Here is a 114,941-nt window from a genome sequence, read left to right on the forward strand (position 1 = left end):
TTGAATACGGGCTTTATTACAGTCCGGTCAGCACGCCGGCGGACTTCCGCTCATTGGCCCCGATTGTATTGGAACAGGCATTGAAGGAATCAGGGACGCAACTGCTGGAACCTTATCTCTCCTTCACCCTCTATGCGCCCCAGGAATACCTTTCCAGGGCTTATCATGATGCACCGAAATACTGTGCCACCATCGAAACGGCCCAGGTAAAAAAGGATGAAGTTGTCTTTACTGGCGAGATTCCCGCCCGCTGTATACAGGCATACCGTACTGATCTGGCCTTTTACACCAACGGGCGGAGCGTATGCCTTACAGAGCTGAAAGGATATCAGGCCGCTGTCGGTCAGCCGGTCATCCAGCCCCGCCGTCCAAACAGCCGTTTGGATAAGGTGCGCCATATGTTCAGTAAGATTCCTTGATACGCCACAGCAAGGATGGTTATTGCATTTCCCTGCCTTTCGTGGTAAAATGTAGTTGTAAACCACCAGAGAAAACAACAACCCTGCTACCCCCCGTTATCACCACCGATAACAATTTGATAACAGCCCATCGTATAGGGCTGGATAATATGGACACATCAAATAATCAAAAAAATGAGGTATCAAATTTATGAAGCAAAATCCGTTAAATATGATGCCCAACAACGAAAAAGATTAATTTCAAAATGGCTTTAGGTGCTTTGGCGTTGGTTACATTTTTAAGTGGTTGTGGAGAAAAAAATCCAGATGAGTATTTAGCGCTTGAGCTTACATATGAAAGTTATGAGAATATTTCGCAACCTACACTTAAAATTCAAGCAAAAAATGATATTGTTATCAATTCTGTAAGTGTTAATAGGGGAAATTGCAAGATTGCTTTAACGGGCGAAATGAGTATGCTTTTAGGCTATGGTAATATGTTGGGCATTGCACTTGTTGATAGTTTGTTGCCCAAATTTACCCTAGAAAAAGATTTGCCAAAAGAAATGGCATTTTCTGAAGAGATTAAATTGCCAATTGGTTGCAGTATGGATTCGGTCTTGGAAACTACAATTAACACAAATCAAGGTATTTGGACTTGGACTTGGAGCAAATAAATAAAATAATTAATTTGGGGGTATTTATAGGTTTTTCAAACCACAAGCAAGAAAACTCTTGCCTCTTAGGTAGGAGATGAGTTGCACCACCACTTTGGCGGTATAAAAAATTACTTTAAAATATAACATTCTATAATTAAAATTAGTTATATTTGCTATATAAAATAAAAACAGAGACCCAGAAAAGAAAGCAAGAATCTATTTAAAAGCTAAAAAAATAGATTCTTGCTTAGGAGTTGATTTAAATATCTACATTTCTTAATACTTCATTCTATCCATTCTTTCAATACTTAGAATAAAAGCAAGGTGTAATGGCAAATTCTCTGCAGTTATTTGGGTTAGGAATTAGCCTATAAACAAAAAATCTTTTGTGTTAGCTAACATTAGTTTGGGAGCTCTTGCTTTTTTAAGTAGGGGGTAACTTACCTAATAATTGATAGTTTCATTTCTTTTATTTTTAAAACTTTTAAAGATTAAAGGTTTGATTTTTGATTATATAAAGAAGCTATTGAAAGAGATTAATGATGGCTCCGGATGTAGGATTCGAACCTACGACCAAGCGGTTAACAGCCGCCTACTCTACCGCTGAGCTAATCCGGATTAAAAGCCAGAATTATATACTTATTTTTTACAAAAGTCAAGATAAATTAGAAAAAAATTGTATTTATTTTTTGTGGATTTAAATAAAAGGGGAATCAAATCGAAGTTTTGGTGGTTAGTTTTGTCATCCAGCTACTGCACCACCCAAAAAGCATAAGAAAATAAAATGCCTTTCGCATTTCAAAGTATGATTCTCCATCAACAAAAGTATGGGAGATAAAAAGCATAATAAGGCAGATTGCCCATAAAAGCAATAGGTTAAAAAACTCATAGGAGCCAATGAGATATTTACGCTTCCAACAAAGAAACATTACCATTGATAACCCAGCTAACATAAGCACTAAATCTACATAGCCCAGTGCGCCATTTTTAAAAAAAGGCATAATAGCAAAGCCAGATAAAGCAACAATGATGACATTTAAGCTAGGTTGTGTGAGTTGTAAGATTCTGCCAATTTTTGTGTTTTTGTCAAAATTGAGCTGAAAAAGATAAATGGCAAAAGGAAAAACAATAAAGAAACAATAAACGCTATAATCTAAATAGAGCTGATAAAAGTCTTTTTTGAAAATACTTTCTTTAGTGAATTTTAAAGAATCTTCTAGCGAAAAAATATCATAAGTAAATCGCTTAAGCCAAAAAAACTCATAATATAGTTGCAAAGCAAAAAGGCATAAAGCTACCAAAATTGCCACACTATAGAATTTTGGTAAGTGGCTAGAATAGATTCGCGCCATATGAAAAAGGCTTATAATGATTCCACAAGCTAAAAATGTGATTCCGATGCAATAATACACACCATAAGGTTGTGTAACAAGTCTAAACATTTGCCTAAAATCCCAAACAATTCCGCTTAATAGCAATGTTAAAAGGGTAAAAATAGCTAAAATAAAAAATAATGACGAAAAAAGAGTGGTTTGTAAAGCAATTTTGCGCATTTTTTGCCTCTATGGATTTTTTATGAAGTAATTATCAATGCCATCAGCAATTCCTTTGGCAATATTTTTTTGGAATGCAGTTTGTGTTAGTCGTTTGCCTTCTGTTGGGTGTGTGATATATCCAACTTCCAGCAAAACTGATGGCATCAAAGCTCCCACCAAAACCCAAAAAGGACCTTCCCTAACTCCACCATCAACAATTTTATAGTTTTTTCTTAAAGATTGTAGCATTCCATATTGTATGTCAATGGCAAGTCGGTTTGAGGCAATGATTCTTTGGGTATTTAGAGTATTTAAAACAGATTGTTTAGAAAAGTAATTCATAGATTCAATGTCATCTTTATTTTCTAGCGCAGCAACATTTTTTGCTTTTTCGCTTCTTGCAGTTGAGAGAAAATAGCTCTCCACCCCTTCTAGCGAATTTTTATTATCAACAATGGCATTAGCATGGATTGAAATAAACAAATCAGCCTCTTTGTCATTGGCAAAACTCGTTCTTTCTCGCAGTTTGATAAATTTATCGCTACTTCTTGTCATATAGACCTTGTAGCCACGCTCTTGCAGGATATCTTTTAGATATTTTCCAATGCTTAGCACAATAATTTTTTCACATGTCTTATTAACCCCAATAGCTCCACAATCTTTTCCGCCATGTCCAGGATCAATTACTATTGTTTTGCGATCTTTTTTTAAAGATTCCTGTTTTGCGTTATTTTCAAATAGCGATGGGATAGAGATTTCTTTAAGAAAAGAAAAGCGAGCTTGCTTTTTAGAAGTATTTAAAGAGATGGTTAGTTTTTTGGGGCTTTGGATAACTAAGCGCACTTTTGTTGGAGAGTTTTGTGCGATTCTTAAGCTAATCCCTCCTTCAAATTCTAAAAGTTTTGCCTTGCCCATAAGGACTGCTGGTATATCATAGACATAGCGAAATCCCTCTTTATTTTCTAGGACAAAGCTTTTGAAATCTTTTTTTTCAATGGTTTGGTTAAAATTTAGAGCAACTCCATTTGTGGTTTGCTTAATAGATTGGATTTCTAAAATACCGCCCCAAGCAAAATAAAAAAAACAGAAAAATAAAGCGATGATTCTTAGCATTGTGTTAATTCATCAAGGATTTCTTTGACGCTTTGGATTTTCTCAATTCGGTATCCATTAGCTCCGGTAAAATATAATCCATTGATGGGATCGCCAAGATACCCATCGCCTAAACCATCAGCTATACAATAGCCCACTTTTTTTGCTTCTTGTCCGCGGTTGCAAGGTGAAACGCAGTTGCTAATACAAGCAATTTTAGGCTTTTTGCCCTCGCGTAATTTTTTAATAATGCCTGTAACAATAGCTCTTGCTGGGTAACCAACGGGTGATTTAATAAGTTCAATATCTTCTTTTTTAATTTTTGGCATTAGTTCTTTGTAATAGGGGGCATCGCATTCTTCTGATCCTAAGAATCGCGTTCCCATTTGCACTCCACTTGCTCCTAATGCCATTATTTTGTCAATATCGCTTCTATCCCAAATTCCCCCTGCAGCAACAATTGGAATCTCACCCCATTTTTTACTTTCTTCTAGCACTTCAGGGACAATGCTTTCAAGCTGATATTCAGGTTTAAAGCAGTCTTCATAACTCACACCTTGGTGTCCACCACTAAGTGGTCCCTCTACAATCACTGCATCGGGGATTCTTTTGTATCTCCCCTCCCAACGCTTACACAAAATTTTCAAAGCTTTGGCTGATGAGACAATGGGAATGAGTGCTACATTGGGGAAATTGCTTGTAAATTCTGGCATATTAGTAGGCAATCCTGCACCCGTGATAATCATATTTGCGCCTGCTTCACAAGCATCGCGCACCACGCGCCCATATTCGTTAATAGCATATAAAACATTTGCGCCAAGTGGATTGTTGCCACAAATTTTTCGCGCATTTTTAAAAATTTCAAATAAAGATTCTTTGGAGTAAAAATTAATGGTATCAAAAGGGCGGTGCTTGATGACTTTTTGCACAAAGGCACTTTTTTTGTAATAGCCACTTCCCACGCAAGAAATTACCCCAAGCGCTCCATATTTTGAAACATTACCAGCAAGGTTATCCCAGCTAATTCCAACTCCCATTCCACCCTGAATAATGGGAAATGGAATCGTGTATTTTCCGATTTTTAAAGGCTTTAATTGTGGTTTAGATAGCATAAATTCCCTTTTTTATTTGATGATTGCGCGGACAAATTTTCTCTTTCCAGCTTGAATGACATATTCGCCTGTTTGTAAATTTAATTTAGAATCTTCAAGTTTTTGTCCATCAATTTTCACTCCACCTTGTTTGATAAGGCGTAATGCTTCGGAGTTTGAGGCACACAAACCACATTCGCTCATAAGTTGTGCTATCCAAATTCCGCTACTTTTTTCAAAGGTGGGCATTTGGCTTGGCATTTCATCTTTGCTAAAGATTTTGTCAAATTCCTCTTTGGCTTCTTTGGCTTTTTGCTTATCATAGTAGCGCGCGATGATTTCTAGTGCGAGATTTTCTTTTGCTGTTTTTGGGTGTAAAACCCCATTTTTTACGCCTTCTTTAATTTCTTGGATTTCTGCTAAACTTTTGGAGCTCAAAAGCTCATAATATCTCCACATTAGTGTATCTGAAATGCTTAACAACCGCCCAAACATTTCTTTTGGTTCTTGCGTGATTCCAACATAATTTCCCAAGCTTTTACTCATCTTATGCACACCATCTAAGCCTTCTAAAAGGGGGACCATAACTACTGATTGTTCTTTTGGGATTCCATAAGCTCTTTGCAAATGCCTGCCCATAAGCAAATTAAATTTTTGATCTGTTCCACCGCATTCAATATCGCATTCTAAAGCCACAGAATCATAGCCTTGCAACAAGGGATAGAAAAACTCTACGATACTAATGGGATTTTGATTCTTAAAGCGTTTTTCAAAATCATCTCTCTCAAGCATTCTAGCAACTGAAAATTTTGCTGCAAGTTCAATCATTCCGCGTGTGCCTAGACTATCAAGCCATTTTGAATTAAAGGCAATCTCCATTTTTGAAGAATCTAGCACTTTATAAACTTGCTCTTCATAAGTTTTTGCATTGGCTAGGACTTGTTCTTTGTTTAGAGGTTTTCTAGTTTCACTTTTGCCTGTTGGATCTCCAATCATTCCTGTAAAATCGCCAATGAGAAAACACACAATGCCACCGTATTTTTGAAAAGTGGCAAGTTTTTGTAAAAGCACGGTGTGCCCTAGGTGCAAATCTGGCGCAGTTGGATCAAATCCTGCTTTGACTTTGAATGTTTTTCCATTTTCAAAATAGTCTCTTATGAGTTTTTCAATATATTCTAATCCAATGATTTCTTGAGTGCCTCTTTGGATTTCTGCTAAAGCAGTTTTGATTTGCGATTCTACGCTCATTTTTTCTCCTTAGTTTGCATACGCATCTTTGAGTGCATAAACATCAATAATTTTATAATGATTCCCAAATAAATTTTTTAATTCTTTAACATCTGCAATATGCGATTCAAAACGCACTTCACAATGTGTGGCATAGGTGCTTTTTTGAGAGCCTAGCTCTACACCTAGAACATTAATATCGCATTTTGCTAAAAATTGCAAGAAATTTGCTAAAACCCCCTTTTGATTCTCTAAGGCTACAATGAGCTTATAGGTTTGCAGCCTGTCTCCAAGCCAATTGACATAAAGCATTTTCACACCTTTTTGAATCTCTAAATAAGCTCTATCGCAAAGCTTATGATGCACAAACGCTTTAGAGCCATTTTTAAAAGCGATAATGCCATCGCCAAATTTTGGGTGGCAACAATAATCAAAAACCGCTTGATTGATATTGTGATTAGTTTGAATCACAAGATTATCAAAATGTAATTCTTTTAGTTTTAGAATTCGTATTTTAATTTGAGTTAAAAATCCTGCCTTTTGTTTGTAATAGTTTTTGATACGATTTTTAATATCTTTTAAAAAAGCAATATCGGTAGTCGCTTTGTGAATGGATTCATCTAGTCCGCTTTCTTTGGTAAATTCCTCAATCTCTTCAGCTCCTTTATCAAAAATGGTTGCAATAATATTAATCGCGCTTTTCCTTTCGATTTCTTTGATTCTTGAAGCGCAATTTATACGGATTTGATTTTTGGCGCGAGAAGTTTTGACTGCATCCATCCAAGAGCAACGCAAAATAGTTTCCTTTGCGGTAATGATTTTAACAATATCTCCGCTTTTTAGCGTGGTTAAAAGAGAAGTTTTTTGGTTATTAACATAAGCTTCTTTGGCGCGATTCCCAATATCTGTATGCACCGCATATGCAAAATCAAGCGCTACAGCACCTATGGGCAAGGAATAGTTATCTCCATCAGGCGAAAAGACAACAATGTCTTCGCGATAAAGATCGTTTTTAACAAGTTCATAAAACTCTTCAACTGAATTGTTTTGGAATTGTAATTTGTTAAGCCAATCAAGACTAGGTCCGCTATTTCCACCAATTTTGTAAATCCAATGAGCAGCAATTCCATATTCAGCGCTACGATGCATATTCTCGGTGCGAATCTGCACTTCAAAAATAGCCGAATCATCAAAAAGTGTGCTATGAATTGTTTGATAGCCATTTTCTTTAGGTAGGGCAATATAATCCTTGAAGCGCGACATAATAGGCTTAAATTTTAAATGCAAGATTCCAAGCACTTTGTAGCAATCTAGCTCATTTTTAACAATCACTCTTATGGCAAGTAAATCTAAGACTTCTTCAATTGAAATGCCTTTGCGTTGCATCTTAAGATAGATAGAGTAGTGGCGCTTTACTCGACTTTGAAGAATGAAATCTCCCTCGGGCACTCCACTTTGAATCAAGCTTTTTTTGACCTTTTGCATAAAAGCATTAAGTTTAAGCTGAATAGCTTGCTTGTGATTGAGAAAATAATCTTGAATTTTCCGATATTCCTCTGGAAAAATATAATAAAAACTACGATCTTCTAATTCATTTTTTAGTGTGGAGATTCCAAGTCTATGAGCAATAGGAGCATAGACAACTAGGGTTTCTTCTGAGATTCTGCGTTGTTTATTGGGTGGTAAAGCCCCAAGAGTTAGCATATTATGCAGTCTGTCGCATAGTTTGACAACTAAAACTCGCACATCTTTAACTGAAGTAATTAGCATTTTGCGGAAGCTTAAAGCTGCAACTACTAATTTTTCATTGGAGTGAGAAGCAGGGAGTTCTTCTGCACGAATAGCAACGATTTTTGTCAGTCCATCGACTAATGAAGCTACATCTTCACCATAATTTTTTTTAACATCTTCTAAAGTATAGTCTGTGTCTTCTACCACATCGTGTAAAAGTGCTGCGCAAACCATCACTTCATCACCGCCAAAATGAGCAACAATGCAAGAAACTAGTAATGGATGCACGATATAAGGCTCACCACTGCGTCTTTTTTGATTCTTGTGTGCCTCAGTTGCAAAAGCAATAGCTTTCTCAATGTTTGGAGTAATTTCTAACATACTATAGAGCAATTCTATTGCTTTTTGCGGTGCTGTAATAGTAGCGACTTTTTTAAGAAATTCCACTTTTTACCTTAATTTTAGAAAAATTAAAAATGCAAAGATTAGTTTTGTGTTTCCTCTACTCTTTCTAATCCAATCTTTCCTTCTGCAATCTCTAATAAAGCAATATCAGAAAGCTTATCAATTTTTGGATTTTTATTGACCAATGGTTTGGCGCCACGGCTTAGTTCGTCGATTCTTGCAAAGATGATATTTGAAAGTAAATATCTATCAAAATTAACTTTTTCTAATGCTTTAGATGCGATTTGTTCAATTCTCATTTTTATCCTTTTTTAATTTGAAACTTGGGAGTAAATAGCACTTTCTTCTTGCTTTAAAATGGCTAAAAGATTGCCTTGTTTAAACATATTGCATACGATAATTGGCAGTGCATTATCTTTTGCTAGGGCAATAGCGGTGTCATCCATAACTTTAATATTATCTTTTAAAGCTTGTTCGTAACTAATGTGTTTAAGCATTGTTGCATCGGGGTATTTAACTGGATCTTTATCATAAACACCATCAACTTTTGTAGCTTTGATAATCATTTCTGCTTCAATTTCAACGGCTCTTAAAGTAGCCGCGGTATCTGTTGTAAAAAAAGGATTTCCTGTCCCTGCAACAAAAATCACAACACGCCCTTTTTCTAAATGGCGCATTGCGCGTCGGTTAATATAGGTTTCACACACTTCTTTGATTTCTAAAGCACTCTGCACTCTTACATTTATGCCATGATATTCTAGTGCTTCTTGCATAGCTACTCCATTGATGATGGTAGCAAGCATTCCCATATAATCACCACTTGTGCGCCTGATGATGCCACCTTGTGAAGCACTTACGCCTCGAATGAAATTGCCACCACCAATAACGATTCCAACTTGGAAACCATTATCTACTAGCGCTTTAAGCTCTGTTGCGATGTAATCAAGGATTCCGCTTTCAATCCCAAAGCCACTTTCACCCGCCAAAGCCTCTCCAGAAAATTTTACTAAAACTCTTTTTGCCATTAACTAAGCCCTTTTAAAAACTTTTGAAATTTTTAATTATATTCAAAAGATACTTACGAATAAGTAAAGATTTGGTGTGTTCTACCAAATTTCATCATTTTTTTGCTGTAATTTTTCTAATTGTTGATTTTGGATTTCATATGCTTTTTTTAAAATTTCATTGGGAGTTTGCTTAGCAGAATCTCTTTGTTTTGGTAAATCTTGGCGATTATAAAGGCTTTCAAAGTGTCTAATATGTTCCTTGGTGCCTTGATTGTATTGTAAGTTATCCAAGTTTTTTTGCCGTAATTGTAAATTAAGTTCTTCTAGGTGCTTTTTTAATTTGCTTTTAATGAGATTTTTTGTGTGATTGTCATCTTCTTTGCTCAAAGAATTTTCAAGTTTTTTTTGTATGATTTTAGGTGAGTTATTTTTGCTAGGATTATCTTTTTTAGAATCTCCCCTCTCGCAACCAAAAAACAATATTAGACTTAATAAAATAATCCAATGTTTCATTTAAGATTTTTAATCCATTGTTTTAAAATAATCCTGAATTTATAGCATATTTTGTTAAGATTCTAAAGAGAACAACAAGATTAAAGAAATTTTGTTTTAAGGGATAAAAAATGCGTCATTTATGTTTTGATACAAGAGAGCTTGATAATCAAGCAAGAGAGAAGTTTTTGCTACCTTCTGAAATTTTAATGGAGAATGCTGCAAGGGGTATGGCAGAGTTTTTAGCACAGAAATTTCCTTTGGGTAGTAAAATTCTTATGATTTGTGGAAGTGGCGATAATGGTGGAGATTGTCTAGCTTTAGCCAGAATGCTTGTTGGAAAATATTCCTTGGGAATTCTTTTGCCTTTGGGGGTGAAAAGCACTCTAGCAAAAACTCAACTTAAACGCCTTGAAGCCTGTGATTCTTCGGTTTTTCTTCCAAGTCTTGAAGGCATTGAACTTTCTAGTTTTGATATTATTATTGATGGACTTTTTGGAATTGGCTTTAGGGGTGAATTTTCATTTCAAATGCAGAATCTCATCACGCTGCTTAATGAAACTAGGGCTATTAAAATTGCTTGTGATATTCCAAGTGGGATTGATCTTTATGGTAATCCAAGATTTTTGGGGGAGATTCCTTTTGCTTTTAGGGCTGATTTTACCTTGACAATGGGTGCATTAAAAAATGCACTTTTTAGCGATTATGCAAAAGATTTTGTGGGAGAAATTTGTTGTTTGGAGTTAGGAATTAGCGAGAGCATTTTTGCTCCTAATTCTAATTTTAAGCTTTTAGAAAGCAGTGATTTCAAAGCCCCAAAACGCAATTTGCAAAATTGCAATAAAGGGAGTTTTGGGCATTTAAGTGTGTTAGGTGGAGAAAAAATTGGAGCGAGTTTATTAAGTGCTCTAGCAGGATTTAGAATGGGGGCAGGGCTTGTTAGCTTTGTTAGCGATATTGCTCCGTCTAATCTCCCTTATGAAGTTATGTATGCGAACTTTATCCCAAAAAATACTACGGCAATTGCGCTTGGAATGGGTTTTGGTAGAAAAAATCCCTTTTCTTTGAAAATGTTGAAAGATTTTTGGGAGATACCTATTTTGCTTGATGCTGATATTTTTTATCACGAAGTTTTTGGGGATTTGATACAAAATTTCTCAAAAGTTATCTTAACGCCTCACCCAAAAGAATTTAGCACCATTTTAAGAGTTTTGGAAAAAAAAGAAATGGCAGTTGAAGTGATTCAGAAAAATCGTATTGCCCTAGCACAAGACTTCTCTAGTAAATACCCTAATACCACACTAATTTTAAAAGGGGCTAATAGCCTTATTGCCAAAAATGGGGAAGTTTATATTAATCCTCTTGGCAGTAATGCCTTGGCAAAAGGTGGAAGCGGAGATGTTTTAGCAGGGATTATTGCAGGGTTATTAGCGCAAAATTATTCTAGTTTGGAAGCTTGTATTCAAGGGGTTTTGGCTCATAGTCTTTGTGCACAAAAATTTATTGAAAAAAATGCGGATTTTTCTTTAAGCCCCCTTGATTTAATTGATCAAATTCGCTATCTTTAAGAAAAACAATTTAATAAGGATATAAAATGAATGATTCTCTAATCATTGGTAATAAAACTTTTGAAAGTCGCTTGATTGTGGGTAGTGGAAAATATAAGGATTTTAAAACGACTTATGAAGCCACTCTTGCTTCAAAAGCGCAGATGATTACCGTGGCAGTAAGGCGTGTGAATATTACAAATCCTAATGAAGAAAATCTTTTGGATTATTTCAAAGATTCTTCCATACAATTTCTTCCAAATTCTGCTGGTTGTGTGAATGCTGATGAGGCTATCACGCTTTTTAGGCTTACAAAAGCTGCAACAGGGATTAACTTTATTAAGCTAGAGATTATTGGTGATGCGCAAAAAACACTTTATCCTGATGTTTTAGAAACGCTCAAAGCGTGTGAAGTGCTTGCTAAAGAGGGTTTTGTGGTGCTTGCTTATAGCAATGATGATCCGGTTATGGCAAAGCATTTAGAAAATGCTGGTGCAAGTGCGGTAATGCCACTTGCAGCACCAATTGGTAGTGGGCTTGGGATTCAAAACCGCTACAATATTGCCTTTATTAAATCAGCTATTAAGATTCCAGTGATTGTCGATGCTGGAGTGGGTTGTGCCTCTGATGCTGCTATTGCTATGGAGCTTGGTGCTGATGCTGTGCTTACTAATACTGCTATTGCACAAGCTAAGAATCCTATTTTGATGGCAGAGGCAATGTGTGAGGCAGTTAAAGCAGGAAGAAAAAGTTATCTTGCAGGCAGAATTCCTAAAAAACCTTATGCTACTGCAAGTTCTCCAACAGAGGGGCTTTTAGAGTTTTAAGGTTTAAAATTGCAAGGATTTATACTCCACACCCAAAGGGTGAGAGAGGAAGATTTGATTGTAAGAATCCTCTCTCACACTCACCTTCACACGCTTTATCGATTCTATGGCGCACGACATAGTATTATTCATTTGGGAAATAAAATTGATTTTGTTATTGAGCAAGATTTAAGAGAAATAGGAAAGCTAAGAGAGCCTATACATTTGGCATTTCAATGGGAATGCGAATCAAGCAAACGCTACTATTGGCAACAATATCTTAACTTGCTTAATCAGCATTTGCGCGATGTTAATCATTTGGATTCTTTTTATTTTGAACATTTGCAAAAGGGCGCAAAATACTTGCAAAAAGAAGAGCCTAAACGCTGTATTTTGAATCTTTATGTAAGATTGCTAGAGTTTGAGGGGAGAAAAAATCCTCTTTTGAGTTGTCTTGTTTGCGAAAGAGAATTGGGAGAAGAAATAGTTTTGGGCAGGGGAGTTGTTTGTGGTCATAAGGGCTGTTTGCAAGGAGAAGTTTTTAACAAAGAACATATTAAGCAATGGCTAGACTTTAAAGGTGAGTTTTTGGAGGATGAGGAAGTGGAAAAGCTTTGGAATCTTTTAAAGCTAGGATTGTAGAAGTGGATTAATATGAACCAGAAAATATTAAAATTTATTGCTAAAAATCATTTACTTACCCTTAGTGTTAGAGATGAAGATAAAGGGGTGTATATTGCAAATTGCTATTATGCTTTAGATAAAAAGGATTGTTGTTTATTAATAAAAAGTGCTTTAGATTCTAAACATATAAAATTAGCTATACAAAATCCGCATCTTGCAGTTTCTATTGCCAAGGATAGTAAGAAGCTTATTTTGATAAAAGGGGTGCAGATAAAAGCACTTTTTAAACAAGCAATAAATGAGCAAAAAAGCCTTTATTATTCTCAATTTCCTTTTGCAAGGTTTGCTAGTGGAGAAATTTTTGCGTTAGAAATTTTATGGGCAAAATACACAGATAATGGATTACTTATAAGTGAGAAGTTGATTTATCAAAAAGAAAAGTAAGTGGTACGCCCGGAGGAATTCGAATCCCCGACCTACAGGACCGCAACCTGTTGCTCTATCCAGCTGAGCTACGGACGCACATATTGGTGGAGTGTAGGAGGATCGAACTCCTGACCTCAACGCTGCCAGCGTTGCGCTCTCCCAGCTGAGCTAACACCCCTTAAAAAAGCGAATTATACCAAATAAAACTTAATTTTCCTCTAAAACTTTTGGAATATAATCTTGTAAATATTTTTCCACTTCCTTTTGCAAGTTTTCTAAGTCTCCTGAATTATCAATTATATAATTTGCTAATTTCTTTTTTTCTTCAAGAGATATTTGTGATGAGATTCGCGCTTGAATAGCTTGCGATTCAAGATGATCGCGTTTTTGGATTCTTTGGATTTGAATCTCCTCTGGAACAAAAACTAGCAAAACTTCTTTAAAAGGATAGTTGTTGGTTTCATAAAAAAGTGGAATGTCTAAAAAATAGGGAATCTTTTTAGATTCTAAAGCTTTGGCTTGCTTTAAAATCTCTTCTTTGATTTTTGGGTGTAAAATTCTCTCTAATGTTTCCTTGCTTTTTTTGTTGCTAAAGACAATTTCACCAAGTTTTTTTCTATTAATTTTGTTATTTTCTAAAATCTCATTACCAAAGATTTCAGTTATTTCTTTGGCGGATTGATCAAGCAGAGTGTGTGCGATACTATCTGCACACACCACTTCATACCCATAGAGTTTTAAAAATGATGCAATGGTGCTTTTGCCACTTCCAATTCCGCCTGTTAAGACAATAGCATATTTAAAATTCAATTCCTAATAGCTCCAAATAAAGCGTTTCTCACTCCCTTTGGAATCACAAAAGCCGCTAGATGTAAATTAGCGTGATAATATTCTAAATCTTCTAGCATATCTGCCTTTTGTAGCATAATATCTGCAGTTGGGTGGAATCTTTTGGAGGCAAAGAGATAAAAATCTTGTATATCTAAAGACATTGGAATATAAAAAGGCATTTTAACCCTAAAGCTTCCATCAAGTAATTCTAGTTGTTTTTTGACTTCTGTTGTTTCAAGGAGTAAATGAGGGGATTTTATTACCAAAATCCCATCTTCTCCCAGCAAAGATTCATAGTCTTTTAAATCAGCCTTGTTTTCAAGAATAATAATATCGTAGAAATTAGTTTTGACTTGGTTTTGCTGTAAAAACTCTTCTTTTTGCTGTGGGATAAGATTGAATCTTTTGTTTTGCATCACTGATTGATAGTGAGGGAAAAAACTAATAAGAGATTCAAGGATTTTTAAATCAAATTGTAAGAAATCCACTTTTAAATCTTTATGGCGTAAAAATTCAAAAGCAATTTCTAGATTAAAACTCCCAGCAATGAGAATCTTTTTGGGCTCTTTGTGAGAACAAGCACTAATGTGCGCTAAAAGCTCACTTTGTAGGGGAAGCATAGTTTTAAGTAGAATTTTATCATCTATTAAGGCAATGTTTTCAAACGCTTGAGAGTTAAAAATCTCCAAATGATGCTTAATTCCACTTGCTTCTAAAAGTTTGCTCTCAATCTTGTATTCTTGTTGAAATTTTTCATTATAATTTTTTGTTATCCACATAAATAACCTTTTTAGTTTTTGTTAAGCCTATTGTATTTTAGGTAAAAATATCTTTAAACTATTGCATCAATAAATAAAAATCATTGCGAAATATCAAAATTTTCCCATCATTAAGGATTTCTATGCGATTTTCGTTGTTTAAAATATTTTCTGTTAGCTTTGATTCAAGCTCCATTATCCTTGGCTCACACATTTTGCGTGTCATACCGGCATTGGAGATTTTTAAATTGTCATTATTTAAGTCATAACTACCAAAGAAATTATTGCAACCAAAAGTGCCAAAAACTCCTTTTTCTTTAAAGCCGATGAAAAATGGATATTCTTTTTCAAATGTCAAAACTTCTGTTGTATTATTAAGCTTAAAGCTATGGATTTTCCACTCTTGCTTGGATTGCAAGGTTTGATAGATAGTGTTTTGTGTGGCTTCTTGTGTGTTTAGATTCTTGCTTGAGCATCCTGCTAATAGCATTGCAACTCCAAAAATTCCTGCTATGATAATTTGTTTCATTTTTTCTCCTTTAATTTAAGCGAATAATATTAACCTTGGCATCAGAGCGTAATTTTTCAAAATATTCATAAATTAAATAATCTTCTTTTTGGGACATAATTTTTTGCAAAATAATATCTCTTACATTTTCAAAAGGCGCAAGGCTTGGATTATTTTTCGCTTCAATCAAAAAGGTAATAAAATCTTCCCCAACAGGATAAATAGGAGTGAAAGTGCCTACTTTGCCTTGCACAAAAGCAGGGACAATTTGAGGGTTTAAAGCAGCAATTTGCAGGACTTCATTTTCTTGCCCTATGCCTTTTGGAATGGTTTTGCCTCCACTTTTAACAAGTGTTTCTAATGCAGCACCTTCCTTGCTAAAAAACTTCTTAACATCAATACTTTGTGGGATTAAAAATTCTTCTTTATGTGCGTTATAGTAATTGCGCAATTCATCTTCATTGACCATTTTTAAGCTTTCTTGGGAGATGATTTGATAAAGCTTTCTTTTTAGGATTCTTTTTTTGATTTCATCTTTGTAGCTTTCCCAATTCCCGCCATTGGTGCGAATGTATGATTCAAGTTGTGTGGAAGTTGTTTTGTTTTGTTTTGCGATAGAATTAAGCTCATCACTTAATTCTAATTCTGTTACAATAATGTTGTGCTTTTTGATTTCTTCTTCATGCAGTTTTTCATTAATAAGAATATCTACAGCAATATTTTGCTCCACTTTATCTCTTTGTTGCACCTTATATACATCAAGTAAAGTTACAGGGTTGCCATTGACAAAAAAAGCGATTCCATTTACCAGTGAAGGAGCACTAAATACGCTACTTGCAACAAACAAACTAAACAAGCTTCCTAAAAGATACTTTCTCATTTTTTCTCACTATAATTTTTTTAAGATTCTAGCAAAAACTTTTTGGGTATTTTCTAAAAATTATAATTCTTCTGTAAAATTTCTTGTAAAATTACCCAAAATTTTTTAAAGCTCTCTAAATCTAATTTTTCATTCAAAGAATGGGGATGCAAAATAGTTGGTCCTATGGAGATAAACTCTGCTTTAGGAAATTTTTGCTTTAAGATTCCACATTCAAGTCCAGCGTGGATACTTTTTAATTTTGCATTTTTGTTGTGCTTTTGGTAGATATCCCATACTAATTCTAGCAGTCTCCCTTCTTCTTTTGTCCATGGCGCATAATAATCTAGGACATTCACTTCAAAATTTAGAGAATTTAGAAAAGTTTGACTTAGGGCAATATTTTTTTGCATTAAATCTTCTTGATTACCCCTTCCCATTGCATAAAAGATAAAACTTTCATTATCTTGCTTTAAGATTCCTAAATTGCTTGAAAGCAATGGAGAATTGCCTTTGGCTTTAATAACGCCATTTTCTAGCCCCAAAATAGCGGTGAGTAGATCTTTACAAGCATAGCCATACTTTGTCTGTTTTAGGGGTGTAATAACGAAATTTTCTGATAATGATTCAAGTTTAATTGCTTGAGAATCTTTAAGAGCGATTTTTAAGGTTGCATTTACAGGGATAGAGTTACGCTTCTCACCACCCCAAAATTCAATGATAATTCCCTCTAAGTCTCTAGCTATTTTGGCTAATTCTAAGATTGCATTAGGGATATTTTTGTGAATCTCAATTCCGCTATGTCCGCCTTTAAAGTTTTGAGTTTTGATTTCAAAGCATTTATAATCCTTAGGGGTTGCTAAAATTTCAAATCCTTTCTTAGCTTTTAAATCATATCCTCCCGCACAACTATAAATAACCTCATCAATGTCTTCGCTATCACAATTTATAATATAAGGCGAATGGATTTCTAACTCCAAATGATTAGCCCCAATCATTCCCACTTCTTCATCGTTTGTAAATAAGCATTCAATATTATCAAAATCCCTTAAGGCTAAAATCATACAAGCTAATGCTGCTCCATTATCCGCTCCAAGGCTAGAATCCAAAGCGCCAAGCCACTTGGAATCCAAAAATTTAGGCTGCACTTTAAAATCTTTTGATTCTCCGACATAGACCATATCATAATGCCCTTGTAAGCAGATTTTTGGATTACCTTTTGTGCAAAGTAAATTTCCAGCTTTATCTTCTTTTATAGTCGCTCCATTTTCTTTTGCCTTTGTGATAATCCATTCTTTGAGTTTAGAGCAATTTTTGCTTGGGTGGGGAATCTTGCAAATTTCTAAGAACAATTCTAGAGGTTCAAAACTTTCTTTCAAGGTTTATCCTTATTTTGATTTATGTTCTTTGCAGTATTCCACGATTTTTCCATGGAATCTCGCATAAAGCACATTAAGTGGAATTTGATATTTATAGATTTTACACACTTCTTTGTAATTTTCCATTATTCCACTAACTAGCCATTCTTTAATATCGTCGTAATCTTCTAATTCATAGCCATAGCTTTTTAGAAGTTTATAAGTGTATTGATCTGCCACCATTTCTGCTCTCAAAGTTCCATAGCATAAAATGGCATCGCAGGTTTCATTGCCAATGCCTTTTTGACTAAGCAACCATTGTCTGCTAACATTTTCACAAAAACTTTCAAAACTTCCAAATTCTGCTAAAATATTCTGACACAGATAAATGATTCGTTGTGATTTTTGTCGAAAAAATCCCACATCACTCATAAGGTTTTGTAGAGTAGCTAGGGGAATCTTTGCTAAAGCTTCTAGGCTAAGTAAATTTTTTGTTCTTAAGCGGTTAATTGCCCTAAAAGCACTTTCCCAGCGCGTATTTTGCACCAAAATTGCCCCTATGATTACTTCAAAGTTCCCTGCATTAGGCCACCAAAGGTTATGGGGAGGATTTTTTAAATACCCAAGATTTTTTAAAAAGCAAAACAAATCAAAGCTATTTTGTATTTGCACTTGATTCTTCACTTTTTTCAATGTGGCTAATATTAAGCCATACAAACTTATAAGCTATGTAAATTACCACTGGCCACATAATGAGTAAAAATTCTGTCATTTTTAATCCTTTAGTATTGATGAGAATCTTCTCTTAATTCTTCTTTGGTAATTTTGACTTTATCCATGAGATTCCACACATAAATAATGTAAGCCAAAACAAAAGGAACAAGCAAACTAACATAGCCCATTACACTTAGAGTATAATAGCTTGAACTTGCATTTTGAATCGTAAGCGAGTTTTGCAGTTCTACTAGGCTTGGATAAAACGCGCTTTTGCCAATCCCGATGGATAGCAAAATAGTAAAAACAGCTAACACGCTACCAATGCCTAAGGCAAAGATTCCTTTTTTGCAGCCCTTATAGGTCATTAGCATTCCAAACAAAATAAACACAGCGCCAACTAGCAAGATTCCAATTAAAAAAGGAAAATCTAGGAAGTTTTGCAAATAAAGGTATTTTTGTAAGCTAATATCTCCATTGGGCAAAATAGCAAAGCCCTCTTTAGTAAAAATCCAAAATAAAAAAGTAAGAAAAAAAACCAAAAACGCAAGGCTATTTGGCAGAATCTTTTTTTGGAATCTAGGCTTTAAAGTCTCATCATCAATATTGTTTAAAAAATAGCCACAAGCTAAGATTCGACTTAAAAAAACCAAAGCAAATCCCAAAAGAAAATTCCAAGGATTAAGTAAAGCTTCCAAGCCCTTAGCAGGATTTTGCCAAGTTACAAAGTTAGAAGAATCTAGACTAAAATTTGCCCCGCTAAAAAAGGTGCTTAGCGCAACGCCTATCAGAAAAACTCCCAAGATTCCATTAATAAGCAAGAAAAATTCATAAGTCTTTGATCCAAGAAAATTGCCTTCTTTTTTGCGGTATTCATAGCTCACAGCCTGAATAATAAAACAAAACAAGATAATAAGCCAAACCCAATATGCTCCACCAAAACTCGTGCTATAAAACAAGGGAAAAGCAGCAAATGAAGCTCCGCCAAAAAGCACTAAAGTGGTAAATCCAAGCTCCCATTTTCTGCCCAAAGAGTTAATAATAAGCGCCTTTTCCTCTTCATTTTTGGCAAGCTCAAAAAGCATTCCTTGTCCGCCTTGAACAAAAAACATAAACACCAAAAGCCCTCCCAAAAGACTTAAGATTCCCCACCAATAAATTTGTAATCCCAGTAATTCTAATCCAAAAAACATTTTTTCTCCTTAGTGCGCAAAGCCTTTTTTGATTTGCCGCAAAATAATGCCAATTTCAGCAATCAACAACGCAGTAAATAAAACCAAAAAGATAAAGAAAGAAATTTGCACATTAATGCTACTTAGGTGAGTGGCAGCCATTCCAACAGGCATTAGATCTTGAATCGCCCAAGGCTGTCTGCCCACTTCTGCAACAATCCAGCCACATTCTGCAGCAATATATCCAAGTGGAATCGTCCATAAAGCAATCCATAGAATTTTTCTAAATTTTGTAATTTCATTTGCCATTGCAAGATAGAGCACCACAATAAACAAAACAAAAAACCAACTTCCTAATGCCACCATTAAGTGAAAAGTATAAAAGGTTAGGGCAATTGGCGGCACAGCTTCTTTGGCGTCTTTTAAATAGCCATATCCAAAATAAGACATATTTTCTTTAACAATTTGAGAATATTGCTCTAAATCATCCGCAGCTATTCCTGATTCTCTACCCTTTTTGTATTCTCTAAAGGCTTCTAGGGCTAGATGACCTTTTTGGATTTTTTCTTCAATGCTCATGATATTTTTTTCTGCATTGCCATATACTAAATCATTGATTCCAGGAACAAAACTATTAGGAGAGCGATTCCCCAAAATTGAAAGCGCATAAGGAATAGTAATATTAAATAAAAAAGTATTTTGATCATCGCCGATTTGTTTATTGGGGTTTAAAATACCAAAAGCCACAAGTCCTGCTCGATGCTCACCTTCATAGATTCCTTCCATGGCAGCAAGTTTCATGGGCTGTTTTTGGGTAACTTGATAAGCGCTTTCATCACCGCTAATAAAGAGAAAAATTGAAGTAATAAGCCCAAAACTTGCCCCCACAATGAGCGATTTTTTAGCTACTATAACATCGCGCCCTTTTAGAAGAAACCAAGCAGAGATTCCAACTACAAGCAAGGCAGAAATAACATAGCCACTTGAAATGGTATGCAAAAATTTGCTAATTGCTACAGGACTTAATGCCACTTCAAAAAAGTTTGTCATTTCATTTCTAGCACTTTCTAAATTAAAGGTTGTTCCAATAGGGTATTGCATCCAGCCATTTGCCACCAAAATCCAAAATGCGCTTAAATTAGAGCCAATTGCGACAAGCCAAGTGGAAAGCAAGTGGAATCTAGGGGAGACTTTATTCCAGCCAAAAAACATTACAGCAAAAAATGTGGCTTCCAAAAAGAAAGCCATAATCCCCTCAATAGCTAATGGCGCACCAAAAATATCACCAACAAACCACGAATAATTTGCCCAGTTTGTCCCAAACTCAAACTCCATAATAATGCCCGTTGCCACGCCAATAGCAAAATTAACTGCAAAGATTCCTAACCAAAATTGTGTAATTTTTTTCCATTCTTCATTTTTGGTTTTAACATAAATGCTCTCCATAATTGCCAAAATAAAAGAAAGCCCCAAAGTTAAAGGCACAAATAAAAAATGATAAAGTGCTGTAAGGGCAAATTGCGCTCTACTCCAATCTACACTAGCCGCTCTTTGTAGTAGTTCTTGTTCCATTTTATTCCTTTAAAATTCAGTGAGATTTTTGCTAACAAATTCGCTTTTTTCTTCTTGTGTTTGGAAGTTTGTTTTTAGGCTTTTGTCATAAATAAAGATTTTTAAAAAACCAAAGATAATTAGAAGCTTAAGAATGATAACTAGCCAAAGACTTTTTCCTAAAGTCATATTTCTAAAACCATCATAATAAAGATAAAAAATCTTAGATAAGAATCGCATCATTTGCCTTATTAGCTATATTTTAAACAAACTTGGAATTTTAGTCTTTTAATTTTAAAAAAACATTAGGCAAAAAATATAGTAAAATTGCTTATAATAAGGGTCTATTTTTATTTTAATTGGTTAAAATTTAGTTTTTATTTTCTTGTAGGAGAAAGAATGGCATTAGACGAGAACAAACAAAAGGCGATAGAATTAGCTATTAAACAAATTGATAAAGCCTTTGGAAAAGGCGCTTTAATAAGGCTTGGAGATAAACCTGTGGAAAAAATTGATGCAATTAGCACAGGCTCTTTGGGGTTAGATATTGCTCTTGGAATTGGTGGGATTCCAAAGGGTAGAATCATTGAAATTTATGGACCAGAGAGTTCAGGTAAGACAACACTTGCCTTGCAAGTAGTGGCAGAATGTCAAAAAAAGGGTGGAATTTGTGCTTTTATTGATGCTGAACATGCCCTTGATGTAACCTATGCTAAAAGGCTTGGTGTTGATGTGGAGAATCTTCTTGTCTCACAGCCAGATTTTGGGGAGCAAGCTTTGGAGATTCTAGAAACCCTTACAAGAAGTGGGGGAGTGGATTTGATTATCATTGATTCTGTTGCTGCACTTACTCCAAAAAGTGAAATTGAAGGGGATATGGGTGATCAGCATGTGGGACTTCAAGCAAGGCTTATGAGTCAAGCGCTAAGAAAAGTTACAGGCGTGATTCACAAAATGAATACAACAGTGATTTTTATCAATCAAATTCGTATGAAAATCGGAGTGATGGGGTATGGAAGTCCAGAAACTACTACTGGCGGAAATGCACTTAAATTTTATGCAAGTGTAAGGATTGATGTAAGGCGCATTGCAACTTTAAAACAAGGTGAGCAGAATATTGGGAATCGTGTCAAGGCAAAAGTTGTTAAAAATAAAGTGGCGCCACCTTTTAGAGGGGCAGAGTTTGATATTATGTTTGGTGAGGGAATCAGCAAGGAAGGTGAGTTAATTGATTATGGTGTGAAGCTTGACATTGTTGATAAAAGTGGAGCGTGGTTTAGCTATGAAGATAAGAAGTTAGGTCAAGGCAAGGAAAATGCTAAGGTATTTTTGAGAGAAAATCCAGAAGTTGCTCAAGAAATAGAAGAAAAAATCAAGGCTTCTATTAGCGTAACGGATGATTTATCTACAGATGATGATGAAAATTTAGAAGAATAGGGAGAAAACAATGATTTATATTGATGAGATTCAAGCACAAGAAGTTTTAGATAGTCGTGGGAATCCTACGATTCAAGCAAGTGTCCTATTAAGCGATGGAAGTGTGGGGAGTGCGATTGTCCCAAGTGGTGCTAGCACAGGTAAAAGAGAGGCTTTGGAATTGCGCGATGGAGATGAGAGATTCTTAGGTAAGGGCGTTTTAAGGGCTTGTGAAAATGTTCAAACTAGTATTGCTGATACACTTTGTGGTATGAATCCTTTTGATCAAGGTGATATTGATAAGACATTAATTGAGCTAGATGGCACAGAAAACTTCTCTAAGCTTGGTGCAAATGCTACACTTGGGGTTTCTATGGCAGTGGCTAGGGCTGCAGCAAAGAGTTTAAATATCCCACTTTATCGCTATTTAGGTGGCGCAAATGCTTTAGTGCTTCCAGTGCCTATGTTAAATATTATTAATGGTGGAAGTCACGCTGATAACACCGTGGATTTTCAAGAATATATGATTATGCCTGTTGGATTTGATACTTTTAGTGAAGCAATGCGTGCAAGTGCAGAAATTTATCAACATTTAAAAAAGATTCTAAAAGATTCTAAACACATTACAAGCATTGGTGATGAGGGTGGATTTGCTCCTAATTTAAAGACTAATGAAGAACCCATTCAAGTTATTTTGGAGGCTGTGAAAAAAGCAGGATATAAAGAGGGAGATCAAATTGCAATAGCGCTTGATGTTGCTAGTAGTGAGTTTGTTAATGAAAAAGGAATCTATTGTCTCAAAGGCGAAGGGCGTGAGCTTAGCAGTGAAGAATTGATTGAATATTATGAAAAATTAATTGCAAAATATCCCATTGTTTCAATTGAAGATGGCTTGAGTGAAGATGATTGGAGTGGTTGGGAGAAGCTTACACAAAAGCTTGGAAATAAGATTCAGCTCGTGGGTGATGATTTGTTTGTTACAAATGCTAAGATTCTTGCAGAAGGAATCAAACAAAATATTGCTAATGCAGTGCTTATTAAACCAAACCAAATAGGAACGGTAAGTCAAACTATGGAAACTGTGCGCCTAGCACAACGCAATAATTATCGTTGCATTATGAGTCATCGTAGTGGAGAGAGTGAAGATAGCTTTATAGCTGATTTTGCTGTTGCGCTTAATACAGGAGAAATCAAGACAGGTTCAACAGCAAGGAGTGAGAGAATGGCAAAATATAATCGACTTTTGGCAATTGAAAATGAGTTGGCTTATCCAGAATATCTAGGAAAAAGTCTCTTTAGAAAATAGTTATGGATGAAGAAGAATTTGGTTATCAAAAGGGAGGGTTTTATAAGCTACTTCCTTTTTTAAGCCTTTTGTTAGTGATTTGTATCGCAGGAGTTTATTTTGGGAATTTACTCTTTGGTAATAATTCTTTAAAGGTTTTATTAGAGCTTAGAGAAAAAGAAAGAGAAATATCTCAAGAAGTAAAGAATCTTATGAGTGAAAATGCAAAACTTCAAAAAGAATTTTTTGAATTGAAAGGATTGGAGCCGCAATGAGAATTTTAAGTGTATTGTTTATTATTGCGTTAAATATGTTTGCCAATGAGCCTCAAGTGTTGCCTAAGATCCCTGATCTTAATATTCAAGCTCCCATAGAAGTGAAAAAAGCGCAATTGCCTAGTGAAAACAATAGCACAAAACCCACTAGAAATCCATTTGAATCAGCAATGAAACCAAAAGAGAGCGGACAAGTTTCAAATCCACCCAAATTGGATTTATTTACTCAAACCGCTTTAAATCTCCCCTCCACAGCGCGAAAAATTAAAAAGATTGCCATTTCTTATCAGAATCTTGATGGTTCTATTAGTGCTATTGAAAAAGAGCTTGATGGGGATATTGATTGGCATTTCCCGCTTGTGTTAAGTCAAGAAGTTCAAGCAAATACGACTTTGCCTACAGCTAGTGATTTTAATTTTCATAAACTCTTTAACTTTCACATTGAAGGCAAAAAAGTGATTTTAAAAACACCTTTGCAATTAATAAGAGATTTTACACTTGCCTCTCCAACGCGATTGATTCTTGATTTTAAAAGCAATAGCAATAAAAGCCTGAAAGATTCAATGATAACCCATTTGCCAATTGTTAATAAGGTAGAATTACAAACGCATTTGGATTTTTACCGAATTACATTGAATTTAGATGGGCAATATAAATACCTTTTGAAAAACACAAAAGAGGGCTTAGAGATTGCATTCTACTAATCTTGTTTTGATTGGATTTATGGGGAGTGGCAAAAGCAGTGTTGCTAAAGCACTCTATCAGCACACAAATGCCTTGATACTTGATAGTGATTTAGTGATTGAAAATAATGAAAATATGACAATTCCTGAAATTTTTTCTCAAAAAGGTGAAACTTATTTTAGGAATCTTGAGAGGGCATTTTGTTTGTTTGTATCTCAAAATATCCACCATTGCATTATTTCAACTGGGGGTGGAATGCCTTTGTTTTGTGATGTTAGGCTAATGGGAAAAGTGTTTTTTTTGGATCTTAGTTTTGAGGATATTCTTTTGCGCCTTAGCAAAGAAGAGAGACTTAAGCGACCACTTTTTGAAAATCAAAAAGTAGCTTTAGAGCTTTATCAAAAACGCTATCAAGCCTATAAAGATTCTGCACATTTTTGTATCAATGCTAATCGCAGTATTCAAGAAATTACGCAAGAAATTTTAGATTGTTTTCCAATGAAATAATTAAGATTGATGATTGAAGTATTTTAGAAGTTTTGAGAGATTATTATGAATATTCTTATTCGTCTTCCAAATTGGCTAGGTGATGCGGTGATGGCAACATTTGCTTTGGAGATTCTTTATCGCACTTATCCAAATGCTCATTTTTATTTTGTGGGAAGTAAGGTGAGTTGCGCACTTTTTAACCATTATCCTAATACTACAACTATTGTTGATAATAGCAAACAAGCTAAGTTTAGGGTTTTAGCACTTTACAGACTTGCTAGAGCTATTCCTTTTTGTGAGATTGCCTTGACTTTTCAAAATAATTTTCTCTCCGCACTTTTTTTATTTTTTAATCGTGCTAAAAAACGCATTGGTTATGCCAATGAGTTGCGCTCTTTGCTTTTAAATATTGCTTTAAAAAAACCAAAAAAACTCCACGAATCCCTAAGGTTTGCCAAACTTGTAGAGACTATCATTCCTAATCATTGCGTTGTGCCTAGGCTTTATTTAAAACCCCCTAAAATCTCCATAACGCTTCCTGCACATTTTAATCATTCTAAAATTGCAGGAATCAATGCGGGTGCGGCTTTTGGGAGCGCTAAGCGTTGGGAGGAACAATATTTTGCTGCTGTGATAGAAGATTTATTAAAGCACGATTTTTGTGTGATTCTCTTTGGGGTAGAATCAGAAAATCTTATTAATGAAAAGATTATATCCTATCTTAAACAAAGCAATAGAATAATAAATTTAAGTGGAAAAACTAATATTCAAGAATTAATGGCGTATTTTTTAAGACTACAAATTCTTATTACTAATGATAGTGGTCCTATGCATATTGCAGCAGCTTTAAATATCCCTACAATTGCACTTTTTGGACCAACTAATCAAGAGGAAACTTGCCCCTTTAATGCAGAACATTCTTATATTCTTTCTCTTCAAACTTTTCACAAAGCACTTTCGTGCCAACCTTGCAAAAAGCGTTCCTGTCCTATCTCACAAGATTCTGCTGATTATCACGCTTGTATGCGAGAATTAAAACCTAATTGGGTGATTGAAAAAATTCATTCCCTTATAAGTTAGTTTCCATTAGAATTTGACATTAAATTTTATACAAAGTAAGATTATGAGGACTATACAAATAGGGCATTCACCAGATGCTGATGATCTTTTTATGTATTATGCTATTGCGTTTGGCTGGGTAGGCAATACTATTGCTTTTGAAAATCAAGCTTTAGATATACAAACTTTAAATGAAATGGCATTGGAAGGTGTATTGGATATTTCAGCTATTTCTTTTGGGGTGTATCCTTTTTTGGCTCAAGAACAAGCCCTATTAAGAACGGGCGTTAGTTTTGGTGAGGGGTATGGACCTAAATTGATTAAAAAAAAAGGCAAAACACTTAAAAAGAATTTTAAAGTGGCTCTAAGTGGCAAACACACGACTAATGCAATGATTTTTAAAATTGCTTATCCTCACGCAAGAATCTATTATAAAAATTTTTTGGAAATTGAAAAAGCGGTTTTGGAAGATGAGGTTGATGCGGGAGTTTTAATTCACGAATCTATTTTGCAATATGATTCTAATCTTGAAGTTGAATGTGAAATTTGGGATATTTGGAGTGATTTGAATTGTCAAAATCTCCCTCTTCCCTTAGGGGGAATGTGTATTCGCCGATCTTTGCCACTTAGCATTGCTATAGAGTGTGAAGAGATACTCACTCAAGCTGTTAGAGTTGCGCTAAAAAACAAATCACTTCTTTCTAAAATGCTTTTAGAAAGGAATCTAGTTCGCGTTGATTCAAAGAAGTTAGAGCATTATCTTAATCTCTATGCCAATGAAGATTCAATCTCACTAAGCAATAAGCAACTTGAAGCAATTAATATGCTTTTTAAACTTGGATTTGATAATAAATTATGTCCGCAGATTCTTGATGTTAATGATTGTTTGATTCCTAGGGAGTATAAAGATTTTAGGAATCAATAGATTCGATACATTACACGGATTCTAATTTTGGTTTTAACTGCAGGATAGGGATAGTCTTTGTAAGCAATTTCAATGGTATGGAGACTATTGTCATCTAAAAGTCTAAAACCGCTTGGTGTGAGTAGTTTTAGATCTGAAATGTCTCCATTTGGGTGCAAATAAAATTCCACAATATTATCGCCTTGTTGTCCCATTCTTCCGGCAATTTGTGGGTATTTTAGATATTGTTGTGTGATTTTGCCTATGCTACTTAGATTGTCTTCTATGAATTTTCTTTCTTCATAATTTAAAGAATACAAATCTTCCCCATACAATTCTTTAATTTCTTGATTTTCCATATTATTGCTATAGTTATAGATTGAAGGAGAGGAGGGTTTTGAAGTGGGCTTGTTTTTAAGAGAAGAGGCAAGAGGGTTTGGAGTTGATTTGTTTGCTTTTTGGGGAGTAGGTTTAGGGGTGGGTTGTTTTGTCTTAGAATCTTTTGTGGTTTTGGGTTTTGATTCCTTGGTCTTTGGTGTTGGTTTATCGTTTTTTGTGTTTTTAGATTCTTCTTTTGTGGTTAAAGGCGCTGATTCTTGTGGCTGTGTAGGGGTTGGTGGATTTTGCGGGAGATTTTGCGTGGCTTGGGAGAATTTAAAATCTTTAATGCTAATACGCTCCCCTTCCTTGCTTCCGTGTTTGGGTGGTTTGTAGGAATCATCTTGGGGTAATTTGATAAAAATCAATAGTAAAATAATAAAGTGAATTAATAGCGATAAAAAAAACGCAATGAGATTATTTTTCATTTATTGCTTTTCTTGCTTAAATAATTCCCCAAAATCTTCTATAGGATATTTATCAATTAAAGTGGCTCCATTTTGGTTTAATATTACAATATAGCGCATTTTGTAAAGCTCAAAAACTATTAGCTTGGCATTAAGCGATAAAGGAGTGCTAGAGAGAATTGTAATAGGAAAATCCTTTGGATTTTTTTTGAAAAAATCCAAAAAGTTATTGTTGTCTTTATAATAAACTCTTTTGCGAACATACCATAGCAACACTAGAAGTCCGACTAAAATAAGAATCACGCCACTATATTGAAACACATTAATACTCTCCAAAGGCGACTTAGCCATTTCAAAGGGAAAAGTTTTATTGCTTTCTTCTAAGATTTTGGTTGATTCTACTTTGTCTTGTGCTAGGTTAATAGATAGGCAAAATAAAATCCAAAATAATATTTTCATACCGCGCTAATACTTTCTCTCGTGAGATAATAAATAATGGCATTAGAATCTAAAATTTCATTTACCCTAATAGCAAGATTCTTTTCATAAACCATAACTTCACCTTTGCCTACGATTCTGCCATTAATATAAATCTCTACACTCTCTCCTGCTGGTTTTTGCAAATCAATAATAGAGCCTTTTTCAAAGCGTAGAATCTCTAAGAGTGGAATCTTTGCAGATCCAAGCTCGGCATGAAAGGATACTTTCATATCTAGCAATCCGCCATAGTTATTTATGATTCCTTCAAGATAGCGAGCTAAATCTTCTTGTTTTGGCGCTTGTATCTTGGCTAAAGTAAATTCATCTGCTGGCATTTTCTCTGCTTTATTTTAAATATGGATAAAAAGGGAGCATTTTGTGCCCTCTAGGGTAAAATTAAGGCTTTTAGTAGATGAATCTTTAAATTCTCCATAGCCATAAACTTTTGGAGTTGAGATGTTAAATTTCACTCCCTCAGTAACTGCTAAAACTTTGGCTAGTCCGATGGTGAGATTGGCAAGTTCTTGAGAAAGATCTTTTAGGGTTAATTCATCAAACTCTTCTTCCCCCAACAATCCGCCACCAAAAATCTCTAAAAATTCTTTTGTGCTAATAAAAGTAATAGTGGTTTTCTCTCCATCATCATACATAACATCAATGCTAGATAAAAAACCTTCAAGTAGCTTTTCATTTGCAACTTGGGGTGTCTTATCTAAAGTGTCTTCTATTGCCTGTTTGAAGGCATTTTCAATGATTTTATTTAGCATCTACCAACCTTCTTGATTAAAACATAGATTATAGCCAAATTTTATTTAGCTTGTGCAAACTTTGCAAGATTTTTTTGTTTCTTACCATTTTAGGATAAAAGTTGTTCCTTTTTTTTCTATACTTTGGCATTGAATGTCTATTTTATAAGAATCGCAAATCTTTTTAACAAGTGCCAATCCTATTCCAAATCCACCCTGATCTTTATTGTAGCGATAATATCGCTCAAAAATGCGCTTTAGGTGTGTTTTGGGTATTCCACAGCCATTGTCTTTGATAATTAAAGTATTTTTATCTATGATTACTTCCACATTTCCGCCATTATAGGTGTATTTAAGGGCGTTATCTAGCAAATTATCCACCATTCTAATAATGCGATTCTTATTTGCTTTTAATAGGCTTTGATTTGTTTTTAGGGTTATGGTGATATTTTTTTTCTTATAAAAGGGTTCAAAATAAGAAATTCTTTCTTTTAATAAGCAATCCATAGCGATTTCTTCTAGGCTATTTTCTTGAATATGAGAAAAATTATAAAAAACTAAGTCTTGATAAATTTGCTCTAGTGTGTTGGCTGCCATTTTGATTCGTTGTAATTTCTGAAAATCTTGTTCTTTAAGATTTTCTTTTTTGATTCTCTCAATACTCATTAGAATAATGCTTAAGGGGGTGTTGATTTCATGCGTGGAATCTTTGATGAAACGATTAAGAATTTCTATTTTTTCTTCCAAGGGCTTTAGGCTTAAACGAACTAAGAAATAAGCTATTACACTCATTCCAAAAAGAGCTAATAAAAAACTTCCACCAATTAACAACCACAGAGTGTGAATTTCTCTTAAAATACCATTATCTTGGATAATCATAAAAAAATCATCACGCCAATAAGGCTGATTGTGCAAATTTTTTTTGTGAAGTTCTAAATTTACTAAGCGCCAAAATCTTCCCCCCATTCTTTGGGTTACCAAATAAACATTGTCTTCAATGATGATGATTTTATCAGTGTATTTGTGATTTTTTTTGAAATTAATAGGAGTTCCTTTTCTTGTTAAAAGATTCCTAAAATCCCTTTTGGTGATAGGATTTTTTAACGCACTAAAAATCACTTCTCCATTTTCTTTATTTAAAGAAAAAGAAATGTCTAATTCTTTAGCACTTTCTTGCAATAATTGAAGGAGATCGTTGGGCTTTGTTTGCGATTTTTCTTGTAGATATATTGCTAGATTATGTGCCAATTCTCGGAGTTGCAGTGTTCTTTCTTCAATAAGAGATTGTTTTTCTTTTTGATACCAACCATAAAACACAACAATTAAAAAAATAAAACTTGTAATGGTGTAAAGTAAGCTAATTTTTAAGGCAATTTTTCTGCTTTCATTCATTGGATAGACTTTCTATAGCAATACCCTTCGCCCCTGCGCGTAAGAATATTATCTTTTCCTACAATTTGTCGTAAATTTTTGATATACACACGCAAACTAAGTTCGCTTGGTTCTTCTCCATAGTCCCAAAGGGTATTAAAAATTTCTTCTAATGGGACAAAGTGATTTTCATTAACCAAAAGGATTTTGAGTAATTCTCGCTCTTTGTTAGATAATCTATAAGGTTTTCCTTCGAAATATAAAATTCCTTCTTTGCAATCAAAGCTATAACCATTTTCAAAGTCATATAAATTAATACGATTACTTCGCTTAAGCAATGCTTCTAAGCGCAAAAGCAATTCTGAAAGTTCAAAGGGTTTGCGCAAATAATCATCACAACCGCTTTTAAAACCCACTTCCAAATCTTTAATGCTATTTAAGGCAGTAATAAAGATTGCAGGTGTTTGTTTGCCACTTTTGCGAATATTTTTTAGGGTTTCAAATCCATTTATATTGGGGACCATCACATCAAGCAATAAACAATCAAAATTTTCTTCATATGCTTTATTAGATGCTTCTATCCCATCATTACAACAAACTACTTCATAGCCCTCTTCACTAAGGCATTCTGCAATAATTTCTTGTAATGCCATATCATCTTCTAATAGCAATATTTTTGCGCTCATTTATCTCCTTTGCTTACGCAACTAAAGCGTTGCGCAAGATTTATGGTCTTGGACCAATTGGACATTCTTTATATCCCCTATTTGGGTAATCGCCCCCATTTGGTTCTCTGTTGCCTTTACATTGATTCTTGTGGTATTTTCTTAATAGCCCACTTTCATAGGCTTCTTTTTCACTCATTGAATCGATTCTTTTAGCTGTTTCTTTAGCGATTGCATCTTGATATTCTCTGTATTCTTTTAATGTCATTTGCTCATAAACGCTTTGTCTTTTGTCTCTTAGTTGTTTTCTAAAATCTCTACCCTCTTTGAGTGTCATTTTTTGTGTTCTTTTGTGAATCTCCATTTTATAATCTGGATAGTCTTTTGGAGTTACTTTTCCTGAAAGATTGATGAGTTCATCATTGCTCTTTTTTGAAAAATCTGCTGCTAAGGCTATAGAAGCACTTAAGGCTGTGCCAACTAAAATAGAAATTATGGTTTTTGCTTTCATGTTAAGCTCCTTATAATTTTTTTGTAGCAGAAGTATAAAATACAAACCTAAAGTCAATGTGAATTAAGAGATATTTTATAAAGTTTTTTGCGTTCGCTAGAGCTTGCTATGTTGAGTTGTGCGCGATATTTTGTAATCGTTCTTCGCACAATTTTGAGATTAAATTTTTGTTCAATGAGTTCTAAGATTCTATTGTCGCTAAGGGGTTTTTGCTTGTTTTCGTTTTTGATAAGTTCGCTTACAAATTCTTTGATTGTGGTGTTAGAAGTGTCTTCATCTAGGGCTGTGGCAAAGAAATTCCTTAGGGGAAAAATTCCTCTAGCACATTCTAAAAATTTATTTGAAATGGCTCTAGAAATTGTGCTTGGTGCATGCCCAAATTCCTCTGCTAAATCCTTTAGCTTCATAGGCTTTATTTCTCCGCCCATAAAAAAGTCATATTGATATTCCACAATCATTAAGCCTATTTTATAGAGCGTGGCTTTGCGCATTTCTAGAGCATCCACTAAATCCCTAGCATCTTTAATTTTGCTTTTTATGAATTCATCTTTGATTTTTTCTTTGGAATCTTTTTTTTGTGTTTCAATTTCAATGCTTGGATAGTATTTTTCATTGATTTGAACTTGAATATTATTTAATTCTTGAATCACTAAAATATCTGGAATAATAGCTGCTTCTTTTTGATAAAAATCTAAAGCAGGAGGGTTTTTAAAGCTGGAAATTACACGCATTGCTTGAGTATAGTTTTTGTCTTCTTTGTATTTTGTGTGATTTTCTAAATCGCCAATAAGCTTCAAACACACACTATAAATAGAATCAGCAACATCCATATTCTCTAATTGAAAATAAAAAGATTCTATGAGATTTTCAGCTGCGATTCCTGCAGGATCTAAATAAGCAAATCGTCTGCGAATCTTTTCAACTTCTAGGCTATTGCTTTGGCATTCCTTGGCAATTTTTTCTTTATCGCCATCAAAATACCCCTCTTCATTTAGATTTTCGATGATTTTTTCAGCAATAGCTTGTGAAGTTTTTGTAGGAAATAGGGGTGGAACTATTTGGGATTTTAGCATTTCTTCTAGACTTTCTTCTTGAATGCAAAATCTCTCAATTCCATCATTTTCAACGCTCCTAAGCCCTCTTGGTCCCTCTTTGCGTTTTTTTCTTTCAGAGGAAAAGTCAGTTGCCATTGCTGATTTGATTTCAACATAGGGATTTTCTTTTGCAAATTCTCCTAGTGTTTCTTCTAGCTCTAGAGTGCTACTTTGGAGTATGGGTAGCCAACTTTTTAGTGTAGAGGAAAGCTTTGTTTTTAGAGTAGCGGAGGCTTGGGTTCTTAATTTCATACCTTAAAATGATCTCCCAAATAATGTCTTCTTACGAGTTCATTTTCATAGATTTCATTTGAATTTCCACTAGCAAGCAACATTCCTTTGTTGATTACATAGGCGCGATGACACACACTTAGCGTTTCTCGGACATTGTGATCGGTAATCAAAACACCAATGCCAAAATTTAAAAGTTTTTTGATAATGTTTTGAATGTCTAAAACAGCAATGGGATCTACTCCTGCAAAAGGCTCATCAAGCAAGATGAATTTTGGCTTTTTAATCAGCGCTCTAGCAATCTCCACGCGTCTCCGCTCTCCACCACTTAGATTAACACCTTTTCTGTTGCGAATGGGTTCAATATTAAATTCTTCTAATAATTCTTCGGTGCGTTTGTAGCGTTCCTTTTCGCTGTCTAAGCAAATTTCAGCGGCAATCATTAGGTTCTCTTCAACACTTAGATCTTTAAAAACACTTGATTCTTGGGGTAAATAACCAATCCCTAATTGAGAGCGCTTATGCAAACTTAGTCCTGTAATGTCTTTGTTGTCAAAAAAGACCTTTCCGCTACTTGGCAACAAAAGCCCACAAATAATATAAAAGCTTGTTGTTTTTCCTGCGCCATTTGGTCCTAAAAGACCGACAACTTCGCCACTTCTTACTTCCATAGAAATATCAGAAATAATCTTATTTTTTTTGATAATTTTAACTAAGTTTTTTGCTTCTAGCTTATGCATCAATTCTATATTCCCTTAAGTGTTGTTTTGGAAGGATTTCAATGCTTTTAAAATCCATACCAATTTGTTTTAATATTTTAGCTAATTTTTCATCACCCCATTCTATAAAATGCCAACCCTCTTTTTCAAGCTCTTCTAAAAATCCGATTTCTAAAAGCTCTTCTAGATTCTTTTGATAAATATCATAATGATAGATTCCCTCTCCATAATCTTGCGCCAATAAAAAAGTAGGCGAAGTAACCACGCTAGAATTGCCTAAATATTGCACCATTGCTTTAACTAAAGTGGTTTTTCCACTGGCTAAATCTCCTTTTAACAAATAAATACCGCGTTGATTTTTTAGATCCAAAGTCTCGCATAATTGGTGAAGTGAATTCTCATCTAAAACTAAGCTTTTCATTTATTCTCCGTTTTTGGGGCGAACTTTGATTTGCTTGATTTCTAAGAGTTGCCTTGCTTCTTGTAAAATAGGAAGCCCTAAGGCTTCATTAACTTCATCTTGAATGCTTTTGTGAGTGGGCTGTGCTTCTGTGGATTGTATGGTTGTTTTAGGGGTATTTAATGTGGTATTTGATTTTGATGATTCTGTGGAATTAGGTTTTGCGGGATTAGAATCTTGTGCATCATTAGAATCAGAAATATTTTGTGCTTGTTGCTTTGGTTCTGATTCTTGTGTGCTGGTTAAAGGTGTTTGGGAAATTTTTGGTTCTTTGATGACAGGTTTGATTTGAGTTTGTATCCCAAAAATTTCTAGAACAAATCCTTTAATGATATTAGTGTAGCTATTTTTTAGCCGTTCTTTATCGGAATCTTGAGCAGTGGTTTCCCAAACTAAAACCCCATTTTCATAAGAGACAAAATGAATATTTTTTTCAAAAATTTCCCCTAATTCAAAATTCCTTTCATAAATTTTTTGCACTAGTAAGGCAAACAAATCCTCACCTTTTTGTGCGGGATTGAAATTGCTTATGTGAGTTTGATTGGAAGATTGAGCTTGAATTTCAGTGATTGTTGGATTAGTTTGAGTGATTTTAAGGGGTTGCTCTAGGGTTTTTGGTTGGTCTTTGGCTTGATTTTCTTTGCTAGGGAGTGTTAGTCCTTTTTCTAGCATTTCAATGGCTTTGTCAATCTCTTGAATCTTTAGGGCTTCAAGCATTTTAAAGATGGATAAAGTAAGTACAAAACTATCATCACTTCCTAAAGACAAAAGTTCTTTAGCTTGGGTGATGATTCGAAAGAATCGATCAATAATTGTTGCACTATAGCGCGTATCCTCGCCCCTTAGAAGTTTTTCTTTTAAAAAGATTGCCATTTCATCTAAAAGCATTTCGCATTCGTATTCAGAAAATCCTTCAATGTGTTTAAGTAGCGATTCTTTGTCTTTTTGAAAAATCTCTTCAAAAAGTATATTAAGACTTTGGGGATTAATAAGCCCAAGCATATTGGCACAAGAATCAGAGGTGATATTGTAGTTAGAATAGATAATAACTTGATCTAGTAGCGTTAAAGTATCTCTTAGAGAGCCAGATCCACTGCGGATTAACATATTAAGTGCTTCGTCTTGATAGGTGATATTTTCTTTGTGTAAAATATTTTTTAAATGCTCAAAAATATTTTTTTCAGAGATTCTTTTGAATCTAAAATGCTGTGTGCGACTAAGAATAGTCGCAGGTAGTTTCAAAGGATCGGTGGTGGCTAGGATAAATTTAACATATTCTGGAGGTTCTTCTAGGGTTTTTAGTAGTGCATTAAAGGCTTCTTTGGTAAGCATATGCACTTCATCGATGATAAAGATTTTATATCGCCCCATATTAGGATGATATTTGGTTTGTTCAATTAAATCTCTAATATCATCGATTTTGCGACTAGAAGCTCCATCAAGCTCAATAATATCAATATGACGCATTTTGTGAGGGTTTGCTGCAATGCAATTTGCACAAACACCACAAGGTTTTGCTTTTGGTCCTTTTTCACATTGTAAAGCGCGCGCAAAAATTCTAGCACTTGAAGTTTTTCCGCTTCCTCTAAGTCCTGAAAATAAATAAGCATGAGATAATCTTTTGCTCTCTAAAGCCAAAGAGAGAGTGCGACTAACTGATTCTTGCCCAACTAGCTCATCAAAGTCCATTGGACGATATTTCAAGGCTAAAGCTTCATTATGTTCCATATCTTGCCCATTTTAGAAAATAAATAGCGATTCTACAACAAATCCCCTCTGATGCTTATTAAATTACTCTTTATAATGGGAAATGTCTGGTTGAATCTTGTAAATTTTATTTTTTAGGCGGATTAAAAGTCCTGTATCGATAAGCTGTCTAAAGGTTTTTACCACCGTTGGTTTGCTCACGCTAAGCTCCTGAACAATGTCTTCATAAGATCCATAAAAGATATTTTCTGAATCGCTGTTTTCAATGAGGTATTTAATGATTTCTATTTTTTTGCCACCAACAAAAACTGAAATGGCATTTAAAAGAATATTTTTAGCTTGCAATTCATTGGCTTGGAATTTTGGTAATACCGCTTTTAGAATCGTCTTTAAAAGCTCTTCTACATCAATAGGTTTTAAAATATAGCCATCAACCTTAAGTTCAATGCAGTCTAATAGATATTGCGTTTCAGTATGGGCTGTTGCTACAATCACTGCAATATCCCATAAAGGATTTTTTTTGATTTCTCTAATTAAGTCAATTCCATTGAGTTTGGGCATTAAAATATCAGTAATAATTAAATCAATATCCTCTTGCTTGAGAATCTCTAGTGCTTCTTTGCCATTGCGAGCGATAAAAAGCTTATCAACATAGTCTTCTAGCACCATAGAGGCAAATTTCAAAATATCTTCTTCATCTTCAACATACAAAACTTTGATTTTTTTTATCATAACTTCATCATTTTTTGATAGCATTTTTCCTCCTATTCTTCACTCTTAAGTGGTATGGTAATGATAAATAATGCTCCGCATTGATTGTTTTCACTAGAGCAGTCTTGCAAACATTCTATTGCAGGAGAGAGCTTGGCATCTAGATTCCATTTAACATTTTTAGCTTCAATACTTCCTTGCATTTGCTTTTCAATAATTTGCTTAGACATATAAAGCCCAATTCCTGTTCCAACGGATTTGTGTTTGGTGGTAAAATAGGGTTCAAAGATTTTTTGAATATCTTTTAGTCTAATCCCACCACCATTATCCATAAAAAGTATTTGCACAAATTCTTCTTGTTTTTTGCCTTCTTGTGTGCTTTCAGATTGATTTATATAGGCAGAGATTCTAATTTTAGCAGGTGTGATTTGGCGTTCTTTTAAAACATCTTCAGAGTTTTTAATGAGATTTAGCAAGACTTGAGAAAAAGAGCTTTTATATCCATAAACCACAATATTTTCTGGACATTCAATACTAAGTTCTATTTCATTTTGTTTTAAAAAGATTTCAACCAAAGACACAGAATCTTCAATATTTTCTTTTAAATCAAAAGATTCTTTGCAACTTGAAGAGTGAAAAAAGTTTCTAAAATCTTCAATAGTTTGAGACATTTTTTTTGCAATCTTTAAGCCATCATTAACTTGTGTGTTGATAAATTCTGGCGTGAGTTTGCCATTTTGGGATTTTACCTTAAAGGCTTGGATTAGGAGCATTAGTGCATTAAGCGGTTGTCTCCATTGATGAGCAATGTTTCCTATCATTTCTCCCATACTCGCAAGTCTTGCTTGTTGATACATAATTTGATCTTTTTTGCGACTTTCTAAAACTTCTTTTTTGATAGTTTCTTGCAAGGAATCATTTAAATCTTGCAATTCTTTGGTTTTTTCTTTGATTTTAGCTTCCAGAGTGCTATGGAGATGCTTGATATTGCTCAAAACTAGGTGGCTAAGTAGTATTGTAATTATCACAATAAGGCACATAATTACTAAAACCAAAATGTGTAAGAGATTATGCAGTGCGCTATTTCTATCTTTTTTAATTTCCACAAGATTAAGGCTACTTAGAATGATATTGGAAATGTCTTGATTTAAAATTACGATTTGATTTTTAAAATCAAATGAATTTTCTTTGAGCATGTTTAGATTCTTTAAAAAGATTTGAATGCTTGAATCAAGCTTGTTAAAATCTCTTTGTTTGTTTAGTAGCTTCTCTTTTTCTTTTAAAATAGTGTTGCGTTTGTCAAAAAAATCATAAATCCTCAGCGCCAATAAAATCAAATCGTTTCTTTGGGAGTTTTTGGTTTCATTTGCTTTGTATGAATCCCAATGTTTTTTGATTTCATCTTGCAGTTTGGAAATTTGAGATTGGCTAAGTGTTGTGTTGTTTGAGTGATTTTCTATGTTATTTAGAATCTGTCGCAACTCTTCAAGTTCAACAAGAGACTGGTGGTGCTCGGCAAAAAGCGTGTTGTAATCGTATTTTAAGCTATAGAAAAACACATAGGAAATAACCGCTAAAGAAAGCAATCCACAGGCGATATTAAAGACTAATACTCTAGTTTTTGCTTCTAGGGATGTTCCAAAAATCTTTTTTTCCATCGTTGCTCATTTTTTGAGATTATTGTTTTTTAAACTTTATTTTTATTTTATAGTAATTTTACTAAAAGACCAATAATGTCAAATTACTTTGTTACTTCTGCTTGGAGATAATTTTCTTTGATTAGCAATTCTACAACTTGTTTAAAAAGTGGTATTGCTGTTGTTGCAGCAAAGTAAGCCTTTTTTTCATTGGGTTCAAAAACAGAAATTCCAATGGTGTATTCTTTCTCATTTTTATCTCTAACAAATCCAAAAAAAGAGCTATTGTATTTGCGCACATATTGTCCGCCTTGTGCAATATGGGCTGTCCCTGTTTTCCCCCCTATAATAACACCCGCAACTTGTGCTCTTTTTCCTCCTCCTTGAGTAACGACTTTGATGAGTGTTTCCTTGACTTTTTTGGCTGTATCACTGCGGATAACTCTAATGGGATCTCCGTGTTTGAGTTTATAGCGGTTTCCTTTAGAATCATAAAGGTATTCTACCAAGTAGGGTGTGTAAGCAACGCCGTGATTTACAATGATATTATAAGCCTTTAGCATTTGAATAAAGGTTGTTCTCAAGCCATATCCATAAGCAGCAGTGGCTTTATAAACTTCGCTTCTTAAACGGCTGATTTCTGGGATTGTTCCGGTTTTTTCATAGGGCAAATCAATTCCGCTCTTTTTGCCAAACCCAAAAGCCTGTAGATTGTCATAATATTCCTCTGGATTGAGGCGTTGAGAGATTTTTGCCATACCAATATTGCTTGAATATAATAAAATATCTTCAAGATTTACTTCCCCTAGTTTTCGCGTATCTGTGATATAAAAATTACGCAGTTTATAGCGCCCATCTTCTAAAAATATTTTTTCATTAGGGTTAATAAGATTCTTATCTAGCAAGATTGAATAAATAATTGGCTTGATGATACTGCCTGGTTCATAGGAATATTCAACTGCGCTTGCATTGAGATTTGGATAATCATTTTTGGTAATAGCATTAGGATTAAATCTAGCACTACTTGCAAGACTTAGAATCTTGCCACTTTTGCTTTCCATAATCCCCACGATAATTTCTTTGGCATTTAGTTGTTGTTGATTTTCATCAATGATTCGTTCAACTTTTTTTTGCAATTTCAAAGGAATGCTTGAAACAACATTATATCCATCTTTTCTGTCCAAAAAAGTGGAATTTTTGTTTAATATAACATTAAAGCTAATATCGCGTTCCCCAGTGATTAATAAATCGTTCAAAGGTTTTAACTCTTCATTGAAGTTTTTTTCAATCCCTTTTACTCCATTGACAAGTGTAAAATCTCTTTCGTTTTGTTTATTGATATAGCCTAAAATAGGCTCCATTGTATCATTGTAGAGATAATCTCGCGATTCTCCGCTCTCAACTACTGATAAGCCGTATTTAAAAACATATCCATTTTCATTTTCATAGGAACGAAAAACATCAAGGGCATTGAGTTTAATATTAAGCTGTTTAAGATAACTTGCTGTTTTTGAATCAATTTCATAAGACAAGACAACATTGCCTTTTTCTTGTAGCTTATGGATAATTTCATTTTTAGGAATTTGGCTATAAATACTAAAGAGATTTACAAATAAATCTTTTTTTTGGGGATCAATATTGTAAGTATTAACAACAGCTTTATAAACCTTTTTACTTGAAGCTAGGACAAAGCCATCGCTACTATAAATTGAACCCCTAATGGCATTTTCAACGCGTTTGGCTTGGAGATTTGGAAGTTTTCTGTCTGCAAAGATATGATAAAAGGTTGTGCCTAGAAAAATGCAGAATCCACCTACAATCATCAAGAAAATAAGCAGGATTTTACCTGCTTTTTTAGATTCTGCATCATTCATTAAATTTGTGTTCTAATTAATTCTTTATAAGCGCTAATGGCTTTGTTTCTCACCTCAAGCATAAGTTTCATACTATTTTCAGCCTTACCTATGGCAATAGCAGCTTGATGAATATCTTTTATCTGTCCTGTTGCCATATCTGTTATTGCTTGTTCAGTCGTTTTTTGTCGTTCATTTACTTCTTCAAAAGCATCTTTTAGCATATTCCCAAAGCTTTTGCTTGGGGGGTTTAAATTATGATTTGGCGATAAATTTGGGACATCTTTAAGCTGGGAGTTGATTTTTTCTGCATCTATTCCATATTTGTTAATTTCCATTTATGATCCTTTATGCCTGGAACATAGAGATCGCATTGTTTGCCATATTTTTTGCACTTTGAAAAGCTGCTACATTGGCTTGATAAGCTTTTGTAGCTTCAATCAAATCCGCCATTTCCACGACAGGATTGATATTTGGATAAGCCACATAGCCTTCTGAGTTTGCATCTGGATGACTTGGCTCGTATTTCATCTTTGGTTGTGAATCATCTCGGACAATTTTATCCACATAAACGCTCATTAGTGCAGGTTTTGGTTCTCTTTGCTCATTAAAACTATCCATTTCATCCAATGGATCTTCATATTTTAGCAAATTATTGCTTTTTTCATACTTTTGATTCAAAACTTTATCAAAATCGAATGCTTTTAAAATCAATTCACGCCTTCTATAAGGTCCTCCCTCATCAGTTCTTGTAGTGTTTGCATTAGCAATATTGCTTGAGATTAGATTGACCCTTTGTCGTTGTGCAGATAAACCATAACCGCTAATATCAAAACTAGATAAAAACATTTACTGCCCCCTTATATATTTTTTGTTGAATCAATAGCATTAGAGAAAATCCCACCTTGCTTCCTTAAAGCGCCCACCAAAGCTTGATACATAATATCGTTTTTTGCCATTTCGCTTGTTTCAATATCTAAATCTACGCTATTTCCATCATTTCTAGCTAAATGCCCATCACGATAGAAAAAGGTTGAACGATTCTTGTCTAGTTCTTCTAAGGGCAAGAGATGATTAGGATTAGTTAAAGCCAAGTCTAATTCCATTTTTCTATTGCGATTGAAGATTTCATCGGCTTTGTTTGCCATCATTTGCTCAAAATTAATGTCTTTTGGGCGATACATAGGAGTAGAGGCATTAGCGATATTTCCAGCGATTATATCGCGTCTTAAGGAGCGATAATCTAAAGCTTCTTGAGCTAAACCGCGAGCTTGGCTAAAATTGAAAATGCTCATAAAAACTCCTTGAAATAAATTAATTTAAAATATAAAAGCAAATAGCATTCCAATTGTTTAAACAAAATGTGTTAATGGCTTAAATCTTAAAGAATTATTTACAAGGTGATAATTTTAGATTCTTATAAAAATGGTTTTTTAAAAATACCATTTTTGCAAAAATAAAATTATTTGAATTTTTTAAAGAGAGAGATTGCTTAGATGAATTAACCCAAAAGGTTATTTCACCTTAAATAGTTTAAGTATTTTTATTAGTTACGCTTGAGCTGATTAACTGTTTGTAGCATTGAATCTGCCGTTTGGATTGACTTTGAGTTTGCTTCATAAGCTCTTTGCCCCACAATCAAATCTGTCATTTCTTCTACAAGCTTTACATTGCTTGTTTCTACAAATCCTTGCCTTAGCTGACCAAAGCCATTTAAGCCTGGCGTTCCAACAATTGGATCTCCTGAAGCATTGGTATTAAGATATAAATTATCTCCAAGTGCGTGCAAACCAGCAGGGTTGATAAAATTCACCGTTTCAATTTGTCCTAATTCATTAACTTCTGTTGCATTACCTTGCACCACACTCACAGTGCCATCTGTTCCAATATTGACTTGTGTTGCATCATCTGGAATGGTAATATTTGGCACAAGTAAGTAGCCTTGAGAATTGACAACATTTCCTTCATCATCAAGCTTAAAAGAACCATCTCTTGTGTAAGCTATGGTGCCATCTGGGAGTTCAATTTGAAAGAATCCATTTCCGGTAATGGCAATATCCAAGTTGTTTTCTGTTTCTTTGAAGTTACCTTGTGAGAAAATCTTTTGGACTGAAGTAGGACGCACACCAAGTCCTACTTCAATGCCTGTTGGCGATAGTGTTGTCTCTGAAGTGCTAGAACCTGCATATTGTAATACTTGGTGGAGCAAGTCTGCAAATTCTGCTCTTTCTTTTCTGTAGCCAAAAGTATTAACATTGGAAATATTGTTTGAAGTAACATCAATTTGTAATTGTTGTCCTAGCATTCCTGTTGTTGCTGTGTATAATGCTCGCATCATTGTTTATCCTTTTATGCTTTTGCTGCTAATTTTGTAATAGCTTCTGTATTGAGGTCATCCATATGGGTTTTTAACACTTTAGAATAGGCTTCTACTAAGCGATTAGTTTCAATTAAGCCTGTCATTTCATAAACCACATTAATATTGCTTTTTTCTAAATAGCCTTGTCTAACTGCTCCGCTTCTTTCTAAAACTTCCATCTCATTCATTCTTTCATCGGGGTATTTGTAGAGATTATCTCCAATTTTTTGAAGGAATTTTGGATTTTCAAAAGAAACAACTGCGATATTGGCAGTTAATAAGGTTTCATTTAATTCTTGATTGTTTAAAGAGCGATTGTAGATATTCCCATTTTTATCAACTTCTATTTGGTATCCATCGATAATTTCAATATATTGGGGTGATTCAATATATTCTCGTGGCAGGACGGCATGACCTTCTTTATTGACTAGTCGCCCCTCTTGATTTAAAACAAAAGAACCATCACGCGTAAATCTGATTCCCTCTGGAGTTTCAACCATAAAATACGCATTTTCACGACTTAGCGCAAAATCAAAAGTGTTATCTGTTTGCGCGATTCCGCCCACGCTCCTATCGGTAAATTCCTCTACGATTTGTGGGACACGATTTAATGAGCGATTGTAAAACTTTGCTGCATCTTTGGTATGATCTTTGATGGGTAAGAATTCTTTATGTTGTTCATAAAGTCGCATAAAATCCCCAATCACAACATCATCGCGCTTGAATCCAGTCGTATTGGCATTTGCAATATTGTTTGCTATGACATCTAGGCGGTTGATTTGCGTTACCATTCCGCCTACTGAACTATAATAGCCACCTTGCATTTTCGCTCCTTTTTAGCAATCTTTATGCTAAAAAAGCAAAAGGTGTTCCATTATTTAAAAGTTAAGTAAAATTTGCAGTTATTTGAGATATTTAAAAGAATCTTTTGCATTTTGGCAGTCAAGCTCAACTTTGCAAATCTTAATTCCGCATTCTTGAAATACTTTTGCAGTATTTTTACAAGCTTTTTTAACCAAAACTACTTGGCAATCCCTGATGATCTCGCCTAGCACATTGTGCTCTAACTTGTGTGCTATTTGTTCTTCCTTGCTCATATCCTCATCTTTGTGTGAGCAACCCTCGCTTGCTTGGATATTTCCGCGTGGATTCTTGCGCAAATCTAATAATTCAAAATGCTTAAACATACCATTTCCCTTTTGTTCAAAAACTGCAAAGAAAGGAGTATGTCCTGTATTTCCAAAGATTTTTAAATTTTCATCATAAACAGGTATTGCTATTTTCATTTTCATCCTTTATTAATTTTTTTTCTTCATCAATTAAATCAAATAAGCTTTGCTCTCTTTCTTGGGCGCTAAATTGCTCTTCAAACTCCCTAAAATCAACGCCAAATACTAAGGCAAAATTATATTTTTGCGTCAAAACCAAAGAAAATAACTCTTGTTTATTTATATAAGTCTTAACTTCTGCATAAGGCATAAAAAGCTCTTGATAGATTTTAGGAATAAAAAGCATTAACTTTGCCCATTTGGCATACATACTAAAATATGCCAAAAATTGCTCATAGAGATGAATCTCTGTGCAAGTTAGCACCACTTTATTGGTAGCACCAGGTTTTGAGATAAATCCCCTTTCATCTAAATATAAAGGCTTAAAGCTTGAGATTCCTTCTAATTTTTCTAAATCCACATTAAGACAATGTTCTTCTGCAAACTTTATCACTCTTGCTAATGGCTGAATAAATAGCTTTGGCAAAGGTAGGGTGTAATCTATGGATTGATAGAAAATTTTAATTCCAAAAAGTGAGAAAGAATTTGTAACAAAGGGCAGTGATTCATCAGGTATTTTTTGAGAATCAAAGGTTTTAATTTCTTGGTGTAATTGTGGAAGTTTTTCAAATTTTATTTTGTCTTGATTGTGATAGAGAATGTATGCAAATTCCCCACTTCCAAGCGCAAAAGAAATAAGTTCTACCAAAGATCCCTCGCAATATGCAAAATCTTTTTTGCGGACTAAAATTTGATGGCTTAATTCATATTCTTCATTGCTTAGCGAATATAAAATTTTATTATTGATAATCAAATAATGTCTTAAGATTCTTAAGAGTGATTCTTCTAGGTTTTCTACGCTAATCCAAGCAACTTCTGAATCTCCCATGGCAATTTCTCCACTAAAGAGAATTCCAAAGGCGCCTAATTCAATAGCCTTTTGAATGTCTTTTGAATCTTTGACAACAAATAAATCACCCTTTTTGACCTTTTCTACATCATCGCAAATTTGGCTAAAAAATGAAATGCTAGGCTGATTTAAAAGTGTTCCAAATGCAACTTCAACAATTTCATTAACGCTAATTTGGACTCCTTTTTTCTTCACGACAATCCTTTAAGTAATTTGAGTTCCATTTTTTCTTGGGTTTTGTGGCATAATAAAAGACAATCCCTCGCTATCTTTAGCAGCCAAAATCATTCCCTCGCTAATTTCTCCCATTAGTTTAGCGGGTTTTAGATTTGCTAACACACAAACTTGCTTACCTATTAAGTCTTGTGGAGTGTAATAGGCTTTTATTCCTGCTAAGATTTGTCTTGCACGACTTTCTCCTAAATCTACTTTCAGTTTTAAGAGTTTTTCGCTTTTTGGCAAAGTTTCTGCTTCTATGATTGTTCCTATTTTGATTTCTACTTTGGTGAAATCTTCTTTTGAAATAGGGTTTTCTATTGTTAGAGGTTCTAGGGTTTCTTTGGGTGCTGCTTTATCACTAGTTTTAGGATTTGCTTCTTTTGTTTCTGTAGGGATTTCGTCAATTTTTGGGAAAAGCGCTGGGATAGGGTTTAGGGAGACTTGGCTTAAGATTTTATCATTTAAGATAAAATCAGAGTAATTTTGCGCACTAGCTCTAAGTCCAAAAACACTTAAAATTTTCTCTGCAGAATCAGGCATACAAGGATATAAACACAATGCGCCTTTGATGAGTAGATTAGCAATAAACATCAAAAGTTCTGCCACTTCTTGTTCTTTTTGTTCCTTGATAAGTTTCCATGGCTCTTTTTTGGCAATGATTCCATTACCTAGACTAAAAATCTTCCATAACTCTTCTAAATAACGATGAATCTGCACTTCGCTCATAAAATTTTCAAGATTTCCTAAGATTGTTTTTATTGTCGCAGATTCAGTTGCAAAAGATTCTTGGTAGCTTTTAGAATCAATTTGTAAAGAATTATTAAAATACTTTGCTCCCATTCCCAAAAGACGATTTAAAAGATTGCCTAAATCATTTCCCAAATCAGCATTGAATCTTTCGATTAGGGCTTTTTGTGAGAAATCTCCATCTTGTCCAAAAGGCACTTCACGCAATACAAAATACCTAAAACAATCCATACCATAAGAATCAACAACTTCTCTTGGATTGACAACATTGCCAACGCTTTTGCTCATCTTTGCACCCTCTTTAGTCCACCAACCATGCGCAGCAATATGCTTTGGCAAAGGCAACTCTAAGCTCATCAAAAATGCTGGCCAATACACCGCGTGGAATCTCAAAATATCCTTACCAACAAGATGATAATTTGCAGGCCAAAATTCCATTTTGTTTTCTTTGGAGTTTTCATAGCCTAAGGCACTAAGATAATTAACCAATGCATCAAGCCATACATACATGACAAATTTAGAATCATTGCCTCCAATTTCACTAGGTAGCTTAATACCCCAATCAAAGCTAGTTCGTGTGATTGATAAATCCTCTAAACCTTCTTTGATAAAATTAATGACTTCATTGCGACGCATTTTTGGCAGAATGCAGTTAGGGTTAGATTCAATCCATTGTAATAACTTATCTTCATAAGCACTTAATTTGAAAAAATAACTTTCTTCTTTCAAGAGAGTTGTTTCTTTCCCACAATCAGGGCAATTTTTTTGGTTAATAAGTTGAGATTTTGCAAAAAAAGATTCACAAGAAATGCAATAATTCCCTTCATATTCACCTTTGTAAATATCCCCCTTTTTAAACATTTTAGAAAATACATTTCTTACGCTCTCTTTGTGGTAAGAATCTGTTGTGCGGATAAAGGCATCATAGCTAATATCAAAACTATCCCAAAGATTCTTAAACTTTGCAGAAATTTCATCTACGTATTCTTTGGGATTTTTATTGTTTTTTTCTGCAGATTGTTGAATTTTTTGTCCGTGTTCATCGGTGCCTGTTAGAAACCAAACCTCTTTGTTTTGCATTCGGTGGTATCGTGCTAAAGTATCTGCGATAATTGTTGTATAAGCATGCCCAATGTGAGGGACATCATTAACATAATAAATCGGGGTTGTTACATAAAATTTAGAATTCAAAATTTCCTCCGTTTCCTTTATTCATACTTAAATAAACCGCATTAACATAGCGATTCCTTGTGGCGCAATTTAAAACTTTTTGACAAAGCAAACAGCTTGAAAAATTTTGCTCTCTTTGACATTCTTGCAAGGTTTTAGTATTTTCTTGAAGATTTAAAATTACCATTTGTTCAAAATTTTCTTTTTTTTCACATCTTGATACTTCTTTGCAGAATTCACAACTAGAGATGCTATGTTGAGTTTGGCATTCTTTTAAGTCCCTTAGTGCTATTTCTGTATTCTCAATGACTTCTGACAAAATCTATCTCCTCCTTGCTTCCTAAAAAACAAGGTGTTGTATCGTGTAAGTGCTCTGGAGTGAGTGTCAAGAGATCATTTTTCCCATCAATAGCTTCTCCACCTGCGCGTTTGAAAATAAAGGCAAAAGGAAAAACTTCAAAAAGCATTCGCAATTTTCCTTTAGGTGAATCTTGAGTGCTTGGATAAGAAAATAAACCGCCCCCTTTGATTAAAATGTGGTGTAAATCTGGCACCATTCCACCGCTATATCGCAAACGATAGCCTTGATTAAAGAGTGATTCTATCTTGACTTTGTGTTCTTTGCTCCAATATTTTTGGGTTCCACCAGTGGCATTGAGTTTGCCTTTTTCTTTGAGTTTTAGGATCTTCTGCAGTTCAAAATCTTTGCCATTAAAAATATAATAATCCACACCCTCTTTGAGTGTAGAAGCAAATCCAATCCCCACCACCATTCCATAGACAACATAGGCAGCAGCGATTAAATTTTGTGGCAAAAAATCTCCCTTGTAGATTCCAACAATGCTCCCAACACTTAAATTTGCACCCATTAATGAAGATCCATCAAGCGGATCATAGGCAATGCTATAAATGCCATCATCGTAAAATCCAACTGCCCCTTCTTGTTCTTCGCTACAAATTTGTTTGATGATTTTTAAATCTTTTAGAGAATCTTGAAAAATCTTATCGGCTAATACATCGGCTTGAAGTTGTAAATCACCTGTTTTATTTGTGGTTTGCGTGTATTCACCCATACTTTCTTTAAGCACCTCATACACTTTTAATGAGGCATTTTTTATGATTGCAAAAATACTTTCTAAATCTTGTTGTAATTGTTTTTGCATTCTAAAACTCCAAAAAAATAATACTCCATTATATCTAAAAATATGTTTTTTATGGCTTATTGCGTGGCATTTTAGAAAGATATTTCTACTTTTTTGCTAAAATTACTTATTTTTTAACAAAGGCAAATTATGTTAGTAGCTCCAAGCATTCTTTCTGCAGATTTTGGCAAACTTAATGATGAGATAAAGGCTATTTGTGAGGCGGGTTGTGATTTTATACATATTGATGTTATGGATGGGCATTTTGTCCCTAATCTTACAATGGGACCAATGATTGTAGATTCGGTTGCAAAAATCGCGACTAAGCCACTTGATATTCATTTAATGGTTCAAAATAATAGCTTTTTTGTTGATTTGTTTGCACCCCTAAAGCCAAAATATCTTTCTTTTCATATTGAAGAAGAAAAACACGCCAATCGCCTTGTCCAGAAAATACGCGATTATGGGATTTCTCCAGCGATTGTTCTTAATCCACACACGACTTTGGAGAGTATTGATTATTTATTAGAATATGTGGATATGGTTTTACTTATGAGTGTGAATCCGGGTTTTGGTGGGCAAAAATTTATCCCAAATGTTTTGGAAAAAATTAAATGCTTAAAAGATAAAATTGAAATGAAGAATCCTCGCTGTCTTATTGAAGTTGATGGTGGAGTAAGTGATCAAAATATCGCAGATTTAAAGGATAGTGGCGTGGATATTGTGGTTGCAGGAAGCTATATTTTTAATGGTAACTACAAAGAACGCATCGATTTGCTTAGATAAACCCCAAAGGATTGGGGTTTAAATTTTGCTTAGAAGCTAGGGAGAATCGCACCTTTGTATTTTTCTAGGATAAAGTCTTTTATTTCTTGACTTTGGAGTGCTTGAACTAGCTTTTGGATAGCAGCATCATTTTCTCTACCTGCTTTAACTACGACGATATTTGCAAAAGGAGATTCTTTTGATTCTAAAGCAATCGCATCATCAAGTGGATTTAATCCAGCTAAAAGTGCAAAATTTGTGTTAATAACAGAAACAGTTACATCATTTAAAGCTCTAGCAAGTTGAGGTGCATCCATTTCTTTAAAATTTAATTTTTTGGGATTCTCTACAATATCTTGTGCAGAAACAAGCTCTACTCCCTCTTTGAGTTTAATCACTCCATTAGCTTCTAAAACTCTCAATGCTCTAGCACCATTTGAAGGATCATTAGGCAAAGAAACTAAATCACCTTCTTTTAACTCATCAAGACTTTTGATTTTGTTGGAATACACACCCATTGGCTCTAAATGGATATTAGCAACACTTACTAAATTAGTCCCTCTTTCTTTATTAAATGAATCCAAATAAGGTTTGTGTTGGAAGAAATTTGCATCTAATGAACCATCGTTGAGTGATAGATTAGGAGTTACATAGTCTGTAAATTCTTTGATTTCTAGAGTTATGCCCTCACTTTTTAATTTAGGCGCTATTTCTTGTAAAAGAATTGCGTGTGGCTCTGGAGTGGCTCCTACTATTAATTTTGTTTCAGTGGTTTGCGTTGCTGTGCTTTCTTTAGAATCACCACAACCGCTAAAGACCAATAATCCTGTAAGTCCGCAGATACCTAAAATTTTTTTAATCATTTTTTACCTTTCTTTTGTTAAGCTAGTGTTTTAATTTTTTATACAGAAAATCCCCAAAACTTTGAATAATCTGCACAAGAAAAATTAAAATCACAACGGTATATACCATAATATCACTTTGGAATCTATAATATCCATATTTGATTGCAATATCGCCAAGCCCTCCACCGCCAACAGCACCTGCCATAGCGCTAAATCCAATCACAAGAATCAAAGCAAGTGTGATTCCAGAAACAATGCTAGGTAGAGCTTCAATGAGCATAATTCTGAAAATAATTTGGAAATGACTTGCGCCAAAACTTTGTGCGGCTTCTATGACATCTTTATCTACTTCTTTTAGCGCCCCTTCAATGATGCGCACAATAAAGGGAGCTGCACCAATACTAAGTGGCACAATAGCTGCAGTTGCACCAATACTTTTACCAAGAATCCATTGCGTAAAAGGAAATAAAACAACCATTAAAATCAAAAAAGGAAAAGAGCGTAATGTATTAGTAATAGTGTCTAAAGTTCGGTAAATAATCGCATTGGGTTTTAAGCCACTAGGGCTACACAAAACTAATAAGATTGCTGGAATCACTGCTAGGGCAGTTGCAATTGTTGTTGCAATAATACTCATATATAAGGTGTCTAAAGTCGCTTCTAAAAGTAATTTAAGTAATTTTATATCCATTTTTTACTCCACAATTTCCCAGCGTGTGCCACTTTGGGTTAGAAATGCACAAACTTGCTCTAAAAATTCTTGTTTAATATTAATTATAAGCACTCCTAAGGCGATTCCGCCAAAAGATTCTAAATTTCCCCATACGATATTAAAATCCACCTGCAATTCTCTTGCCATTTGAGTGATGATTGGGTTTTGTGCTACTTCTTTGGGGAAATAGATTCGGATATTAATACCATTTGGAGGTAAAATTTCATTTTCTCCCAAAAAATCTCGCATTTTTTTATCAGGCTCTAAAAAGAGAGATTCAATAGGACCGCTTTTGATAATCTCTCCATTTTCCATAAAAGCCGCTTCTTGACAGATTTTTTTTACCACTTCCATTTCGTGAGTTACTAGCACGATAGTTACTTTAATTTCTTGATTGATTTGCGATAAAAGTTCTAAGATTGAGTTTGTTGTGGAGGGATCTAATGCGCTAGTGGCTTCATCGCTTAAAAGCAAATCAGGATTCATCACTAAAGCCCTTGCAATAGCAACTCTTTGTTTTTGTCCGCCACTTAGCTGGCTAGGATAAAATTTCATTTTGTCTTGCAAACCCACTAATTCCACTAGTTTTTCAACGCGATTTTTATCAATATTTTCTCCCCAACATTCCAAAGGTAAAATGATATTTTCATAGACATTTTTACGCGCCATTAAAGAGAAGTTTTGAAAAATCATTCCAACCTTTTTTCTAAAATGTCTCATGCTTTTGGAATCTAAGCGATTAATCTCCACTTCACCAATTTTAATGCTTCCGTGATTGATGGATTCTAGTCCATTAAAAGTCCTAAGTAAGGTGCTTTTTCCTGCTCCGCTATGCCCTACAAGTCCAAAAATCGAGCCTTTTTTAACATTTAAATGAATATTTTTTAAGACTTCAAGTTTTCCGTAATTTTTGTATAATTCTCTAACTTCTATAAAATCCATTAAAACCCTTGAATTGCTACATAATTTTGTAATTTTATCAAATTTTTCTTGCCTTAAAATCAAGCATTAAAAGTCAAGTAGTTCATAAGAAGGTTTATTGCCCTCCAAAATGCTATGAAAATGCAAGACTTTACACGAATTTTCTAAAATCGCCATTAATTTTGAGAGATATTGCAAGTCTCGATGATACACATACACGCCATAGCCTTTGATAACCATAATTTTTTTATCATTTTCTTTGAAATAGCGATTGATTTCAACATCTGCTCTTTCATACCAATTGTCATAATCTTTTGGGTCATACACTTCTAGGGTGCCTAGAATCTTATAACCAAAATAATCTTTTGGGGTAATTTTACTATTTGAGAGAGTATAGGCTATCGTAAAGGGAGGCATTCCATAGGCAATATATTTGGCATTAGGAATATTTTGATAAAGCAAAGAATGAATAAAAGCGTCCATACTAGCTTCTTGCCAGCGATAATCTTGTTTGTGATAGAGTGTGATAAGCGATTCTTCATTTAAATCATCAAAAATTGCATCTTTTTTGTTAATAAGAAAATGACCTTCTTCAAGTTTTGTTGAAATAGAACCATGAAAGATTCCAAAGAAATTCTTCCGAAACATTGCTAAAGAGATAGTTTTTAAATCTTGAAATATTTTCTCCATTTTAGTTCCCTTTTAGAGATGCATTGATTTTGGCAATAAAATCAATTGGATCAACCTGTGCCCCACGTACCAAAATCCCAAAATGCAAATGCGGACCACTTACTCTACCTGTATTACCGCTTAGTGCAATGAGTTCGCCTTGTTTTACTCTAGTGCCTTCTTTGACTTTGATTTCACTGCAATGATAATACATGCTAAAAATCCCTTCTCCATGGTCAATTACTACAGATTTTCCTGCTAAGAATCTATCTTTTGCAATCACGACTTTGCCGCTATTACTCGCATAAATTGGTGTTCCAATAGCAGCTCTAAAATCTGTTCCGCTATGATAGCTTTTTACTTCTTGATTAAACACTCTTGCATTGCCAAATTCACTAGTAATTTTACTTTTCATAGGATAGATAAAGGGCTTTTTCCAATAGTATCCCTTAGTGTAAGTTTGATAAATTTTACTAGCTTCTTCTCTTTCTTTGGAAATTCTTTGTTGATTAGCTTTGTTGGGTTTGGCTTTGCTTGGATCTACACTGATTTTTTCAATTTTATACTGACCTTTGATGATTTGCAAAGTTTGGCTATTCTCAAGCCGAATACTTTGTGCTTTAGTGTAATAAGGTATAGATAGAAATAAAATTTTTGTATCAGGTTTTTGGGGATGGGGTATCCATAAATACTCTTTTTTATCTAGGATAATACTTTTAGGGTTTGGTGATTTGCTTTCCAAAATAAGAGTTTTACCATTTTCAATAGTCAATTCCTTGGCAAATCCTACAAAAACACACAGCAATAATATGATTATTTTTTTCATTTCAAAAATCCCCCATTAAAAATATTTTAGAAAATTAGCAAAGTTTTACTTATGAAATCCTTGATGCCCTAAAAAGCTAAATTGCTCTATTTAGAATCTTAGAGAAATTGTCAAAGCTATCGCGCATATTGTTGCTATATTTTGCAAAAATCTCTTATTTATTTTGTTTTTTAAGGCTTTTAAGACTTTAAAACAACCTTAAGTTTATCTCAAACAACTTATAATTAAATTTTTATTTTTAAGAAAGTTTAGCTTATTTTATTAATTTAACTTGACATTAATAGACTAAAGTTATATAATTTTACTTGAAATTCACAAGAATAATTGCTAAAATTTCATTTTAGAAGCGTTATTTTTGTTGTAAGGAGTGGAATTAGAATGCAAGATAAGAATGAAAAGATAGATTCTTCTGAGAATGAGAATCAAAAACAAGAATCACAAGAGAATGCAGAGCAAGATTCTAAAGAATCGCTAGAATCGCTTCAAAATAAAATCAAGGAATTAGAAGATCAATATTTGCGCACTTATGCTGATTTTGAAAACACTAAAAAGCGTTTGGTGAGAGAAAAAGATCAAGCCTTGGAATATGCTTATGAAAAAATAGCAAAAGATTTATTGCCGAGCATTGATACTTTAGAGATTGCTTTAAAAACGATTAAAGATTCAAAAGAAAATAGTGATCAAGCTGAAATTTTAGGAAAAATAGAGGAGGGAATTGCACTAACATTGGATAATCTTTTAAAAACACTTGCAAAACATGGGATTGAACCCATTGATGTAAGCGGAGAGTTTGACCCTAATTTCCACGATGCTATTATGCAAGTTCAAAGCGATTCTCACAATGTAGGAGAGATTGTCGCAGAGATGCAAAAGGGTTATAAATATAAAGAAAGAGTGCTAAGACCATCAATGGTTAGCATTGCAAAATAAATTAATTAATAAGGATAAATTATGGGAAAAGTATTAGGAATTGACTTAGGAACAACAAATTCAGCGATGGCGGTTTTTGAAGGAAATGAATCAAAAATCATTGCAAATAAAGAAGGGAAAAATACAACTCCATCGGTTGTGGCTTTTACTGATAAAGGTGAGATTTTGGTAGGAGATCCTGCAAAAAGACAAGCTATCACTAATCCAGAAAAAACTATTTATTCTATTAAAAGAATTATGGGATTAATGTTTAATGAAGATAAAGCTCAAGAAGCTAAAAAAAGACTTCCTTATAAAGTAGTTGATAGAAATGGTGCTTGTGCGATTGAAATTGCAGGAAAAGTTTATACGCCACAAGAGATTTCTGCAAAGATTCTTATGAAGCTTAAAGCTGATGCAGAAAGTTATTTGGGAGAGGAAGTAACAGAAGCAGTTATCACCGTTCCAGCCTATTTTAACGATGCACAAAGAAAAGCAACTAAAGAAGCAGGGACAATTGCGGGGCTTAATGTGCTTAGAATCATCAATGAGCCAACTTCAGCAGCACTTGCTTATGGTTTGGATAAAAAACAAGCAGAAAAAATTGTAGTGTATGATTTGGGTGGTGGGACATTTGATGTTACCGTGCTAGAAACAGGCGATAATGTTGTAGAAGTTTTGGCAACAGGTGGTGATGCGTTTTTAGGTGGAGATGACTTTGATAACGCGATTATTGATTGGGCAGCAAAAGAATTTGAAGATGAAAATGGAATCAATCTCAAAAATGATGTAATGGCACTTCAAAGATTAAAAGAAGCAGCAGAAAACGCTAAAAAAGAGTTAAGTAGTGCGCAAGAAACTGAAATTAACTTGCCTTTTATTACAGCGGATGCAAGCGGTCCAAAACACTTGGTTAAAAAGATTAGTCGCGCTAAGTTTGAATCGCTTATTGAATCTTATATCAACCAAACTATTAATAAAATCGGCGATGTTATCAAAGATGCAGATTTAAGCAAAGGGGATATTGCAGAAGTTGTTATGGTGGGTGGTTCTACAAGGATTCCAAAAGTTCAAGAAAGAGTGAAAGAGTTTATTGGTAAAGAGCTTAATAAATCAGTGAATCCAGATGAAGTTGTGGCAATTGGTGCGGCAATTCAAGGGGGTGTATTAAAAGGCGATGTAAAGGATGTTTTATTGCTTGATGTTACACCTCTTAGCTTGGGAATTGAAACATTAGGTGGAGTGATGACGAAGATTATTGATCGAGGCACGACTATTCCTGTTAAGAAAAATCAAGTTTTCTCAACGGCAGAAGACAATCAACCTGCTGTAACTATTCAAGTTTTACAAGGGGAGAGAGAACTTGCAAGAGATAATAAAGTGCTTGGAAATTTTGAGCTAAGCGGTATCCCAGCAGCACCAAGAGGTGTGCCTCAAATTGAAGTTACTTTTGATATTGATGCAAATGGTATCTTAACAGTGAGTGCCAAAGACAAAGCAACAGGCAAAGCTCAAGAAATCAAAATCACAGGTTCTAGTGGATTGTCTGATTCTGAAATTGAAAAAATGGTAAAAGATGCTGAACTTAATAAAGAAGAAGACAAAAAGAAAAAAGAAGCCATTGAAGTAAGAAATCAAGCAGATAGCCTTGTTTATCAAACTCAAAAAAGCCTTGATGAAATGAAAGAAAAAATTGATTCAAGTGAGGCTGAAAAGATTCAAAATGCAATCAATGATTTGCAAACAACTTTAAAAAATGAAAATGCTTCTAAAGAAGAGATTGAGCAAAAAGTTAAGGCACTCACAGAAGTAAGCCATAAACTTGCTGAAGCAATGTATCAAAAAGATCAAAATGCACAAGGTGGCGCAACACAACAAAACAAAAAAGATGATGATGTGATTGACGCAGAAGTCGAATAACAATTCTCTTAATTAACCCTCTTAATAATCCTAGCCTTTGGGCTTGGATTGACTACTTATTTTTTAAATAAATCTCTCTTTTTTACTTATTAATTAAAATTTTTAAATTGATAATTTAATGACACAACCTGTCATCATGCTTTTTTATAATTTCTCCATAAATTAATTCAAAGGATAACAAATGAATAAATTAGCTTTAGTTTTAGGCGGAGTAGCTTTAGGCGCTTGTGGTTATGGTCTTAAAAAGTGGTATGATAAAACAAGTGAGGAACTTTATTATACCGATGATCCAAAAGATATTTTAAGTGAGATGGTGAGTGATGCTGCTAATAAAGTATATGATGGTTTAGAGTGGCTAGAGAAAAAGATTCTTGGTGAAGAGGCGCTTGTGATTTCTGATTTGTATGGTGGCAAAGAAGCTATAGAGAATAATCCAGAACTCAAAGAGCAGTATGAAGAACATATAAGACGCATTAAAAGTATTTTTGAACAAGTAGCTAGTCAAGCAAATAATCAAGAAACTAGCCAGGCAACTTGCCAAGAAAATAAAGACGCTTAAAGTTGATAAACATAGCAAAGCTAAATAACTTTTTAATTAGGTTAGCTTAGGCTATGTTTTAAATGGTTTTGGTAAGGAAAATTGTTTGCAAAAGGTTAAAGTTTAAAAAAGCGATAGTAATCAAAAGTGTAGTTATAGAATCTAAGTAAAAATCAAAAAATAAAATTAAAGGGTTTTTTATGGGAATAATAGCATTTTTATTAATGATTGCTCTAGTGGTTTCTCAAGCTGCGTTGATAGCAGCTGTGATGTGTTTTATGGCTGTGCTTTATTTTTTGGTTTTAATTTATGAAATCATTCTGGAATATGTTCCAGAGCCTTTTGGTTTTATTTTGATTGTAGCTTTAATCTTGTATGGAATCTATAGGTTTTTAAAAAGAGTGTAATTCCAAAAATGAAATTTCAAATTTAATTAAAAATAAAAAAGCTAAATAAAATTATCCTTTAAATCCTTGACTTTTGCGGGGGGGGGGGGCTATAATTGCAAAGGGATTAAAATGGAGATGTTAAGTAACATAGTGCAGTTTATAGGAGCTTTAATTTTATTTTTTTCATTATAGCATCGTTGTGGGTGCTTTTACCTATGGCAGCATTAGGCTTTTTAATTTGGTTTTTGGTAAGTCTTTTTATTCCAGCTCCCTATAGTGAATATGTGGTTATAGGTATATTTGTTTTATTTGTTTTTGGTATGCTTAAAAGCAAATAATTTTTAAATCAATAATTTAATGAAAAAATACAAAATCTTAACAAGGAGAAAAAATGCACATTTGTAAAAAATGTAATTACAAAAATCAAAAAGAAGAGTTGTTATTTTGCCTAAATTGTGGCGAAATTCTAAAAGATGAGTATCAAGACAAGGAATTTTTGGCTGAAAATTCTCAAAAAATACAAAATTTCTTAAGCAAAGTAGAAAAAGTGAGTCAAAATTCAAAAATTACAGCACCTATAAAAGAGCTTAGCAAAGATTACGAGCATATCTTAGAAATACAAAATTTCTTAAAGCTTTATGAAAAAGAATTTGGTGATGAAAAAGCTATTTCAAATTTTATTAAAAATACTCGTCAATTCTTACAAAGAGACAATAGCTTTCAGATAGCCTTTGCAGGGACAATTAAAGCAGGTAAATCAACGCTAATTAATGCAATGCTTAAAAAAGACTATGCAAGTATGAATGTCTCTCCAGAAACTGCAGTGCTTACTAAATTTAAATATGGTAAAGAAGCTAAAATGACCATATCTTTTTATAATGCAAATGAATGGGAAGAGTTATGGCAAAGTGCTACAAAAAGCGGAAGTTTGTTTAAAGAAAATTATGAAAAGTTACAGGCTGATACCCAAAAAGATAAATGGGTAAATAAAGCAAACATACAAGAAGATTTGAGTAAAGAAGGGCTTAAAAAATACACTTCTTCACAATCTGCAGTGCATTATTTTGTAAAAGAAGTAGAGATAGAATTTCCTGAATTTCCTTATGAAAAAAACATTGTTTTTGTAGATACTCCGGGGCTTGATGATGCAGTAGATTATAGATCAAAAGTTACAAGAGATTATATTAACCGAGCTAATGCAGTTTTAGTATGTGTGAATTCAAAAGCACTTACTAACTCAGAGCTTACAACAATTTTAAGAATTTTTGATCATACAGGTGGAAAGCCTGAAAAAGTGTATGTGCTTGGAACTCAATATGACTTGCTAAATAAGCCATTAAATGATTGGAATATACAAAAAGCAGAATGGAGTAAATACTTAAGCTCAAAAGATAACAATGAGCAAATAAGATACACCCCGCAACTAGCAGAAAAAAATATTATTCCGGTCTCTGGCTATGTGGCATTGCTTTGTGAGTTATACAAACAAAATTCCCTAAATGATGAGCAAAGAGAAAACTTAGAAAATACAAGTTTTAAATTATTTAGAGCAACTGAACTAGATAACAAGTTAGATGATTTAAAAAAATTTACTAATGTAGATTTTATTCATCAAAAAATCAAAGATGACATACTTGATAGCACACAAAAAGAAATTATTGATGATACTAAAAAAGAGTATAAAAGAATTCACAAAGAAATTGAAAATTACTTCAAGGAAAGCGCTAAAAGTCTTGAAGAAAGCTATGAAATTTCAAAATCAGATATAGATAGTTTAAATGCAAAAATGCAAAAAGAAAAAGAAAATTTAGCAAAGCTTCAAGAAAGCCAAAATGAACTGGAGAATTTAATCAATGAATTTGAAAGTGAAAGCAAGAAAATGTTAAAAGAACTAGAAGATGAGATAGAAAAAATCATCGAAGAAAACAAGCGTTAAGGGGTGATTATGGGTTTTTTTGATTTTGTATGCGATGTTTGCAGTGCTGCTTGGGAAGGAGTTAAGGCTGTTGGTAGAGGCATTGGATCTTTACTGGGGTTTGGCGTAAGAGATGGAGGTCCTTATGATAGAGATAATGCTAGCATGGAAGAGACTTTGCGTGTTACAAATAATTTGAACGAATTTAAAAGCAAGGCAGGTAATAGGGCTTCGTCTATAGAAGACGAGCTTAGAGAAAAATGTGAAGCTGTTTTTGATACTTTGCTTGATGAAGTAGAAAAGCTAAATCAAAAAGAATTTGGTGCTCTAAAACTAAATTTAAGCATTAAAATGCTTAGAGCAAATAACAGAAAAACTCTAAGAAATATAAAAGGCACAATTAAAAATGAGCTTTTGCCAAAGGTGAGTATAGATAATGCAAAATGTAGCGAAATTTTAAAAATACATAATGATAAAGACAGACGCAAACAAATGGATGATTTTATCTATAAAACTATGATTAATTCTATTAAGACTCTAAAAAAACGTGTTATAGAAGACACTTGGGATAGTTTAGAAAATATCAAAGAAGGATTGCAAATTAGCTTTGATAGGATTAAAGGAATAAATGAAAGAAAGTTGCAAGGTTTAGAAGATTTAAAAAGATCGGAAAATGATGTGAGAGAAAGAGAAAAAGCGCAAATTAAACTAGCTTTAAATATTTGTCTTTCCAATCTTGCACTAAATAAATTAAAAAACACATAAAGGAGAAAAAGTGATACCTATTCCACCAATGATAATTCCTTGGCTTAAAAAAGCTGCAATGGTGGCTTTAAAATACCTGCCAGATGCTATAAGATTATACAAAAGTGGAAAAAAAGAAATCCAAGAACTAGCCAAAATAAGGGCTTTAAATGCAAAAACAAGCTTTGAAGAAGAAATGCGTATTGGCACTTCTCTTACAAGAATTAAAAATGAAGTTTTAGATAATTCTTATAAAATTCAAGAAGGAATTGATGATTTTATAGAAGAGTATTTTGATAACCTAAAAGAGCTTTTAGAAGATAAAAACATAACAACTTCGGTGCTGGATAGAAGCTATTCTAAATGTTCAAGGGAGATTAAAAGTGTTTTTAAAAGTACATTGAATGAAAAAATCAGCCTAAGCAATGATAAATGGAAAAATGCTCTAAGCATAGAAAATAACCAAAACAGACAAGAAAGCATAGAAAGCTTAACTAATGAAGCAATATCTTGTGCCTTAAGATCTTTAAAAAACGAATTGGTGCTAAATTTTAATGAAACTTTTGCCATCATTAGTGAAAAGATCAAAGATAAAAACGACTCAAAGCTAAGTATCATCGAAAATAAAATTCAAGAATTAGAAAAGCTTAAAAGCATACAAGAGCTTGATAAAAAACAATTATTGCAAATAGAGCTTTTGAGTAATTTATCTTTTCAGAATATAGCTTTGAAATTTTTGGAGCAAAGATGAAATATTTTATTATAAGATGTAACAATGCAAATACAATTAAACAAGGCGCTTGTTACTATCATAATCTTAGGTTTTCTAGTTTAAGATTTACATTTGAAGGTAAAAAACTCTTGAATTTAGAGAAAAAATACAAAAAGAATCTAGCAATTTTAGAAGAAATTACAGAGAGTTTTTTAGAATCTTATTTTTCTAAATTTTACCCTAAAATCAAGCTAGAAGTAAAACAGAATTTTTTGGATTTTAAAATTTTTATTTGCCATAAAGAATGGCTTGGTGGTGATGATGATATTATGAATAAATTTTTTAAGTTTGAGCTTAAAAAAACACTAATTATAAAAGTTAGAAGAATTTTAAAAGATAAAATTAAAAAATTTAAATATAAGCTTGAGCAAATAAAATTACAAAAAATACTAAGGCTAAAGTTATATAAAAAACTTAAACAAGAAAAACAATACAAAGACTTTTTGCAAGAAAAAGCTTTATTGATTTTAAAGGAGAAAAAATGATTGCGCTTAATTATCGAGGAATGTTTCGGGAGTTTTCTCGTGACCATCTACTAGTAAAACAATTTATCGGAGATGAAGAAGGAGAATTTCTTAGCAATGAAGCAAATGTGGAAATTTTAAATTTAATCAATGATTTAATTGTATTTTTAGATGGAATAAATTGTTTAAAATTAGATGAAATTCTACAAATAAATTACGGATGCGATGAATATGTAAAAATTTTAAAAAATAAAGAAAATAGCGGAGTAGATATAGAAAATTTAATCAGACTAGTAAAAGATTATATAGATCTTTATCCAAGAATTAAGAATGACGAAAAAAGCAATTATAGGATTATAACAAAAGATGATCTTAATTTCTTTAAGGAAACAATAATTTCTTATATGTATTTTTTATGTAGAGAAAGTGATAAAGAAGTGCTAGTAGAAAAGCTAGATGCTTACAATAAAAAAGCCTTAGAGCTTTGTGCTAATGTAGATGAGATATTTTCAAGACTTGAAGAAAGTTATATAAAAGCTAGCGATCTTGAAGGTTTTACAAAAAACCATGAGAGTGAAATTAGGTTTTTAAATGATTTTATCTTGCAATTTATCATTTTATTCGAGGATTTTAGTAAAATAAATTATCTTTATTTTACAGACTCGACTCTAAGAGAAAGAATCCGTAATTATAATAAATTTTTTAATGAAATAGATGAAAAGCTTGATTCTTTAAGCTTAGAAAATAAAGAAAATTTGAGCGAAATTGAATGATTGTGAAGCAAAATCTCTTAATTCTCTATAATCCTTACTATCAGCAGGATGTTATAAAATTGCATTTGGAAATTTTGCTAGACAAAGGTCAGGTAGCATTTGGCAAGGTAGAATCCAAGCTTAAAGAATCTAGCGGGGAGATAGAGCTAGATAAAAATCAAAAGTTAAATAATGAGTTATTGCAAGAAGTTTGTGAAAATATCTCTCCTAGTAATCCTTTGCAACTTTTCTTAAGCGATTATGCAAATTTATTTGTTGCAAAGGTAATAAAAGCAAGTAAAGAAGTAGATGAAAATATTGTTCCAAAATACTATCAAGAAAAGAATCTAAAAGTGGAAGATTATTTCTTAATCACAGATTTAAGAGAATTGGTAAGAGAAAATTTCACACTCTTAAGGGATAAATTTTTGGCAAATTTTACAACCGCAAATAATCACACTTATGCCATTTATGGAAACAATTATATCTATCCTTTAGTAGTCAAACAAAAAGAAGAAATTAATTATTTTTATGATGAAACAAATAAATATTATCTAAGTGTCTATAAAAATCAAGAATATTTAAAAATGCAAGAAAATTTTATACAATTTATCTTTGGCAAAAGGTTTTTTTATGCGCTACATCCCGATAGCATCAATAACCTTATCCTAGCAGAGCTAGAACTACAAGAAAACTTAGAAAATCCACTTTATGACTTTACTTCAATAATAGTAAAATACTCTAAAACTATAGAATATGAAGTATATGATTTTGCCAAAAAAATATTTTCAAAACTTATCGAACGGAATTCTCATCTTTTGTCTATAAGTTATAGTGTGCAAGGAAGGGAATTTGACTTTAAGCAGTTTTTCATCAGCAAACCTAATCTTGGAACAATTAAATTTTTATTTAAAAATAAAGAAATTCAAGAGCTTTTAGACAAGGATATAAAAGGCTTTATCAATTATGAATTTAATAAAACCTTAGATAAATTTCAAATAATACGAAATCATGCAGTGCATACAAAATCGCCCACTTTGGAACAGACGCTAAAAATTAGAAGCCTAATTTTAGGTATAGAAAATACTAGCATTTTAAAACGCGCATTAGAGTATAAATTCAAATAAAAAGGATAAAAATGATAAGACCAAAGCCTTTTCTTAAAAAATGCCCAAAGTGCGGAAAAATGTTTTTTTGTGCTCCTAAGAGCGATTGTTTAAATCCAAGTGATTTTTTCTGCGATAAGTGTAGTGGCAAAAAAGATACAAGCTTGATAAGTAAAATTATTTCTGTAATTAAAAAGGTTTAATATGACCCACGATAAACTTGCAGTGCGTTTAGCACAAATTTTAATGCGTTTTAATGATGGGGGAAAGTTTAGTTTAGAAGAGTTAGCAAGTGAGTTTGGCGTAGATATTAGAACCATACAAAGAGATTTAAACCAAAGACTTTCTTTTATGCCTATCAAAAAAGAAAATGGCAAGTATTTTTTAGAATCTTTTGTTCTTGGTAAGCTTAGTTTTAAAGATATACAAAATTTTGCTATGTTAAGTGGGATTCAAGAGCTTTATCCAAAACTGGATAAGGATTTTATAACAGATTTGCTAAACTCTAAAGTAAATAGCATTTTTATGGTAAAAAATGAAGGCTTTGAAAAAGTGAGTTATGAATTATTTGAATCCATAAGCATAGCTATTGTAAGGTATAATGTTTTGAGTTTTGTCTATAAAGATAAAGATAAGAATCGTGAGGTTAATCCCTATAAGCTTATTAATAATAAAGGGATTTGGTATGTTTTAGTCGATGAAAAGGGCAAGTTAAAGCATTTTGCATTAAGCAAGATAAAGAATCTAAAAATTACAAAGCAGAATTTTACCCCACAGCAAGAATTTTTACAACAAATCAAAGAGGATGCAAGCATCTGGCTTAATGCGACCAAAGAAGCGACAATCAAGCTAGATAAAAAGGGAAAAGATTATTTTTTTAGAAAAAAATTATTTGAATATTGTGAAATAGTAGATGAGGATGAAAAATATTTTATTTTGAATGTGCGTTTTTCTTATGATGATGAGCTTTTAAATGTGGTAAAACAATGGATACCTTATATCAAGATTATCTCCCCTTTAGAGCTTAAAGAAAAACTTCATATTCTTTTGCAAGAATATCTAAATCAAGATTCATAGCTAATTTTTAAAAATAGAGATTCTCCTATCTAGTGGTTTTTAAATAACTTATTTGCAAAAAGTTTCTTTTAGTGGTTTTTTAGATACAATTCTTGAGAAATTGCATAGGAATATTTTCAATAGAATCTTGATAATCAAAGGGGAAAAATGTCAAAAAAGATAATGTCTTTAATGGTTTTTTGTCTTTTTTGTATAGATATATCTGCAAATCCTCTAAAGTCTCTTATTATTAATGCTAATAATAATCCCCTGCTAGAATCAAAAAATTACCAAACTCAAGCCCTAAAGGAAGAAAAAAAGGCGCTTTATTCTGGATATTTGCCCAAAGTTGAAGTGGGCTATGCCTATCAAAATATCAATAATCCAGACCTTTTTTATCCCAAAAGCGTAAATGGACCTTTTGTTGAAGCTTCTTGGCTTTTGTTTGATGGATTAAAAAGAGAAGGGAAATTTTCGATTCAAGACCATAAAATCAAAGCTTCTGAATTTTCTGCCTTAAGCACGAAGCAGCAGATTTTTTTGAAAATCATTCAAGAATATTTTCAAGCCCTAAGCCTAAAATCAAAACGCAAAGCACTTTTAAGCCAGCAAAATGAATTAGAACAAAGCATTATCAAATATCAGACTTTTTTTGAATCTGGACTTGCTTCACAAGATACACTAGAGGCGATTAAATCGCAGTTTGCACAAAATTCTTATCAATTAGAAAATATTGATTTAGCTCTAGAAGCTCGTAAAGAACAAATAAGCCTTTTAAGCGGAGTGGAGAATTTTCTTTTAGATGATTTGGTAAATATTAAAGAAATTTCTGCTCAAACACCACAAAAACAAAGGGCAGATTTACAAGCACAATTCCATTATGTCAAAAGCCTAGAAAATGCTTCCACGCAATACACTTATTTGCCAACCATCGCCTTAAGCAATCGCTACACAAACTATCAATACCATAATCGCAATATTCCAACGCTTCCTTTTCCTATTTCTATTGAAGATCCTAAGTATCAAAATATTTTTGGGGTTAGTGTTTCTTTTGTGCTTTTTGATTCTTTTGCAACACTAAAAGCTAAAGAATCAGCCCATTTACAAGCCTTAGCAGCTAACTCTGAATACGCTCATCAAAAAGATTCTCAAAAAAGGGAGCGCATCATCGCCCAAAGCGCCCTTGAAACTGCAAAAGAAAAAATTCAATGGGCTTTTTCTGCACTCACTTCTGCTTCCATAGCCTATACTTATGCAAAAGAAAAATTTAATTCACAATTGATTGACTACACACAATACCTAAAAGCACTTTCAAATCTTTTTAACGCACAATCTTTTTATGATGAAGCGCGTTTTGATTATGAGATTAAAAAGGCAGAATTTCTTTATTCTAATGGTGAGAATCTAGAGGAGTTTTTATGAGGCAAATTTTAATTAGCATTTTGTGTTTTTTGCCATTATTTGGAGAGGAGATTTATGCGACTTTTAATATCCAAGCCACTCAAAGTGCCACTTTAAGTTTAGCTAGTAATGGCGTTATAGAAGAGATTTTTGTAGAAGTGGGAGATTTTGTTGAAAAAGGGGAGAAATTACTCACACTTAAAGCAAAGGATTTGCAAGAAAATGTGAAAATTGCCAAGGCAACTTTGGATTCTGCTAGAATTGAATATAATTTTTTAGAATCTCAATACAAGCGTTATCAATCCTCTAAAAATGTGATTGATAAAAACACTTTTGAAAGAATACAATCTCAATACCAATCTAGTCTTTATGCGTTTAAAAAAGCACAAGCTAACTATGATTTGCAAAAAGAGCTTTTGGATAAAACTATCCTATATGCCCCCTTTAGTGGTGTTATTAGTAATAAATTTGTTGAAGTGGGTGATGGTGTGGGGGCTATTTCAAGCAAACTTTTTGTATTAGAATCCAAGCAAAAAAAGGCAATGATTGAGTTTGATTCGCAGTATTTTAGTCAAGTCAAAGTTGGTGATAAATTTCAATACAAACTCCAAAATATTGCACAAAAAGACTCTTTAATTCTCACAAAAATCTATCCTAGTATTGATATGAAAACCAAGAAGGCAAAAGCAGAGGCGCTCTTAAAAAGAGATTTGCCCTCTGGAATCTTTGGTGATGGTTTGATTTTGGGGCAATAATGTCAAAAATAGCAATAGAGCGACCCATTGCAACTTTAATGTTTATTTTGGCGTTGATATTTTTTGGTATAGATGCTCTAAAAAGACTTAGTGTTTCACTTTATCCTAATGTTGATATTCCTGTGATTACCATTACCACGCTTTATCCTGGGGCTAATCCTGAGATTGTTGAGAGCAAGGTAACAGAAAAGATTGAAGAAGCCATTAGTGGGATTGAATCGCTAAAAAAAATCACTTCTAATAGTAGCGATAGCGTGAGCGTGGTGGTTGCGGAGTTTGAGCTAGAAAAGCCCCTTGAAATTGCAGCTAATGATGTGCGCGATAAGGTGCTATCTGTTAGCTTTGGAAGTGAAGTGAAATCTCCTGTGGTTGAAAAATTTAATGTTGGTGGTGCGCCTATTATTTCGCTTTTTGTGTCATCTAAAACTCCAATTACCAATGAAAAAGAACTTTTAGAAATAAATACGCATACAAATTGGAATATTAAGCCTTTGTTACAACGCATCAAAGGCGTGGGCAAGGTTAATTTGGTTGGATTTTTAGAAAGAGAGATTAAAATCATACCTAATCCTACTTTGCTCAATCAATACAACTTGACTTATTTGGACTTAACAAGGGCTATTGGCGCACAAAATGTAGAAATTGATGGAGGCAGAATCATCGCTAAAGATAAGGAATGGAAGATTCTCACACAAGCTGATTCTAATAATTTAAAAGAATTAGGTGATATTCTTGTGGGAGATAATATTAAGCTAAGTGATATTGCTAAGATTGAAGATTCTACAGAAGAGCAAAGAAGCTTTGCAAACTTGCTTTCTAAAGATATTCAAGGCAGTGGAATCTTGCTTGAAATACAAAAGATTTCAGGGGCAAATGAGATTGAAATCACAGATGCTATTAGAGAGATTCTGCCAAGTTTGCAAGAAAGTAGTCCAAAATACAATTTAACGCTTTTAAGAGATACGACTACTTATATCAAAGACACGATTTGGGCGGTGGAGCTTGATTTGATTTTGGGTGCGTTTTTGGCAGTTTTTGTAGTGTTTTTCTTTTTGCGTAATGTTTCAATGACTTGGATTGCAAGTTTGAGTATTCCTGCTTCTATTATGGGAACTTTTGCATTTATGTATTATTGGGGTATGACTTTAAATCTCACAACATTAATAGCAATTACTTTGGCAATTGGGATTATTATTGATGATGCTATTGTGGTAATTGAAAATATTTATAAAAAAATTGAAGGAGGAATGTCGCGTAAAGAAGCAGCATTAATGGGGGTTAAGGAAATTATTTTTGCACTAATAGCTATTTCTGCAATGCTTTTGTCAGTTTTTGTGCCTATTGCCAATATGGGTGGAATTACGGGACGATTCTTTGTTTCTTTTGGTATTAGTCTTGGTGCTTGTATTATTATTTCTTTTTTTGTGGTTATTACCTTTATCCCTATGTTAAGCTCAAGGGTTGCTAATCATACACAAAGCACTTTTTATCTTCAAACAGAGAAATATTTCAAGGCTTTAGAATTGCTATATGTGCGGATTCTTAAATGGGTGTTAGCCCATAAAGCTTTTGTGATTTTAAGTATTGTAAGTATTTTTGTGGTTTCACTCCTTTTGATTGCGCGACTGGGAGTAGAGTTTTTGCCTTCAGAAGATAAGGCAGAATTTGATATTAATCTCACTGCTAAGCCTGGAATCTCGCTAGAAGCAATGCAAAAACAAGCTTTGGCTATACAAGAGCGATTAAATCAAGAAAAAGAGGTGGAATATAGCATTTTAAAGATTGGTTATACAGCAGAAAAAAAGATTTATGAAGCAAAAATTTATGTGCGTTTAGTGCCTTATAATAAAAGAGAAAGAGATTTGCAAGAAGTAATGCAGTTTTTAAGAGGAGTTTATGCGGATTATACAAAGCAATTTGATTTAGAAATTGCTTTAATTGAGATTCCTCAAATTAGCTTAGGAGAAGATGATTCGCCACTTCAATTAGCACTTTATTCACTAGATAATACTGCTTTGCAAACAAGTGTGAAGAGAATCACTAGTTTTATGGAGCAAAGTGGAAAATACAAAGATATTCACACAAATATTAAACCCCAAACGCCACAATTAGAAATAACTATCAACCGCGCTTTAGCAAGTCAGTATGGATTTAGCGCTCAAGAAATCGCTTTGGTAATCAATGGTGCTTTTAGTGGTGTGCAAGAAATTTCTTATTATCGTGAAAATGGCAAGGAATATAATATTGTGTTGTTAGCCCCCAAAAGAAATCAAATAAAAGACTTAAAAACTCTTACCTTACGCAATGCAAAAGGAGAAAATGTATTTTTAGAAGGGATTGTGGAGATTAAAGAAGTAGGGGGAGTTACTACAATTAGGCATTATGATAGGCAAAAAAGCGTGATGGTGTATGCTAATTTAGCAGAAAATATCAGTTTGGGTGAGGCTACAAATTTTTTGGAAGAAAACAAGGATTCTTGGTTAGAATCTGGCGTCCATTATAAGATTGAGGGTTATGCTAAATATATGCAAGAAACTAATGAAGCTTTTGTTCTGGCAATGACTATGGCGTTTGTTTTGATTTATTTTATTTTAGCAGCTTTATATGAATCACTCATTCAGCCTTTAATTATTATGATTACTTTGCCTTTGAGTTTTACAGGGGCTTTTTTGGGGCTTTTTATTAGTGGAGAATCGCTTAGTTTGTTTAGCATTATGGGGCTTATGCTGCTTATGGGACTTGTGGGTAAAAATGCAACTTTAATCATTGATGTGGCTAATGAAAAACACAGAGGGGGTATGGAGTTAGAGAATGCTATTATTAAAGCAGGGGAAACTCGGTTGCGACCAATTTTAATGACAACTATTGCAATGATTTTTGGAATGTTGCCTCTAGCCTTAGCAGGTGGTGCTGGAAGTGGGATAAAGTCTCCCATGGGAATTGCTGTAATTGGTGGTTTGCTAGTATCAATGATTCTTAGTTTGCTTGTGGTGCCAGCATTTTATCGATTATTATCTCCACTTGATGAAAAACTAAGAAAATATTATCGCTAAAATAAAATTTTAGTAGATTCTTTTGGAATTTAGTAGTATAATGCTTTTACATAAATAAGGAGATGCTAAATGGATCCAATTTCAATGAATAGTTATTCAGGATATAACGCTTTTTCTAGTGCTCAAAGCGGAATTAGTGCTAATGTGCAAAATGCAACTTTGGAGACTTCAAATACAGATTTAACTCAAAGCACAGCTAATACCATAACAGCACAAAATGGTGTAGAGGCTAATGCAGTAAGTATGCAAACAGCTGATTCTATGTATCAAAGTTTGCTAGATATTATGGCTTAGCCTTTTTTATTGATTATTCTATTTGCTTTGTAATGGACTTATGCTAAAATTTGCCTTATTTAATTCTGTAAGGGAAGTTATATGGTAGATTATGGTATTCATTATTGGGCAAATGATGATTTTATTATTGAAGATGGTAAGGTTAAAGTTAATTTTGGTAATAAACCTGCATTAATTGATATTGTTAAACAAATGCGCGAGGAAGGATATCGCGGTCCTTTACTCATTCGATTTCCTCATTTAATGAAGAAACAAGTTGAAAAAATCTTCTCACATTTTGAAAATTCTATTAAAGAATATCACTACAAGGGTAAATTCAAAGCAGTTTTTCCCATTAAGGTCAATCATTTTCCTAATTTTATTTTGCCTCTTATGGAACAAACACAGAATCGTTGCTATGGGCTAGAGGCTGGAAGTAAGTCAGAACTTATTATTGCGATGGCTTATACCAATGAAAATGCTCCTATTACCGTTAATGGTTTTAAAGATAAAGAAATGATTTCTTTAGGTTTTATTGCAGCTAAAATGGGTCATGATATTACTTTAACTATTGAAGGATTAAATGAGCTAGAGACAATCATTGAAGTAGCAAAGGCTATGGGAAAGCCTTATCCTAAAATTGGATTGCGAATTCGTCTCCATAGCACAGGAATTGGAATTTGGGCAAAAAGTGGTGGAATTAATTCTAAATTTGGATTAACTGCAACTGAATTAGTGGAAGCCATTTATCTTTTGCAAAAAAATAAGTTATTAGAACAATTTACAATGATTCATTTTCACATTGGCAGTCAAATTAGTGATATTGCACCACTTAAAAAAGCTTTAAGAGAAGCTGGGAATATTTATGCTGAATTGCGCAAAATGGGAGCAAAAAATCTTAATAATGTGAATATTGGGGGTGGTTTGGCTGTTGAATACACACAGCATGAAGCCTATCAAAATCGCAATTATACACTTGGGGAATTTAGTGGAAATGTTATTTTCACGCTTAAAGAAATTGCCAAAAACAAAAAAGAGCCTGAGCCTGATATTTTTATTGAATCGGGGCGTTATGTTTCTGCTAGTCACGCAGTTTTAATTAGTCCTGTTTTGGAGCTATTTTCACAAGAGTATGATGAAAAAGCTTTACATTTAAAAGACAAAAATCCTCCACTTGTAGAAGAGCTTTTGGATTTGTATAATACGATTAATGAAAAATCGGCTATTGAATATTTACACGATAGTTTAGAGCATATGGAGTCACTACTCACACTTTTTGATTTAGGTTATATTGATTTACAAGATAGGAGTAATACCGAAGTTTTAGTGCATCTTATTATTAAAAAAGTGATTAAGATTCTAAAGTATAAGAATCATAGCGATATTATTCGGATTCAAGAGCAGGTGCAGGAGCGGTATCTACTAAATTGTAGCTTTTTTCAAAGTTTGCCAGATTATTGGGGATTGAAGCAGAATTTTCCAGTTATTCCGCTTGATAGGTTAAATAAGCGCCCTACAAGAAGTGCGAGTTTGTGGGATATTACTTGTGATAGTGATGGAGAGATTGCTTTTGATAAAAATTACCCCTTGTTTTTGCATGACATTGATGTGAATAATGAAGAATACTTTTTGGGATTCTTTCTTGTGGGGGCTTATCAAGAAGTTCTTGGAATGCGACATAATCTCTTTACTCACCCTACGGAATTTAGCGTGGTTTTTGATGAAAAAGGAAAATATGAGATTGAGAATCTTTTAGAAGCGCAAACGATTTTAGATGTGTTAGATGATTTGGATTTTGATACCAAAGAAATTGAAAGGCGACTTAAGCAAAAGCTTGATGAAAGCATAGAAATTCCTCAAGATGAGAAGAAAGAAGTTTTGGGACAGCTTTATGTTATGCTAAGTGAAAATGGCTATTTACGAACGGTATTTAAGAGCCAAGGTGAGTTAAATTGAAATATTCTACAAGCCTTTTTGGGACTATCAAAGAAGATTTTCGTGTTATTTTAGAAAAAGACCCCGCGATTAATTCTAAAATTGAATTGTTCTTTAACTACCCTGGATTAATTGCGTTGGTGCATTATCGACTTGCTCATAAATTGCATTTAAAGGGCTTTAAGATTCTAGCTAGAATCTTGATGGGCTTTACACAATGGATTACCAATATTGATATTCATCCTGCTTGTAAAATTGGGCATAGAGTTTTTATTGATCATGGAATTGGAGTGGTGATTGGAGAGACAGCAGAAGTGGGGAATGAGGTAACGATTTATCAAGGTGTGAGTTTGGGCGGAGTTAGTTTAGAAAAAACTAAACGCCACCCAACGATAGAAGATAATGTGGTTATTGGAGCAGGTGCTAAAGTGCTCGGTAATATTACTATTGGAGCAAATTCTAAAATCGGTGCAAATTCTGTTGTGATTACTTCTGTGCCACCAAATTCTACAGCCGTTGGGATTCCTGCAAAGGTTGTAGTAAAGGGTAAAAGTAATGATTTAAATAAGATTCCAGATATTCAATTTCAACTTTTTAATTATTTGCAAAAACGTTTAGAATTATTAGAATCGCAAATTCCTCATTCTGAAGAATTGCAAGCAAGTATAGAAAAACTCAATCTTATATATTATGAATTTCTAAAGTCAAGAAGAGAATAAAATGATTATTTTTTTAAAAGATTTAAAATTAAAAAACTTATTTTTTTAAAGAGGCTTTGCTTGGAGTGTATCATAAGGTATCTTGCGACATCTTTACGCCCAAACATAATAGCAAAAGAAAAAGGAGTCATTCCTAAGCCATTATTTTCATCAATATTTGCACCATTGCTTACTAATAATTTTGCCATATCCAGATATCCTTTAAAGCAAACTCCAGCTAATGGGGTTTGTCCTCTATCATTTTTTTCATCCACTTTAGCGCCTTTTTCAAGCAACATTTTAGCGGTTTCTAAAGAATTATTATAAGCTGCTAACATAAGTAGAGTATCACCTCTATGTGTTTTTAGATTAACATTTAATCCAGCTTCTATCATAATCCTTAGATTTTCAAATTCATTATTTCTAGCAAAATTAAAAGCCATATTGCAAAGCTCTCCAAATCGCTTTTCTTCTTCTAAAGAAATTTCATTCATCATTTTATCCTTGTTTATCTATTAGTCAATCTAAAAAATTGATTTTTAATAGCTATGATTTTAGAGTGAGAATCCTCACTCTAAAAGTTATTTACTCAATGCTTTTTTAACACCCTCTGCATATTCTTTGCTAATTTTTTCAAAATGCATTAGAGCTTTGTCTATGATTTTTTGTTCAACACCTTCCATTGATGAGGCAATATTATTAAAGAGTTGTTCTTTTTGAGAATCATTCATTATGTCAAATAAGGCTTTTGGTTGGGTGTAAAAATCATTATCCAATGGCGCATATCGTTGTGCTGCAGCTTCTAAATTCAAATCTGGTTCCAAATAATTTTTATCTTCTTTTGGGCTATCATCATAGCTATTTGGTTCATAGTAAGCTGATTTGTTTTTATACTCATCAAAATTCATAGCCCCAGCAACATTATAGGTATTAACCTCACTTCTTGCTCTATTAATAGGCAATAGATGATAGTTAGTTCCTACTCTATATCGGTGCGCATCAGGATAGCTAAAGATTCTACCTTGGAGCATTTTATCAGGACTAAAGCCAATTCCAGGCACGATATTGCTTGGGCTAAAGGCGGCTTGTTCTACTTCATTAAAGTAATTTTGTGGATTTTTATTAAGAATCATTTCTCCAATATCCATCAAAGGCACGATGCTATGGGGCCATACTTTTGTCAAATCAAAGGGATTGAATCCTAATTTGTCCACTTCATTTTCAGGCAAAATCTGCACTTGGAATGTCCATTTAGGGAAATCCCCTTTTTCGATACTATTGTATAAATCTCTTTGGTGAGATTCTCTATCTTTGGCAATAATTTCTTCAGCTTCTTTGTTGGTTAAATTTTTAATGCCTTGTTGAGTTTTAAAATGGAATTTTACCCAAAACCTTTCTCCTTTATCGTTGATGAGACTATAAGTATGGCTTCCAAAGCCGTGCATATGTCGATAACTTGCTGGAATTCCCCTATCACTCATTAAAATTGTAATTTGGTGTAAAGCTTCAGGGCATAATGTCCAAAAATCCCAGGCTGCATTTGCGTTTCTTAAATTTGTTCTTGGATCTCTTTTTTGGGTGTGGATAAAATCAGGGAATTTGTAAGCATCTCTTATAAAGAAAGTTGGTGTGTTGTTTCCAACTAAATCCCAATTGCCTTCTTTGGTGTAAAACTTAATTGCAAAACCCCTTACATCTCTTTCTGCATCAGCTGCACCGGATTCTCCAGCTACAGTTGAAAATCTCAAGAAAAGTGGAGTAACTTCTCCTTTTTGCAAAACTTTAGCCTTAGTAAATTGTGAAATATCAGCTGTGATTTTTAATTCTCCATAAGCACCGCTTCCCTTGGCATGCACTACTCTTTCAGGTATCCTTTCTCTATTTTGATGAGCAAGTTTTTCAAGTAGGATATAGTCTTGTAATAGTAAAGGTCCTTTTGGTCCAGCAGAAAGTGAATTTTGATTGTCTGCTACTATATTTCCAAAGTCATTTGTAAGTTTTTTCATAAAGATTACCTATCCTTTAAATAAAATTTATTAACAAGGAAATAATATCTTATATAAAATAAAAATAATATTAAATAATAAAATTTATTATTTAATTTAAAGTATCAAAAATATTTTTTTTAAGCAGTTTTTAGTTTCCTTTTTGTTTTTAAAGTATATAATATTTAATGTTTTCAGGGTTTTTAGTGAGGTAGTCAAAATAAATAAGTTAGGAAAGAGGAGGACTAATGCTACCATCTTGGAGCAAAGAATTAAGTGTTCATAATGATGCCATTGATGAGCAGCACAAGCATCTTTTTGATATTGCCGGTAGAGCGTATGCATTGATTAATAAAAAAGCCACAAAAGAAGAAATAGTTACAATTTTAAAGGAATTATTAAATTATACGCAGGAACATTTTAGAGATGAAGAAGATTATATGGAATCTATTTGTTATCCTCGCTTAGAGCAACATAGAGAAAAACATCGTGAAATTATACGAGATATGACAAACTCTGTTATGCAGATTCGCAATGTGGATGATTTAAAAGAAAAATTAGCCGTAATTGCTAAAAAATGGCTTTTAGAACACATTATTCGAGAAGATATGCAAATTGAAAAATTCCGTCGAAGTGTTTGTCAAATTACATCTTCAATGCCTAAAAAGTCATCCAATGAAGCGGAATATGAAGAGAAAAAAATTAAATACACCTGTCAATGTAAGGGGAAGATTCACCTTGTGCCCTCGACATTGCATAATAAGATTCAAAAAGAAAAAGCTTTATTCAACTGCAAAGTTTGTAAGGCAATCATTCAATTTTTAGAAATGTAAGGGATAAAAATGTTAAATCAAAGTGAATTAAAAGAATATCAATTAATGGCTGATTCTTTGCGGTTTTTGTGTGCTGATATGGTGCAAATAGCTAATAGCGGACACCCTGGTGCGCCGATGGGATTAGCTGATATTGCAGTGGTTTTAGGGTATCATTTGCGCCTTAATCCTAAAAATCCACAATGGATTAATCGCGATAGATTGGTTTTTAGTGGCGGACATGCAAGTGCGCTTGTGTATAGTTTATTGCATTTATGGGGTTTTGATGTAAGTTTGGAAGATTTAAAAGCCTTTAGAAGTTTTGGCTCTAAAACACCAGGACACCCCGAATACAAACACACTCCTGGTATTGAAATAACTACCGGTCCTTTGGGGCAAGGTATTGCTAATGCAGTAGGATTTGCTATGGCAGGAAAACTTGCTCAAAATATGCTTGGTGATTTAATCTCTCATAAGGTTTATTGTTTGTGTGGCGATGGGGATTTAGAAGAAGGAATCTCTTATGAATCTTGTTCGCTTGCTGGGCATCATAATTTGGATAATCTTATTGTAATTTACGATTCAAATAATATTACCATTGAGGGTGATTGCGCTGTTGCTTTTAGTGAGAATATTAAATTACGCTTTGAGGCTCAGGGTTGGGAGGTTTTAGAGATTGATGGGCATGATTTTATGCAAATTGATTCAGCACTTAGTAGGGCTAAAGATTCTAAAAAACCTGTTTTGATTATTGCTAAAACTATAATCGCAAAAGGCTCTATTCGTTTAAGTGGTTCTCATAAATCTCATGGTTCTCCACTTGGAGAGAGTGAGATTGAAGAATCAAAAAAAGCTTTGGGCTTTGATTCTAAGATGAAATTTTTTGTCTCTGATAGCGCAAGAATCCGATTTAAAAACACGCAAGAATTGGGAGAATTAGCCAATAAAGAGTGGGAAGAAACCTTGGCAAAAAGCGATAAGAAATCCCTATTAGAAGCGATGTTAAATCCGGATTTTTCTAAGATTGCATACCCTAAATTTGATGAGACTAAAAGCGTAGCAACTCGTGCAAGTAATGGAGAGATTCTTAATGCTATTGCAAATGCGCTGCCCGGATTTATCGGCGGAAGTGCAGATTTAGCACCTTCTAATAACACAGAATTAAAGGGAATGGGAGATTTTCCAAAGGGGAGAAATTTCCATTTTGGAATCCGCGAACACGCTATGGGAGCTATTAGTAATGCGTTAGCTAATTATGGTTTATTCTTGCCTTTTTGTGCTACTTTTTTTGTCTTTAGTGACTATCTTTCCCCAAGTGTGCGCGTAGCTTCGTTGATGAAAAGTAAAGTGTTTTATATCTGGACGCATGATAGCATTGGTGTGGGAGAAGATGGGGCAACTCATCAGCCTATCGAGCAAATTAGCCATTTTAGGGCGATGCCAAATTTAAGTGTTTTCCGTCCAAGTGATGCAAATGAAAATATTGCCTGTTGGCAAGTTGCTTTAGAAATTGAGGGACCTTGTGCTTTTGTGCTTAGTCGCCAGAATCTTCCTATTTTTGGAGAGGTTGCGAAAGATCAGGTAAAAAAGGGCGCTTATGTAAAACAAGAATCAAGCAAAGAGCCACAAATCACATTGTTAGCAACAGGGAGTGAAGTGGAGCTTGCTTTAAGAAGTGCTAAAGAGTTAGAATCACAAGGCGTGGCAACACGAGTTGTGAGTGTGCCAAGCTATGATTTATTAATGCAACAAGAGAAAACCTATCGCGATTCTTTATTGAAAGGTAAAGTGATTGCCATTGAAGCAAGTCGTGGTTTGGAGTGGTATGCACTAGCTGATGTGGTGGTTGGAATGCAAGGTTTTGGTGCAAGTGGTAAGGGCGAGATTTTGTTTGAGCATTTTGGCTTTAGTGTAGAGAATATTGTAAAAATCGCCAAAGAAAATCTCTAAAAGTGGCAAAACTCTATTTATTCTCAAACACGCGCGCAATCAAGGCATTTTTTGAAAGGGATTATTTAGCTTCATTTTTGCCTGATGCGCAGAGTATTGGTGAGTTTTTGGAATTTGTCTTAAGAGTGGAGGGGAAAAGCAAAATCCCTGCATTTTTGCGTCATATTTATCTTTATCAATCTATCCAAGAATCAAACTCTAAAGAATTTAGCGAGTTTGCTAAAAATTTCTCTCAATTTTTAAATAATTCAGATTTCTTTTTTAAATTTTATGAAGAATTGTGCGCTGGATGTGTGCGATTAGAAATGCTAGAAAAACTTGATGTTTATGCATTCTATGATGACTACTTGCAGGTTTTAAAAAGAATCTTTGAGCTTTATAGTAAAAAGCTTGCAGAGAATCATTTCTTTGATCAATATTTTTTAGAAGATTATAAGATTACTTTTGAAATTTTGGGGATTTATGAAAGCATTGAAGTGTATTTGGAAGGGTTTTTAAGTCATTTTGAAATGCATATTTTTCAAGAGATCTCCTTTCAAAAGCCAATTTTTTTAAAGGTTTTTATTAATCCTTTTAATATTGAGTATTACCAAAAGCTTTTTGGAATAACCTTGGAAAATGGTAAATTTACACTAAAAATAGAGAAACAAAAGTTAGAGATTTTAAGCTTTGAAGCTAAAGTGGAGATTCCCAATAACCTTAAGCTTTTGGAGTTTGATAGTAAGATTTCTGAAGTGGGTGGGATTTTTACTCAAATTGACTTATGGCTTGAGAGTGGGGTTTCACCAGAGGAGATTTGTGTTGTTTTGCCCAATGAGGAATTTATCAAATATTTACAACTCTTTGATAAGGCAAGGAATTTTAATTTTGCAATGGGTAAAAAGTTGCAAGAAACAAGTTTTTTTAAGCAACTTCAAAGTTTAGCAGAATCTACGCAGAATTTTGAAGAATTTGAACAATTCATTATGGAAATGTCAGAGCATACTTGGGAGGATAAAGAGGCTAAAAAGATAATTTTGCAAAGATTGGAGTATTTTTCATTTGGATTGAAGTTTTTAGATTCTTTGCAGACTAGAGATAAAATTTATGCCTTTTTTACACTATTAAGCAAAGAAACAATTGATGATGTTGGTGGGGGAAGGATTAGTGTTGTGGGAATTTTGGAGACAAGGGGGATTAATTTTTCTTATGTGATTTTACCAGAATTCAATCAAAGCAATGTCCCAAAAGTGAGCCAAAAAGATATTTTTCTTAATTCAATAATTCGTCAAAAAGTTGGGCTTCCCACAAGAAAAGATAGGGAAAATTTACAAAAATATTATTATGCAAAGCTTTTTGCTCATTCCAAAGAAGTTAGTGTAATGTTTGTTAAAAATGAGGAAGAAGAGCCTTCGCGTTTTTTGTTAGAGGAAAAGATTTTCAAAAACGCTTTAGTTAAAAAAACTTCTAGGAAATATGGTGAATATTTTTTAAGTGGAGAATTGCTAAGCTATAAAGAAAAGGAAATCATCGCACCTTTGAATTTTGGAGTGATGAGCGCAACAAAGTTAGAGTGTTTATTGACTTGCAAAAGAAAGTATTATTATCGCTATGTTTTGGGCTATAGGGAGCCAAAGGATTTTAATGCTGGAACTCAAATCCATAAAGCTTTGCAAATGGCATATGCTAATTTTACTAGTCATAGGGATTTTAAAAGATTGGAGCAAGAGACTTATGAGAATTTGCAAGTTTATGAGAATAAAAGAGAATATTTTGAGCTAGAGGTTGCCAAGAAATATTTGCAGAAATTTTTCTATGCTGAAAAAAAGCATTTGGAGGAAGGTTGGTTTCCAATTGAATTTGAAAAAGAATTTTCATTAGAAGTCTGTGGGATTCCCTTTAGGGGGAGGATTGATAGAATTGATAAAAAGGGAAAAGAGGTTTTTGTTTTGGATTATAAATACAAAAAGAATCTTAAGGTTGGTTTGCAAAGAAGTATTGACATTTTAAAGGACTTTCAGCTTATTTTATATGCTCTAGCACTTCAAGAATCTTGTAATGAAGTTAGGGTTGGGTTTTATGATATTTATGAAGCAAGCATTAAAGAAGAGGAAATTTTACAAGAAAAAACACAAAAACTCATAGAAAGACTAGAGGAGCTTAAGGGACTTCAAAAGGAATTTTCTTATGAGCTTTGTGAGAAAAGAGCACCTTGCAATTTTTGTGAGTTTATTTACCTTTGCAAACGCTATTAAAAATTCCAAAGAATCGAGTAAAAAATAATAAAATTAGCGTGATAAGTAGGGTTTTAAAGACTAATTCAGATTGTTGGTGCATTTGGTTAAATTCTAGGGTTTCAATGGCACTTTCTCCTATTGCTTGAGCTTCTATAATGTAGGGCGTGTAATATAGAGTAAATAAAAGAATTAAGATTGCATTGATAAAGCCAAGTAAGGGGATAAATTTTTGGCGTGTGGTTTGAAGAGTAATTAACTCATAAATAAGAATAAGCAAGGCAAGGATATTGAGTAGAAAATTAACTTTAATAAAGATTTGTGTCATTAAGATTCCAGATTGAAATAAGGTAATATCTAATCCCTCTGCCAAACTAGCCGCACGGAAAACCACAGAAGCACTAAAGGCACTTGCAAGAATAAGACCAATGCTTAAAGCAATAAACAATAAATACAGCGCTGAAAATGAAGCATAAATTTTGGTTTTTAACATAGGATTCCTTAGTATTTGGCGAATTTTAAGTCTTAAGTCTTGTATTATAACAAATAAGGTTTTAAAGTTTATAAAAGAATATAATTTGTGAGTAAAATGTAGATTATCAAAAAGACTAGTTAAAGTAATGATTAAAGTTTTAACTATTTGGAGATTTTGCTAATAAATGATGGCGGAGCGGACGGGGCTCGAACCCGCGACCCCCTGCGTGACAGGCAGGTATTCTAACCAACTGAACTACCGCTCCAAAGCTAAAAGTGGTGGTCGCTACAAGACTCGAACTTGTGACATCCACCTTGTAAGGGTGGCGCTCTACCAACTGAGCTAAGCGACCATTATAAAAAAATAGAAATAAAAGTGGTGACTCCTAGGGGACTCGAACCCCTGTAGCCACCGTGAAAGGGTGGTATCCTAACCGCTAGATGAAGGAGCCACTTTTATTTAGTGGTGACCCGCGTTGGATTCGAACCAACGGCCCATTCCTTAAAAGGGAATTGCTCTACCAACTGAGCTAGCGGGTCAATCAAAAAGGAAGTGAAATTATAGCTATAAAATTTTCAAAAGTCAATAGTTTTAAAAAAAAGTTTTAAAAAAAGCAAGTAAGCATAGAGGCAAGATTGTTCTTGAATATAGTTTCTATCCCCAGAAAATAGGACTCTATTGATAATTTCTTCCCCATTTTTAGATTTCACTCCAATAAAGATTGTCCCAACAGGCTTGCTAACACTGCCTCCAGTTGGTCCAGCAACACCACTTGTAGCAATGGCAAAATCTGCACCACTTAGATTCAAAGCGCCCTCTAGCATTTCGCGCACTACTGCCTCACTAACTGCGCCATAAGAAATAAGATTGTTATTAGAGACCTTTAACCAAGATTCTTTAATGGCATTAGCATAGCTGATAATTCCCCCCTCAAAAACTTCACTTGCACCTGATTCTTTGGTGAGATAGTAAGCTACTAAGCCACCAGTGCAGCTCTCTGCAGTTGTAATTTTTTGTTTGGAATTTGCAAGGAGTTGGATAATACTTTGAGCTAAATTCGAACTCGCAAAGATTTTATTTTGAAAAGTTTGTTGCATTTCTTGCAAAAAATTATCAAGTGATTTGTGTGAAAGGGCTTTGGCGTGTAAGATTTCTATTCCACAAGTTTCTTGAAGGATTTGTAATTGGATTTGATAGGCTTTGGCTAGAGGATTTAGAAGGGTTAAAGCGCTTTGACAATCAAGCCCTAAAAGATACAAAAAAGTGTTGTCTGCATCTCTGAATTGTGTGATTTTTGGGGATTCTTGTAAGATGATATTGCAATTTTTAAAGGCAAGTGTATGGTGGGTTTTTTTGAAAATAGGCGTTGAAAAAGAATATTTTTTAAAATACTCTAAAATTTCATTGAGCACAGAATCTTTGGCGAGTATTAAAAGATTCTGTGAAGATTCTATGGCGTAATTGAGATTTTTAAGGCAATTTGTATCATTTAAAGAATCCAAAAACCAAGTGCATTGAATCTCCCCAAAAAGACTTTGAGCATAGCAAATAGAATATTTTTGAAGTGGTTTAAAAGAATAATTTTTTCCAATGCAAAATAAAGTATTCAAAATAGTTTTCCTTATGTATAATTTAATTCTTTAATGGTAGAATATTTTAACTATTTTATAACTTAAGTTTGGAGGTTAGGCAAATGAGTAAAACTTTAGTTGTGCGTCCTGAAGATGAAAGACCTGGTGAAGTTTATAATAAAAAAGGCAAGTTAAATAAGGAATTTTATGAAGTGGAGATTAAAAAACTCCAAATTGAGCTGATTAAATTGCAAAATTGGGTAAAAAAGCATCAGAAAAAAATCATTATAATCTTAGAAGGGCGTGATGCTGCAGGCAAAGGTGGAACAATCAAAGCTTTAAGAGAGCATTTAAATCCGCGTGGGGCAAGAGTGGTGGCATTACAAAAACCAAGTGATGTAGAAAAAACACAATGGTATTTTCAGCGTTATATTGATGAACTTCCAAATGGCGGAGAAATTGTATTTTTTGATCGCAGTTGGTATAACCGAGCGGGAGTGGAGCGTGTAATGAATTTTTGTAGTAATGAACAATACAAAGAATTCATTATTCAAGTTTCCCATTTGGAACAAATGTTGATTGAGAGTGGTTATATTTTGTTTAAATTCTTTTTAGATGTTGGACAAGAAGAGCAAAGAAAGAGAATTGAAGCAAGAAAAGATGAGCCTTTAAAGCGTTGGAAATTAAGCCCTATTGATGAGTTATCCCTTAATTTGTGGGATGAATACACAGAAGCCTTTGAGAAGATGTTTTCACGCACGCACACACCTTTTGCGCCTTGGATGATTGTGGATTCTAATGACAAAAAACGCGCAAGAATCAATCTTGCTAGAATCTTGCTTTCTAAGATTGACTATGAAGATAAAGATGCAGAAAATGTTTGTTTGTTAGCTGATCCTGGAGTTGTTTCATATTATTCAAGCGTGCGAATGTTTTCTAATGAGCAAGAAGAAGATTTGCAAAAAAAGAAAAAGAAAAAGAAAGATAAAAAATAATTAAACTTTAGAATATTAGGGGGTATTTTTTGGAAATTACAAATTATTTTATTTGAGATAATTTGTAATTATTATTGTTTTTAAATTGTTTGTATTCTATGGGTTTGTATGGGTTTGATGGTAAGCATTTTTTATTTTTAAATTTTTAGTTTTAATGAGCTTTTTAAGCGCTAATTAAGAAGTTAAAATAATTTTAGATATTTATTTTAATTAAGTTGTTTTGTGATATAATCCGCGCTTTGTTTTTATTAAAATTTAGATGAGGGTGAATTATGAATCCATTTAAAAGTTTAAGCATAGGAACTAAATTAGTTGCCTCCATAGGCATTATTATGGTTATTGGTTTGGCGATTCTTTTTATTATTATTGCTACTCGAGTGAGTGATAGTATGAGTAAGAGTGCTGAAGCTATTATTATGGAAGCTTCAAAAGGACATACTAACACCGTTGAAGCTTCAGTAAAAGAAATGATTGCGTTGAATAAAGCAGCTACCAATAGTATAGAAAGTCTTTTTACTTCAACCCCACGACAAAATATCTCAATAAATCAACTTGAAGAAACAATAGCAAATGTGCTTGATTCTGGTAGTTATACAGATTATGCTTTTGTATATTTGAAAAATCCATTAGGTTTCAATGACAATGGTAGATTTACAAAAATGGATGATGGCAATTATATGGCACTTTGGCAAGATAAAGATGTGAGATCTGCTGGGGGTATCACAAGTTTGCGTGTGGGTAGTGATTTGCAATTAAATTCAGTAAAAAAGGCTCTAACTGCTTCTAGTGCAGATGATGGCAAAGTTTTTTTTGGTCTACCGCGTAAATTTTCATTAAGTGGAAATGAATTTGTAGGTATTGGTATGGCAATGACACTTTATGATGAGAATCATTCTGTGATTGGGGCAGTTGGATTTATCTTTAACTTTGAAAGTCTTGCAGAAGTGTTATTAGATCCTTCTAATGAAGTTTTTGATGGTAGTGTTGTTGGATTGCTTAATGAGGATGGAACTATCCTTGTTCATAGAAATGAAAGTTTAATTTTTAAGAAAATGCAAGATATTAATAAGGATCCTAAGGCAGCAGAAGGGGTTAGAGCTATGGTAGAAGGCAAAGCGGGAGTGTATGATTATGTCACTACAGATAAAGTACCAAGCTATGTAAGTGTGATGCCATTTTCTTCTGTGGGTGGGGCTATTAATTGGAGAATTTTGGTAACCGCTCCTAAATCTTCAGTGCTTGCTTCTTTATACACTTTAGAATACATTATTGCTGGGGCTTCAGTTATTTTCTTGATTATTGTAATGTCTTTTGTGTATTTTCATATTCGTAAAAATGTTTCTAAGAGACTTACTGTTATTTTGGATACATTGGATAAAGTCTTTAAATATATTAATTACGAAAGTAAAGACATACAAACAGTTAAAATTCACTCTAATGATGAATTGGGAACTATGGGACGAATCATTAATAGTAATATTGAAAGAACTCGATCTTCTTTATTGGTTGATGAAGAAGCGATTAAAGAATCAGTAGAAACTGCTAAGGAAATTGAAGCAGGAAATCTCACTGCAAGAATTTCTAAGAATCCTAGTAACCCTCGATTAGTAGAGCTTAAAGAAGTGTTAAATCGAATGCTTGATGTTTTACAGGAAAAAATTGGAAGCGACACCAATGAAATCTCAAGAGTTTTTGATTCTTATGTGAGATTAGACTTCACTACAGAAGTTAAAAATGCAAATGGACGCGTTGAGATTGTTACTAATACTTTGGGCAAAGAGATTAGAACCATGTTGCATACAAGTGCTAAATTTGCTGAAGAATTAGCAGCGCGTTCTTTAGAACTAAAAGAATCAATGCAAAAACTTACCGATGGTTCTCAAAATCAAGCAAGTTCTTTGGAGCAATCTGCTGCTGCAGTTGAAGAGATTAGTGCTTCAATGCAAAATGTTAGCGATAAGACTATGGAAGCTACAAGACAGGCAGAAGATATTAAAGAAATAGTTGGTGTAATCAAAGATATAGCAGATCAAACCAATCTCCTTGCTTTGAATGCGGCAATTGAGGCAGCAAGAGCAGGAGAACACGGAAGAGGATTTGCGGTTGTTGCTGATGAAGTAAGAAAGTTAGCTGAGAGAACAGCAAAATCATTAGGTGAGATTGAAGCAAATGTTAATGTGCTTGTTCAAAGCGTAAATGAAATGAGTGAATCAATTAAAGAGCAAACAGAAGGAATAGGACAGATTAACGACACAATTGCGCAATTAGAAAGTGCAACTCAAGATAATGTTGGCGTAGCAAATGCAACTAATGAGATTACTCGAAGTGTTGATAACATTGCTAAGAATATTCTTGAAGATGTTAATAAAAAGAAATTTTAGTAATTCTTTAGTTTTAGGGCAGTAGATTTAGTTAATTTTAGTTATAATTTAAAGAACATGGATTCTAGAAATAGAAAATGTTATTTTTCATGAATAAAGGAAGGAATATGAAAAAGTTTTTCTCTTTGTCATTGGTTTTGTCTAGTATGCTTTTTGCTGCGAATAATCAATTTGAGATTACACCTCAAATTGGCGGAAGTTGGCATGTGGATAATCAAAGAATGGCAGATGACATTGATTTGTCTTATGGACTAAAAGCGGGTGCGAGGGTAGCTCCTGATGTGCTTTTGGAGTTGGGTTATGATTGGATTACACACGCTGAGCAAAGTATTCCTAATGCTAAAACCTCTTTTAATCGTTATTATATGAATCTTGTTAAAGAATTTGAAGTATGGCAAAGCGTATCTCCTTATATCTTAGGTGGTGTGGGTTATGAAGATGTTTCTAATAATAGCCAAAGTTTAGATAGTGCGCCATTTGGTCAATATGGTGTGGGATTGCGTTGGGAAGCTTTTGAGTATTTACATTTTAAAACAGAATTAAGACATTTAATGAGTTTTGATGGCAGAAGTGATGTGGTTGCGATGCTTGGCTTTAGCATTCCATTTGGAACTTATGGAGCACAGCAAGTTGCAGTAGCAGAAGAAGCAAAAGAAGTTGTTGTAGAGGAGACACAAGAACCTGCTTTATCGCATATCCACACCTTTAATGTAGAGTTTCCTAGTGATTCTGCAGTAGTGGATCCAGCTTATTATCCAGAGATTCAAGATTTTGCAAAATATATGGAGCAAAATCCTGAAAAAACAGCTGTAATTAATGGACATACAGATAGCACAGGAAGTGCAGCTTATAACCAAAAGCTTTCTGAAAAAAGAGCAGTATCTGTTAAAAATGAAATCGTTAAACAAGGTATTTCTTCAGAAAGATTAGAAGCAAAAGGTTATGGTGAAGAAAAGCCAATTGCTTCTAATAAAACACGAGAAGGCAGACAAAAAAATAGAAGAGTAGAAGCGGAAGTTTATCTCGCAAACTAATTCAATGCGACCTATTATTAAGCAAGACATTGCCATTTATGCGCCAAATATCCATTTGGAGATGAAAGAAGCAAAGGAGATTTGCGAGGTTTTCACCTCCAATAGCGCTACGATTAGAAGTTTATCTATCAAGGCGGTTTATTTTTCTTTTGAAAACATTAATTGGATTGATGAGGGTGCTATAATTTTGGTAGCAAGGGCATTGTTGGCATTGCAAGATAAGGTTTCCATTCCAGTTGCTTTTATAGGATATAGTAAAACCCAATTTGTCAAACTTAAAGCCCTTTTTCCTAATCGAAGTATTCCACTATTTAAAAATGATTCTATTGCTAGTTTTTTGCTTGGTTTTAAAATGCCACCCATTCAACAAAAGATTGTTTATTATGATAATGATGGAATGGTGCAAACACTCATTTCTCATGAATTGCAAGTAAAGGGTTATGAGGTTATTTGTCTTAACAACGCTCAAGCTTTTTTGGAAAAACGCAAACAGCTCTTAGATCAAGCTTTTTATATTTATGATATTTATTTTGATGTTACAGGAAATTTTATCCCCACCATCATACAAAATGGAATGGTGATTTATACGCTTTATAGAAAGGCTGATAAAAATATTACATTGTATTTTAATCTTCAGGCGCATAATTCAAGATTGCGCGAGGGATATAAAGTGTTTGTTTTTGATGTGAGTCAGATTCAGGACTTTAATTTTGGAGCATTGGATTTTATTATGTCTTTGGCTTTAAACAATGTGCGCTATGAAGCTTGTGTTGCAATTTGTGGTTTGCAATTAAATCTTGCTAAAGAAAAAAGAGAACTTTGTAGGCGTAGTGGAATTTACTTCTTTTCTAGCCTTGAGGAATGCAGACAAGATTCACAGATTAAAGAAGCGATTAAAAAATACCAAGCAGTTGAGCAGAAACGCAAAGGACTTACAAAACATCTTGTGGCGCAGTTGCCTGTGTTTATCAATGCCGCTATTGAAACACTTTCCTCCCTAACAGGTGGCGAGGCGAAGCGAAAAGACTATAAAGTTACAACCTATAATAAAACCGGTCAAAGCAATATTATGGGAGCGATGATTAGCTTTGAGGGCGATGTGAGTGGAATTGTGGCGCTTTGTTTTAGTAAGTCAATCGTCAAAGAAGCCTCTTTGATGTTACTAGGTGAGGAATCGCAAAGCGATGAAGAGTTGCTTGATGTGATTAAAGAATTTACAAATATTATCGCGGGGCGATCAAAAGCGATTTTATCAGAACATAATCTCTCCATTGGCATCTCTTTGCCAAAAGCCTGCAAAAGCGAAGAGGAGATTGCACAAATGCTTGTTGGGAAGCAGGGTGTGCAAGTGGATTTGCTTTTAAATAATAAGCCCTTAGTTTTATTTTTGGCTCACTAAGAAACGCTCTAAAATTATCATTGCAGCAAGGCTATCTAGACTGCCATCTTTCTTTTTGCTTTTTTTGCTACCTTGCATTCTTTGGAGTGCCTCAAAGGAACTAAAAGATTCATCTATGAAATGTATTTTAATATTATTTGGAATTTCAAGTAAGCTTACAAAATGTTTGATTCTGCGCTCCATTTCTGCTGAAGATTCGCTCTCTTGTGGGAGACCAATGATGAGAGTTTGGATTTTGGAATCACAAATAACTTGACTTACTTCTTTGGCAGCTTGATTCCGATTTTTTCTTAAAATTGGGGGTAGGGGAATGGGAATATTTTGTATTGATTTTGCGATTCCTATACGCTTTAATCCTATATCTAATGCCAAAATATTTTGCATCAAACAACCTCGATTCTTCCATTATTTCTTAGAATTTTGCCCTCTAATTCATAGGTAAAAAGAATTTCTCCGAATTTAATAAAGGCTTCTTCAAAAAAAGGATTAGTTTTGCAAAACTCTAGAATTTCATCGGCGCTTTGGTAAGATGTGGTTTCAAAAAGAGTAGATAAAAAGCTATCAACTTCCCAAATGACATCAGCTTTGCCTTCCTTGGCTAATCTTTGTGTTCCCTCACTTTGTCCTAAGTGGTGAGGTGGAACATAGATTTTTTTTCCTAGGCTTAATGCGTATTTGGCACTTTGCATAGATCCGCTTTCTAAGTCGGCTTGAGGAATTATGATAGATTCTGCAAGACTAATAATGATTTTATTGCGTTCTAAAAAGGAATAATGCTTAGGTATATAAGGAGGAGAAAATTGGCTTAGTATAAGCCCTTTTTGATAAATTTCTTGAATAATTTTTTGATTAGTTTTTGGATAGATAATATCTAGTGAGCTTGGAGATACCATAATGGTGTTTGGTAAAGCAGCGCTGTGGGCTAAAATATCTATCCCCAATGCACCTCCACTTATGATTGTTGCATAAGGCGATATTTTCTTGGAGATTTCCTTGGTGAAATTTTGAGCATAAGGGTTTGGGTTTCTAGAGCCAATAATGGCTATTTTGCGCTGTTGAAGTAATTGTAGATTCCCGTGATAATAAAGTGTTTTTAGATTCTTTAAATGTTGGAGCTCTAAAGGAATTGTGCTTAGTGTTTGCAAGATTATGATTCTTTTTGCACAAGGTAAATTACAATATTATCGACAAAGCTATGATAGCGGTAACCATCGCTTTCGCCATCGCCGTCAAATTCATCTAAAATGGCTTTAGAGGAGTGATTTTGGAGTAGTTTTATGATTTCGGCACTTTTGCCAAATCTCTCATAATAGCGCTTGATGGTAATAAGCCAATTCACTTGAATTTCATTTAGGGCATTATTGATTTGCTTGAGATAGGCAATTTTCATCAAAGAAGCAATTTTATCAATCCAATAGTTAATCTCCATATATTCCCCAAAAATAACTCTAATATGTTGAGCATTACCTGTATAAGCATAAGGCTTAGCTTCCTCATAAAGCTTGAGAAAATCTTTAGTAAAGTCTTTAAATTGTCGCATAGAGCGCAAACTCTCAATGTCATCTACTAGTGTATAGACTTTTTTTATATCCTTTTTTTCGATAGCTTCTAGGAAATTTTCCTTTTGTTGCATAAGCACAATTTTTTCATTAGCCGATCTTTTTAAGTTTGGAAATACCAAAAGGGTTTCAGCGAGTTTTCTTGCTTCTTGGTATTGAAAATTTTTCTCTAACTCAATGAGATTTGTGAGCATTTTTTCACCAAGTAAAAGCACCTTTTTATATAAATCAGTCTCACGCAAAAAAGAAAATTGAAAAGTAAGCGAAAAATATTCTTTGAAATTTTGATTTTTGATGAGATTGTCTGCCTTTGCAAAGACATCAGAATTTCTTAGTAGTTGAACGATTAATTCTTTTTTGGGTGTATTTTCAAAGGGGGCAAGATACTGCTCGGCAAGTTTTTGATTGATTTTTGCATTCTCTATAAGTAACTTTTTGGCATTAAAAAAAGCCTTATTCCATATATTTTCTAGCTTTTCATAAGCTTGAGTTTTGACTAGAAATTTTGTAGTTTTTACCATTTCATAGGCTTTGATAAAGTCTTTTTTATCGATTAATTCCAAAAAGGTTTTCACGCCATCTTTTTGAGAAAGATAAAAATCAAATTCATTTTTTTTGGATTGAGAAACTATAAAAGGGGCGGTTATTTCAATGGCTTTATCAATTTCATCTTGATTTAAAAGGATAATTGCTTGATTTAAAATATCAGGCCACACTTCATCAAAGATTTTGGTTAAAGGATGTATGCTTAAAAAGACATTTTTTTCAATGGCTTCACGCGCTTTTTTATAGTCTTTGATGGCAAAGGCATCTTTTAAATCTTCTTTGCCTTCGTTGTAATCAAAAATTAGCAAAGCACCATCAATGCAACCAATATATAAAAAGCCATGACAAAAAGCAATAGAAGCGATTCCAGCGTGTTCAGTTTTGATTTCCATGACTTTAGAATTGTCTTTAAGTGAAATGATATAGAGTATATCAGAACGAGTTCCAATAAGGGCGTAATTTTCTTCTTCATCTAAGGCAATGCATGTAGGCCAGAAAGCAAATAAATATTCTTGAGAGAGAATTTTGCCTTCTTTGAGGCTAAAAACAATGCTAGAGTTATTGCGCAAAACAAGCAAGAGTTTTTCATCATTGCTAAAAAAACAAGAATCTTCTACCACATCATTAGTAACAAAGTTAAAGGCAATTTTGTGGCGTAAAATATCAAAAATCATTGTGAATTTATCAAATCCGCTAATAGCAATAAATTCATTACTTTTTGAGAAGCGAATAGTGGAAATATAATCTGAACGCGCTAGAAGTGAAGCTGTTGGTAAAAAATTGTTATCTTCATATAAAAATACTCTACCATCTTGTCCGCCTGTTGCAAGGTATTTTCCATTGTTTGAAAAGCCACATGATTCGATATCGCCATCGTGATCATCGAGTGTAGCGATGTGTTTAATATTGGAATCATCAAGTCGAATAATTAAAGTTTTCTTCTCTCCAACTAAAGAAATGCAAAAATAAGCATCAGGGGAGATTCCAAAGGCGTGTGAATAGCGATGAGGAGGTTCTATATTTTTGATAATTTGAAAATTTACAATATTTTTTAAGTTTTGATTTATTTTTGCAATATAAAAGGTGTTATCAATACAAAAAGTTAAATCTTTGCAGGGTGAAATAGAAAGAATACTGCCTTGTAATTGGTGGGTTACTTTTGGAATTGCCATTCATTAAATCTTTATTTTTTATCTGTATTTTAACATATTTTTAATAAAAATTTTATGGAATGATAAGCTCGTTTATATAAACGGCTTCCACTCCACTCTTTTGGAGATATTCAGAAGCGTTTTTTAAAGCTAAAATCGTTTCTTTGTGAGGATGACCAATAGCGATTGCATAGCCTTTTGATTTGGCAGTTTCGATGGCTTTTATGAAATTTTGTGTGATTTTTGAAATATTTAGTTCGTTATCTAAAAAAATATTGCGCTCCAAAAATGGAGTATTTTGGCAAGGATTAAGAGAAGCTGTGGGGTTGTTTTTGTAATAAAGAGCTGTTTTGGTTTTGGGAGTGGTTTTAGAATCGACAAAGGTAATTTTATTTTCATTGAGGACTGCAAGGAGATTTTGCATGGCATTTGGATCTTGTGTGAATTTACTTCCTGTGTGATTGTTGATATAAGTCAGATTTGGAAAATCCTTTTTAATAGCTTGAATCCTATCTTGAATTATTTGTTTAGAATCATTGCTAAAAAGCCATAAATGTTCTTTTTGGTAAAAATTCAATGCTTCAAGAGGCAAATGCACCATATAAAAGGGTGCAGTTGCAGCAATTTGGGGTGTATTTTTTGAAGCAATGGTTTTGGGGAAAAAAGAGGGAGTAATTTTATAGGGTATTTCCTGTAGCCTACGATATTGCGTATAGTTGCTAATATCATCAATAATAATGGCAAGCTGTGGTTTAGTTCTTTGGCAGATTTGAGTTGTTTTTGGAGTGTTTGTTTCTTTTGCTAGAGATTCTGGGTTTGGTGTAGCGGGAAGTGGTTTAGTTTTAGGCTCTAAATTTTCTTTGAGAAGTGGGAGATTTTCTTCTAAAAAATCAAGATTTTTTTGAATCAGCATATTGTTAGTTTCTTGAGTTTCTTGAGTGCTTGGTTTGGTTTTTATTATTTTTTGCTGTATTGGCTTTGATTCTTGGTCGGGGATAAAGTTAAAAACTAAAAGCACAAGTAAAAGTGCTATAATTCCTATGGTAATAGGGTTTAGTTTATTCATGCAAAATTATTTTTCAAGTAGGATTTCTACTTCAAGAGTGTTAAAGTTTTGATTAGAATCAGTTTTAATGTTAATTTTTTGTGCTTTCGTGTATTTTTTAATCACTTCTAGGATTTCTTTTTTCATAGCTTCCATATAGGGCACATTGATTGTGCGTTCGTGAGCTAACATCAAAGTTAAGCGGTTTTTCGCTTCTTGCGCAGAACTTGTTTTGTTTCCAAAAAATTTTTCAAATAAACTCATGAAAATAGCCTCCCAAAAAATCCTTTTTTAGCCTTTAATTCCAAATAAGGCACTTCTTCCCCCAAGATTCTTCTTGTAATGTTTTTATATGCTTGGCTTGAGAGAGAGTTTCCATAGATAACAGGCTCACCGGTGTTGGTAGAAGAAACAATTTTATCATCTTCTGGAATTACGCCAATGAGAGGCAAGGAGAGAATCTTTAAGACATCATCTACACTAAGCATCTCACCTTTTTCAGCCATTTCTGGTTTTAAGCGATTGATGATAATGTGCTTTTTAACTTCTTGACCCATTTGTGCTTTTTTGCTTTTTGCATCAATAATTCCAATCACCCTATCTGCATCTCTCACACTTGAAACTTCGGGAGTGGAGACAATAAGGGCTTCATCAGCCAAAAAAATAGAATGTTCAAAACCGCCTTCGATTCCTGCAGGTGAATCAAGCAAGACATATTCAAATTCTTCTTTTAGTTTTTCAATGAGTTTGGCAACTTTTTCTTTATCCAAGATTGTTTTATCTTTACTCTGTGAGGCAGGTAAAAAGTAGAGATTCTTAGCTCTTTTGTCATTGATAAGTGCTTGGGAGAGATTGCACTCTCCCTCCATAACATTTACAATATCATAAACAATGCGATTTTCTAAGCCTAGAATCATATCAAGATTTCTAAGCCCAATATCAAAATCTACAGCTACAACCTTTTTCCCTGCATTGGCTAGACCAACTGCTAAATTTGCTGTTGTAGTGGATTTTCCAACACCACCTTTTCCAGAAGTAATTGTTATAATTGTCCCACTCAAAATAATGCCTTACGATTAAAAATAGATTGTGCAATTTTATCAAAAATTGTTTAAAAAGGATTAAAATCAAAAAAGCGTTGTTGTGGTTTTTGGAAGTTTTTTTAAGTGGTAGCTTTGGCGATGTTCCTTGCAATAACCAAATTTTAAGATAGCTTCTATATGAGCTTTTGTTCCATAGCCTTTGTGTGATTTAAAATCATATTGCGGATAAATTAAATCCAATTCTATACTTTCTTTATCTTTAGCATTTTTAGCTAAGATACTTGCTGCACTAATGGCATAAACCTTAGAATCACCTTTTATTAGCGTTTGTAGGGATTGGATTTGAAAATTACAATTTCCATCAAAAAGGTAGTGGGGGGATTTGAGTTGAGTTAGAATTTCTTGTAGGGATTCTTTTAGGCAAAGACTTAATCCTTTTAAATCAATTTCTTGTGCAGTTTTTTTAACAAGATGAAATTGTGCGTATTGCGTGATTTGCAGGGCTAGAGTATCGCGGATTTTGGGAGAGAGTTTTTTGGAATCTTGGAGTTGGTTTAAGAGATTTTTGGGAAAAGATTTACCTAAAATCACACCGCATACAAAAAGTGAGCCACCAATACAACCTCTACCCGCTTCATCAATCCCACAGATTTCAAGGGGATCGTGTGAGGGTTGAGTAAAAAGGCTATTTGGATTCAAAGATGTATTTTAGAACTTCTTGGAAATTTTCTACTGGATAAATTTCTAAGCCCTCTTTGACCTCTTCTGGAATCTCATTTAAATCACGCTCAAAATTTTTCTTAGGAATAAGTGCGGTTTTAACACCTGACTTTAGAGCCGCAGTGAGTTTTTCTTGTAAGCCACCAATGGGAAGGACTTTGCCTCTTAGAGTTAATTCACCAGTCATAGCAACAGAGCTTAAGATAGGGCGATTAGAAAAAATTGAAGCAATCGCACTAGCTATGGCGATTCCAGCACTCGGACCATCTTTTGGTGTAGCACCCTCTGGGACATGCAAATGCACATCAAAGCGATTATAAATCTCACTTAGATCAACAGAATCTTTTTCTGCCTTTTCTTTGGGAGAAAGCGGAATAAGGCTTGGGTCAATTTCTAGTTTTTGGCTGTCAATTAGGGATTTGATATAAGAGTGAGCAATTTTTGCGCTTTCTTTCATTACATCACCCAGATTACCAGTTAAATGCAATCCGCCCTTGCCTTTGATTTTTAAAGCTTCAATTTTTAAGACATCACCACCAACGCTTGTCCAAGCAAGTCCATTGACTAAGCCCACTTCATTTTTAGCATTTGCACTTTCGTATTCAAAGACAATTTTATCAAGGTATTGAAATAGATTCTTGTTGGTAATAGTGATTTTTTCTTGTGGATTTTGCAAAATTTCTTTGGCAACTTTGCGTAAGATTTCAGCAATCTTGCGTCTTAAATTTCTCACCCCCGCTTCTCTTGTGTATTTTTCAACAAGATTTTTTATAGCCTGTGTATTAAAGCTAACTTCACTGCTTTGTAAGCCATGTTTTTTGATTTCTTGAGGAATGAGATATTTCTTTGCAATTTGTTCTTTTTGATAAGGAGTGTAGCTATTGATATTAATAAATTCCATTCTGTCGCGTAAAGGAGCTGGGATTGAACTAATGTCGTTGGCAGTAGCGATAAAAATCACTTGGGAGAGATCTAAATCAAAATTTGTGTAATAATCTCTAAATTCTTTGTTTTGCTCAGGATCTAAAATCTCTAATAACACTGAAGAAGGATCGCCACGGAAAGAATGGTGCATCTTATCAATTTCATCTAAAACAATCACAGGATTCATCTCTTTTGCATCAATTAAGCCTTGCACGATTCTACCCGGCATTGCTCCAATATAAGTTCGGCGGTGTCCTCGTAACTCATTCACATCTTCTAAGCCACCTAGCGCGATTCGGATAAGTTTTCTTTTGAGGGCAGTAGCAATGGAGTTTGCAAGACTTGTTTTACCCACTCCAGGGGGTCCATAAAAGCAAAGAATCGTGCCTTTATTTTCATTATCATTTTTACCTCTTAAAGCAAGAAGTTCTCGCACAGCAAAGTATTCTATGATGCGCTCTTTTGGCTTTTTTAGCCCATAGTGATCTTTATCGAGCTGTTTTTGCACTTCTTCAATTTTGAGAGATTTTTTAGAATAAGCACCAAAAGGAATATCCAAAACCAATTCGATGTAATTTTGTAAAAGGTTAGCATCTGCGCTATCTTGGTGCATACGAGAAAGTTTGTTGATTTGTTTAGAGATTTCCTTATAGGCATTTTTGCTCATAGCATTTTTGAGTTTTTCAAGTTTTTGTTTGTATTCTTGTAATTCTGTGTCTTTGTTTTCTCCGCCAAGTTCTTTTTGAATCTGCTTTAATTGTTCTTTTAAAAAATATTCTTTGTTGATTTTTTCCATTTGGAAATTAACTTTGTTTTTAATTTCTTTTTGGATTTGTTGAGCTTTGATTTCATCTAAGACTATATCAATGAGGCTAAGCAGTCTTTCTTCTGGATCATTTTCTTTGAAGATTTTATAAACTTGCTCTTTTTTTAATCTTGTAGCACTTGCAATTAAGTCTGCAGCGCGATTAGGATCCATTGTTTCATTGATGCTTCTTAGCAAGTCTTGTGAGAAATTTTGAGAAATATTATGAAGGGTGCGTAATTTTTCTTTTAAAACCGAGAGAATGGCTTCGATTCTACTTGCATCAAAGCTTTTTGAAATAATGGGCTGGATTTCTCCAATTAAGGGAGATTTTGAAATGAGTTTTTCAATACTCCCACGGCTTAGCCCTTGAAAAAGAATCTTGATGCGCCCATCAGGCAAGGCTACACGCCTCATAATTGTTCCAATCACTCCAACATCATAAAAGGATTCTTCATTCTCTTCATCATCTTTAGATTTAATTGCAGTGATAAAGATAAGCTTGTCTTCGCTTTGCATTGCAAGATCAATGGCTTTAAGACTTTCTTCATCATTAATAAAAAGAGGTGCTATCATAAAAGGATATAAAAACATATCCTCTTCTAAAATAATAGGCAGATTTTTTGGAAAAGCTCCATAGCGTTCTAATTGCATTGATTTATCCTACCATTCAAAAATTTTTTGATACCAAGGCGAACCTGCCTCTTGATAAAAAATATCTTTTATCCAAGCGCTTTCATCAATTTTTTGTTGATAATATTTTGCAGCTTGTTGTTTATCTTTCTTTTCATAAAGTTTAATAATTTCTTTATTAAGGCTCAAATTAGCGAGTTCTAGTTTTAAAAGCATAGTATCAACAATAGGTCTATAGCGTGAATAAGGGTATTTTTGGCTAAAGTCTTGTGCGTCTTTGATTGATTTTGCCAAAAGTTGCTGATCGCGAAATTGTTTGGCAAAGGCAAAATAATTGGCTTGAAGTTTTAAGAAGCTAATAAAGTCAATATTTTTCTCATCTCCAAAGCGTTTGGTGTATTCATCAAAATAAAATGTGGCTAGGAGATATTCCTCTTCTTGCATATGCGCTCGTCCCAAAATCAACATTGCTTCGCTTAATAGTGGTGAATTCAAATGCTCACTTTGGAGTGAAGTGAAGTAACTATCGGCTTTTTCTAAATCTCCATTACGAATCTCTTTAAGCATATTTTGATACCAATAATCAGCTGGTTTATTTACTTCATCAAGCGCTAATCCGCCATTGTTTTTTGAAGAACAAGCATTGAAAATTATCAAAAAACTAAAACTTATAAGAAAGAATTGGATAAATTTTTTCACAGATTCCCTTTTGTTATCTTTAAATTTTAAGCTTTAAATTTTTCATACCAAACTCTTTAAAAGCAGAATGATTTTAATTTAAAAAGCTTTATGAGTGGTAATTATAGCGGATTTGTAATGCATTTTTTATAAAATTGCATTGATTTTTTGTTTTTATTGCGATAGAATTAAATTTTAGAATTCACTATACAATTAGGGTAGATAGCTATTTTGCTAGTGAATAAACTATGAAAAGTTTATTTTGTTATTATTTTAGCAAGGATTAGGTGATGGAATTTGCGGTAAAATCTCCGATTTTAGGTTTTGAACATATCCAAAAGATGAAATTAGAAAAGATTTCAAAAGACGATGATACATTTATGCAACTAAAAAGCTGTGAAAACGATGGTATTTCTTTCACTTTGGTGAATCCTTATTCAATGCGAAGTGATTATGAGTTTGAGATCCCTTCTCCTATAAAGGCACTTTTAGAGCTTAAGGGAAAGACTAACATTGACCTCCAAAACTCTAAGTTAGTTACGCTTAATATTGTTTGTATTAGAGAGCCCATTGAAGAATCAACTGTGAATTTTCTAGCACCCGTATTATTTAATTTTGAGAACTTGACTATGGCGCAAGTTGTATTAGAGAATTTTAAATATGAAAATTTTGGTCTCTCAGAGCCCATTTCTAAGTTTTTTGATTTTAGCAAAGCCAATTAAAATGAAAACTCTTGTTCTTTTGGGTTATGGTAAAATGGCAAGAGCTTTAGCTCTTGGATTAAAAGAGAAAGCAAATATTCAAGTTGCAGGGAGGAATCCACAAAAAATCCGTGAGTTTTGTGATGATTTAGGACTCACTCCATTATCTCAAAATAACAATCTCATTGAAGTGCAAGATCAAGAAATCCTGCTTTGTGTTAAACCTTATGCACTCCAATCTTTTCAGTTTGTTGGCAAAGCCAAATGCGTTTATTCAATTTTGAATGCTACTACTTTAGAGACTTTAAGAAATAGAATAGAATCAGAAGCTTTTATTCGTGCAATGCCTAATGTAGCTGCGAGTGTTGGCAAATCAATTACTTCTTTGTGTGGAGATGAAGTTTATAAGCAGAGAGCATTTGAAATTTTTAATTCCATTGGGAAAAGCGTTTGGATTGAAGAGAAGATGATGTCGGTAGCTACGGCACTTGGTGGTTGTGCTCCTGCATTTCTAGCTATGGTAGCTGAATCGCTTGTGGATGCGGGAGTTACAAATGGTTTAACGCGTAATGAATCAAAAGAGATTGTTGAGGGTTTGTTTGAGGGATTTGGGACATTATTGCAGACAACTCATCCAGCGCTTTTAAAAGAAAGTGTAATGAGTCCAGGTGGCTCTACAGCGCAAGGTGTTGCAAGTTTGGAGAAAAATTCCTTGAGAAACACTTTTTTTGAGGCAGTTTTGGCTTCTAAAAATTTCGCTTGAAAATTTTTGCCATTTTAGGAGGTAGTGGTTCAGGAAAAACCGCGCTTTCATTGGAAATTGCACAAAAAAAACAATGTGCAATTCTTTCTCTTGATTCTTTAAGCGTATATCAAGAAATTGATATTATTTCAGCTAAACCAACAAAAAAAGAGAGAGAAGGAATCGCACATTTTGGTATTGATATTTTAACTCCAATACAACCACATAATGTTCAAATATTTATTCAAGAATATCAAAAAGTAAGGGATTTTTGCCAAAAAAATCAACACAATTTATTGATTGTTGGAGGCAGTAGTTTTTATCTTAAAATACTTTTGGAGGGACTTTCAGATTTTTCTTTAGATGAAAATCAAAGGAGTGAAACTTTAGCAAAAATCAATGCTTTGGGGGATTTAGAAAAACAATACCACTTTTTAAAGACAATAGACAAACAATGGGCGATTCGTATTAAGCCAACAGATTGCTATCGCATTCAAAGGGCTTTGGAAATTTATTTTATTACCTCAAAGATTCCTAGTTTGTATTTTAGAGAAAATCCTCCAATTCCGATTATTGAAAATTGTAAAATTTATGAGATTGTTTGGCAAAGGGAATTTTTACGCCAAAGAATCAAGCAAAGAACAAAACAAATGCTAGAGAATGGGGCTATTGATGAGGTTAGGGGACTTTTGGAAAGATATGGAAAAATCTATCAATGGGCAAAAAGTATTGGCATTAAAGAAATAATAGGATTTTTAGAGGGGCAGATTTCACAAGAAGAGCTAGAGGAATTAATCTCCACACACACAGCACAACTTGCAAAACGACAAAGAACATTTAATAAAACACAATTTAAAGAGCATTTTTGTGGTGAAGCCAAAGAGGTTTTAGAGCAAATCCAAAAAGATCTTTGAAATGAAAAAATTAATAAATATGATTAGTCTTTATTAAACTTTTTATTTTTTTTAGTTTGATTTTACACAGAATAAAGCAAGAGTGCGTTATTGTATCGCCATTTAAATGAATTGGGCAGAAATGGAAAATATTTTAAGGCATATTCCAAAGACAGATAAATTATTAAAGGCAAAGGCTTTAGAAGAGTGTAATGGCGTGTTGCTAAAGAAGATTGTTGTAGAGTTTTTGGCGATTTATCGCAATGATCTTTTGAATGGTGGAGCAATAATGGAGTTTGAGAAGTGTGTGGAGCGTATTAAAGAAATTTATCACAAGCGCACTAATAAGTCTCTTAGAACTTTGGTGAATGCAACTGGAATTATTGTGCATACTAATCTTGGGCGGAGTGTGTTTTCAAATGAGATTTTAGAGGAAGTTAAGCCGCTTTTGTGTGCTTATAATAATTTAGAATATGATCTAAAAGAAGGTGATCGTAGTGAGCGTTACATTCATCTAAAAAATCTTTTTGCTATGCTTTTGGGAGTGGAAGATGTTTTGGTGGTGAATAACAACGCAGCTGCAGTTTTTTTGATTTTTAATACTTTTGCTAAAAATAAAGAAGTGGTTGTTTCAAGGGGTGAGCTAATAGAGATTGGTGGAAGTTTTAGGATTCCTAGGGTTATGGAGGATTCTGGAGCAATACTAAAAGAAGTGGGAACTACTAACAAAACCTATCTTAAAGATTATCAAGAGGCTATTAATTCTAATACTGCTATGCTTTTTAAAGCGCATAAATCCAATTATGAAATTGCAGGTTTTAGCAAGGAAGTTGACTATCAAGAGCTTATTGCTTTAGCGCAAGAGAAAGGATTGTTAGATTATTATGATCTAGGAAGTGGATATTTTGGTTTAAAAGGGCTAGATATTTTAAAAAAATACGAAATGCCTTTGGAAGAAATTGCAAGTTTAAATCCTTCTTTGGTGAGTTTTAGTGGAGATAAGTTGCTTGGTGGCGCACAAGCAGGAATTATTTTTGGCAAGAAATGCTATATTGATCAATTAAAGCAAAATCAACTTTTAAGAATGTTGCGTGTAGATAAATTTACCCTTGCTGCTTTGGAGGCGACTTTGATGGCGTATTTGCAGGGGAAATATGAAAAGATTCCAACTTATAAAATGCTTTTGCAAACTAAAGAAGCTTTAAAAAAGAAAGCAGAAAAGTTATTGGAGCTAATTCAAGAAAGCTTCAAACCTATCATCTTAGAAACAAAGGGCTACAGCGGAGGGGGTGCAATGCCAAATAAAGCCCTAGAGTCTTTTGGAATCGCTCTTAGCTTTAGCGATGAGGAAAAGTTAGAGCAGCTTTTAAGAGAGAGGGGCATCATTGCTAGAGTCGAAAATGGAAAGGTGATTTTAGATGTGATGGCGCTTTTGGAGGGAGATGAAAAGATTATTCAAAAAGCACTTTTGGATATTAAGGAAAGTTATGCAAGATAATTTGATTCTTGGGGTAATGGGACATATTGATCACGGAAAAACGAGTTTGGTGCGTGCATTAAATGGATTTTGGGGTGATGAAAGAAAAGATGAAAAAGAGCGTGGAATCACGCTAGATTTGAGCTTTTCAAATCTAAGTAATGGGGAGAGAAATATTGCTTTTATTGATGTTCCAGGGCATGAAAAATTAGTAAAAAATATGATTGCTGGGGCATTTGGATTGGATTATGGAATGTTGGTCATTGCGGCTAATGATGGCATTATGCCGCAGACTTTGGAGCATTTAAGAATTGCAAGTTTGCTTGGAATTAGTGATTTTGTGGTGGTAATAAGCAAAGTAGATTTAGCAGATAAGGCTGAAATTGTAGCGCTTAAAGAGCAAATCCAGAATCTTTTTAGTCAATTTAATACCTTAAAATATCAAATCTTTGAAGTTTCTCTCTATGATGAAGCAAGTGTGGAGAATCTTAAAGGAGTGCTCTTTGGATTACCTAAAAAGATTCATAGGGATTTGGGATTTTTCCGTTATTATATTGATAGAATCTTTGTGATTAAGGGTAGTGGTTGTGTGGTGAGTGGGACGCTTTTGGATGGTAATCTCACTTGTGATCAAAAGGCGTGGTGTTGCAATCTTGATAGACTTGTGGGCATAAAAAATATTCAATGCCACGGCGAGTTTGTTAATGAAGCTAAAAGTGGGCAGAGGGTAGCTTTAAATCTTAGTGGTGTCTCACATCATGAGCTAAAGCGTGGAGATTTGCTAAGTAAAAAGGGTTATTTGAGGGGATTTGATAGGGTTGAGGTTGCCTTAGAAATGTTTGTAGAAATTCCTCATAATGCTGAAGTTAATTTTTTTATTGGGGCATTAAAAATGCCATGTCGGGTTTTGTTTTTGGATAAAAATTATGCAACTTTGAAGCTTAAAAACCCAATTTATAGTATTTTTAATGAGCGATTTATTTTGCGCGATGATAAACAAACGCTAGGTGGTGGGAGAGTTTTGAGCCCTATTATTGATCCGATGAAAAAATCCCAAAAGCTTGAATTTTTAAAAATGCTAGATAAAGGGAATTTAAAAGGAGCCTTTGAGATTTTACTCCAAGCACATAAAAAAGGTTTTGGGCTTATAAGTGCTTCACAAAGATTTGGAATCTCACAACTTGAAGCATTAAGTATTGCAAAAGAGATTTTACAATGCTTTGTGAGTGAAAAAAATCTAGTTGTGTATCCCAAAAAAGCAGAAGAATTATTAAGAGAAATTATTTTAGTGATTTTACAGAAGAATCCCAATGCGCTTTTGAGCTCTGCTTTACTTTGTCAAAAGCAATCGTGGGTTGCTAATGACTTTGCCCAAAGCTTATTAGATAAGCTTTTAAAAGAGGGTGTTTTGCAAAAAAATGATTCATTTTATGTTTCTCCACAGGCTAAAATTGGAAAAATAGAGGATTATTTATACTGCACTATTTATACGCTACTGCAAAGCCAAGGCTTTGAACCAATGGCACCTTATAATCTTTATGATAGTTTAGATATTGATAGAAAAAGTGGTGATGAGGTGTTTAAAAAGCTAACTAGGGAAAAAAAGATTGTGCGACTTAACCATAAACTTTTTATTTGCACACAAGCTCTAACTCAGCTTTTGGAGGCAATGAGAGAAATTATTAAAAATGAGGGTTATTTGGATTTAAATAATTTTAAGGCACATTTTAATCTTAGTCGAAAATATTTGATTGCTTATTTGGACTATTTAGATAGTTTTGGAGATATTATTAACGCCAATGGGAAAAGGACGCTAAAGTCATGTTAGATTATTTGCAAAACCCACCCATTTATGCTTCTTTAATGCAAAAATTAATAGCGCAAGATCGCCCTAATTATTTGGCTATTACTCCTAGTGCGGGGCAAAAAATAAGTCAAGAAAATAAAGAATTAAGCCATTTTTTGGGCTGTGAGATTACGCGCCCTTTTAGTTTTAATTTGGAGAGTTTTTATTTTTTGCTCTCCAAGCTTAGCCAAAAATACAAAGTCGCTCTTGTGCTTTCTTCTCATCAAATGCTTTATAGTGCCTACCTTGCTTTGCCCAATAAAGAATCAATAATTCCCATAATCCCAGATAAAAAAAGTGGTCAAATTGATATTGAAAACGCCTTAGAAAAAGGGGCGGATTGCTTTTTGATTCCTTATTTAAATGAAGACATTCTTACTTTGAATCTTCATTTAGATGAGATTTTAAAAGATGTTTTTACCCTTTGGGATATTAGCTATGCTTTAGCCTTAGGGTTGCCTTTACCGAAAAATGCAAATTTTTTAATTGCTAATGGAGAAAATTTGGGCTTAATGCGTCCTTTTGGAATTATGGCGGGTAAAGATATTTTGGATTTGGGGTTATATTTAGAGATTGAAAATCTCTATGGAGTATTTTTGGAGGCAATTAGACTTCAAAAAGTTCCCAAAGAAAATCAAGCTCAATTATTCTTTGAGATTCTAAAAAAAGAATTGCAAGAGGATTGTTATTGTTTTTTTGAGACATCTTCTAATACCTTGCCTTTAGGATTAAAGGGGATTAAAGCAAGGAATCTGATTCAAAGTTTGATTTTTGATGATATTTCTTTGATTAATGGGCAAGAGTGTCTTTTTGGATTTGCTAAGCCCTCTTTTGTGCTGCAATTAATGGGGTATAGTGAGAATCAATCAAGAGAACTTTTGAGTTTGAGTTTTAAAGAGAAAATGGATATTAATAGACTAGCACAAAAAATCATTCAAAAATACCGACAAATTAAATCATTACAAGGATAAAAATGCAAGCAGTTTCATTACAAGAAGCAATCAAGATTTTGCAAAAGGCAGGTAGTGGCTTTGCAAAAAATAAAGAATTTTTGGCTTTATTAGAATCACAAGGGAGATTCTTAGCCCAAGAAATTGTGTCTCAAAAGGCGCTCCCAAGTTTTGATAATGCTGCAATGGATGGATATGCCATAAGGTCAGAAGATATGGGAAAGACAGCAAAAATTAAGGCTAGTATTTTTGCGGGGGATTGCAAAGAGGTTGAACTTAAAAGTGGGGAGTGTGCAAAGATTATGACAGGCGCTAAACTTCCTAAAAATGCTGATATAGTTGTGCCTTTTGAAGTTATTGAGGGTGGGTTTAATAATCAAGAGAGTATTACTATACCACAAGAACTTAAGGTAGGGGATAATATTCGCCAAGCTGGTGAAGAAATCCAATTAAATAAAAAAATCTTAGAGATTGGCGATGAGATTGATGAGAATGCTTTAGCACTGCTTGCCTCACAGGGTGTTAGCTATGTAAGTGCATTTAGAGAGCTTAGAATCGGAGTTTTTTCTGGGGGCAATGAACTTAAAGAGCCTTGGGAGTTAGCAGAGGACTATCAAATTTATAATTCTAATACTACAATGATTCTGGGGATTTTAAAAAGTTTTGGTTTTAAGGCAAGTTATGGAGGAATCTCAAAGGATAATAAAGAAGAATTATTGCAAGTTTTAAATATGCCTTTTGATATTATTTTTACCACAGGTGGTGCAAGTAAAGGGGAAGCAGATTTTATGCAAGAAGTGCTTGTGCAAACAGGTGCTGAGATTCTGATTTCTGGTGTGCAGATTAAACCAGGTAAGCCTATTATGGTGGCAAGGCTAGAGAGAAAATTTATTATCGCATTACCAGGGAATCCTTTGGCAGGAGCGGTATTGTTGCGTTTTTTGATTTTACCATTTTTAAGAAATCTTGCTGGGGCTAACGCTCATTTTCCTCAAGCTTTAAGGGTAAAAAATATTGAATCCTTTAAGTTAAAAAAGCGAATGGATGCTATGCTTGGAAGCCTTAGTGTAGATGGATTTTTGCTAACTCAAAAAGGAAAATACACTTCAGGGCAGATTTTGCCACTTTGCCAAAGTAATGCTATCGCACTATTAAGTGAAGAATGCATACAAATAGAAGCAGGAGAGTGGATAAAGGTGTTACCTTATTCAATGATTTGGGGTAAGGTAGAGTGTGATTACATTAATTAAAGAGATTGGAGAATCTTATTAATCACTTCTTGCGGATTTGGAGCTTTGTAAATAGGTCTTCCAACCACTATAAAATCACTCATTGCAGCTTTTGCATCTTGCAAGGTTGCAGTGCGTTTTTGATCTCCGCTTTCTTCACCAAAAGGTCGGATTGCTGGAGTGAGTGTAAGAAAATGAGAATCAATTTTTTCTTTGATGGCTTTTGATTCCAAGCAAGAACAAACCACTCCATTAATCCCTGATTCATAAGCCATTTTGGCAAATTTTAAAACTTGAGTATCTAAATTGCTATGATAAACTTCAAAAAAACTCTCTTGTTGAAAGCTTGTAAGTGCTGTAACTGCCATAATTAAAGGTGGATTTTGGACTTTTTGTAGCCGTTTTGTTATCTCACACATTGCTTCTCTTCCGCTACTTGCGTGAATAGTTACCATATCCACTCCAAGTTTTACAATTTCATCAATGCTATCGCCCATTGTGTTGGGAATGTCATAGAGTTTTAAATCCAAAAAAATCTTAAAATGATTAATGGATTTGATTTGCTCTAAAAACTCTTTTCCATCACGAATAAAACTTCTAAGCCCTACTTTAACCCAGACTTCTTGAGAAGTTTTTAGATTGCTTAAGAGTTCAAGATTGTCTTTTTTGTTTGGCATATCAAGGGCGATACAAAGTTTCATACTTTTCCCTTTTTTGTGGAGTTCTGATTTTTTGCTTTTGGGGTTTTAGATTCTGATTTTTCAGGCTTAGCTAAATCACTTGTAGCTTGTTTAGCCTTTTGCATTGATTCTTGAATGGTATGAATGGGGATTTGCAGATTCTTTGCAATGTTGTCCAAAACCCCATTAATAAATTTTGCCGAAGCCTCATTTCCAAAGGTTTTTGCTAATTCTAGGGCTTCATTAATGGCAATGGCTTTATCAAGATTGTTAAAAGCAATTTCATAAACTCCAAGCCTTAAAATAGCTTTTTCCATATCTCCAATTTTTGAAAAATCCCAACTTTCAAGTTGATGAGCGATGCGTAAATCAAGTGATTCAAGATTTTCAATAACGCCATTAAAAAGTAGATTTGCAAAATCTTTTTGCTTGTTTTTTATTTTGTGTTCTTCAAAGATTTCATCAGCAAATTTAAAAATTGCATCATTTCCACTACTATAAGCATACAAAAGCTGCACAACAACTTCCCTTACATGGCTTCTTGTTGCCATTTATGCTCCAATTTTACGATAAAGATTGATTAATTCAATGAGGCTACTCATTGCCTCAAAGCCCTTATTTCCTGCCTTTGTCCCTGCGCGCTCAATAGCTTGTTCAATGGTATCTGTAGTTAAAACCCCAAAGGTTACAGCAGCTCCATAGCGAATAGTAACATTGGCAATACCTTTAGTGGCTTCAGCACTCACATAATCAAAATGTGGTGTGGATCCTCTTATAATCGCACCCAAACAGCAAACACCATCATAATTGCCTTGAGCAAGAACTTTTTCTAGCACAAAAGGAATCTCAAAAGCACCCGGCACTAAAATGTTTGTAAGGTTTTCATCAATTCCGCCGTGTCTTAAAAAACAATCTTTTGCACCCTCTATTAATCTATCTGTGATAAGATGATTGAAACGACTTGAGATAATTGCAATCTTTTCATCGCCAAGTAATGATAAATCGCCTTCAATAATTTGCATTATAAATCCTTTTTAATAAGATGATCAATTTCAAGTAATTGGTTAGATAATTTGAGTAACTCTTGTGGAGTTAGCATATTTGGTCCATCACTTAGGGCAATTTTTGGATTAGTATGCACTTCAGCAAATAAGCCATCAATCCCAACAGCACTTGCTGCTCTAGCAAGAATGGGAGCAAAGCGAGAATCGCCTCCGCTTTTTCCGCCAGCAGCACCAGGCATTTGCACTGCGTGAGTAGCATCAAAAATCACTGGAGCAAACTCTTTCATAATAACTAAAGAGCGCATATCCACTACCAAATTCCCATAGCCAAAGCTACTACCACGCTCAGTAAGGAGAATCTGATATTTTTGTGATTCTTGATAGGTTGCTTCTTCTCCCCCGCGCGTTTTAATGGCTTTTAGCACAGAATAGCGCATATCAGCAGGATTCATAAATTGTCCCTTTTTGATATTCACAATAGCCTTGCTTTTTGCGACCTCTACAATCAAGTCTGTTTGGCGGCATAAAAAGGCTGGAATCTGTAGAATATCTACGACTTTAGCTGCAAGTTTGACTTGATGGGTTTCGTGAATATCAGTAAGCAGTTTGTAGCCAAATTTTTGCTTGATTTTGGCTAGAGATTCTAGTCCTTTTTCTAAACCTGGTCCTCGATAAGAATCAAGGCTCGTGCGGTTTGCTTTATCAAAACTTGCCTTGAAATAAAAATCAATATCAGGATTTTTTGCAAGTGGTTTAAGCGATTCTGCAATTTCTTCTAAGATTTCATCGTTTTCAATAACGCAAGGTCCAGCAATAAAAATCATTTTTATCCTTTTAGTAAATTAAATTCGTGTTTTTTAAAATCATAGCTATACACTTCGCCACTTTCAATAATATAATGCCAACCATAAATATGCAATGTCCTTGCAAGATACTTTTCCTTGACATTGGGATAAGTAAAAAGATTCATGATTTGTCTTTCGATATTGATTTGTTCGGTTAAATAAGCACGCATAGCTTTATTTTGTGGATTTAAAGCAAGAACTTGTTTTTTAACAGGTTCAATTAGTTTGAGCCAATTTTGGACATTGGGCATTTTAGTGAAATGATCTTCTTCATAAAGTGCCGCACAACCTCCACAATGAGAATGCCCACAAATAATAATATTTTCAACTTTGAGTTCTTCAAGGGCATATTCTATAGCTGAAGTTGTGGCAAGATATTCTTCAGCTTCTCTATAAGGAGGGACAATATTTGCGATATTCCTAACAACAAAGAGTTCGCCTGGGAGAGTGTTTGTAATAAGGTTTGGAACAACTCTTGAATCAGCACAACCCACAAAAAGTGTGTGAGGATTTTGACCTTCTTTGAGATTTTCAAAAAGCTCTTTATAGGCAATAAAATTTTCTTCTTTAAATTTAATTGCACCTTCAAAAAGTGTTTCAATAGAGCTTTGTGCCACTTAAATCCTTTAATTTGACTTGGCTAGATTTTGTGCAAGACTAGGGAGATCCTCTCCTATGCTATAGATATACAAATCCACGCGTCGGTTTTTCGCCCTAAGTTCAGGAATTTTGTTGCTAGCAATTGGAGAAAATTCTCCCTCACCACCACCTAAAACTCTCTCTTTTGAGATGCCCTCAGAGATAATAAGTTGGGCAACATTGACACCTCTAGCAATAGAGAGTTCTAGATTGTCTGCAAAGATGGGATTTTCTCGCATAGGGACATTATCTGTATGTCCAACGGCTTTGATTAATGCTGTTTCTGGGAGTTTATCAAACTCTAGAGTTAGTCTTTTTAAAAAAGCAAGTCCGCTAGAATTAGTTAAAACAGCACTACCACTCTCAAAGAGTAAGGCTTCTGGAATGCGAATAATCATACCCTCTTCAGCTTCTTCAAATTCAACAGCAGGACCATTAGCAAGTTTATTAATTTCGTTGTATTCAGTAATGAGACTTGCAAAGATATTAACCGCATCTTCCATTTCTTCTTGAGGTTTAATAGGAGTTGCAAGAATTGGAGCAGGAGGGTTAATCTGTGTTTTTATCCCATTTTCAAGCACAGCAAAAGTCCCTTCTAAAGAACCGATTGCTTCATCAATTTTTTCAGTGGTAAAAGTAGCCATAGAAAGCAGCAAAATAAAGAAAGTCAAAATGAGTGTAACCATATCACCATAAGTTCCAAGCCATAAAGGAACGCCTTTGGGGCATTCACAGGGAGGACATTTTTCTTTTGCCACTTTCTTTTTTCCTTATTATTTTTATTAAAAAATTTTCTAATTATAGCTAGGTTTTAGTTATAATTTAATTTAATTTTTAAACTAAGTGAGGAATTTTTGCAGACAATTATTGATTTTATTGTGAAGCTTGTTGGTGATTTGGGATATTTTGGAATCTTTTTTATGATGTTTTTGGAGAGTAGTTTTATTCCTTTTCCAAGCGAAGTGGTTATGATTCCTGCTGGGTATTTGGCTTATCAAGGGGAAATGAATTTCTTTGTTGCAGTTTTCTTTGGGATTCTTGGTTCTTTAGCGGGGGCATTGTTGAATTATTATTTGGCATTGTTTTTTGGGAGAGAGATTCTTATTAAGTATGGAAAATATGTTTTTTTTGATGAAGAAACGATGAAAAAAATGGAGGATTTTTTTGCTAAACACGGACATATTTCCACCTTTAGTGGGCGATTGATACCAGTTGTTAGGCAGTATATTTCACTTCCTGCTGGGCTTGGAAAAATGAATTTAGCGATTTTTTGTTTTTATACTTCTTTGGGGGCAGGAATTTGGAGTTTGATTCTTGTGGCTTTAGGGTATTTTTTGGGGCAAAATGAAGATTTGCTTAAAGAGTATTTGCATTGGATTACTTTAGCCTTGGTGATTGGGGTGGCATTTGGAATCGCGATTTATGTGGCTTATCAAAAGAGAAAGTGATTTTTAAACTCTCTTTTGGTATTTAAAATTTATGCCGTTTCTTTGGCAAAAATAATCTCAACGGCTTCAATTAATTGACTAGCAATTTGGGCAATAAAGGCGCTGTCATTGAGAATTGAAGTTCCATTGGTTACGCTGATTTTTTCTTGCGTGATAAGTGCTTCTACATTGTGGAGTGTGTGGTAATCTTTTTCTTTGGGGAGATTTTTGGCATTTTTGAGTTGAGATAGAATGAGATAGGCATTATCATCATTCATTAATTTAAGCTCTTCTACACTTCTTAAAAGCTCTCCTAAATCTTTGCGCATTGTGTTGTATTGTGTGGCTAATGTTTTGTTTGATGAGTTTGAATAAACTTTCATATTGGTTTGGATAATTTTGAGATTCTTTGTGGCTTCAGCGATATTGCGTGAAGCAATTTTAAAAGCAAAGATTTTGGCAAGTTTTTCTTCTTCAGTAACATAGGTTTGTGCTTTTGTGGAAAATTCCATAATCGCATCAAAAAGCACCTTGATTTTACGCTTATAAAGATAGTCTAAATCCACATTTCCACTAAACCACTTTTTGGTTTGTATGATAGTATCAAAAGTTTCTTTTCCGCGAATATCGCTGCGGTTAAATCCGATAGTGTGAGCAATCATTGCATAGGCATTATTATAGAGATGCACACTTTCTTTTTGCAGGGCTTCAATAGCTGTATCAGGATAGCTAACAATGTTTTGATTTAAGAAAAGTGGCGCATCCATATCTCTATCTTTTGGGGCTTTGATTATTTTATCAAGAACAAAGACAATTTGCTTAATAAATAAAGAGATAAATAACACAGCAATAAGATTGAATAAAGTATGAAAAAGTGCCGTTTTTAAGGCAAGATTATCTTGTGGAATCCCTAAATAACCTGCAACTAAATTAACAAGATACACAAAATAAGGGAAAAGTGCAATGACAATAAGCGCTATGGTAAAGTTAAAAATACAATTAGCTATTGCAAGTTTCTTACCTTCAATATTAGTGCTAAAACTTGCGACAACAGCAGTAACAACACCGCCAACGCTTGTGCCTAAAGTAGCTGCAAGAGCATTTTCAAAACCAATTTGCCCACTAAGCAATGCAGATATGATAATAGCTAAAGTTGCGTGACTTGATTGGACAATTCCTGTGATGATTGCTCCAAGTCCTACGAAAATCAAAACACCTTTGAAACCTTCAAAATTAAAGCGAGACAAATCCACAACTTCTTTATAGGTTTCAAAGCCATTTTTAATGTAATCTACACCCAAAAAGAAAAAGCCAATCCCCATAAAGATAAGTCCAAGTCCTTTAAGTAAAGAATCTTTTTGAAAGCCAAGTAATGTCCCACAAACAATAAGTGGAATGGCAAGGATAGAGATATTAATGCTTGTTAATCCAACAATAAGCCAAGAACCAGCGCTATTGCCGAGATTTGCTCCAAAGACGATTCCTATACCTTGAGCTAGAGTGATTAATCCTGCTGAAAGGAAAGAAATTGAAATAATTGAAACAAGCGTGGAAGATTGCATTAAAATGGTAGTAATAACTCCAAAAGTAACGCTCTTAAAACGAGTGTCTGTAGATTTTTTTAGAATCTTTTCTAGCAAACCACCACTAAAGCTTTTAAATCCATTGCTAAGATTTGTCATTCCAATAAGCAAGATCGCAACCCCTGCTAGGATTTTTGCGATTTCAGGAAAAACAATCAAAAGATAAATTAAAGCAATAATAAGCAAAACAAGAGTGTAGCGTCTAAAATTCTGCAATTTGATCCTTTGTTGTAGTCTAAAAGCTAGAATTATAGCAAAGCTTAAGAATTTATGCCAACTAGCCATTTCAATAAAAACTTTTAAAAGTAAAATTATATTAAACTTTTTATTTTTTTCTTAACGAATTTGAACTAGTATATGTTCAAAATCGTTGTCAAAGGATTCTCTAATGGAGCGTGATACAAAGAAAATTTTAATTATTGGTGGAGGTTATGGGGGATTGAAAGTGGCGCTTGGTTTGCAAAGGAAGTTAAAAATTAAGGCAGATATTACCTTAATTAGCAAACACGATTATCATTACCAAACAACTTTGTTACATAAAGTAGCAATAGGAACTCTTGCTGCAAGAAAAGCAAGAATTTATTATCGCAAGATTCTTGATCCTCAAAAAGTAAAATTTATTAAAGATAAAATTATTCAACTTTGCCCCAAAGAAAATAAAGTTATTGGCAATGGTGGAGAGTATTTTTATGATTATTTGGTAATTGGGCTTGGATTTAAGTCAGATAGTTTTGGTATTAAAGGGGTGGAGGAATATACTTATAAGCTTTCAAGTCTTAATCGAGCTTTGAAGCTTTCTAAAAATATTGAAAATAAATTTAAAGATTTTATACACACTAAAAATTCAAAAGATTTGCAAGTGATTGTTTGTGGGAGTGGATTTACTGGGATTGAGTTTGCTGCAGAACTAGCAACACAATTAGATGAATTATGTTTGATTTGTGGAATTGATAGAAAGATTCCAAAGATTACCTGTATTGGGCGATCTCCTCATATTTTGCCGGTATTTAACTCTAAGCTAGTGAGTATCGCAGAGGAAAAATTAAAGAAACTAGGTGTAGAAATTGTCAATAGTGGGAATATTAAAGAAATACAAAAAAATAAAGTTTTGGTAGAAAAAGAGGGAAAAATTATAGAAATTGAAGGCAATACTATTATTTGGAGTGCTGGAGTAAAAGGAAGTGATATAGTCGAAAAATCAGAAATACCAAATAAAAAAGGTCGAATCAAAGTGAATTCACAACTGCAGTGCGAGGAATTTTCAAATATTTATGTGGTAGGAGATTGCGCGATTGCAGCCAATAAAGATGCGATTCATGCGCCAACAGCTCAACTCTCTGCTCAAATGGGAGATTATCTTGCAGAACTTCTTTGTGGGAAGTTAGAAAACAGAGACTTTACAAAGCCTTTTAAATTCAATCATAGGGGAACAGTTTGTTCCATTGGACACACAGATGGAGTGGGAATTGTGTATCATAAAAATGTGAAAGGCGAGTTGGCTGCTTTTATGAAAAATACCATAGAAAATAAATGGCTCTTTAGCATTGGTGGTTTGGAAATGGTATTTAAAAAAGGACAATTTAGATATAGAACTAGCAATTAATTTAAAAAAGTTTCTAGAATCTTTTTTGAATACAAAATAAGATAATTTTTAGAATCATTGTATTTCAAAGTATATTGATAAAAGTGCAAAGCAAGTGGAATTATAAATTATTGGAGAATTTGCACTTCATTTTGGAGTGGGATTTGGTGTTGTTTGAGAACTAAATTTCTTGCTAATTCAATCAATTCTAAAGCTTCATCAAAAGAAGTTTTTCCTAAATTAACTAAAAAATTAGCGTGTTTTGGGCTAAACATTAGCGATTGATTGCGCCCAAAAGCAACTCCCTTTAATCCCACAGATTCAATTAGTCGTCCCGCAAAATCATTGGGCGGATTTTTAAAGCAGCTCCCAAAGCTAGGCTCTTTTGGCTGATTGGATCGCATTTTTGTAAAAAGGCTTACAAGATTAGGGTTAAAACCGCTTTGTTTTTTAAAAATACCTGCAAAAATGAGTGTTTCTATTGTGCTTGAACGATAAGACAGATTAAGAGAATGTGTGGGAATAAATTCGAGCGATTGGGAATTTTTTAGGCTTAAGATTCCAAGCAAGGAGGATTTGATTTCATATTCCTTCAATCCAGCATTCATTTTGATGATTCCACCAATGCTTCCAGGCAACCCACTTAGGATTTCAAAACCTGCTAAATTATGTTTTTTGGCATAGGAGAAAAGCCTTCCGCTTGGAGTGAGTGCGCCCACTTCTAAAAAATCTCCACAATCTTTGATATAAGAAAAATTTTTATCAAGCATAATAAGGTTTTTTGCATTGGGTGAAACAAGGAGATTGTTGGCAGCACCAATAATATTAGGGGTGGTTGTGTGTTGTAATATTTCATAATAATCTTGCGGGTTTTGAATGAGGGAGATTTGTAGAGTAGGTCCAATTTTGATACTGCTATAAACAGAAAAATCAAGGGTTTTTTGAATCATTAAAAAATAAAATTAGGCATCATATTAAAGATTCGTGCTGTGAAATCAATGAGCATATTAAGCATCCACGGCATTGTAAAAATAATAACCACAATAACTGCTAGAATTTTAGGCACAAAGGTTAGCGTCATTTCATTGATTTGTGTTGTAGCTTGAAAAATACTAATAAGCAAACCAACTATCAACCCTACAAGCAACATTGGAAGCGATAAAATGAGTGTAATTTTATATGTTTCAATTGCAAGATTCATAAGTTGCGCTTCCACTTTTGCCCTTTTTTGTTATTTTACTCTATCCCAAACTAGAGAGGCTTTGCCATCTATTTCTTCAACAGCGCACATTCCCATAATGTTATAGCCACAATCAACATAGTGGATTTCACCTGTTACAGCACTTGAAAGTGGTGAGAGTAGATACATTGCAGAATTCCCTACTTCTTCGATGGTAACATTTTTGCCTAAAGGCGCATTGGCTTCATTCCATTTGAGGATAAATTTGAAATCTCCAATTCCACTTGCTGCAAGGGTTCGGATAGGTCCTGCAGAAATAGCATTAACTCTAATTCCTTTTTTGCCTAAATCATGAGCCAAATAGCGCACACTTGATTCTAGAGCTGCTTTTGCTACCCCCATCACATTATAGTGCGCCACATGTTTAACACTTCCTAAATAACTAAGAGTTAAGATTGAAGCATCGGGAGCCAAAACGGGTTCAAGTTCGCGACATAATTCAATAAGAGAATACACTGAAACTTCCATAGCAACATTAAAGGCTTCCTTGCTTGTCTCCAAAAAGCTTCCATCTAAAGCTTCTTTTGGAGCAAATGCAACACTATGCACGAGAAAATCAAGTTTGCCAAAATCTTTTTTAATTTGCTCTCTTAGATTTGCAAAATGTTCTTTTTTGCTTACATCAAGTTCATAAACATATTGCGAATTGCCAATTTCTTCTGCAATAGGCAAAACGCGTTTTTGGATTGCTTCATTCATATAAGTTAGCCCGATTGTCGCCCCTTGAGCCTTACAAGCTTTTGTGATTCCATAGGCAATTGATTTGTTATTAGCCACTCCTACGATTAATCCTTTTTTGCCATTCATTATCATTTTTGCTCCTTAAAGTGAATTTTTCAAGATTTCTAAAAAGCTAGAAATTTCCCAGCTAGAACTACCAACGAGCACACCATCAACACTATCAATTTGAAGAATTTCTTTAACATTGTTAGGTTTAACGCTGCCCCCATATAAAAGCGGAATTTTACCTAATTTTTGCCTTAAATGCGTGTGAATGGTCGTAATTTCTTCTAAACTTGCGCTAATACCAGTCCCAATAGCCCAAATTGGCTCATATGCAAGAGTAAGATTGGGATAGTTTAAATCAATGCCCTCAAGTTGTGAATCTAAAAAGTTAAGAGTGGATTGCAGTCCTTGTTTTTTTATGTCTAGTGATTCTCCGATGCAATAAAAAATTTCAAAATTTTTTTCCTTAAAAAAGGAAAATTTCTTTGCGCACATTGCTTGGGATTCACCTAGGATTTCACGCCTTTCACTATGCCCAATTAAAAGGGTTTGAATCTTAAATTCATTTAATTGCTCTAGTCCTATTTCTCCAGTAAAGGAGCCATTTTCTGTAAAATAGGCATTTTGTGCTCCAATTCTAAAGTGAGTAAAAGAATCTTCAAGCAAAGCTGTAGCAGGAGGAAAGATTGCTATTTTGTGAGGAAAATTTTGTGTTTGCAAAAAATTTTTTAAATTTTCACAAAAGGCTTGTGTGGATTTTCTTGTATGGTTAGTTTTAAAATTGCTTGCAATGATTTTCATTTCTTAATTCCTTGCTATTTTTAAATATTTGATGCGGATTATAACAAATTTCAAAGTTAATCAAAACTATTTAAATTGTATTATAATTTCATAAAGTATGAAATTTTAAAATAAAGACTAAATAAAGCATAAAAAGAAGGGTAGTATGTCATTAACAAAAAAAATAATGGATGAAGTAAAACTGATTTTTACCTGGAATAAGAGCGATAGACTTTGGCAAATGCCTTTTTTTGCAGGACTTGGGGTAGCAATTATTCTATTTGTAGCAACCTACTTCAAACGCCCAGATTTAGGGCTTGTAGCAATTATTGGGGCAAATATTTTTTTGTATGTTCCAGATACCCCTATTTATCATAAAATGATTCTTAGTATGTCTTGCGCTTTTGGAATGATTACGGCTTTTGCTTTGGGGCTTGTGGGGCAAACTTTTCCTTCTTTTATTCCTTTAATTGTATTTGGTGTAACTATGGTTAGCGCCCAAGTAGTGCGTTATTTTAGTATTGGTACTCCTGGATTTTTCTTTTTTACTTTTGCGACTTTGCTTGGTAGTTTTATTCCTTTTAAATTAGAGGATTATTTTATGGCAATAGGACTTGTGGCTATTGGAGCTATGGTGGCTAATGTGATGGTGTTATTGTATTCTCTTAGTGTGATTTATCTTTTTAAGCATAATCCAAAGCCGATTCCAAAAGTGGGCGATTTTGGATTTGGAGTGATTGTTGTAGATCCTATCATTATAGCATTTTTTGTGGCTTTAGCAATGGTGTTGCAAAACATTTTAGAGTTGGAGAAGGGCTATTGGGTTGGAGTGAGTTGCGCAGCAGTTTTAACAGCTATTACCTTTAAACAAATTTGGATTAAGCAAACACAGAGAATCTTAGGAACAATTCTTGGAGTAAGTTTTGCCTATATCCTTTTGCATTTTGAGTTTAGCCCTATAGAGTTTGCACTTTTAATGATGGTTTTAATGTTTTTTGCAGAATTAATCGTGGTGAGAAATTACGCATTGGCGATGGTTTTTTTAACACCTTATTCGACTTATTTGGCAGAAGTTGGGAGTTTTATGAATTACAATCCAGATATGATTATTCAAGCAAGAGTTTTGGATATTATTCTTGGTAGTGTGATTGGGCTTATTGGTGGAGCAGTGATGCACTGGGGAGCTTTGCGTAATGTATTAGAGAGAATTGCATATAAAATTATTTATAAATGGGTGGGAAATGAATAGAGAATATTTGATTTATCTTAAATAAAATTTAAGTGGTATTTATAGTATTGAATTTATTTTTTAAAATCATATTCGCATTTTCTTGATAATTATCTGTTAAAATCTTTGTTTTCAAATTGTTAATTGTAGCGATGCTATAATATGCCAAACATTTGTTTTGCAAGGAGGAGCAATAATGAGACAAAAGATAGTTCCGATGGATAAACAAAGAAATGTTCCAGATAATGAACTCATTGTTTCTAAAACAGATTTAAAAGGGAAGATAACTTATTGCAATGATATTTTTATACAACTTTCGGGTTATAGAGAAAATGAACTTTTAG

General features: G+C 33.8%; 118 protein-coding genes, 7 tRNA genes and 1 pseudogene (1 of these 126 only partly in view). 49 read left to right on the forward strand and 77 right to left on the reverse strand.

Annotation, left to right across the window (positions count from 1 at the left end; all coding sequences use genetic code 11):
- Together MKD52_RS01725 and MKD52_RS01730 are read left to right on the forward strand one after the other, a co-directional pair.
- Window positions 1-419 (forward strand): annotated as a pseudogene (locus MKD52_RS01725) (tetracycline resistance ribosomal protection protein); the annotation flags it as partial.
- A 245-nt stretch (window positions 420-664) separates the two neighbouring features.
- Window positions 665-1,075, forward strand: a complete 411-nt coding sequence (locus MKD52_RS01730; protein ID WP_242099046.1) for a hypothetical protein — start codon at window positions 665-667, stop codon at window positions 1,073-1,075.
- A 525-nt stretch (window positions 1,076-1,600) separates the two neighbouring features.
- Here MKD52_RS01730 and MKD52_RS01735 read toward each other — a convergent pair.
- The 9 genes from MKD52_RS01735 to MKD52_RS01775 all read right to left on the reverse strand — a co-directional run bounded on the left by MKD52_RS01735 (window position 1,601) and on the right by MKD52_RS01775 (window position 9,658).
- Window positions 1,601-1,675 (reverse strand) — tRNA-Asn (locus tag MKD52_RS01735).
- 95 nt (window positions 1,676-1,770) lie between these two features.
- Window positions 1,771-2,610: a hypothetical protein gene (locus MKD52_RS01740; RefSeq protein ID WP_242099047.1), complete on the reverse strand. Its 840-nt coding sequence runs from the start codon at window positions 2,608-2,610 to the stop codon at window positions 1,771-1,773.
- 9 nt (window positions 2,611-2,619) lie between these two features.
- Window positions 2,620-3,705: an N-acetylmuramoyl-L-alanine amidase gene (locus MKD52_RS01745; protein WP_242099048.1), complete on the reverse strand. Its 1,086-nt coding sequence runs from the start codon at window positions 3,703-3,705 to the stop codon at window positions 2,620-2,622.
- Window positions 3,699-4,796 (reverse strand): nitronate monooxygenase, encoded by a 1,098-nt coding sequence (locus MKD52_RS01750; RefSeq protein WP_242099049.1) that lies wholly within the window; start codon window positions 4,794-4,796, stop codon window positions 3,699-3,701. Before MKD52_RS01750 ends, MKD52_RS01745 begins: the two co-directional genes overlap by 7 nt.
- A 12-nt stretch (window positions 4,797-4,808) precedes the next feature.
- On the reverse strand, window positions 4,809-6,023 hold the full coding sequence (gene tyrS / locus MKD52_RS01755; RefSeq protein ID WP_242099050.1) for a tyrosine--tRNA ligase: 1,215 nt from the start codon (window positions 6,021-6,023) through the stop codon (window positions 4,809-4,811).
- Between the two features lie 9 nt (window positions 6,024-6,032).
- Window positions 6,033-8,180, reverse strand: coding sequence for a RelA/SpoT family protein (locus MKD52_RS01760; RefSeq protein WP_242099051.1), 2,148 nt, complete (start codon window positions 8,178-8,180; stop codon window positions 6,033-6,035).
- Between the two features lie 38 nt (window positions 8,181-8,218).
- The gene (locus tag MKD52_RS01765) at window positions 8,219-8,437 is read right to left on the reverse strand and encodes a DNA-directed RNA polymerase subunit omega (protein ID WP_112057202.1); all 219 of its coding nucleotides are present in this window, start codon (window positions 8,435-8,437) and stop codon (window positions 8,219-8,221) included.
- A gap of 12 nt (window positions 8,438-8,449) precedes the next feature.
- The gene (gene pyrH, locus MKD52_RS01770; RefSeq protein ID WP_242099052.1) at window positions 8,450-9,163 is read right to left on the reverse strand and encodes a UMP kinase; all 714 of its coding nucleotides are present in this window, start codon (window positions 9,161-9,163) and stop codon (window positions 8,450-8,452) included.
- Between the two features lie 81 nt (window positions 9,164-9,244).
- A complete protein-coding gene (locus MKD52_RS01775; RefSeq protein WP_112057200.1) occupies window positions 9,245-9,658 on the reverse strand; it encodes a hypothetical protein in 414 nt (137 codons plus the stop codon).
- Window positions 9,659-9,768: 110 nt separating this feature from the next.
- Between MKD52_RS01775 and MKD52_RS01780 the strand changes: the two genes are divergently transcribed.
- Genes MKD52_RS01780 through MKD52_RS01795 form a run of 4 tightly spaced genes read left to right on the forward strand, consistent with a single transcriptional unit; the run spans window position 9,769 to window position 13,058 of the window.
- On the forward strand, window positions 9,769-11,205 hold the full coding sequence (locus MKD52_RS01780; protein ID WP_242099053.1) for an NAD(P)H-hydrate dehydratase: 1,437 nt from the start codon (window positions 9,769-9,771) through the stop codon (window positions 11,203-11,205).
- Window positions 11,206-11,231: 26 nt separating this feature from the next.
- Window positions 11,232-12,011: a thiazole synthase gene (locus MKD52_RS01785; protein WP_112057198.1), complete on the forward strand. Its 780-nt coding sequence runs from the start codon at window positions 11,232-11,234 to the stop codon at window positions 12,009-12,011.
- Between the two features lie 9 nt (window positions 12,012-12,020).
- A complete protein-coding gene (recO, locus tag MKD52_RS01790) occupies window positions 12,021-12,632 on the forward strand; it encodes a recombination protein RecO (protein WP_242099054.1) in 612 nt (203 codons plus the stop codon).
- 12 nt (window positions 12,633-12,644) lie between these two features.
- Window positions 12,645-13,058 carry a hypothetical protein gene (locus MKD52_RS01795; RefSeq protein ID WP_242099055.1) on the forward strand — a complete coding sequence of 138 codons (414 nt, stop codon included), beginning with the start codon at window positions 12,645-12,647 and terminating at the stop codon, window positions 13,056-13,058.
- A gap of 1 nt (window position 13,059) precedes the next feature.
- Here the strand turns inward: MKD52_RS01795 and MKD52_RS01800 are convergent.
- The 11 genes from MKD52_RS01800 to MKD52_RS01850 all read right to left on the reverse strand — a co-directional run bounded on the left by MKD52_RS01800 (window position 13,060) and on the right by MKD52_RS01850 (window position 21,031).
- Window positions 13,060-13,136: transfer RNA gene (locus MKD52_RS01800), tRNA-Arg, on the reverse strand.
- A gap of 6 nt (window positions 13,137-13,142) precedes the next feature.
- A tRNA-Ala gene (locus MKD52_RS01805) sits at window positions 13,143-13,218 on the reverse strand.
- Window positions 13,219-13,247: 29 nt separating this feature from the next.
- Window positions 13,248-13,850 (reverse strand): dephospho-CoA kinase, encoded by a 603-nt coding sequence (coaE, locus tag MKD52_RS01810; RefSeq protein WP_242099056.1) that lies wholly within the window; start codon window positions 13,848-13,850, stop codon window positions 13,248-13,250.
- Window positions 13,847-14,650, reverse strand: a complete 804-nt coding sequence (locus MKD52_RS01815) for a spermidine synthase (protein ID WP_242099057.1) — start codon at window positions 14,648-14,650, stop codon at window positions 13,847-13,849. Before MKD52_RS01815 ends, coaE begins: the two co-directional genes overlap by 4 nt.
- Window positions 14,651-14,708: 58 nt before the next feature.
- Window positions 14,709-15,158 carry an META domain-containing protein gene (locus MKD52_RS01820; RefSeq protein ID WP_242099058.1) on the reverse strand — a complete coding sequence of 150 codons (450 nt, stop codon included), beginning with the start codon at window positions 15,156-15,158 and terminating at the stop codon, window positions 14,709-14,711.
- A gap of 10 nt (window positions 15,159-15,168) precedes the next feature.
- A complete protein-coding gene (locus MKD52_RS01825; RefSeq protein ID WP_242099059.1) occupies window positions 15,169-16,017 on the reverse strand; it encodes a peptidyl-prolyl cis-trans isomerase in 849 nt (282 codons plus the stop codon).
- A 53-nt stretch (window positions 16,018-16,070) separates the two neighbouring features.
- The gene (locus MKD52_RS01830; protein ID WP_242099060.1) at window positions 16,071-17,375 is read right to left on the reverse strand and encodes a M20/M25/M40 family metallo-hydrolase; all 1,305 of its coding nucleotides are present in this window, start codon (window positions 17,373-17,375) and stop codon (window positions 16,071-16,073) included.
- A gap of 9 nt (window positions 17,376-17,384) precedes the next feature.
- Window positions 17,385-18,026 (reverse strand): 3-methyladenine DNA glycosylase, encoded by a 642-nt coding sequence (locus MKD52_RS01835; RefSeq protein WP_242099061.1) that lies wholly within the window; start codon window positions 18,024-18,026, stop codon window positions 17,385-17,387.
- A gap of 110 nt (window positions 18,027-18,136) precedes the next feature.
- Window positions 18,137-19,261, reverse strand: a complete 1,125-nt coding sequence (gene cydB / locus MKD52_RS01840; protein WP_242099062.1) for a cytochrome d ubiquinol oxidase subunit II — start codon at window positions 19,259-19,261, stop codon at window positions 18,137-18,139.
- A 9-nt stretch (window positions 19,262-19,270) separates the two neighbouring features.
- The gene (locus tag MKD52_RS01845; protein WP_242099063.1) at window positions 19,271-20,812 is read right to left on the reverse strand and encodes a cytochrome ubiquinol oxidase subunit I; all 1,542 of its coding nucleotides are present in this window, start codon (window positions 20,810-20,812) and stop codon (window positions 19,271-19,273) included.
- A gap of 9 nt (window positions 20,813-20,821) precedes the next feature.
- Window positions 20,822-21,031 carry a DUF4492 domain-containing protein gene (locus MKD52_RS01850; protein ID WP_112057187.1) on the reverse strand — a complete coding sequence of 70 codons (210 nt, stop codon included), beginning with the start codon at window positions 21,029-21,031 and terminating at the stop codon, window positions 20,822-20,824.
- Window positions 21,032-21,190: 159 nt separating this feature from the next.
- Here MKD52_RS01850 and recA point away from each other — a divergent pair, with 159 nt between their 5' ends.
- The 7 genes from recA to MKD52_RS01885 are packed head-to-tail and all read left to right on the forward strand — an operon-like array spanning window position 21,191 to window position 26,924.
- Window positions 21,191-22,228 carry a recombinase RecA gene (recA, locus tag MKD52_RS01855; RefSeq protein WP_112057186.1) on the forward strand — a complete coding sequence of 346 codons (1,038 nt, stop codon included), beginning with the start codon at window positions 21,191-21,193 and terminating at the stop codon, window positions 22,226-22,228.
- Window positions 22,229-22,238: 10 nt separating this feature from the next.
- A complete protein-coding gene (gene eno / locus MKD52_RS01860) occupies window positions 22,239-23,513 on the forward strand; it encodes a phosphopyruvate hydratase (RefSeq protein WP_112057185.1) in 1,275 nt (424 codons plus the stop codon).
- A gap of 2 nt (window positions 23,514-23,515) precedes the next feature.
- Window positions 23,516-23,767, forward strand: a complete 252-nt coding sequence (locus tag MKD52_RS01865; RefSeq protein ID WP_242099064.1) for a hypothetical protein — start codon at window positions 23,516-23,518, stop codon at window positions 23,765-23,767.
- Window positions 23,764-24,471, forward strand: coding sequence for an AMIN domain-containing protein (locus MKD52_RS01870; RefSeq protein ID WP_112057183.1), 708 nt, complete (start codon window positions 23,764-23,766; stop codon window positions 24,469-24,471). Before MKD52_RS01865 ends, MKD52_RS01870 begins: the two co-directional genes overlap by 4 nt.
- Window positions 24,458-24,958 (forward strand): shikimate kinase, encoded by a 501-nt coding sequence (locus MKD52_RS01875; RefSeq protein WP_242099065.1) that lies wholly within the window; start codon window positions 24,458-24,460, stop codon window positions 24,956-24,958. Before MKD52_RS01870 ends, MKD52_RS01875 begins: the two co-directional genes overlap by 14 nt.
- Window positions 24,959-25,003: 45 nt before the next feature.
- On the forward strand, window positions 25,004-26,020 hold the full coding sequence (gene waaF / locus MKD52_RS01880; protein WP_242099066.1) for a lipopolysaccharide heptosyltransferase II: 1,017 nt from the start codon (window positions 25,004-25,006) through the stop codon (window positions 26,018-26,020).
- A gap of 43 nt (window positions 26,021-26,063) precedes the next feature.
- Entirely contained in the window at window positions 26,064-26,924 is an 861-nt protein-coding gene (locus MKD52_RS01885; protein ID WP_112057180.1) for an MqnA/MqnD/SBP family protein, read from the forward strand.
- Here MKD52_RS01885 and MKD52_RS01890 read toward each other — a convergent pair.
- The 24 genes from MKD52_RS01890 to MKD52_RS02005 form a co-directional block, all read right to left on the reverse strand.
- Entirely contained in the window at window positions 26,918-27,709 is a 792-nt protein-coding gene (locus tag MKD52_RS01890) for an energy transducer TonB (RefSeq protein WP_242099067.1), read from the reverse strand. The two genes, MKD52_RS01885 and MKD52_RS01890, sit on opposite strands and share 7 nt — an antisense overlap.
- Window positions 27,710-28,147, reverse strand: coding sequence for a hypothetical protein (locus tag MKD52_RS01895; protein WP_242099068.1), 438 nt, complete (start codon window positions 28,145-28,147; stop codon window positions 27,710-27,712).
- Window positions 28,144-28,503, reverse strand: a complete 360-nt coding sequence (fliN, locus tag MKD52_RS01900) for a flagellar motor switch protein FliN (protein ID WP_112057177.1) — start codon at window positions 28,501-28,503, stop codon at window positions 28,144-28,146. Before fliN ends, MKD52_RS01895 begins: the two co-directional genes overlap by 4 nt.
- 15 nt (window positions 28,504-28,518) lie before the next feature.
- Entirely contained in the window at window positions 28,519-28,935 is a 417-nt protein-coding gene (locus MKD52_RS01905) for a hypothetical protein (protein WP_112057176.1), read from the reverse strand.
- Between the two features lie 81 nt (window positions 28,936-29,016).
- Window positions 29,017-30,306, reverse strand: a complete 1,290-nt coding sequence (locus MKD52_RS01910; protein WP_242099069.1) for a HAMP domain-containing sensor histidine kinase — start codon at window positions 30,304-30,306, stop codon at window positions 29,017-29,019.
- The gene (locus tag MKD52_RS01915) at window positions 30,303-30,971 is read right to left on the reverse strand and encodes a response regulator transcription factor (protein ID WP_242099070.1); all 669 of its coding nucleotides are present in this window, start codon (window positions 30,969-30,971) and stop codon (window positions 30,303-30,305) included. Before MKD52_RS01915 ends, MKD52_RS01910 begins: the two co-directional genes overlap by 4 nt.
- A gap of 40 nt (window positions 30,972-31,011) precedes the next feature.
- Window positions 31,012-31,461 carry a DUF1104 domain-containing protein gene (locus MKD52_RS01920; RefSeq protein ID WP_242099071.1) on the reverse strand — a complete coding sequence of 150 codons (450 nt, stop codon included), beginning with the start codon at window positions 31,459-31,461 and terminating at the stop codon, window positions 31,012-31,014.
- 53 nt (window positions 31,462-31,514) lie between these two features.
- Window positions 31,515-32,807 carry an RNA polymerase factor sigma-54 gene (locus tag MKD52_RS01925; protein WP_242099072.1) on the reverse strand — a complete coding sequence of 431 codons (1,293 nt, stop codon included), beginning with the start codon at window positions 32,805-32,807 and terminating at the stop codon, window positions 31,515-31,517.
- Window positions 32,804-33,526 (reverse strand): LPS export ABC transporter ATP-binding protein, encoded by a 723-nt coding sequence (gene lptB, locus MKD52_RS01930; RefSeq protein ID WP_242099073.1) that lies wholly within the window; start codon window positions 33,524-33,526, stop codon window positions 32,804-32,806. Before lptB ends, MKD52_RS01925 begins: the two co-directional genes overlap by 4 nt.
- Complete coding sequence (tsaE, locus tag MKD52_RS01935) at window positions 33,519-33,926, reverse strand: tRNA (adenosine(37)-N6)-threonylcarbamoyltransferase complex ATPase subunit type 1 TsaE (protein ID WP_112057170.1); 408 nt, start codon at window positions 33,924-33,926, stop codon at window positions 33,519-33,521. Before tsaE ends, lptB begins: the two co-directional genes overlap by 8 nt.
- Window positions 33,927-35,693 (reverse strand): DNA polymerase III subunit gamma/tau, encoded by a 1,767-nt coding sequence (locus MKD52_RS01940; RefSeq protein WP_112057169.1) that lies wholly within the window; start codon window positions 35,691-35,693, stop codon window positions 33,927-33,929.
- Between the two features lie 63 nt (window positions 35,694-35,756).
- A complete protein-coding gene (locus MKD52_RS01945; RefSeq protein WP_112057168.1) occupies window positions 35,757-36,428 on the reverse strand; it encodes a response regulator in 672 nt (223 codons plus the stop codon).
- Window positions 36,429-36,436: 8 nt separating this feature from the next.
- Entirely contained in the window at window positions 36,437-38,041 is a 1,605-nt protein-coding gene (locus MKD52_RS01950) for a HAMP domain-containing sensor histidine kinase (RefSeq protein WP_242099074.1), read from the reverse strand.
- An 83-nt stretch (window positions 38,042-38,124) separates the two neighbouring features.
- The gene (locus MKD52_RS01955; RefSeq protein WP_242099075.1) at window positions 38,125-39,894 is read right to left on the reverse strand and encodes a penicillin-binding protein 2; all 1,770 of its coding nucleotides are present in this window, start codon (window positions 39,892-39,894) and stop codon (window positions 38,125-38,127) included.
- On the reverse strand, window positions 39,894-40,211 hold the full coding sequence (fliE, locus tag MKD52_RS01960; protein WP_112057165.1) for a flagellar hook-basal body complex protein FliE: 318 nt from the start codon (window positions 40,209-40,211) through the stop codon (window positions 39,894-39,896). The genes MKD52_RS01955 and fliE overlap by 1 nt, the downstream gene beginning before the upstream one ends.
- Window positions 40,212-40,221: 10 nt before the next feature.
- Window positions 40,222-40,722 (reverse strand): flagellar basal body rod protein FlgC, encoded by a 501-nt coding sequence (flgC, locus tag MKD52_RS01965; protein ID WP_112057164.1) that lies wholly within the window; start codon window positions 40,720-40,722, stop codon window positions 40,222-40,224.
- Window positions 40,723-40,733: 11 nt separating this feature from the next.
- Window positions 40,734-41,168: a flagellar basal body rod protein FlgB gene (gene flgB / locus MKD52_RS01970; protein ID WP_242099076.1), complete on the reverse strand. Its 435-nt coding sequence runs from the start codon at window positions 41,166-41,168 to the stop codon at window positions 40,734-40,736.
- 251 nt (window positions 41,169-41,419) lie between these two features.
- Window positions 41,420-42,211 (reverse strand): flagellar basal-body rod protein FlgG, encoded by a 792-nt coding sequence (gene flgG / locus MKD52_RS01975; protein ID WP_112057162.1) that lies wholly within the window; start codon window positions 42,209-42,211, stop codon window positions 41,420-41,422.
- 11 nt (window positions 42,212-42,222) lie between these two features.
- Window positions 42,223-43,056 carry a flagellar hook-basal body protein gene (locus tag MKD52_RS01980; RefSeq protein ID WP_242099077.1) on the reverse strand — a complete coding sequence of 278 codons (834 nt, stop codon included), beginning with the start codon at window positions 43,054-43,056 and terminating at the stop codon, window positions 42,223-42,225.
- A 78-nt stretch (window positions 43,057-43,134) separates the two neighbouring features.
- Window positions 43,135-43,518 carry a hypothetical protein gene (locus MKD52_RS01985; protein ID WP_112057160.1) on the reverse strand — a complete coding sequence of 128 codons (384 nt, stop codon included), beginning with the start codon at window positions 43,516-43,518 and terminating at the stop codon, window positions 43,135-43,137.
- Window positions 43,493-44,605 (reverse strand): hypothetical protein, encoded by a 1,113-nt coding sequence (locus tag MKD52_RS01990; RefSeq protein WP_242099078.1) that lies wholly within the window; start codon window positions 44,603-44,605, stop codon window positions 43,493-43,495. The genes MKD52_RS01985 and MKD52_RS01990 overlap by 26 nt, the downstream gene beginning before the upstream one ends.
- A 9-nt stretch (window positions 44,606-44,614) precedes the next feature.
- On the reverse strand, window positions 44,615-46,567 hold the full coding sequence (metG, locus tag MKD52_RS01995; protein ID WP_112057158.1) for a methionine--tRNA ligase: 1,953 nt from the start codon (window positions 46,565-46,567) through the stop codon (window positions 44,615-44,617).
- Window positions 46,557-46,865: a hypothetical protein gene (locus tag MKD52_RS02000; protein WP_242099079.1), complete on the reverse strand. Its 309-nt coding sequence runs from the start codon at window positions 46,863-46,865 to the stop codon at window positions 46,557-46,559. The genes metG and MKD52_RS02000 overlap by 11 nt, the downstream gene beginning before the upstream one ends.
- Window positions 46,849-47,709, reverse strand: coding sequence for a class 1 fructose-bisphosphatase (locus MKD52_RS02005; protein WP_242099080.1), 861 nt, complete (start codon window positions 47,707-47,709; stop codon window positions 46,849-46,851). The genes MKD52_RS02000 and MKD52_RS02005 overlap by 17 nt, the downstream gene beginning before the upstream one ends.
- 129 nt (window positions 47,710-47,838) lie before the next feature.
- Here MKD52_RS02005 and rpe point away from each other — a divergent pair, with 129 nt between their 5' ends.
- A complete protein-coding gene (gene rpe, locus MKD52_RS02010) occupies window positions 47,839-48,474 on the forward strand; it encodes a ribulose-phosphate 3-epimerase (RefSeq protein ID WP_112057155.1) in 636 nt (211 codons plus the stop codon).
- A gap of 29 nt (window positions 48,475-48,503) precedes the next feature.
- On the opposite strand, the gene MKD52_RS02015 is transcribed toward rpe, so the two are convergent.
- The 5 genes from MKD52_RS02015 to MKD52_RS02035 form a co-directional block, all read right to left on the reverse strand.
- The gene (locus MKD52_RS02015; RefSeq protein WP_277930785.1) at window positions 48,504-49,316 is read right to left on the reverse strand and encodes a MetQ/NlpA family ABC transporter substrate-binding protein; all 813 of its coding nucleotides are present in this window, start codon (window positions 49,314-49,316) and stop codon (window positions 48,504-48,506) included.
- Between the two features lie 22 nt (window positions 49,317-49,338).
- Entirely contained in the window at window positions 49,339-49,989 is a 651-nt protein-coding gene (locus MKD52_RS02020) for a methionine ABC transporter permease (RefSeq protein WP_112057153.1), read from the reverse strand.
- Window positions 49,990-49,992: 3 nt separating this feature from the next.
- Window positions 49,993-50,952: a methionine ABC transporter ATP-binding protein gene (locus tag MKD52_RS02025; RefSeq protein WP_242099081.1), complete on the reverse strand. Its 960-nt coding sequence runs from the start codon at window positions 50,950-50,952 to the stop codon at window positions 49,993-49,995.
- Between the two features lie 66 nt (window positions 50,953-51,018).
- A complete protein-coding gene (locus MKD52_RS02030; RefSeq protein WP_112057151.1) occupies window positions 51,019-51,621 on the reverse strand; it encodes a class II aldolase and adducin N-terminal domain-containing protein in 603 nt (200 codons plus the stop codon).
- Between the two features lies 1 nt (window position 51,622).
- A complete protein-coding gene (locus tag MKD52_RS02035) occupies window positions 51,623-52,426 on the reverse strand; it encodes a M23 family metallopeptidase (protein WP_181566539.1) in 804 nt (267 codons plus the stop codon).
- Between the two features lie 378 nt (window positions 52,427-52,804).
- On the opposite strand from MKD52_RS02035, the gene grpE reads away from it, so the two are divergent.
- The 17 genes from grpE to cysE all read left to right on the forward strand — a co-directional run bounded on the left by grpE (window position 52,805) and on the right by cysE (window position 71,127).
- Complete coding sequence (grpE, locus tag MKD52_RS02040; RefSeq protein ID WP_242099082.1) at window positions 52,805-53,356, forward strand: nucleotide exchange factor GrpE; 552 nt, start codon at window positions 52,805-52,807, stop codon at window positions 53,354-53,356.
- Between the two features lie 21 nt (window positions 53,357-53,377).
- Window positions 53,378-55,255 (forward strand): molecular chaperone DnaK, encoded by a 1,878-nt coding sequence (gene dnaK / locus MKD52_RS02045; RefSeq protein WP_112057149.1) that lies wholly within the window; start codon window positions 53,378-53,380, stop codon window positions 55,253-55,255.
- 181 nt (window positions 55,256-55,436) lie between these two features.
- Complete coding sequence (locus tag MKD52_RS02050) at window positions 55,437-55,814, forward strand: hypothetical protein (protein WP_242099083.1); 378 nt, start codon at window positions 55,437-55,439, stop codon at window positions 55,812-55,814.
- A 179-nt stretch (window positions 55,815-55,993) separates the two neighbouring features.
- A complete protein-coding gene (locus MKD52_RS02055) occupies window positions 55,994-56,200 on the forward strand; it encodes a hypothetical protein (protein ID WP_054195362.1) in 207 nt (68 codons plus the stop codon).
- Between the two features lie 373 nt (window positions 56,201-56,573).
- Window positions 56,574-58,118 (forward strand): dynamin family protein, encoded by a 1,545-nt coding sequence (locus MKD52_RS02060; RefSeq protein WP_242099084.1) that lies wholly within the window; start codon window positions 56,574-56,576, stop codon window positions 58,116-58,118.
- 9 nt (window positions 58,119-58,127) lie between these two features.
- Window positions 58,128-58,862: a hypothetical protein gene (locus tag MKD52_RS02065; RefSeq protein WP_242099085.1), complete on the forward strand. Its 735-nt coding sequence runs from the start codon at window positions 58,128-58,130 to the stop codon at window positions 58,860-58,862.
- Window positions 58,863-58,872: 10 nt separating this feature from the next.
- Complete coding sequence (locus MKD52_RS02070; RefSeq protein ID WP_242099086.1) at window positions 58,873-59,592, forward strand: hypothetical protein; 720 nt, start codon at window positions 58,873-58,875, stop codon at window positions 59,590-59,592.
- On the forward strand, window positions 59,589-60,098 hold the full coding sequence (locus tag MKD52_RS02075) for a hypothetical protein (RefSeq protein WP_242099087.1): 510 nt from the start codon (window positions 59,589-59,591) through the stop codon (window positions 60,096-60,098). The genes MKD52_RS02070 and MKD52_RS02075 overlap by 4 nt, the downstream gene beginning before the upstream one ends.
- Entirely contained in the window at window positions 60,095-60,850 is a 756-nt protein-coding gene (locus tag MKD52_RS02080; protein ID WP_242099088.1) for a hypothetical protein, read from the forward strand. Before MKD52_RS02075 ends, MKD52_RS02080 begins: the two co-directional genes overlap by 4 nt.
- On the forward strand, window positions 60,847-61,956 hold the full coding sequence (locus MKD52_RS02085; RefSeq protein ID WP_242099089.1) for an HP0729 family protein: 1,110 nt from the start codon (window positions 60,847-60,849) through the stop codon (window positions 61,954-61,956). Before MKD52_RS02080 ends, MKD52_RS02085 begins: the two co-directional genes overlap by 4 nt.
- 183 nt (window positions 61,957-62,139) lie before the next feature.
- Window positions 62,140-63,012 (forward strand): YafY family protein, encoded by an 873-nt coding sequence (locus tag MKD52_RS02090; protein WP_242099090.1) that lies wholly within the window; start codon window positions 62,140-62,142, stop codon window positions 63,010-63,012.
- 147 nt (window positions 63,013-63,159) lie between these two features.
- The gene (locus tag MKD52_RS02095) at window positions 63,160-64,413 is read left to right on the forward strand and encodes a TolC family protein (RefSeq protein WP_242099091.1); all 1,254 of its coding nucleotides are present in this window, start codon (window positions 63,160-63,162) and stop codon (window positions 64,411-64,413) included.
- Complete coding sequence (locus tag MKD52_RS02100) at window positions 64,410-65,147, forward strand: efflux RND transporter periplasmic adaptor subunit (protein ID WP_242099092.1); 738 nt, start codon at window positions 64,410-64,412, stop codon at window positions 65,145-65,147. The genes MKD52_RS02095 and MKD52_RS02100 overlap by 4 nt, the downstream gene beginning before the upstream one ends.
- Complete coding sequence (locus tag MKD52_RS02105; protein WP_242099093.1) at window positions 65,147-68,200, forward strand: efflux RND transporter permease subunit; 3,054 nt, start codon at window positions 65,147-65,149, stop codon at window positions 68,198-68,200. The genes MKD52_RS02100 and MKD52_RS02105 overlap by 1 nt, the downstream gene beginning before the upstream one ends.
- A gap of 69 nt (window positions 68,201-68,269) precedes the next feature.
- On the forward strand, window positions 68,270-68,494 hold the full coding sequence (locus tag MKD52_RS02110; RefSeq protein WP_112057134.1) for a flagellar basal body rod C-terminal domain-containing protein: 225 nt from the start codon (window positions 68,270-68,272) through the stop codon (window positions 68,492-68,494).
- 81 nt (window positions 68,495-68,575) lie between these two features.
- Complete coding sequence (gene speA, locus MKD52_RS02115) at window positions 68,576-70,429, forward strand: arginine decarboxylase (RefSeq protein WP_242099094.1); 1,854 nt, start codon at window positions 68,576-68,578, stop codon at window positions 70,427-70,429.
- Window positions 70,426-71,127, forward strand: a complete 702-nt coding sequence (cysE, locus tag MKD52_RS02120; RefSeq protein WP_112057132.1) for a serine O-acetyltransferase — start codon at window positions 70,426-70,428, stop codon at window positions 71,125-71,127. The genes speA and cysE overlap by 4 nt, the downstream gene beginning before the upstream one ends.
- Before the next feature lie 5 nt (window positions 71,128-71,132).
- Here the strand turns inward: cysE and MKD52_RS02125 are convergent, their stop codons facing one another.
- Window positions 71,133-71,600 (reverse strand): ankyrin repeat domain-containing protein, encoded by a 468-nt coding sequence (locus MKD52_RS02125; protein ID WP_005021968.1) that lies wholly within the window; start codon window positions 71,598-71,600, stop codon window positions 71,133-71,135.
- Between the two features lie 87 nt (window positions 71,601-71,687).
- Window positions 71,688-73,112, reverse strand: coding sequence for a catalase (locus tag MKD52_RS02130; protein ID WP_112057131.1), 1,425 nt, complete (start codon window positions 73,110-73,112; stop codon window positions 71,688-71,690).
- A gap of 227 nt (window positions 73,113-73,339) precedes the next feature.
- On the opposite strand from MKD52_RS02130, the gene MKD52_RS02135 reads away from it, so the two are divergent.
- From MKD52_RS02135 to MKD52_RS02145, 3 genes are read left to right on the forward strand one after another with little or no spacing between them, the layout of a single operon-like run.
- Complete coding sequence (locus MKD52_RS02135) at window positions 73,340-73,924, forward strand: hemerythrin family protein (RefSeq protein WP_242099095.1); 585 nt, start codon at window positions 73,340-73,342, stop codon at window positions 73,922-73,924.
- Window positions 73,925-73,933: 9 nt separating this feature from the next.
- Window positions 73,934-75,853 (forward strand): transketolase, encoded by a 1,920-nt coding sequence (tkt, locus tag MKD52_RS02140; RefSeq protein ID WP_112057129.1) that lies wholly within the window; start codon window positions 73,934-73,936, stop codon window positions 75,851-75,853.
- A 2-nt stretch (window positions 75,854-75,855) separates the two neighbouring features.
- Window positions 75,856-78,087: a PD-(D/E)XK nuclease family protein gene (locus MKD52_RS02145; protein WP_242099096.1), complete on the forward strand. Its 2,232-nt coding sequence runs from the start codon at window positions 75,856-75,858 to the stop codon at window positions 78,085-78,087.
- Here MKD52_RS02145 and MKD52_RS02150 read toward each other — a convergent pair.
- From MKD52_RS02150 to MKD52_RS02175, 6 genes are all read right to left on the reverse strand, one after another.
- Entirely contained in the window at window positions 78,062-78,559 is a 498-nt protein-coding gene (locus tag MKD52_RS02150) for a DUF4149 domain-containing protein (protein WP_242099097.1), read from the reverse strand. The two genes, MKD52_RS02145 and MKD52_RS02150, sit on opposite strands and share 26 nt — an antisense overlap.
- 170 nt (window positions 78,560-78,729) lie before the next feature.
- Window positions 78,730-78,806, reverse strand: a tRNA-Asp gene (locus MKD52_RS02155).
- Window positions 78,807-78,817: 11 nt separating this feature from the next.
- Window positions 78,818-78,893: transfer RNA gene (locus MKD52_RS02160), tRNA-Val, on the reverse strand.
- A 24-nt stretch (window positions 78,894-78,917) separates the two neighbouring features.
- A tRNA-Glu gene (locus tag MKD52_RS02165) sits at window positions 78,918-78,992 on the reverse strand.
- A gap of 12 nt (window positions 78,993-79,004) precedes the next feature.
- Window positions 79,005-79,080, reverse strand: a tRNA-Lys gene (locus MKD52_RS02170).
- A 36-nt stretch (window positions 79,081-79,116) separates the two neighbouring features.
- Window positions 79,117-80,151, reverse strand: coding sequence for a CinA family protein (locus MKD52_RS02175; RefSeq protein ID WP_242099098.1), 1,035 nt, complete (start codon window positions 80,149-80,151; stop codon window positions 79,117-79,119).
- 83 nt (window positions 80,152-80,234) lie between these two features.
- Here MKD52_RS02175 and ppk2 point away from each other — a divergent pair, with 83 nt between their 5' ends.
- The 4 genes from ppk2 (at window position 80,235) to MKD52_RS02195 (ending at window position 85,921) form a co-directional block, all read left to right on the forward strand.
- A complete protein-coding gene (ppk2, locus tag MKD52_RS02180) occupies window positions 80,235-81,107 on the forward strand; it encodes a polyphosphate kinase 2 (RefSeq protein WP_112057125.1) in 873 nt (290 codons plus the stop codon).
- Window positions 81,108-81,379: 272 nt separating this feature from the next.
- Window positions 81,380-83,488, forward strand: a complete 2,109-nt coding sequence (locus tag MKD52_RS02185) for a methyl-accepting chemotaxis protein (protein ID WP_242099099.1) — start codon at window positions 81,380-81,382, stop codon at window positions 83,486-83,488.
- Window positions 83,489-83,595: 107 nt separating this feature from the next.
- On the forward strand, window positions 83,596-84,522 hold the full coding sequence (locus tag MKD52_RS02190; RefSeq protein WP_242099100.1) for an OmpA family protein: 927 nt from the start codon (window positions 83,596-83,598) through the stop codon (window positions 84,520-84,522).
- Window positions 84,523-84,526: 4 nt separating this feature from the next.
- Window positions 84,527-85,921, forward strand: a complete 1,395-nt coding sequence (locus MKD52_RS02195) for a chemotaxis protein CheX (RefSeq protein WP_242099101.1) — start codon at window positions 84,527-84,529, stop codon at window positions 85,919-85,921.
- Here MKD52_RS02195 and ruvX read toward each other — a convergent pair.
- From ruvX to bamD, 9 genes are all read right to left on the reverse strand, one after another.
- A complete protein-coding gene (gene ruvX, locus MKD52_RS02200; protein ID WP_242099102.1) occupies window positions 85,904-86,305 on the reverse strand; it encodes a Holliday junction resolvase RuvX in 402 nt (133 codons plus the stop codon). The two genes, MKD52_RS02195 and ruvX, sit on opposite strands and share 18 nt — an antisense overlap.
- Window positions 86,305-87,066, reverse strand: a complete 762-nt coding sequence (locus MKD52_RS02205; RefSeq protein WP_242099103.1) for a DNA-processing protein DprA — start codon at window positions 87,064-87,066, stop codon at window positions 86,305-86,307. Before MKD52_RS02205 ends, ruvX begins: the two co-directional genes overlap by 1 nt.
- A gap of 2 nt (window positions 87,067-87,068) precedes the next feature.
- Complete coding sequence (locus MKD52_RS02210; RefSeq protein WP_242099104.1) at window positions 87,069-89,198, reverse strand: WD40 repeat domain-containing protein; 2,130 nt, start codon at window positions 89,196-89,198, stop codon at window positions 87,069-87,071.
- A 52-nt stretch (window positions 89,199-89,250) separates the two neighbouring features.
- On the reverse strand, window positions 89,251-90,243 hold the full coding sequence (locus tag MKD52_RS02215; RefSeq protein ID WP_242099105.1) for a divergent polysaccharide deacetylase family protein: 993 nt from the start codon (window positions 90,241-90,243) through the stop codon (window positions 89,251-89,253).
- 6 nt (window positions 90,244-90,249) lie between these two features.
- A complete protein-coding gene (gene minE, locus MKD52_RS02220) occupies window positions 90,250-90,486 on the reverse strand; it encodes a cell division topological specificity factor MinE (RefSeq protein WP_242099106.1) in 237 nt (78 codons plus the stop codon).
- Complete coding sequence (gene minD, locus MKD52_RS02225) at window positions 90,483-91,283, reverse strand: septum site-determining protein MinD (RefSeq protein WP_112057117.1); 801 nt, start codon at window positions 91,281-91,283, stop codon at window positions 90,483-90,485. Before minD ends, minE begins: the two co-directional genes overlap by 4 nt.
- Window positions 91,284-91,349: 66 nt before the next feature.
- A complete protein-coding gene (locus MKD52_RS02230; RefSeq protein WP_242099107.1) occupies window positions 91,350-91,964 on the reverse strand; it encodes a ribonuclease HII in 615 nt (204 codons plus the stop codon).
- Window positions 91,951-94,368, reverse strand: coding sequence for an endopeptidase La (gene lon, locus MKD52_RS02235; RefSeq protein ID WP_242099108.1), 2,418 nt, complete (start codon window positions 94,366-94,368; stop codon window positions 91,951-91,953). Before lon ends, MKD52_RS02230 begins: the two co-directional genes overlap by 14 nt.
- 9 nt (window positions 94,369-94,377) lie before the next feature.
- Window positions 94,378-95,046 carry an outer membrane protein assembly factor BamD gene (gene bamD / locus MKD52_RS02240; RefSeq protein ID WP_112057114.1) on the reverse strand — a complete coding sequence of 223 codons (669 nt, stop codon included), beginning with the start codon at window positions 95,044-95,046 and terminating at the stop codon, window positions 94,378-94,380.
- Between the two features lie 269 nt (window positions 95,047-95,315).
- Between bamD and fliW the strand changes: the two genes are divergently transcribed.
- The 7 genes from fliW (at window position 95,316) to MKD52_RS02275 (ending at window position 102,884) form a co-directional block, all read left to right on the forward strand.
- Window positions 95,316-95,747, forward strand: coding sequence for a flagellar assembly protein FliW (gene fliW / locus MKD52_RS02245; RefSeq protein WP_242099109.1), 432 nt, complete (start codon window positions 95,316-95,318; stop codon window positions 95,745-95,747).
- Between the two features lies 1 nt (window position 95,748).
- The gene (gene proC, locus MKD52_RS02250) at window positions 95,749-96,489 is read left to right on the forward strand and encodes a pyrroline-5-carboxylate reductase (protein ID WP_242099110.1); all 741 of its coding nucleotides are present in this window, start codon (window positions 95,749-95,751) and stop codon (window positions 96,487-96,489) included.
- Window positions 96,486-97,382 carry a tRNA (adenosine(37)-N6)-dimethylallyltransferase MiaA gene (gene miaA / locus MKD52_RS02255; protein WP_242099111.1) on the forward strand — a complete coding sequence of 299 codons (897 nt, stop codon included), beginning with the start codon at window positions 96,486-96,488 and terminating at the stop codon, window positions 97,380-97,382. The genes proC and miaA overlap by 4 nt, the downstream gene beginning before the upstream one ends.
- A 121-nt stretch (window positions 97,383-97,503) precedes the next feature.
- Window positions 97,504-98,859 (forward strand): L-seryl-tRNA(Sec) selenium transferase, encoded by a 1,356-nt coding sequence (gene selA, locus MKD52_RS02260; RefSeq protein WP_242099112.1) that lies wholly within the window; start codon window positions 97,504-97,506, stop codon window positions 98,857-98,859.
- The gene (gene selB / locus MKD52_RS02265; RefSeq protein ID WP_242099113.1) at window positions 98,849-100,666 is read left to right on the forward strand and encodes a selenocysteine-specific translation elongation factor; all 1,818 of its coding nucleotides are present in this window, start codon (window positions 98,849-98,851) and stop codon (window positions 100,664-100,666) included. Before selA ends, selB begins: the two co-directional genes overlap by 11 nt.
- Window positions 100,660-101,655: a nitrogen fixation protein NifS gene (locus MKD52_RS02270; RefSeq protein ID WP_242099114.1), complete on the forward strand. Its 996-nt coding sequence runs from the start codon at window positions 100,660-100,662 to the stop codon at window positions 101,653-101,655. The genes selB and MKD52_RS02270 overlap by 7 nt, the downstream gene beginning before the upstream one ends.
- A 2-nt stretch (window positions 101,656-101,657) precedes the next feature.
- Window positions 101,658-102,884: a molybdopterin molybdotransferase MoeA gene (locus MKD52_RS02275; protein ID WP_242099115.1), complete on the forward strand. Its 1,227-nt coding sequence runs from the start codon at window positions 101,658-101,660 to the stop codon at window positions 102,882-102,884.
- Here the strand turns inward: MKD52_RS02275 and pyrF are convergent.
- The 6 genes from pyrF to MKD52_RS08650 are packed head-to-tail and all read right to left on the reverse strand — an operon-like array spanning window position 102,881 to window position 106,789.
- Window positions 102,881-103,564: an orotidine-5'-phosphate decarboxylase gene (gene pyrF / locus MKD52_RS02280; protein ID WP_112057107.1), complete on the reverse strand. Its 684-nt coding sequence runs from the start codon at window positions 103,562-103,564 to the stop codon at window positions 102,881-102,883. The two genes, MKD52_RS02275 and pyrF, sit on opposite strands and share 4 nt — an antisense overlap.
- Window positions 103,561-104,094: a transcription antitermination factor NusB gene (gene nusB / locus MKD52_RS02285; RefSeq protein WP_347340905.1), complete on the reverse strand. Its 534-nt coding sequence runs from the start codon at window positions 104,092-104,094 to the stop codon at window positions 103,561-103,563. Before nusB ends, pyrF begins: the two co-directional genes overlap by 4 nt.
- Window positions 104,095-104,565: a 6,7-dimethyl-8-ribityllumazine synthase gene (gene ribH, locus MKD52_RS02290; protein ID WP_112057105.1), complete on the reverse strand. Its 471-nt coding sequence runs from the start codon at window positions 104,563-104,565 to the stop codon at window positions 104,095-104,097.
- The gene (gene kdsA, locus MKD52_RS02295; RefSeq protein ID WP_112057104.1) at window positions 104,565-105,371 is read right to left on the reverse strand and encodes a 3-deoxy-8-phosphooctulonate synthase; all 807 of its coding nucleotides are present in this window, start codon (window positions 105,369-105,371) and stop codon (window positions 104,565-104,567) included. Before kdsA ends, ribH begins: the two co-directional genes overlap by 1 nt.
- Before the next feature lie 2 nt (window positions 105,372-105,373).
- Window positions 105,374-105,994: a carbonic anhydrase gene (locus MKD52_RS02300; protein ID WP_181566540.1), complete on the reverse strand. Its 621-nt coding sequence runs from the start codon at window positions 105,992-105,994 to the stop codon at window positions 105,374-105,376.
- 24 nt (window positions 105,995-106,018) lie between these two features.
- Window positions 106,019-106,789, reverse strand: coding sequence for a flagellar motor protein MotB (locus MKD52_RS08650; RefSeq protein WP_242099116.1), 771 nt, complete (start codon window positions 106,787-106,789; stop codon window positions 106,019-106,021).
- 96 nt (window positions 106,790-106,885) lie between these two features.
- On the opposite strand from MKD52_RS08650, the gene MKD52_RS02310 reads away from it, so the two are divergent.
- A complete protein-coding gene (locus MKD52_RS02310; protein WP_112057101.1) occupies window positions 106,886-107,479 on the forward strand; it encodes a DedA family protein in 594 nt (197 codons plus the stop codon).
- A 29-nt stretch (window positions 107,480-107,508) separates the two neighbouring features.
- On the opposite strand, the gene MKD52_RS02315 is transcribed toward MKD52_RS02310, so the two are convergent.
- Window positions 107,509-109,326: a Na/Pi symporter gene (locus tag MKD52_RS02315; RefSeq protein ID WP_181566538.1), complete on the reverse strand. Its 1,818-nt coding sequence runs from the start codon at window positions 109,324-109,326 to the stop codon at window positions 107,509-107,511.
- Window positions 109,327-109,429: 103 nt separating this feature from the next.
- Between MKD52_RS02315 and MKD52_RS02320 the strand changes: the two genes are divergently transcribed.
- Window positions 109,430-110,644 (forward strand): NAD(P)/FAD-dependent oxidoreductase, encoded by a 1,215-nt coding sequence (locus MKD52_RS02320; protein WP_242099117.1) that lies wholly within the window; start codon window positions 109,430-109,432, stop codon window positions 110,642-110,644.
- A 107-nt stretch (window positions 110,645-110,751) separates the two neighbouring features.
- Here the strand turns inward: MKD52_RS02320 and MKD52_RS02325 are convergent, their stop codons facing one another.
- From MKD52_RS02325 to MKD52_RS02340, 4 genes are read right to left on the reverse strand one after another with little or no spacing between them, the layout of a single operon-like run.
- Window positions 110,752-111,573 (reverse strand): UDP-N-acetylmuramate dehydrogenase, encoded by an 822-nt coding sequence (locus MKD52_RS02325; protein ID WP_242099118.1) that lies wholly within the window; start codon window positions 111,571-111,573, stop codon window positions 110,752-110,754.
- Complete coding sequence (gene fliQ / locus MKD52_RS02330) at window positions 111,573-111,839, reverse strand: flagellar biosynthesis protein FliQ (protein WP_242099119.1); 267 nt, start codon at window positions 111,837-111,839, stop codon at window positions 111,573-111,575. Before fliQ ends, MKD52_RS02325 begins: the two co-directional genes overlap by 1 nt.
- Window positions 111,840-111,854: 15 nt before the next feature.
- The gene (fabI, locus tag MKD52_RS02335; protein WP_242099120.1) at window positions 111,855-112,676 is read right to left on the reverse strand and encodes an enoyl-ACP reductase FabI; all 822 of its coding nucleotides are present in this window, start codon (window positions 112,674-112,676) and stop codon (window positions 111,855-111,857) included.
- A 9-nt stretch (window positions 112,677-112,685) separates the two neighbouring features.
- Window positions 112,686-113,390: a triose-phosphate isomerase gene (locus MKD52_RS02340; RefSeq protein WP_112057095.1), complete on the reverse strand. Its 705-nt coding sequence runs from the start codon at window positions 113,388-113,390 to the stop codon at window positions 112,686-112,688.
- A 145-nt stretch (window positions 113,391-113,535) separates the two neighbouring features.
- Here MKD52_RS02340 and MKD52_RS02345 point away from each other — a divergent pair, with 145 nt between their 5' ends.
- Window positions 113,536-114,618: an FUSC family protein gene (locus MKD52_RS02345; RefSeq protein WP_242099121.1), complete on the forward strand. Its 1,083-nt coding sequence runs from the start codon at window positions 113,536-113,538 to the stop codon at window positions 114,616-114,618.
- Between the two features lie 175 nt (window positions 114,619-114,793).
- Window positions 114,794-114,941, forward strand: partial view of a PAS domain-containing protein gene (locus MKD52_RS02350; protein WP_112057093.1) — the start only. The gene runs 359 nt beyond the window's last position; only the first 148 of its 507 coding nucleotides appear in the window; its start codon is at window positions 114,794-114,796; its stop codon lies beyond the right edge, outside the window.

This window comes from Helicobacter sp. CaF467b, assembly GCF_022664765.1.
Taxonomy (GTDB): domain Bacteria; phylum Campylobacterota; class Campylobacteria; order Campylobacterales; family Helicobacteraceae; genus Helicobacter_D; species Helicobacter_D colisuis.

Excerpts from the sequence above, each read along its gene's own strand:
- MKD52_RS01730 (WP_242099046.1), top strand. The coding sequence starts at position 665 with ATGGCTTTAGGTGCTTTGGCGTTGGTTACATTTTTAAGTGGTTGTGGA.
- MKD52_RS01740 (WP_242099047.1), bottom strand. The coding sequence starts at position 2,610 with ATGCGCAAAATTGCTTTACAAACCACTCTTTTTTCGTCATTATTTTTT.
- MKD52_RS01745 (WP_242099048.1), bottom strand. The coding sequence starts at position 3,705 with ATGCTAAGAATCATCGCTTTATTTTTCTGTTTTTTTTATTTTGCTTGG.
- MKD52_RS01750 (WP_242099049.1), bottom strand. The coding sequence starts at position 4,796 with ATGCTATCTAAACCACAATTAAAGCCTTTAAAAATCGGAAAATACACG.
- tyrS (WP_242099050.1), bottom strand. The coding sequence starts at position 6,023 with ATGAGCGTAGAATCGCAAATCAAAACTGCTTTAGCAGAAATCCAAAGA.
- MKD52_RS01765 (WP_112057202.1), bottom strand. The coding sequence starts at position 8,437 with ATGAGAATTGAACAAATCGCATCTAAAGCATTAGAAAAAGTTAATTTT.
- pyrH (WP_242099052.1), bottom strand. The coding sequence starts at position 9,163 with ATGGCAAAAAGAGTTTTAGTAAAATTTTCTGGAGAGGCTTTGGCGGGT.
- MKD52_RS01775 (WP_112057200.1), bottom strand. The coding sequence starts at position 9,658 with ATGAAACATTGGATTATTTTATTAAGTCTAATATTGTTTTTTGGTTGC.
- MKD52_RS01780 (WP_242099053.1), top strand. The coding sequence starts at position 9,769 with ATGCGTCATTTATGTTTTGATACAAGAGAGCTTGATAATCAAGCAAGA.
- MKD52_RS01785 (WP_112057198.1), top strand. The coding sequence starts at position 11,232 with ATGAATGATTCTCTAATCATTGGTAATAAAACTTTTGAAAGTCGCTTG.
- MKD52_RS01795 (WP_242099055.1), top strand. The coding sequence starts at position 12,645 with ATGAACCAGAAAATATTAAAATTTATTGCTAAAAATCATTTACTTACC.
- MKD52_RS01815 (WP_242099057.1), bottom strand. The coding sequence starts at position 14,650 with ATGTGGATAACAAAAAATTATAATGAAAAATTTCAACAAGAATACAAG.
- MKD52_RS01820 (WP_242099058.1), bottom strand. The coding sequence starts at position 15,158 with ATGAAACAAATTATCATAGCAGGAATTTTTGGAGTTGCAATGCTATTA.
- MKD52_RS01825 (WP_242099059.1), bottom strand. The coding sequence starts at position 16,017 with ATGAGAAAGTATCTTTTAGGAAGCTTGTTTAGTTTGTTTGTTGCAAGT.
- cydB (WP_242099062.1), bottom strand. The coding sequence starts at position 19,261 with ATGTTTTTTGGATTAGAATTACTGGGATTACAAATTTATTGGTGGGGA.
- MKD52_RS01845 (WP_242099063.1), bottom strand. The coding sequence starts at position 20,812 with ATGGAACAAGAACTACTACAAAGAGCGGCTAGTGTAGATTGGAGTAGA.
- MKD52_RS01850 (WP_112057187.1), bottom strand. The coding sequence starts at position 21,031 with ATGCGATTCTTATCTAAGATTTTTTATCTTTATTATGATGGTTTTAGA.
- recA (WP_112057186.1), top strand. The coding sequence starts at position 21,191 with ATGGCATTAGACGAGAACAAACAAAAGGCGATAGAATTAGCTATTAAA.
- eno (WP_112057185.1), top strand. The coding sequence starts at position 22,239 with ATGATTTATATTGATGAGATTCAAGCACAAGAAGTTTTAGATAGTCGT.
- MKD52_RS01865 (WP_242099064.1), top strand. The coding sequence starts at position 23,516 with ATGGATGAAGAAGAATTTGGTTATCAAAAGGGAGGGTTTTATAAGCTA.
- MKD52_RS01870 (WP_112057183.1), top strand. The coding sequence starts at position 23,764 with ATGAGAATTTTAAGTGTATTGTTTATTATTGCGTTAAATATGTTTGCC.
- waaF (WP_242099066.1), top strand. The coding sequence starts at position 25,004 with ATGAATATTCTTATTCGTCTTCCAAATTGGCTAGGTGATGCGGTGATG.
- MKD52_RS01885 (WP_112057180.1), top strand. The coding sequence starts at position 26,064 with ATGAGGACTATACAAATAGGGCATTCACCAGATGCTGATGATCTTTTT.
- MKD52_RS01890 (WP_242099067.1), bottom strand. The coding sequence starts at position 27,709 with ATGAAAAATAATCTCATTGCGTTTTTTTTATCGCTATTAATTCACTTT.
- MKD52_RS01895 (WP_242099068.1), bottom strand. The coding sequence starts at position 28,147 with ATGAAAATATTATTTTGGATTTTATTTTGCCTATCTATTAACCTAGCA.
- fliN (WP_112057177.1), bottom strand. The coding sequence starts at position 28,503 with ATGCCAGCAGATGAATTTACTTTAGCCAAGATACAAGCGCCAAAACAA.
- MKD52_RS01905 (WP_112057176.1), bottom strand. The coding sequence starts at position 28,935 with ATGCTAAATAAAATCATTGAAAATGCCTTCAAACAGGCAATAGAAGAC.
- MKD52_RS01910 (WP_242099069.1), bottom strand. The coding sequence starts at position 30,306 with ATGAATGAAAGCAGAAAAATTGCCTTAAAAATTAGCTTACTTTACACC.
- MKD52_RS01915 (WP_242099070.1), bottom strand. The coding sequence starts at position 30,971 with ATGAGCGCAAAAATATTGCTATTAGAAGATGATATGGCATTACAAGAA.
- MKD52_RS01920 (WP_242099071.1), bottom strand. The coding sequence starts at position 31,461 with ATGAAAGCAAAAACCATAATTTCTATTTTAGTTGGCACAGCCTTAAGT.
- MKD52_RS01925 (WP_242099072.1), bottom strand. The coding sequence starts at position 32,807 with ATGAAATTAAGAACCCAAGCCTCCGCTACTCTAAAAACAAAGCTTTCC.
- lptB (WP_242099073.1), bottom strand. The coding sequence starts at position 33,526 with ATGCATAAGCTAGAAGCAAAAAACTTAGTTAAAATTATCAAAAAAAAT.
- tsaE (WP_112057170.1), bottom strand. The coding sequence starts at position 33,926 with ATGAAAAGCTTAGTTTTAGATGAGAATTCACTTCACCAATTATGCGAG.
- MKD52_RS01940 (WP_112057169.1), bottom strand. The coding sequence starts at position 35,693 with ATGGAACATAATGAAGCTTTAGCCTTGAAATATCGTCCAATGGACTTT.
- MKD52_RS01945 (WP_112057168.1), bottom strand. The coding sequence starts at position 36,428 with ATGCTATCAAAAAATGATGAAGTTATGATAAAAAAAATCAAAGTTTTG.
- MKD52_RS01950 (WP_242099074.1), bottom strand. The coding sequence starts at position 38,041 with ATGGAAAAAAAGATTTTTGGAACATCCCTAGAAGCAAAAACTAGAGTA.
- MKD52_RS01955 (WP_242099075.1), bottom strand. The coding sequence starts at position 39,894 with ATGAATGATGCAGAATCTAAAAAAGCAGGTAAAATCCTGCTTATTTTC.
- fliE (WP_112057165.1), bottom strand. The coding sequence starts at position 40,211 with ATGGAAATTAACAAATATGGAATAGATGCAGAAAAAATCAACTCCCAG.
- flgC (WP_112057164.1), bottom strand. The coding sequence starts at position 40,722 with ATGTTTTTATCTAGTTTTGATATTAGCGGTTATGGTTTATCTGCACAA.
- flgB (WP_242099076.1), bottom strand. The coding sequence starts at position 41,168 with ATGAGCATTTTCAATTTTAGCCAAGCTCGCGGTTTAGCTCAAGAAGCT.
- flgG (WP_112057162.1), bottom strand. The coding sequence starts at position 42,211 with ATGATGCGAGCATTATACACAGCAACAACAGGAATGCTAGGACAACAA.
- MKD52_RS01980 (WP_242099077.1), bottom strand. The coding sequence starts at position 43,056 with ATGCAAGGTGGCTATTATAGTTCAGTAGGCGGAATGGTAACGCAAATC.
- MKD52_RS01985 (WP_112057160.1), bottom strand. The coding sequence starts at position 43,518 with ATGAAAATAGCAATACCTGTTTATGATGAAAATTTAAAAATCTTTGGA.
- MKD52_RS02005 (WP_242099080.1), bottom strand. The coding sequence starts at position 47,709 with ATGCAAAAACAATTACAACAAGATTTAGAAAGTATTTTTGCAATCATA.
- rpe (WP_112057155.1), top strand. The coding sequence starts at position 47,839 with ATGTTAGTAGCTCCAAGCATTCTTTCTGCAGATTTTGGCAAACTTAAT.
- MKD52_RS02015 (WP_277930785.1), bottom strand. The coding sequence starts at position 49,316 with ATGATTAAAAAAATTTTAGGTATCTGCGGACTTACAGGATTATTGGTC.
- MKD52_RS02020 (WP_112057153.1), bottom strand. The coding sequence starts at position 49,989 with ATGGATATAAAATTACTTAAATTACTTTTAGAAGCGACTTTAGACACC.
- MKD52_RS02025 (WP_242099081.1), bottom strand. The coding sequence starts at position 50,952 with ATGGATTTTATAGAAGTTAGAGAATTATACAAAAATTACGGAAAACTT.
- MKD52_RS02030 (WP_112057151.1), bottom strand. The coding sequence starts at position 51,621 with ATGGAGAAAATATTTCAAGATTTAAAAACTATCTCTTTAGCAATGTTT.
- MKD52_RS02035 (WP_181566539.1), bottom strand. The coding sequence starts at position 52,426 with ATGAAAAAAATAATCATATTATTGCTGTGTGTTTTTGTAGGATTTGCC.
- grpE (WP_242099082.1), top strand. The coding sequence starts at position 52,805 with ATGCAAGATAAGAATGAAAAGATAGATTCTTCTGAGAATGAGAATCAA.
- dnaK (WP_112057149.1), top strand. The coding sequence starts at position 53,378 with ATGGGAAAAGTATTAGGAATTGACTTAGGAACAACAAATTCAGCGATG.
- MKD52_RS02050 (WP_242099083.1), top strand. The coding sequence starts at position 55,437 with ATGAATAAATTAGCTTTAGTTTTAGGCGGAGTAGCTTTAGGCGCTTGT.
- MKD52_RS02055 (WP_054195362.1), top strand. The coding sequence starts at position 55,994 with ATGGGAATAATAGCATTTTTATTAATGATTGCTCTAGTGGTTTCTCAA.
- MKD52_RS02060 (WP_242099084.1), top strand. The coding sequence starts at position 56,574 with ATGCACATTTGTAAAAAATGTAATTACAAAAATCAAAAAGAAGAGTTG.
- MKD52_RS02065 (WP_242099085.1), top strand. The coding sequence starts at position 58,128 with ATGGGTTTTTTTGATTTTGTATGCGATGTTTGCAGTGCTGCTTGGGAA.
- MKD52_RS02075 (WP_242099087.1), top strand. The coding sequence starts at position 59,589 with ATGAAATATTTTATTATAAGATGTAACAATGCAAATACAATTAAACAA.
- MKD52_RS02080 (WP_242099088.1), top strand. The coding sequence starts at position 60,095 with ATGATTGCGCTTAATTATCGAGGAATGTTTCGGGAGTTTTCTCGTGAC.
- MKD52_RS02085 (WP_242099089.1), top strand. The coding sequence starts at position 60,847 with ATGATTGTGAAGCAAAATCTCTTAATTCTCTATAATCCTTACTATCAG.
- MKD52_RS02090 (WP_242099090.1), top strand. The coding sequence starts at position 62,140 with ATGACCCACGATAAACTTGCAGTGCGTTTAGCACAAATTTTAATGCGT.
- MKD52_RS02095 (WP_242099091.1), top strand. The coding sequence starts at position 63,160 with ATGTCAAAAAAGATAATGTCTTTAATGGTTTTTTGTCTTTTTTGTATA.
- MKD52_RS02100 (WP_242099092.1), top strand. The coding sequence starts at position 64,410 with ATGAGGCAAATTTTAATTAGCATTTTGTGTTTTTTGCCATTATTTGGA.
- MKD52_RS02105 (WP_242099093.1), top strand. The coding sequence starts at position 65,147 with ATGTCAAAAATAGCAATAGAGCGACCCATTGCAACTTTAATGTTTATT.
- MKD52_RS02110 (WP_112057134.1), top strand. The coding sequence starts at position 68,270 with ATGGATCCAATTTCAATGAATAGTTATTCAGGATATAACGCTTTTTCT.
- speA (WP_242099094.1), top strand. The coding sequence starts at position 68,576 with ATGGTAGATTATGGTATTCATTATTGGGCAAATGATGATTTTATTATT.
- MKD52_RS02125 (WP_005021968.1), bottom strand. The coding sequence starts at position 71,600 with ATGAATGAAATTTCTTTAGAAGAAGAAAAGCGATTTGGAGAGCTTTGC.
- MKD52_RS02130 (WP_112057131.1), bottom strand. The coding sequence starts at position 73,112 with ATGAAAAAACTTACAAATGACTTTGGAAATATAGTAGCAGACAATCAA.
- MKD52_RS02135 (WP_242099095.1), top strand. The coding sequence starts at position 73,340 with ATGCTACCATCTTGGAGCAAAGAATTAAGTGTTCATAATGATGCCATT.
- tkt (WP_112057129.1), top strand. The coding sequence starts at position 73,934 with ATGTTAAATCAAAGTGAATTAAAAGAATATCAATTAATGGCTGATTCT.
- MKD52_RS02150 (WP_242099097.1), bottom strand. The coding sequence starts at position 78,559 with ATGTTAAAAACCAAAATTTATGCTTCATTTTCAGCGCTGTATTTATTG.
- ppk2 (WP_112057125.1), top strand. The coding sequence starts at position 80,235 with ATGAGTAAAACTTTAGTTGTGCGTCCTGAAGATGAAAGACCTGGTGAA.
- MKD52_RS02185 (WP_242099099.1), top strand. The coding sequence starts at position 81,380 with ATGAATCCATTTAAAAGTTTAAGCATAGGAACTAAATTAGTTGCCTCC.
- MKD52_RS02190 (WP_242099100.1), top strand. The coding sequence starts at position 83,596 with ATGAAAAAGTTTTTCTCTTTGTCATTGGTTTTGTCTAGTATGCTTTTT.
- MKD52_RS02195 (WP_242099101.1), top strand. The coding sequence starts at position 84,527 with ATGCGACCTATTATTAAGCAAGACATTGCCATTTATGCGCCAAATATC.
- ruvX (WP_242099102.1), bottom strand. The coding sequence starts at position 86,305 with ATGCAAAATATTTTGGCATTAGATATAGGATTAAAGCGTATAGGAATC.
- MKD52_RS02210 (WP_242099104.1), bottom strand. The coding sequence starts at position 89,198 with ATGGCAATTCCAAAAGTAACCCACCAATTACAAGGCAGTATTCTTTCT.
- MKD52_RS02215 (WP_242099105.1), bottom strand. The coding sequence starts at position 90,243 with ATGAATAAACTAAACCCTATTACCATAGGAATTATAGCACTTTTACTT.
- minE (WP_242099106.1), bottom strand. The coding sequence starts at position 90,486 with ATGAGTTTATTTGAAAAATTTTTTGGAAACAAAACAAGTTCTGCGCAA.
- lon (WP_242099108.1), bottom strand. The coding sequence starts at position 94,368 with ATGCAATTAGAACGCTATGGAGCTTTTCCAAAAAATCTGCCTATTATT.
- fliW (WP_242099109.1), top strand. The coding sequence starts at position 95,316 with ATGGAATTTGCGGTAAAATCTCCGATTTTAGGTTTTGAACATATCCAA.
- proC (WP_242099110.1), top strand. The coding sequence starts at position 95,749 with ATGAAAACTCTTGTTCTTTTGGGTTATGGTAAAATGGCAAGAGCTTTA.
- selA (WP_242099112.1), top strand. The coding sequence starts at position 97,504 with ATGGAAAATATTTTAAGGCATATTCCAAAGACAGATAAATTATTAAAG.
- selB (WP_242099113.1), top strand. The coding sequence starts at position 98,849 with ATGCAAGATAATTTGATTCTTGGGGTAATGGGACATATTGATCACGGA.
- MKD52_RS02270 (WP_242099114.1), top strand. The coding sequence starts at position 100,660 with ATGTTAGATTATTTGCAAAACCCACCCATTTATGCTTCTTTAATGCAA.
- MKD52_RS02275 (WP_242099115.1), top strand. The coding sequence starts at position 101,658 with ATGCAAGCAGTTTCATTACAAGAAGCAATCAAGATTTTGCAAAAGGCA.
- pyrF (WP_112057107.1), bottom strand. The coding sequence starts at position 103,564 with ATGAAACTTTGTATCGCCCTTGATATGCCAAACAAAAAAGACAATCTT.
- nusB (WP_347340905.1), bottom strand. The coding sequence starts at position 104,094 with ATGGCAACAAGAAGCCATGTAAGGGAAGTTGTTGTGCAGCTTTTGTAT.
- ribH (WP_112057105.1), bottom strand. The coding sequence starts at position 104,565 with ATGCAAATTATTGAAGGCGATTTATCATTACTTGGCGATGAAAAGATT.
- kdsA (WP_112057104.1), bottom strand. The coding sequence starts at position 105,371 with ATGATTTTTATTGCTGGACCTTGCGTTATTGAAAACGATGAAATCTTA.
- MKD52_RS02315 (WP_181566538.1), bottom strand. The coding sequence starts at position 109,326 with ATGGCTAGTTGGCATAAATTCTTAAGCTTTGCTATAATTCTAGCTTTT.
- MKD52_RS02320 (WP_242099117.1), top strand. The coding sequence starts at position 109,430 with ATGGAGCGTGATACAAAGAAAATTTTAATTATTGGTGGAGGTTATGGG.
- MKD52_RS02325 (WP_242099118.1), bottom strand. The coding sequence starts at position 111,573 with ATGATTCAAAAAACCCTTGATTTTTCTGTTTATAGCAGTATCAAAATT.
- fabI (WP_242099120.1), bottom strand. The coding sequence starts at position 112,676 with ATGATAATGAATGGCAAAAAAGGATTAATCGTAGGAGTGGCTAATAAC.
- MKD52_RS02340 (WP_112057095.1), bottom strand. The coding sequence starts at position 113,390 with ATGAAAATCATTGCAAGCAATTTTAAAACTAACCATACAAGAAAATCC.
- MKD52_RS02345 (WP_242099121.1), top strand. The coding sequence starts at position 113,536 with ATGTCATTAACAAAAAAAATAATGGATGAAGTAAAACTGATTTTTACC.